General features: G+C 59.8%; 112 protein-coding genes and 1 other RNA gene (2 of these 113 only partly in view). 65 read left to right on the top strand and 48 right to left on the bottom strand.

What is annotated here, in order from left to right:
• Positions 1–260, top strand: the 3' portion of a protein-coding gene (locus K6118_RS02855; protein WP_247118703.1) for a DUF2336 domain-containing protein. It extends 709 nt beyond the left edge of the window; the window shows 260 of its 969 coding nt (coding positions 710–969); its start codon lies beyond the left edge, outside the window; it ends in the stop codon at positions 258–260.
• 10 nt (positions 261–270) lie between these two features.
• On the opposite strand, the gene K6118_RS02850 is transcribed toward K6118_RS02855, so the two are convergent.
• The 3 genes from K6118_RS02850 to K6118_RS02840 are packed head-to-tail and all read right to left on the bottom strand — an operon-like array spanning position 271 to position 2,525.
• Positions 271–717, bottom strand: coding sequence for a hypothetical protein (locus tag K6118_RS02850; RefSeq protein ID WP_247118702.1), 447 nt, complete (start codon positions 715–717; stop codon positions 271–273).
• Between the two features lie 33 nt (positions 718–750).
• Entirely contained in the window at positions 751–1,878 is a 1,128-nt protein-coding gene (locus K6118_RS02845; RefSeq protein ID WP_247118701.1) for an ATP-grasp domain-containing protein, read from the bottom strand.
• Positions 1,878–2,525 carry a DedA family protein gene (locus tag K6118_RS02840; protein ID WP_247118700.1) on the bottom strand — a complete coding sequence of 216 codons (648 nt, stop codon included), beginning with the start codon at positions 2,523–2,525 and terminating at the stop codon, positions 1,878–1,880. Before K6118_RS02840 ends, K6118_RS02845 begins: the two co-directional genes overlap by 1 nt.
• Before the next feature lie 266 nt (positions 2,526–2,791).
• On the opposite strand from K6118_RS02840, the gene K6118_RS02835 reads away from it, so the two are divergent.
• The 3 genes from K6118_RS02835 (at position 2,792) to K6118_RS02825 (ending at position 6,398) form a co-directional block, all read left to right on the top strand.
• Positions 2,792–3,322, top strand: a complete 531-nt coding sequence (locus tag K6118_RS02835; RefSeq protein WP_247118699.1) for an adenine phosphoribosyltransferase — start codon at positions 2,792–2,794, stop codon at positions 3,320–3,322.
• 318 nt (positions 3,323–3,640) lie between these two features.
• The gene (locus tag K6118_RS02830) at positions 3,641–5,245 is read left to right on the top strand and encodes an Ig-like domain-containing protein (RefSeq protein WP_247118698.1); all 1,605 of its coding nucleotides are present in this window, start codon (positions 3,641–3,643) and stop codon (positions 5,243–5,245) included.
• A 316-nt stretch (positions 5,246–5,561) separates the two neighbouring features.
• Entirely contained in the window at positions 5,562–6,398 is an 837-nt protein-coding gene (locus tag K6118_RS02825; RefSeq protein WP_247118697.1) for a hypothetical protein, read from the top strand.
• 48 nt (positions 6,399–6,446) lie between these two features.
• Here the strand turns inward: K6118_RS02825 and K6118_RS02820 are convergent, their stop codons facing one another.
• Positions 6,447–7,571, bottom strand: a complete 1,125-nt coding sequence (locus K6118_RS02820) for a M14 family metallopeptidase (protein WP_247118696.1) — start codon at positions 7,569–7,571, stop codon at positions 6,447–6,449.
• 481 nt (positions 7,572–8,052) lie between these two features.
• On the opposite strand from K6118_RS02820, the gene ykgO reads away from it, so the two are divergent.
• Positions 8,053–8,178, top strand: a complete 126-nt coding sequence (ykgO, locus tag K6118_RS02815) for a type B 50S ribosomal protein L36 (RefSeq protein ID WP_247118695.1) — start codon at positions 8,053–8,055, stop codon at positions 8,176–8,178.
• A gap of 77 nt (positions 8,179–8,255) precedes the next feature.
• Entirely contained in the window at positions 8,256–8,864 is a 609-nt protein-coding gene (locus tag K6118_RS02810) for an HAD family hydrolase (RefSeq protein ID WP_247118694.1), read from the top strand.
• An 80-nt stretch (positions 8,865–8,944) separates the two neighbouring features.
• Here K6118_RS02810 and pyk read toward each other — a convergent pair whose 3' ends face one another.
• Positions 8,945–10,414 (bottom strand): pyruvate kinase, encoded by a 1,470-nt coding sequence (gene pyk, locus K6118_RS02805; protein WP_247118693.1) that lies wholly within the window; start codon positions 10,412–10,414, stop codon positions 8,945–8,947.
• A gap of 148 nt (positions 10,415–10,562) precedes the next feature.
• On the opposite strand from pyk, the gene K6118_RS02800 reads away from it, so the two are divergent.
• The 4 genes from K6118_RS02800 (at position 10,563) to K6118_RS02785 (ending at position 13,509) form a co-directional block, all read left to right on the top strand.
• A complete protein-coding gene (locus K6118_RS02800; RefSeq protein ID WP_247118692.1) occupies positions 10,563–11,330 on the top strand; it encodes an N-formylglutamate amidohydrolase in 768 nt (255 codons plus the stop codon).
• A 16-nt stretch (positions 11,331–11,346) separates the two neighbouring features.
• Positions 11,347–11,658: a DUF1244 domain-containing protein gene (locus tag K6118_RS02795; RefSeq protein ID WP_247118691.1), complete on the top strand. Its 312-nt coding sequence runs from the start codon at positions 11,347–11,349 to the stop codon at positions 11,656–11,658.
• A 118-nt stretch (positions 11,659–11,776) separates the two neighbouring features.
• Positions 11,777–12,199 (top strand): YciI family protein, encoded by a 423-nt coding sequence (locus K6118_RS02790; protein WP_247118690.1) that lies wholly within the window; start codon positions 11,777–11,779, stop codon positions 12,197–12,199.
• A 41-nt stretch (positions 12,200–12,240) separates the two neighbouring features.
• Positions 12,241–13,509, top strand: a complete 1,269-nt coding sequence (locus tag K6118_RS02785) for an RNA polymerase sigma factor (RefSeq protein ID WP_247118689.1) — start codon at positions 12,241–12,243, stop codon at positions 13,507–13,509.
• Here K6118_RS02785 and glpD read toward each other — a convergent pair.
• From glpD to K6118_RS02770, 3 genes are all read right to left on the bottom strand, one after another.
• Entirely contained in the window at positions 13,494–14,978 is a 1,485-nt protein-coding gene (glpD, locus tag K6118_RS02780) for a glycerol-3-phosphate dehydrogenase (protein ID WP_247118688.1), read from the bottom strand. The genes K6118_RS02785 and glpD overlap by 16 nt on opposite strands.
• Before the next feature lie 163 nt (positions 14,979–15,141).
• Positions 15,142–16,020, bottom strand: coding sequence for a CPBP family intramembrane glutamic endopeptidase (locus K6118_RS17480; protein ID WP_247118687.1), 879 nt, complete (start codon positions 16,018–16,020; stop codon positions 15,142–15,144).
• 114 nt (positions 16,021–16,134) lie between these two features.
• Positions 16,135–17,118 (bottom strand): LysR family transcriptional regulator, encoded by a 984-nt coding sequence (locus K6118_RS02770; RefSeq protein WP_247118686.1) that lies wholly within the window; start codon positions 17,116–17,118, stop codon positions 16,135–16,137.
• A gap of 185 nt (positions 17,119–17,303) precedes the next feature.
• On the opposite strand from K6118_RS02770, the gene dsdA reads away from it, so the two are divergent.
• Positions 17,304–18,629, top strand: coding sequence for a D-serine ammonia-lyase (dsdA, locus tag K6118_RS02765; RefSeq protein ID WP_247118685.1), 1,326 nt, complete (start codon positions 17,304–17,306; stop codon positions 18,627–18,629).
• Between the two features lie 94 nt (positions 18,630–18,723).
• Positions 18,724–20,898: a serine hydrolase gene (locus K6118_RS02760; RefSeq protein WP_247118684.1), complete on the top strand. Its 2,175-nt coding sequence runs from the start codon at positions 18,724–18,726 to the stop codon at positions 20,896–20,898.
• An 18-nt stretch (positions 20,899–20,916) separates the two neighbouring features.
• On the opposite strand, the gene K6118_RS02755 is transcribed toward K6118_RS02760, so the two are convergent.
• Positions 20,917–22,062 carry a DUF819 family protein gene (locus tag K6118_RS02755; RefSeq protein ID WP_247118683.1) on the bottom strand — a complete coding sequence of 382 codons (1,146 nt, stop codon included), beginning with the start codon at positions 22,060–22,062 and terminating at the stop codon, positions 20,917–20,919.
• 389 nt (positions 22,063–22,451) lie between these two features.
• On the opposite strand from K6118_RS02755, the gene K6118_RS02750 reads away from it, so the two are divergent.
• The 4 genes from K6118_RS02750 (at position 22,452) to K6118_RS02735 (ending at position 29,044) form a co-directional block, all read left to right on the top strand.
• Complete coding sequence (locus tag K6118_RS02750; protein WP_247118682.1) at positions 22,452–24,587, top strand: TonB-dependent receptor; 2,136 nt, start codon at positions 22,452–22,454, stop codon at positions 24,585–24,587.
• An 84-nt stretch (positions 24,588–24,671) separates the two neighbouring features.
• The gene (locus K6118_RS02745; protein WP_247118681.1) at positions 24,672–26,552 is read left to right on the top strand and encodes a beta-lactamase family protein; all 1,881 of its coding nucleotides are present in this window, start codon (positions 24,672–24,674) and stop codon (positions 26,550–26,552) included.
• A 50-nt stretch (positions 26,553–26,602) separates the two neighbouring features.
• Positions 26,603–28,276: an N-acyl-D-amino-acid deacylase family protein gene (locus tag K6118_RS02740; RefSeq protein ID WP_247118680.1), complete on the top strand. Its 1,674-nt coding sequence runs from the start codon at positions 26,603–26,605 to the stop codon at positions 28,274–28,276.
• Between the two features lie 180 nt (positions 28,277–28,456).
• The gene (locus tag K6118_RS02735; protein WP_247118679.1) at positions 28,457–29,044 is read left to right on the top strand and encodes a helix-turn-helix domain-containing protein; all 588 of its coding nucleotides are present in this window, start codon (positions 28,457–28,459) and stop codon (positions 29,042–29,044) included.
• 41 nt (positions 29,045–29,085) lie between these two features.
• Here the strand turns inward: K6118_RS02735 and K6118_RS02730 are convergent, their stop codons facing one another.
• From K6118_RS02730 to K6118_RS02720, 3 genes are all read right to left on the bottom strand, one after another.
• Positions 29,086–29,481 (bottom strand): RidA family protein, encoded by a 396-nt coding sequence (locus K6118_RS02730; protein WP_247118678.1) that lies wholly within the window; start codon positions 29,479–29,481, stop codon positions 29,086–29,088.
• 36 nt (positions 29,482–29,517) lie between these two features.
• Complete coding sequence (locus tag K6118_RS02725) at positions 29,518–30,786, bottom strand: D-amino acid dehydrogenase (protein ID WP_247118677.1); 1,269 nt, start codon at positions 30,784–30,786, stop codon at positions 29,518–29,520.
• A gap of 211 nt (positions 30,787–30,997) precedes the next feature.
• Positions 30,998–31,684: a GntR family transcriptional regulator gene (locus K6118_RS02720; RefSeq protein ID WP_247118676.1), complete on the bottom strand. Its 687-nt coding sequence runs from the start codon at positions 31,682–31,684 to the stop codon at positions 30,998–31,000.
• Positions 31,685–32,163: 479 nt separating this feature from the next.
• Between K6118_RS02720 and K6118_RS02715 the strand changes: the two genes are divergently transcribed.
• The 7 genes from K6118_RS02715 to K6118_RS02685 all read left to right on the top strand — a co-directional run bounded on the left by K6118_RS02715 (position 32,164) and on the right by K6118_RS02685 (position 40,123).
• The gene (locus K6118_RS02715; protein ID WP_247118675.1) at positions 32,164–33,267 is read left to right on the top strand and encodes a YkvI family membrane protein; all 1,104 of its coding nucleotides are present in this window, start codon (positions 32,164–32,166) and stop codon (positions 33,265–33,267) included.
• A 43-nt stretch (positions 33,268–33,310) separates the two neighbouring features.
• Positions 33,311–34,348: an N-acetyltransferase DgcN family protein gene (locus K6118_RS02710; RefSeq protein ID WP_247118674.1), complete on the top strand. Its 1,038-nt coding sequence runs from the start codon at positions 33,311–33,313 to the stop codon at positions 34,346–34,348.
• 21 nt (positions 34,349–34,369) lie between these two features.
• Positions 34,370–35,347 carry a dipeptide epimerase gene (locus tag K6118_RS02705; RefSeq protein WP_247118673.1) on the top strand — a complete coding sequence of 326 codons (978 nt, stop codon included), beginning with the start codon at positions 34,370–34,372 and terminating at the stop codon, positions 35,345–35,347.
• Between the two features lie 52 nt (positions 35,348–35,399).
• Positions 35,400–37,307: a serine hydrolase domain-containing protein gene (locus K6118_RS02700; protein WP_247118672.1), complete on the top strand. Its 1,908-nt coding sequence runs from the start codon at positions 35,400–35,402 to the stop codon at positions 37,305–37,307.
• 53 nt (positions 37,308–37,360) lie between these two features.
• Positions 37,361–37,804 (top strand): Lrp/AsnC family transcriptional regulator, encoded by a 444-nt coding sequence (locus tag K6118_RS17475; RefSeq protein WP_247118671.1) that lies wholly within the window; start codon positions 37,361–37,363, stop codon positions 37,802–37,804.
• 136 nt (positions 37,805–37,940) lie between these two features.
• Positions 37,941–38,213, top strand: coding sequence for a DUF2312 domain-containing protein (locus K6118_RS02690; protein WP_247118670.1), 273 nt, complete (start codon positions 37,941–37,943; stop codon positions 38,211–38,213).
• A gap of 98 nt (positions 38,214–38,311) precedes the next feature.
• Positions 38,312–40,123, top strand: coding sequence for an amidohydrolase (locus K6118_RS02685; protein WP_247118669.1), 1,812 nt, complete (start codon positions 38,312–38,314; stop codon positions 40,121–40,123).
• Between the two features lie 68 nt (positions 40,124–40,191).
• On the opposite strand, the gene K6118_RS02680 is transcribed toward K6118_RS02685, so the two are convergent.
• The 3 genes from K6118_RS02680 to K6118_RS02670 all read right to left on the bottom strand — a co-directional run bounded on the left by K6118_RS02680 (position 40,192) and on the right by K6118_RS02670 (position 42,903).
• A complete protein-coding gene (locus tag K6118_RS02680) occupies positions 40,192–40,512 on the bottom strand; it encodes a 2Fe-2S iron-sulfur cluster-binding protein (protein WP_247118668.1) in 321 nt (106 codons plus the stop codon).
• 7 nt (positions 40,513–40,519) lie between these two features.
• Positions 40,520–41,764 (bottom strand): NAD(P)/FAD-dependent oxidoreductase, encoded by a 1,245-nt coding sequence (locus K6118_RS02675; RefSeq protein WP_247118667.1) that lies wholly within the window; start codon positions 41,762–41,764, stop codon positions 40,520–40,522.
• Between the two features lie 98 nt (positions 41,765–41,862).
• Positions 41,863–42,903, bottom strand: a complete 1,041-nt coding sequence (locus K6118_RS02670) for an AraC family transcriptional regulator (RefSeq protein WP_247118666.1) — start codon at positions 42,901–42,903, stop codon at positions 41,863–41,865.
• A gap of 140 nt (positions 42,904–43,043) precedes the next feature.
• Here K6118_RS02670 and qhpR point away from each other — a divergent pair, with 140 nt between their 5' ends.
• Together qhpR and K6118_RS02660 are read left to right on the top strand one after the other, a co-directional pair.
• Positions 43,044–44,054, top strand: coding sequence for an AraC-like transcriptional regulator QhpR (gene qhpR / locus K6118_RS02665; RefSeq protein WP_247118665.1), 1,011 nt, complete (start codon positions 43,044–43,046; stop codon positions 44,052–44,054).
• 101 nt (positions 44,055–44,155) lie between these two features.
• Entirely contained in the window at positions 44,156–44,992 is an 837-nt protein-coding gene (locus K6118_RS02660) for a type 1 glutamine amidotransferase (protein ID WP_247118664.1), read from the top strand.
• A 71-nt stretch (positions 44,993–45,063) separates the two neighbouring features.
• On the opposite strand, the gene K6118_RS02655 is transcribed toward K6118_RS02660, so the two are convergent.
• Positions 45,064–45,945 carry a DODA-type extradiol aromatic ring-opening family dioxygenase gene (locus tag K6118_RS02655; protein WP_247118663.1) on the bottom strand — a complete coding sequence of 294 codons (882 nt, stop codon included), beginning with the start codon at positions 45,943–45,945 and terminating at the stop codon, positions 45,064–45,066.
• 182 nt (positions 45,946–46,127) lie between these two features.
• Here K6118_RS02655 and K6118_RS02650 point away from each other — a divergent pair, with 182 nt between their 5' ends.
• From K6118_RS02650 to K6118_RS02640, 3 genes are read left to right on the top strand one after another with little or no spacing between them, the layout of a single operon-like run.
• Positions 46,128–47,408 carry a cytochrome P450 gene (locus tag K6118_RS02650; RefSeq protein ID WP_247118662.1) on the top strand — a complete coding sequence of 427 codons (1,281 nt, stop codon included), beginning with the start codon at positions 46,128–46,130 and terminating at the stop codon, positions 47,406–47,408.
• 25 nt (positions 47,409–47,433) lie between these two features.
• A complete protein-coding gene (locus K6118_RS02645; RefSeq protein WP_247118661.1) occupies positions 47,434–48,729 on the top strand; it encodes a glutamine synthetase family protein in 1,296 nt (431 codons plus the stop codon).
• Between the two features lie 17 nt (positions 48,730–48,746).
• Positions 48,747–50,207 carry an aldehyde dehydrogenase gene (locus K6118_RS02640; RefSeq protein WP_247118660.1) on the top strand — a complete coding sequence of 487 codons (1,461 nt, stop codon included), beginning with the start codon at positions 48,747–48,749 and terminating at the stop codon, positions 50,205–50,207.
• A gap of 150 nt (positions 50,208–50,357) precedes the next feature.
• Here the strand turns inward: K6118_RS02640 and K6118_RS02635 are convergent, their stop codons facing one another.
• Positions 50,358–51,158, bottom strand: a complete 801-nt coding sequence (locus K6118_RS02635) for an acetoacetate decarboxylase family protein (protein WP_247118659.1) — start codon at positions 51,156–51,158, stop codon at positions 50,358–50,360.
• A 201-nt stretch (positions 51,159–51,359) separates the two neighbouring features.
• Between K6118_RS02635 and K6118_RS02630 the strand changes: the two genes are divergently transcribed.
• Both K6118_RS02630 and K6118_RS02625 read left to right on the top strand, forming a co-directional pair.
• Positions 51,360–52,244 (top strand): fumarylacetoacetate hydrolase family protein, encoded by an 885-nt coding sequence (locus K6118_RS02630; protein WP_247118658.1) that lies wholly within the window; start codon positions 51,360–51,362, stop codon positions 52,242–52,244.
• A 3-nt stretch (positions 52,245–52,247) separates the two neighbouring features.
• A complete protein-coding gene (locus K6118_RS02625) occupies positions 52,248–53,678 on the top strand; it encodes an aldehyde dehydrogenase family protein (protein WP_247118657.1) in 1,431 nt (476 codons plus the stop codon).
• A 74-nt stretch (positions 53,679–53,752) separates the two neighbouring features.
• Here the strand turns inward: K6118_RS02625 and K6118_RS02620 are convergent, their stop codons facing one another.
• Positions 53,753–54,934, bottom strand: a complete 1,182-nt coding sequence (locus tag K6118_RS02620; RefSeq protein ID WP_247118656.1) for an MFS transporter — start codon at positions 54,932–54,934, stop codon at positions 53,753–53,755.
• 299 nt (positions 54,935–55,233) lie between these two features.
• Between K6118_RS02620 and K6118_RS02615 the strand changes: the two genes are divergently transcribed.
• Complete coding sequence (locus K6118_RS02615) at positions 55,234–57,564, top strand: TonB-dependent receptor (RefSeq protein ID WP_247118655.1); 2,331 nt, start codon at positions 55,234–55,236, stop codon at positions 57,562–57,564.
• 193 nt (positions 57,565–57,757) lie between these two features.
• On the opposite strand, the gene K6118_RS02610 is transcribed toward K6118_RS02615, so the two are convergent.
• The 8 genes from K6118_RS02610 to K6118_RS02570 all read right to left on the bottom strand — a co-directional run bounded on the left by K6118_RS02610 (position 57,758) and on the right by K6118_RS02570 (position 64,951).
• Positions 57,758–58,063, bottom strand: a complete 306-nt coding sequence (locus tag K6118_RS02610; RefSeq protein ID WP_247118654.1) for an STAS domain-containing protein — start codon at positions 58,061–58,063, stop codon at positions 57,758–57,760.
• 21 nt (positions 58,064–58,084) lie between these two features.
• On the bottom strand, positions 58,085–59,224 hold the full coding sequence (locus tag K6118_RS17275; RefSeq protein ID WP_281500529.1) for a methyl-accepting chemotaxis protein: 1,140 nt from the start codon (positions 59,222–59,224) through the stop codon (positions 58,085–58,087).
• Positions 59,225–59,265: 41 nt separating this feature from the next.
• Entirely contained in the window at positions 59,266–59,793 is a 528-nt protein-coding gene (locus tag K6118_RS02595; protein WP_247118653.1) for a PAS domain-containing protein, read from the bottom strand.
• A gap of 115 nt (positions 59,794–59,908) precedes the next feature.
• Positions 59,909–60,397, bottom strand: a complete 489-nt coding sequence (locus tag K6118_RS02590; RefSeq protein ID WP_247118652.1) for an ATP-binding protein — start codon at positions 60,395–60,397, stop codon at positions 59,909–59,911.
• Positions 60,398–60,533: 136 nt separating this feature from the next.
• A complete protein-coding gene (locus K6118_RS02585; RefSeq protein WP_247118651.1) occupies positions 60,534–61,661 on the bottom strand; it encodes a DUF5694 domain-containing protein in 1,128 nt (375 codons plus the stop codon).
• A gap of 163 nt (positions 61,662–61,824) precedes the next feature.
• The gene (locus tag K6118_RS02580) at positions 61,825–62,481 is read right to left on the bottom strand and encodes a glutathione S-transferase family protein (RefSeq protein ID WP_247118650.1); all 657 of its coding nucleotides are present in this window, start codon (positions 62,479–62,481) and stop codon (positions 61,825–61,827) included.
• A gap of 150 nt (positions 62,482–62,631) precedes the next feature.
• On the bottom strand, positions 62,632–63,489 hold the full coding sequence (locus K6118_RS02575) for a glutamate racemase (protein ID WP_247118649.1): 858 nt from the start codon (positions 63,487–63,489) through the stop codon (positions 62,632–62,634).
• Positions 63,490–63,511: 22 nt separating this feature from the next.
• Positions 63,512–64,951 (bottom strand): sigma-54-dependent transcriptional regulator, encoded by a 1,440-nt coding sequence (locus K6118_RS02570; RefSeq protein ID WP_247118648.1) that lies wholly within the window; start codon positions 64,949–64,951, stop codon positions 63,512–63,514.
• A gap of 245 nt (positions 64,952–65,196) precedes the next feature.
• Here K6118_RS02570 and K6118_RS02565 point away from each other — a divergent pair, with 245 nt between their 5' ends.
• From K6118_RS02565 to K6118_RS02545, 5 genes are all read left to right on the top strand, one after another.
• Positions 65,197–66,327, top strand: a complete 1,131-nt coding sequence (locus K6118_RS02565) for a Re/Si-specific NAD(P)(+) transhydrogenase subunit alpha (protein WP_247118647.1) — start codon at positions 65,197–65,199, stop codon at positions 66,325–66,327.
• A 1-nt stretch (position 66,328) separates the two neighbouring features.
• Positions 66,329–66,625, top strand: coding sequence for a proton-translocating transhydrogenase family protein (locus tag K6118_RS02560; RefSeq protein WP_247118646.1), 297 nt, complete (start codon positions 66,329–66,331; stop codon positions 66,623–66,625).
• 10 nt (positions 66,626–66,635) lie between these two features.
• Positions 66,636–68,054: an NAD(P)(+) transhydrogenase (Re/Si-specific) subunit beta gene (locus K6118_RS02555; RefSeq protein WP_247118645.1), complete on the top strand. Its 1,419-nt coding sequence runs from the start codon at positions 66,636–66,638 to the stop codon at positions 68,052–68,054.
• A gap of 142 nt (positions 68,055–68,196) precedes the next feature.
• Positions 68,197–68,889, top strand: a complete 693-nt coding sequence (locus K6118_RS02550; protein WP_247118644.1) for a hypothetical protein — start codon at positions 68,197–68,199, stop codon at positions 68,887–68,889.
• A 360-nt stretch (positions 68,890–69,249) separates the two neighbouring features.
• Positions 69,250–69,945 carry a hypothetical protein gene (locus tag K6118_RS02545; protein ID WP_247118643.1) on the top strand — a complete coding sequence of 232 codons (696 nt, stop codon included), beginning with the start codon at positions 69,250–69,252 and terminating at the stop codon, positions 69,943–69,945.
• Positions 69,946–69,947: 2 nt separating this feature from the next.
• On the opposite strand, the gene K6118_RS02540 is transcribed toward K6118_RS02545, so the two are convergent.
• A complete protein-coding gene (locus K6118_RS02540; protein ID WP_247118642.1) occupies positions 69,948–70,736 on the bottom strand; it encodes a DUF1295 domain-containing protein in 789 nt (262 codons plus the stop codon).
• 157 nt (positions 70,737–70,893) lie between these two features.
• Here K6118_RS02540 and K6118_RS02535 point away from each other — a divergent pair, with 157 nt between their 5' ends.
• The 10 genes from K6118_RS02535 to K6118_RS02490 all read left to right on the top strand — a co-directional run bounded on the left by K6118_RS02535 (position 70,894) and on the right by K6118_RS02490 (position 80,763).
• Complete coding sequence (locus K6118_RS02535) at positions 70,894–71,406, top strand: hypothetical protein (protein WP_247118641.1); 513 nt, start codon at positions 70,894–70,896, stop codon at positions 71,404–71,406.
• A 72-nt stretch (positions 71,407–71,478) separates the two neighbouring features.
• A complete protein-coding gene (locus tag K6118_RS02530) occupies positions 71,479–71,952 on the top strand; it encodes a hypothetical protein (RefSeq protein ID WP_247118640.1) in 474 nt (157 codons plus the stop codon).
• A 60-nt stretch (positions 71,953–72,012) separates the two neighbouring features.
• Positions 72,013–72,489 carry a DUF6491 family protein gene (locus K6118_RS02525; RefSeq protein ID WP_247118639.1) on the top strand — a complete coding sequence of 159 codons (477 nt, stop codon included), beginning with the start codon at positions 72,013–72,015 and terminating at the stop codon, positions 72,487–72,489.
• A 164-nt stretch (positions 72,490–72,653) separates the two neighbouring features.
• On the top strand, positions 72,654–75,758 hold the full coding sequence (locus tag K6118_RS02520) for an efflux RND transporter permease subunit (RefSeq protein ID WP_247118638.1): 3,105 nt from the start codon (positions 72,654–72,656) through the stop codon (positions 75,756–75,758).
• Between the two features lie 37 nt (positions 75,759–75,795).
• Complete coding sequence (locus K6118_RS02515) at positions 75,796–76,911, top strand: efflux RND transporter periplasmic adaptor subunit (protein ID WP_247118637.1); 1,116 nt, start codon at positions 75,796–75,798, stop codon at positions 76,909–76,911.
• Positions 76,912–76,935: 24 nt separating this feature from the next.
• Positions 76,936–78,216: a sensor histidine kinase gene (locus K6118_RS02510; RefSeq protein WP_247118636.1), complete on the top strand. Its 1,281-nt coding sequence runs from the start codon at positions 76,936–76,938 to the stop codon at positions 78,214–78,216.
• On the top strand, positions 78,213–79,025 hold the full coding sequence (locus K6118_RS02505; RefSeq protein ID WP_247118635.1) for a LytR/AlgR family response regulator transcription factor: 813 nt from the start codon (positions 78,213–78,215) through the stop codon (positions 79,023–79,025). The genes K6118_RS02510 and K6118_RS02505 overlap by 4 nt, the downstream gene beginning before the upstream one ends.
• An 11-nt stretch (positions 79,026–79,036) precedes the next feature.
• Complete coding sequence (locus K6118_RS02500) at positions 79,037–79,459, top strand: hypothetical protein (RefSeq protein ID WP_247118634.1); 423 nt, start codon at positions 79,037–79,039, stop codon at positions 79,457–79,459.
• Between the two features lie 6 nt (positions 79,460–79,465).
• Complete coding sequence (locus K6118_RS02495; RefSeq protein WP_247118633.1) at positions 79,466–80,224, top strand: MOSC domain-containing protein; 759 nt, start codon at positions 79,466–79,468, stop codon at positions 80,222–80,224.
• Between the two features lie 41 nt (positions 80,225–80,265).
• Positions 80,266–80,763 carry a hypothetical protein gene (locus tag K6118_RS02490; protein ID WP_247118632.1) on the top strand — a complete coding sequence of 166 codons (498 nt, stop codon included), beginning with the start codon at positions 80,266–80,268 and terminating at the stop codon, positions 80,761–80,763.
• Positions 80,764–80,767: 4 nt separating this feature from the next.
• Here K6118_RS02490 and K6118_RS02485 read toward each other — a convergent pair whose 3' ends face one another.
• The 7 genes from K6118_RS02485 to K6118_RS02455 all read right to left on the bottom strand — a co-directional run bounded on the left by K6118_RS02485 (position 80,768) and on the right by K6118_RS02455 (position 84,794).
• Entirely contained in the window at positions 80,768–81,394 is a 627-nt protein-coding gene (locus K6118_RS02485) for a GNAT family N-acetyltransferase (RefSeq protein WP_247118631.1), read from the bottom strand.
• Between the two features lie 46 nt (positions 81,395–81,440).
• Positions 81,441–82,262 carry a TIGR00282 family metallophosphoesterase gene (locus K6118_RS02480; RefSeq protein WP_247118630.1) on the bottom strand — a complete coding sequence of 274 codons (822 nt, stop codon included), beginning with the start codon at positions 82,260–82,262 and terminating at the stop codon, positions 81,441–81,443.
• Between the two features lie 60 nt (positions 82,263–82,322).
• Positions 82,323–82,922 (bottom strand): 5-formyltetrahydrofolate cyclo-ligase, encoded by a 600-nt coding sequence (locus tag K6118_RS02475; RefSeq protein ID WP_247118629.1) that lies wholly within the window; start codon positions 82,920–82,922, stop codon positions 82,323–82,325.
• Positions 82,923–82,970: 48 nt separating this feature from the next.
• Positions 82,971–83,133, bottom strand: a non-coding RNA gene (gene ssrS, locus K6118_RS02470) — 6S RNA.
• 67 nt (positions 83,134–83,200) lie between these two features.
• Positions 83,201–83,962: a class I SAM-dependent methyltransferase gene (locus K6118_RS02465; RefSeq protein ID WP_247118628.1), complete on the bottom strand. Its 762-nt coding sequence runs from the start codon at positions 83,960–83,962 to the stop codon at positions 83,201–83,203.
• Positions 83,963–83,970: 8 nt separating this feature from the next.
• A complete protein-coding gene (locus K6118_RS02460) occupies positions 83,971–84,288 on the bottom strand; it encodes a cell division protein ZapA (protein ID WP_247118627.1) in 318 nt (105 codons plus the stop codon).
• 2 nt (positions 84,289–84,290) lie between these two features.
• Entirely contained in the window at positions 84,291–84,794 is a 504-nt protein-coding gene (locus K6118_RS02455) for a hypothetical protein (RefSeq protein ID WP_247118626.1), read from the bottom strand.
• Between the two features lie 280 nt (positions 84,795–85,074).
• Between K6118_RS02455 and tkt the strand changes: the two genes are divergently transcribed.
• The 3 genes from tkt to K6118_RS02440 all read left to right on the top strand — a co-directional run bounded on the left by tkt (position 85,075) and on the right by K6118_RS02440 (position 89,374).
• A complete protein-coding gene (tkt, locus tag K6118_RS02450) occupies positions 85,075–87,078 on the top strand; it encodes a transketolase (protein ID WP_247118625.1) in 2,004 nt (667 codons plus the stop codon).
• A gap of 52 nt (positions 87,079–87,130) precedes the next feature.
• Entirely contained in the window at positions 87,131–88,138 is a 1,008-nt protein-coding gene (gene gap, locus K6118_RS02445) for a type I glyceraldehyde-3-phosphate dehydrogenase (RefSeq protein WP_247118624.1), read from the top strand.
• 72 nt (positions 88,139–88,210) lie between these two features.
• Positions 88,211–89,374 carry a phosphoglycerate kinase gene (locus K6118_RS02440; RefSeq protein ID WP_247118623.1) on the top strand — a complete coding sequence of 388 codons (1,164 nt, stop codon included), beginning with the start codon at positions 88,211–88,213 and terminating at the stop codon, positions 89,372–89,374.
• A gap of 17 nt (positions 89,375–89,391) precedes the next feature.
• On the opposite strand, the gene K6118_RS02435 is transcribed toward K6118_RS02440, so the two are convergent.
• Positions 89,392–89,706, bottom strand: coding sequence for a trypco2 family protein (locus K6118_RS02435; protein WP_247118622.1), 315 nt, complete (start codon positions 89,704–89,706; stop codon positions 89,392–89,394).
• Between the two features lie 353 nt (positions 89,707–90,059).
• Here K6118_RS02435 and K6118_RS02430 point away from each other — a divergent pair, with 353 nt between their 5' ends.
• Positions 90,060–90,980, top strand: a complete 921-nt coding sequence (locus tag K6118_RS02430) for a class I fructose-bisphosphate aldolase (RefSeq protein WP_247118621.1) — start codon at positions 90,060–90,062, stop codon at positions 90,978–90,980.
• A gap of 109 nt (positions 90,981–91,089) precedes the next feature.
• Positions 91,090–91,722, top strand: a complete 633-nt coding sequence (gene thiE, locus K6118_RS02425; protein ID WP_247118620.1) for a thiamine phosphate synthase — start codon at positions 91,090–91,092, stop codon at positions 91,720–91,722.
• A gap of 70 nt (positions 91,723–91,792) precedes the next feature.
• Here thiE and K6118_RS02420 read toward each other — a convergent pair whose 3' ends face one another.
• The 3 genes from K6118_RS02420 to K6118_RS02410 all read right to left on the bottom strand — a co-directional run bounded on the left by K6118_RS02420 (position 91,793) and on the right by K6118_RS02410 (position 94,710).
• A complete protein-coding gene (locus tag K6118_RS02420) occupies positions 91,793–92,284 on the bottom strand; it encodes a DoxX family protein (protein WP_247118619.1) in 492 nt (163 codons plus the stop codon).
• 199 nt (positions 92,285–92,483) lie between these two features.
• Positions 92,484–93,047 (bottom strand): hypothetical protein, encoded by a 564-nt coding sequence (locus K6118_RS02415; protein ID WP_247118618.1) that lies wholly within the window; start codon positions 93,045–93,047, stop codon positions 92,484–92,486.
• A 124-nt stretch (positions 93,048–93,171) separates the two neighbouring features.
• Positions 93,172–94,710 carry a methyl-accepting chemotaxis protein gene (locus K6118_RS02410; RefSeq protein WP_247118617.1) on the bottom strand — a complete coding sequence of 513 codons (1,539 nt, stop codon included), beginning with the start codon at positions 94,708–94,710 and terminating at the stop codon, positions 93,172–93,174.
• Between the two features lie 368 nt (positions 94,711–95,078).
• Between K6118_RS02410 and efp the strand changes: the two genes are divergently transcribed.
• From efp to K6118_RS02395, 3 genes are all read left to right on the top strand, one after another.
• Positions 95,079–95,642, top strand: coding sequence for an elongation factor P (gene efp / locus K6118_RS02405; protein ID WP_247118616.1), 564 nt, complete (start codon positions 95,079–95,081; stop codon positions 95,640–95,642).
• A 64-nt stretch (positions 95,643–95,706) separates the two neighbouring features.
• Complete coding sequence (locus K6118_RS02400) at positions 95,707–96,513, top strand: inositol monophosphatase family protein (protein WP_247118615.1); 807 nt, start codon at positions 95,707–95,709, stop codon at positions 96,511–96,513.
• Positions 96,514–96,681: 168 nt separating this feature from the next.
• A complete protein-coding gene (locus K6118_RS02395; protein ID WP_247118614.1) occupies positions 96,682–97,383 on the top strand; it encodes a class I SAM-dependent methyltransferase in 702 nt (233 codons plus the stop codon).
• A 14-nt stretch (positions 97,384–97,397) separates the two neighbouring features.
• Here K6118_RS02395 and K6118_RS02390 read toward each other — a convergent pair whose 3' ends face one another.
• A complete protein-coding gene (locus tag K6118_RS02390; protein ID WP_247118613.1) occupies positions 97,398–98,438 on the bottom strand; it encodes a zinc-dependent alcohol dehydrogenase family protein in 1,041 nt (346 codons plus the stop codon).
• A 439-nt stretch (positions 98,439–98,877) separates the two neighbouring features.
• Between K6118_RS02390 and K6118_RS02385 the strand changes: the two genes are divergently transcribed.
• The 3 genes from K6118_RS02385 to K6118_RS02375 are packed head-to-tail and all read left to right on the top strand — an operon-like array spanning position 98,878 to position 101,638.
• On the top strand, positions 98,878–100,155 hold the full coding sequence (locus K6118_RS02385; protein ID WP_247118612.1) for a hypothetical protein: 1,278 nt from the start codon (positions 98,878–98,880) through the stop codon (positions 100,153–100,155).
• The gene (locus K6118_RS02380; RefSeq protein WP_247118611.1) at positions 100,152–101,246 is read left to right on the top strand and encodes a peptidoglycan -binding protein; all 1,095 of its coding nucleotides are present in this window, start codon (positions 100,152–100,154) and stop codon (positions 101,244–101,246) included. The genes K6118_RS02385 and K6118_RS02380 overlap by 4 nt, the downstream gene beginning before the upstream one ends.
• Positions 101,246–101,638, top strand: a complete 393-nt coding sequence (locus K6118_RS02375) for a hypothetical protein (protein WP_247118610.1) — start codon at positions 101,246–101,248, stop codon at positions 101,636–101,638. The genes K6118_RS02380 and K6118_RS02375 overlap by 1 nt, the downstream gene beginning before the upstream one ends.
• Before the next feature lie 132 nt (positions 101,639–101,770).
• On the opposite strand, the gene K6118_RS02370 is transcribed toward K6118_RS02375, so the two are convergent.
• Positions 101,771–102,172, bottom strand: coding sequence for a hypothetical protein (locus K6118_RS02370; RefSeq protein WP_247118609.1), 402 nt, complete (start codon positions 102,170–102,172; stop codon positions 101,771–101,773).
• 15 nt (positions 102,173–102,187) lie between these two features.
• Positions 102,188–103,975 carry an ABC transporter transmembrane domain-containing protein gene (locus tag K6118_RS02365; RefSeq protein ID WP_247118608.1) on the bottom strand — a complete coding sequence of 596 codons (1,788 nt, stop codon included), beginning with the start codon at positions 103,973–103,975 and terminating at the stop codon, positions 102,188–102,190.
• Positions 103,976–104,182: 207 nt separating this feature from the next.
• On the opposite strand from K6118_RS02365, the gene rpmE reads away from it, so the two are divergent.
• Positions 104,183–104,407 carry a 50S ribosomal protein L31 gene (rpmE, locus tag K6118_RS02360; protein ID WP_247118607.1) on the top strand — a complete coding sequence of 75 codons (225 nt, stop codon included), beginning with the start codon at positions 104,183–104,185 and terminating at the stop codon, positions 104,405–104,407.
• A 193-nt stretch (positions 104,408–104,600) separates the two neighbouring features.
• Positions 104,601–105,059 (top strand): Hsp20 family protein, encoded by a 459-nt coding sequence (locus K6118_RS02355; RefSeq protein WP_247118606.1) that lies wholly within the window; start codon positions 104,601–104,603, stop codon positions 105,057–105,059.
• Positions 105,060–105,208: 149 nt separating this feature from the next.
• On the opposite strand, the gene K6118_RS02350 is transcribed toward K6118_RS02355, so the two are convergent.
• Positions 105,209–105,406, bottom strand: coding sequence for a DUF1192 family protein (locus K6118_RS02350; protein ID WP_247118605.1), 198 nt, complete (start codon positions 105,404–105,406; stop codon positions 105,209–105,211).
• Between the two features lie 120 nt (positions 105,407–105,526).
• Here K6118_RS02350 and K6118_RS02345 point away from each other — a divergent pair, with 120 nt between their 5' ends.
• Entirely contained in the window at positions 105,527–106,528 is a 1,002-nt protein-coding gene (locus K6118_RS02345; RefSeq protein WP_247118604.1) for an NAD(P)H-quinone oxidoreductase, read from the top strand.
• Between the two features lie 177 nt (positions 106,529–106,705).
• Entirely contained in the window at positions 106,706–107,329 is a 624-nt protein-coding gene (locus K6118_RS02340) for a DUF1013 domain-containing protein (protein WP_247118603.1), read from the top strand.
• An 85-nt stretch (positions 107,330–107,414) separates the two neighbouring features.
• Here the strand turns inward: K6118_RS02340 and K6118_RS02335 are convergent, their stop codons facing one another.
• Positions 107,415–107,585, bottom strand: a complete 171-nt coding sequence (locus K6118_RS02335; RefSeq protein WP_247118602.1) for a DUF465 domain-containing protein — start codon at positions 107,583–107,585, stop codon at positions 107,415–107,417.
• A gap of 157 nt (positions 107,586–107,742) precedes the next feature.
• On the opposite strand from K6118_RS02335, the gene K6118_RS02330 reads away from it, so the two are divergent.
• Positions 107,743–108,318, top strand: coding sequence for a UbiX family flavin prenyltransferase (locus K6118_RS02330; RefSeq protein WP_247118601.1), 576 nt, complete (start codon positions 107,743–107,745; stop codon positions 108,316–108,318).
• Here K6118_RS02330 and K6118_RS02325 read toward each other — a convergent pair whose 3' ends face one another.
• Positions 108,319–108,747, bottom strand: coding sequence for a TIGR02444 family protein (locus K6118_RS02325; protein WP_247118600.1), 429 nt, complete (start codon positions 108,745–108,747; stop codon positions 108,319–108,321).
• Between the two features lie 79 nt (positions 108,748–108,826).
• Here K6118_RS02325 and K6118_RS02320 point away from each other — a divergent pair, with 79 nt between their 5' ends.
• Positions 108,827–109,024: a YdcH family protein gene (locus K6118_RS02320; RefSeq protein ID WP_247118599.1), complete on the top strand. Its 198-nt coding sequence runs from the start codon at positions 108,827–108,829 to the stop codon at positions 109,022–109,024.
• A 26-nt stretch (positions 109,025–109,050) separates the two neighbouring features.
• On the opposite strand, the gene K6118_RS02315 is transcribed toward K6118_RS02320, so the two are convergent.
• Positions 109,051–109,752, bottom strand: coding sequence for a GGDEF domain-containing protein (locus K6118_RS02315; RefSeq protein WP_247118598.1), 702 nt, complete (start codon positions 109,750–109,752; stop codon positions 109,051–109,053).
• A 294-nt stretch (positions 109,753–110,046) separates the two neighbouring features.
• Here K6118_RS02315 and purE point away from each other — a divergent pair, with 294 nt between their 5' ends.
• Both purE and K6118_RS02305 read left to right on the top strand, forming a co-directional pair.
• A complete protein-coding gene (gene purE / locus K6118_RS02310; RefSeq protein ID WP_343269884.1) occupies positions 110,047–110,544 on the top strand; it encodes a 5-(carboxyamino)imidazole ribonucleotide mutase in 498 nt (165 codons plus the stop codon).
• A 12-nt stretch (positions 110,545–110,556) separates the two neighbouring features.
• A complete protein-coding gene (locus tag K6118_RS02305) occupies positions 110,557–111,636 on the top strand; it encodes a 5-(carboxyamino)imidazole ribonucleotide synthase (RefSeq protein WP_247118596.1) in 1,080 nt (359 codons plus the stop codon).
• A 45-nt stretch (positions 111,637–111,681) separates the two neighbouring features.
• On the opposite strand, the gene K6118_RS02300 is transcribed toward K6118_RS02305, so the two are convergent.
• From K6118_RS02300 to K6118_RS02290, 3 genes are all read right to left on the bottom strand, one after another.
• Positions 111,682–112,287 (bottom strand): class I SAM-dependent methyltransferase, encoded by a 606-nt coding sequence (locus K6118_RS02300; RefSeq protein ID WP_247118595.1) that lies wholly within the window; start codon positions 112,285–112,287, stop codon positions 111,682–111,684.
• Positions 112,288–112,395: 108 nt separating this feature from the next.
• Positions 112,396–113,049, bottom strand: a complete 654-nt coding sequence (gene fsa, locus K6118_RS02295; RefSeq protein WP_247118594.1) for a fructose-6-phosphate aldolase — start codon at positions 113,047–113,049, stop codon at positions 112,396–112,398.
• A gap of 192 nt (positions 113,050–113,241) precedes the next feature.
• On the bottom strand, positions 113,242–113,691 hold the 3' end of the coding sequence (locus K6118_RS02290) for a DHA2 family efflux MFS transporter permease subunit (RefSeq protein WP_247118593.1). Its footprint extends 1,125 nt past the window's final position; the window shows 450 of its 1,575 coding nt (coding positions 1,126–1,575); its start codon lies beyond the right edge, outside the window — the gene reads right to left on this strand; its stop codon occupies positions 113,242–113,244.

Below are 113,691 nucleotides of genomic sequence, written 5' to 3'. Positions count from 1 at the left end.
TGATCGACCTTAAAAGCCGTGGGCGGCTTAGTGAAGCCTTGGTGATCGACATGGCGGACCGTGGGTCTATCGCGTTTCTTGAAAGTGCCGTGGCCCTCGATGCCGGGGTGACCCTGGAAGCCTCCCGCGAGACTTTGGGCTTTGGCGATATGCGGTCCTTCGTCCGCCTGATGCAGCAAGCCGGGTTCAGCAAGGATGGCGCAGGCCGTTGCCGGCGCATCATCACTGCCCATAACCGGCTGATCGGCCGGACCGGCTAAGTTCTCTTCTTCAAGCCTTCGGGCCTTTGCCGAATAGCACCAGCAGGTCGCTATGGCGTCTGCACACGAGCCATAGCCCGCATACGAACGCGATACAGGCGAGGGAGAAGAGCGTCCCGTCCTCCTGCGGCATGCCGTTTTCCGTCCATCTGACCGTCACGCCCAGGGGGCTGAACAGGTGGAAGGTGATTGCGCCTGTCATGATGCCGAGGGTCAGGAGACCGCCAAACACGCGCAGCCGGGGAATAAGGACCAGGATACAGGCGACCAACTCGGCCGAGCCGATGATATAGGCGCCGCTGGTTTTGAAGAAGTCGAGCCCCAGAAAGGCGCCGACCACGTCAAAGATGTGCACTGTCTCGGCAGAGTCGGTGAATTTGTAGGGCAGGCTGCCGCCAAGGATGGCGACAATGGCCAGGGTGGGCAGCCATTCGATATTCTTTCTTATCATATCCATCTTCACGGTCTCCTTATGCGGGGTGGCCCCTGTTCAGTGGGTGAGCGGATAATGCCCTGTCAGTTTCTTTTCCCGCCACCAGGCGCGGGCCAGGGTGATCAGCGGGGTTGGGGCAAAGCCGCGCCTGCGGTTCGCGGCGCCGATGGCATAGAGATGGCCGAACTGGGCCATCAGGGTTTTATAGGCATGGGGCAGGCTGGTGCGTGAATCCCAGATATGGGTGGCCTCACCCCCCGCGCCGTTGATTTCGATGATGCGGAAGCCGTGCCCCGCCCGGAAGGCGCCGAAGTCGCCGAACCGGACGTCGAAACGGCCGACATAAAATTCGCCCATGCTTTTCGCGACCGCATCGAAGGTGTCGGTCATGGCGTCGGTGATCTCATCATTGCCATTTCGGAAGATCGTGCCGCGGCAGTGGTTGCCGGCAAAGGCAAGGCGGACGCTGTCGCCCGCGGGGATGGTCTCATTCAGCCGGGCGCGGTGGCGTTCCATATACAGGTGCGGCACCTGTCCGGCCCGTGGGTCTTTCAGGATCAGCTCGCGCAGTGTGGCTTTCCCATTTCCGGTGACGCGCGGGAAATATTTGAGGGTCAGGCTGATGATCCTGCCTTTGTCCTCATCTGGGTGTCGGACGTAATAAACACCGGCTTCGCCTTCCTCATCGACCAGCGCCTGCAGGAGGAACCTGGCGCCGGGGGGAAAGGCATGGACATAGGCTGCCAGGTCTTCGGTGGCGCGCACGAGCTGAACGCCCGCGCCCCGCATCCCGATGTCCGGCTTGGCCACAAGGGGAAAGGCAAGGCCTGTTTCAGCCATGGCCGCAGCTGCATCTTCCAGGCTGCGTTCGGCGCCGCCACCGCCGCCCCAGCGCATCAAGCTGACATAAGGGGAGATCAGATCCCGCTCGGTGCCGCTTACGGTGCCGAGAACCGCGGTCTTGCTTTCGCCGACCAACCCGGCATAGGGCAGCGCCGGGTTGGCGCCTGTTAGCAAGGTCGGTCCGAGATGGCGCAGCGACAGCCAGGCGCAATAGAGGGCGACAGGCGTGTAAAACAGCCGCGCGGGCGCGAATTCGAACCAGGAGACCTTATCAGCGCTGGCATCCAGCGGCGGCATCCCGGCGTGGGGGGCGGACGATCGGGGCAAGGTGCTCATCGGCATCACTGTATCCCTCCCGTATCGCTGTTCGCCTGGGGGCCGTCGTCATGAGGCGCATCGGCGCTGTCGATCGAGATATTGAGGCGTGAGCGCTTCACCAGTTGGTGCGACAGCGTGATCATGAGGATGGCGACCGCAAGCCCGGCAATCAGCCCGGCGCCGCCATGAAGCGGGGCCAGAAGCCGCTGGGCGCTGCTGACGAAAAGCACCATGAAGGTGACCCATACAAGCGCTGCAATTGTCATTACGGATACGAAATGGTTTAGGGACAAGCGTAGAAAACCGAAGGTCAGATAGGTCGGTAACCGCGTGCCTGGCAGAAAGCGGGAGCAGAAAAGCACCGGCGTTTTGCGGGCGTCCAGCCAGCCGCGTAATTTGCGGGTCCGTCTGATCGGCAGGCGTTTGCGCAGGAAGCGGAATTCCCGCGCGGTCCAGCCGATGCCGTATAGCCCGACGTCGCCTGCGGCAATCCCGAAGGCGAGGGCGGAGATGGCAAGCACGGGGGAGGCCATGTCACTTCCAACCATAAGGCTGCCGGTGATCAGCGCCCCGTCCTCGGTGACGAAGGTGGCAATAATAAGCGCCGCGGCCAACAGGAGCGGCCGGTCGGACAGACTTTGTACCCAGTTTAGAAAACTATCAGGCGACACAGTGTTCCTTCCCCCCAGATGGACCCGGCAAACAGATGGGTGTGCGTCACAAACACCGTATCACGATGATCCGCCTGCCTACCACTTTATAGATTTTCCTGCGGCCCGTAAGCTTTCCCACAGCTTTGTGAAACAAATGTGTGGTCCGCAGAGGGCGCGCTGAGAAGCCGGTTATGCCCCTGTATTTAGGGGCATTATGCCATCTTGCCGGGCGTTCCGGCACAGCATACACTACACACGGCGTCAACAGGGAGGGGAACCCTCATATGAAGGACCTGAAGTCCTACGTCCGTACCATCCCGGATTTTCCGAAAGAGGGAATCATGTTCCGGGATGTCACGACCCTTTTCGGCAACCCGGCGGCGTTCCGTCACGCGGTCGATGCGTTGGCCGCGCCTTTCAAGCATGACCGTATCGACAAGGTTGCAGGCATCGAGGCGCGGGGCTTTATCCTGGCGGGTGCCGTTGCCCACAGGCTGAGCGCCGGTTTCGTGCCGATCCGCAAGGAAGGCAAGCTACCGCACCAGACCTTGAGCGAAGGCTATGTGCTCGAATATGGCGAAGCCACGCTTGAAATGCATCTGGATGCCTTCGAGCCGGGTGAGCGTATTCTGCTGGTCGATGACCTGTTGGCGACGGGTGGCACCGCTGTGGCGGCGCTATCGCTGCTGGAGCGCTTGGGCGGCGACGTGATCGGCTGTAGCTTCATCATCGACCTGCCGGACCTGGGCGGCCGTGAAAAGCTTGAAGCCATGGGGGAGAAAGTCGTCACGCTTGTCGAATTCGACGGCGACTGATGCCCCTCTGAAGCCAAGCTCAAAATATCGCAAATTGCGATCCGATATTTGCAAAATGCGACGGAAATCATGTTGCAAATTGCGAATTAATACTCTTCCCCCTGATGCGCCTGCGTCAGGGTTTTTTATATCCTTTTGAAAATGCTGTTCAAAATCTGGCCCGCCTCCCTTTGGCATACCCCGTGCTGATATGGGGGGGATTAGGCTGGGCATCCTTCTCCCCAGCGTCAGGAATTGGTTTCCTGGCACGGGATGCCCGGCGAAGACGGCCTGACATGAGGGTGGCAGCCCTCAGGCCTGATAGAAGGATGAATAGCGATGCGTTCACTGACCTTTGTTCTCGACACCCAAACCGGCAATGATGGTATGGCGCCGGCAACAGTCACGATTTCCGAACAGGCAGATGGCAGCCTCCTGTTCACCATCAGCAATGAGAATGATGGCGACAATGCCATTGGCGATATTCGCGGCCTGTTTTTTGACGTCGCCGATGACAGCCTGATCGGGAACCTGACGGTCCTCGGCACTGACATCACTGACTTCGACGACAGCGGCAGCGTGTCCAACCTGGGCGGTGGTGTCACCACGAGCGGTGTGCCCGACAGCCCGTTTGAAGTGGGTATCGAGTTCGGCACCCCCGGCATTTCCACCGACGATTATCAGACCACCAGCTTCACGCTTTCCAGTGATCTGCGCGGCCTGACGCTGGATGACGTCGCGCTTGAAAGCATGGCTGTGCGCCAGACGTCGGTCACGGATGCGAATGGCGGCCGGGACGATTCCGACAAGCTTTACGGCGATGCGCCATACCCGGTGAACGCCATCGATGACGAAGCCTTTACCTTCGAGGATGCGACCGTGGGCGGCAATGTGTTCGCCAACGACATCGACAAGGATGCGGGTGATGCTGACGGCAACGGCATTCCGGATGGCCTGACAGTGACGGCGGTTGATGGTGATGCGGGCTCTGTTGGCGGGGCCATCGAACTTGCAGACGGCATCTTCGTCACCGTGAATGAGGATGGCTCCTACGTCCTGGATGCCACGGATGCCGATTGGCTGGGCGTGGGTGAGCATTTCACCGCTGACGTGACCTATGATGTCAATGACGGCAACGGCGGCACAGACAGTGCGACCCTTTCGGTCGACGTTGAGGGCCTGAACGACACGCCGACCGCCAACCCGGATGAGGCGACCACCGATGAAGCGACCACTGTTTCCGGCTCCGTGCTCGGCAACGACACTGATCCGGACCTGAACGATGTTCTATCGGTCAGTGCCGTCAATGGCGACGAAGCGGCCGTGGGCAGCCAGGTAACCCTGTCGTCAGGTGCGCTCTTGACGCTCAACGCCGATGGCACGTTCGACTATGACCCGAACGGTCAGTTCGATGGCCTCAACGACGGCGAGACCGCGACCGACAGCTTCACCTATCAGGTGACGGACGGCAACGGCGGTTTCGACACCACGACGGTCACGATGACCATTGAGGGCATCGGTTCATCCGGGCCTGTGGACCCGGAAGGCCCGGGCGATGATCAGTTTGGCGTGTTCCTGAACAAGCATGGCAATGAGCAGGATATCTCCAACATCGTTCTCTATATGAAGGACGACGCTGGTGATTTCATCAAGATCAAGATCGACGGCTGGAACGGCGTGACCGATCTTGATGATGTCGATCTCGGTAACTTCCTCGATGATCATGCCGAGTTCGACGATTACGAGCTCTATGCCGTGTCCATCAAGGCGGGCAACAACCACAACAAGGATCTCGGTCCGGGCGAAGGCCAGCTGTTCCTGCTCGATGGTGATGAAGACATCGACTATGTCGCCGGTGGCGATGCGCCGGAGGGCATGACCTCAGGCCTCCTGTCCGCGAAGGTTGACTATAGCTTCGATTATAGCGCCGACATGTTTATCTAAGCTCCTCCCAAGAGCGCTGGGGGAGGGTGGCTAAGCCATCCTCCCCCTTTTTTGTCTCTGAACATCTGCCTATGCGGCGGGCTGTTTAAAGCTCGAGGATGACCCGGTGGAGCGCGGTCAGGCAGCTGGCGGCCAGGTGGCGGCAGGCGTGACCGCTGGGACGGCGCTATCGGCTCTGGAGCGCTTGGACGCCGGTACATGACCGTTGGCTTCCTCCCGCCGCGGATTTCACAAAAGATGTCCGTGAGCGGTCTTTCTCAGGAACCTGTCGTCCCACCTGTCATGGTAGGGCGGCAGCAAGCGAAAGGGAGAGATCATGAAAACCGGCAGTTTCAAAAGCGCAGTCGCCGCAGCGGCCTTGCTGTTTGGCACCACCAGCCCGGCCTGGGCCGACGCAACCCTGATGGGGTCGTCGATCTGTGACAACCAGGCGGATTCCTTCGATTATCTTTGGATCGCCGCCAATAATAATAACCCCGACCTGTACTTTCTGTCGGGCAATTCCGTGAATAACGGTGCGATCAATGCAGTCGGGCACAATAACCAGTTCAATAATGCCAATAATGTCTATATCGCCGTGCATGGTGGGGTGGACCAGGTCGACGCCTTCAGCGGTACGGCTTTCGCACAGCTGTTTCTGAACAATCATGGCAATGTGCCGACAAGCGTAACCTTCTATGTTTGTCAGTCCGGGACTGTTCCGAATAATGGTGTCAGCAGCATGGCTGCGGTGGCACAGTCCTATCCTGGCAATCAGCAGAATTCGACGCTGATCCAGACCGTCACCGCGCCGGGACCCAATAGCTGCCCGGCGCTGGCGGTCAATTCCGCTCAGCCGCCGGTCAACCCGATCGGCAATCTGGCGTTGGCGGTTTACCACACCGGCATCCAGCATACGCAGGCCTATAATGGGCTTCTGAATACGCTGCTGACGGAATGGGCCGGCGGCAACAATGTCGTCTATCCCAACACCAACCTCAGTTTCCAGGGCTATTGCCAGCAGCAGTTGGGAGTGGACGCCACCGGCCAGTGGGTGCCGGCCTTCATCACTGCGGTCAACAACCAGTTCGGCGCCGACTATCTGGCGCTCGTCAACGCCAATTATGACGGTAACGCCCTGGCGACCTGCGGTGTCGGCCAGCAGTGCAACTAAGGGTCTGAAGGTGAAGCGCCCGGGGTGCAGGCCCCGGGCGCCTGATGCCTAAAGCTCGTCGATGACCCGGTGGAGCGCGATCAGGCAGCTGGCGGCCAGATGGCGGCAGCGGTCCGGGCTCCAGCCCGTATCCGGGTTCGGCAGGTTGGCGTTGTCCTTGAACGGCATCTCCAGCGTCATGGCGAGCGCGCCGAAGGCATGGCCGACATAGTCGGTACATTTCTTCAGGTCCGTCGTGCCGGGCTCGTCCTTGGGGTAACCGTGTTCGCGCTGGAAGTCGGGGGACAGGCGTTCGAGAATCCACTGGTAGCGCTCAAGGTTTTCGAGCTGCTTTTCGGTGGCGTTTGCGATGCCTTCGAACCCTGCGATGAAGTTATAGGGAAGCGCCTCATCGCCGTGGACGTCCATGTGGAAATCCACACCGGTCTCATGCATCTTCTGGCGGACGAGGAAGACCTCGGGGCTCCGCTCCATTGAGGGTTCGGCCCATTCGCGGTTCAGGTTGGCGCCGGCGGCATTGGTGCGCAGGTGGCCGCGGCGGGATCCGTCCGGGTTCATGTTCGGTACGATATAGAAGTGCGCTTTCTGGAGAAGAGCGGCCGCGACCGGGTTGTCGGGGTCCAGCAGAAAGTCGAACGCGCCTTCCATCCACCATTCAGCCATGCTTTCCCCCGGATGCTGGCGGGCGATCAGCCATATCTTCTTGCGGCCTTCAGGGCCCATGCCGACTTCGACAAGGTCCATGTCCTGGCCGTCGAGCGTGGAGCCGAGCACGCTGGTGCTGACAAAGGGAGAGCCGGCGACGTCGGCGATCAGGTCGGCGTGGCGTTCCATCGAATAGGGCGCAAAATAAGCGAAATAGAGGCTGTCCTGTTCGGGCTCAAGTTCCCAGCTCAGCGTTTTGCCGTCAAAGGTCGTGTCGATCCGGAACCAAGTATCGCGGTCGTATGAGGCACACACGCGGTAGCCGGGCCAGCCTTCGACATAAGCGGCACCGCCAGCGTTATCGATGGTGATCTTGCAGGGCGTATCCGCGACTCCGGAAAGCCGGAAATGGAACCACTGATAGAAATCCGACTGGTTATCGCGCCGGATGGTCAGGTGAATATCAGCCGGATTGTCGGCTTTGACGACCTCAATATTACCGCTGTCGAACTGGCTTGTAATGCGCATGGCTTGGCTCCTTGTCCCTGTTTCAGGCCACTTTTCAATGCCTTGCCTAGCGCCGGGGCGGACGGGCGTCAATGGTCTCCTCAGCTTTCTTGTGTGCCGCAGGAACTTAGGTCAAAGGGACTGACTTTTTATTCTCATGACAAGACTGTCCCATTTTGGTAGCATTTTTCCACTGACGCATAGGCGTGAGCGGACTACCCCTGCTATCGAACAGGGGAAATCTGAGGCGTCCCACCGGGCATGGGGGACGCCTCTATTTTTGTCCGTTATTTTCCCCTTACGGGATTTTCCGCCTGATATTGCTCTGGAAATGCTCCTGTGAGACTTGACAGGTGCGGGCACCATGAGTAATGTCCGCCGCCAATGGATTCGAGGGATGACGGATTCGTCGTCCCGGCCCTGCCTACCTAATCATGGTGCTGTGTGCTCAGATGTGGTTGCCGGGTTGAAGGTTTTAACCGGTTTGTAAGAGAGACGAGCCATGAAAATTCGCAACAGCCTGAAGTCTTTGAAAGACCGCCATCGCGACAACCGCGTGATCCGTCGCAAAGGCCGGATTTATGTGATCAACAAAACCCAGCGTCGTTTTAAAGCACGCCAGGGTTAAGACACACCAGCGTTACTTGATTCAGCCGCGGGCTCTTTGTAGAGTCGCGCGGCTTTGTCTATTGGGGGTAAGCTGTCGTGAAGTCACCTGCGGTTCTGTTCGATATCGGTAATGTTTTCGTGCATTGGGACCCACGATTTCTCTATGAAAAGCTAATTCAAGATTCTGATGAGCTCGATCATTTCCTTGAGCATGTGGTGACGCTCACCTGGCACACGGAACATGACCGCGGCAAACCCTTCGCCGAAGGCGTTTCTGAGCTTTCCGCCCGCTTCCCGGAATATGAGGACCTGATCCGCGCCTTCGACGAACGTTGGGATGAAACCATCGGCCGCCAGATCGAAGGCACCGTCCGCCTGCTGGAGCAGTTGGCGGAAGAAGGGATGCGGGTTTACGGGCTCACCAACTTCTCGGCGGAGAAATGGCCATCCTTCTGCCGGACACACGCCTTTACCGACCTGTTCGACGGTGTCGTGGTCTCAGGCGAGGTTGGGCTTGTGAAGCCGGACCCGCGAATCTTCCAGATCGCCGTCCGACGGTTCGATCTGGACCCCGAGCGCACCTTCTATACCGACGACCGGCAGGAAAATGTGAATGCCGCGGTGGACCTCGGCATGGTCGGCCACCGCTTCACCTCGCCGGAACTTCTGGAGGCGGGCCTCAGGGCCGAGGGCTTCCTCTACTGACGAGCGGTTTGGGAAGGCCGTAAACAAAAAAGCCCCGGCGGATGATGCCGGGGCTTTTTGTATCAAGAGACAGTCTGGTCTCAGTTGTTTTCGTAGCCTTCTTCAAGCTCGTCGCCGCGCACCCAGGCGATATGGAGCACGTTGGTGGCCCCCGGCGTCCCGAAGGGCACGCCTGCGGTTACCACGATGCGGTCGCCGCCCAGGGCGAGCTGGCTGCGGAGCGCCATGCGCTTGGATTTGCCAACCATCTCCTCGAAGGTTGTCACGTCCCGGGTCTTGACCGTATGCAGGCCCCAGACGACGCACAGGCGCCGCGCGACCGTGATCTTGGGGGTCAGCACCAGGATCGGTGCATCCGGCCGTTCCCGCGCGGCGCGGAGCGACGTCGCGCCCGAGTTGGTGAAGGTCACGATCGCCTTGGCGCCGACTGTGCGCGCCACCTGTTTGGCGGCGGCGGTGATGGCGTCTTCCGCCGTGGCCTTGTGGCTCGTGCGTTCGTCGGCGCGGTTGGAATGGTAGCTCGGCTCCTGCTCGACCCGGCGGGCGACGCGGTCCATCACCTGCACGGCCTCGATCGGATAGTCGCCAACGGCGCTTTCTGCTGACAGCATCACGGCATCGGCGCCGTCCATCACCGCGGTCGCAACGTCGGAGACTTCGGCGCGGGTCGGGACCGGCGATTTGATCATCGATTCCAGCATCTGGGTCGCTACCACCACAGGCTTGCCGGCCTGGCGGGCGGAGCGGATGATACGTTTCTGGATGCCAGGGACATTCTCAAGCGGTTCCTCGACACCGAGGTCGCCGCGGGCAACCATCACACCGTCGGCCAGCTCGATAATCTCGTCGAGCGAGGTTACGGCGGCAGGCTTTTCAATCTTGGCCATGATCGCGGCTTTGGTGCCAACGAGACGCCGGGCCTCGGCAACGTCAGCCGGGCGCTGGACGAAGGAAAGCGCGATCCAGTCGACCCCGCACTTGAGGGCAAAGGCGAGATCCTTGCGGTCTTTTTCGGTCAGCGCGGCCAGGGGCAGCACGGCGTTGGGGACGTTCACGCCCTTGCGGTCCGACAGCACACCGGCCACAAGTACGCGGCATTTGGCGTGGTCGCCAGCGACAGTTTCGACCTCCAGCCGGACCTTGCCGTCATCCAGAAGGACGTGGGTGCCAACTTCCAAAGCTTCGAAGATTTCCTTGTGCGGCAGGGAGACGCGGTTTTCATCGCCTTCCTCGCCGGTGAGGTCCAGCGTGAAATGCTGGCCTTCCTTGAGGGCGGCGCGGCCTTCCTTGAACTTGCCGATCCGGAGCTTGGGGCCCTGCAGGTCGGCGAGGATGGCAATCGGGCGTCCGACTTCACGTTCCACGGCGCGGATGGTGTGGACAAGGGCTTCCTTGTCCTTGTGCTCACCGTGGCTCATGTTGAGGCGGAAGACGTCTACGCCTGCGCAAAAAAGTTCTTTCAGGACTTCAAAGCTGCTGCTGGCAGGGCCTAGGGTTGCGACAATACGTGTTTTACGTTGCCGCCTAATGGTGGGAAACTCGGACGTCATTTTGCCTCCATGGGCGATACTTCAGGATATTGAACTTGCCGGTACCGGCTGTTAGGTTTGGCGCACATGCTGCTAGAAACGACCGAGAAGGTCCAGCAATTTCCTTGAATTACATGAAAGCTTCATGTGCGCGTTTGGTGTGTATCGTATGAGCCTTGAGCCTGTCCAGCCCGAAATCCTGAATGAAGATGCTCGCGAAGGGCTCATTATCCTGTGCGACCATGCAAGCAATGTCATTCCTGCGGGCTATGACAACCTCGGGCTGGAGGACCACCACCTGGAAGCCCATATCGCGTGGGATATCGGGGCGGCCGAGGTCACCCGTAAGATGTGCGAGCTGATGGGCGTCTCCGCCGTGCTCGCCCCGGTTTCCCGGCTGGTGATTGACTGCAACAGGGAGCTTGATGCCCATGGCCTCATCCCCGCGGTCAGCGATGACGTGAAGATCCCGGCGAACAGTGACCTTTCCGCGGCGGCCATGCAGGCGCGGGTACAGGCCTATTACGACCCCTTCCATGCGGCGGCCGCCCGGCTCGTGAAAGCGCACCTGGATGCGGGCAAGGTGCCGCTTGTGGTCGGCATGCACAGCTTCACACCCGAAATGGCGGGCGAGGTGCGGCCCTGGCACGCGGGCTTCCTGTGGAACCGGGACCCACGGCTTGCGCAGGCGATGATCGGGCTGCTGGAACGAGAGACCGACCTCGTGGTTGGCGATAACCTGCCCTATTCGGGCAAACAGCTGTATCATACGATGGAACGCCACGGCGCGGCGCATGGCCTGCCGCAAACGACCATCGAAATCCGTCAGGATTTGCTGGCAAGCCCTGGCAATATCGACGCCTGGGCGGCCTTGATGGCCGATGTGCTCGATGAATGCATGAGCCGGCCGGACCTGACGGCGATCAAACATTTTTAAAAAGGGGGATACAGTCATGAGCAACCAGGACGCCATCGAAGCCGCGGTCTTCCGCCGCCTTGTCGACCATTTGCGGATGCGCACGGATGTTCAGAATATCGATCTGATGGGCGTGGGGGGCTTTTGCCGCAACTGCCTCAGCGACTGGTATCAGGAAGCCGCGGAAGCGGCGGGTGCACCGGTGGATAAGGAAACCGCGCGTGAGCGTATCTACGGCATGTCCTACGCCGACTATAAAGCCAAATACCAGACGCCGGCGACCGACGCCCAGCTCAAGCTGATGGATGAAAGCGTCGCCAAGAACAAGGCGCTCAGGGGCGAAGGCTGAGCGGCCGCAAAAAATCTTTCAAAAAAATCACAGGGTGTGTCGATTGGGCGTAAGCTCATTCGTCGCTTGGTCAGGAAGGCCCATTCCGGCCTCCAGAGGACCACGAAGGAGACAGACAATGCGTGTGATGGTTTTTGTCAAAGCCACCGAAGACAGCGAAGCGGGCGTGATGCCTGAGGCCGAACTGTTCGAAGCCATGGGAAAGTTCAACGAGGAGCTTATGAAAGCCGGCATTCTGTTGGCGGCCGATGGGCTGAAGCCGACCAGTGCCGCCAAGCGCGTGGCTTTCGACGGCCCGGGGCGCACCGTGATCGATGGGCCTTTTGCCGAAACCCGCGAGTTGGTCGCCGGGTTCTGGCTGTGGGAGGTCAAGGACATGGCTGAGGCGGTCGAATGGGTTAAGCGCTGCCCGAACCCGATGCCGGGGCCGAGCGAGATCGAAATCCGCCCGCTTTTCGAGGCGGCAGACTTCGCCGAAATTCTGTCACCGGAGCTCACCGAGCAGTACGAAAGCAACCGTGCCGAGCACAAAGGCTTTTGACACCGCTTGGCGCCGCCCTCCTGCGCCGCTAATCTCGGCGTATGACGGAGGCAGATATCCATAAGACGATCGAGACGATCTTCAGGATCGAGCAGGGCCGCCTGATCGGCGGCCTTGTCCGGCTTGTGCGCGATGTTGGCCGCGCCGAGGACCTGGCGCAGGAAGCGCTGGTGGCCGCGTTCAGTGCCTGGCCGAAAGCCGGCGTGCCGGATAACCCCGGTGCCTGGCTGATGGCCACCGCCAAACGCCGCGCCATTGATGGCTTCCGACGCGAAGCCATGCAGGCGCGCAAGCATGCCGAGTTGGCCCACGACCTTGAAGATGCGGACGATGGCACCGAAGCGATTGAGGCAGCCATGGACGACGATATCGGCGATGACCAACTGGCCCTGATTTTCACCGCCTGCCACCCGGTCCTTTCGCCCGACGCGCGCGCGGCGCTAACGCTCAAGCTTATCGGCGGACTTACCACGGACGAGATCGCCCGCGCCTTCCTGAGCACAGAGCCGGCCATTGCCCAGCGGATCGTGCGCGCCAAGAAGGCGCTTGGTGCCGCGGGTCTCAGCTACGAGGTGCCGCACGGAAAGGAGCGTACTGAACGCCTCGCTTCAGTGCTTGAAGTTCTCTATCTGATCTTCAATGAAGGCTATGCGGCAACGTCGGGCGATGACCTCATTCGTCCCGGCCTGTGCGCTGAAGCCTTGCGCCTGGGCCGGGTGCTGGCAGCCGCACTGCCGAACGAGCCCGAAGTGTATGGACTTATGGCCCTCATGGAGTTGCAGGCATCGCGGCTGGGGACCCGCACCGCATCCGACGGTACGCCAATTCCGCTCACGGAACAGAACCGGGCGCTCTGGGACCAGTTGCTGGTCCGGCGGGGCCTTAATGCGCTTGGCCGCGCGCAGGCGCTGGGTGGCGGGCGTGGAGCTTACGCCCTTCAGGCCGCGCTGGCCGCGTGCCACGCCAGGGCGAAAACGGCGGTGGAGACTGACTGGCGCCAGATTGCCGCCATCTATGATGCGCTTCTTGATGTGATGCCGACACCGGTGGTTGCGCTCAACCGTGCGGTCGCCCACAGCATGGCTGAGGGTCCGGAGGCCGGGTTGGCGTTGCTTGCCGAAATAGAAGACGCGCCAGCCCTGAAGGCCTACGCGCCGCTGGCTGCCGCCCGTGGCGATTTTCTGTTCCGCGCCGGCCGGTTCGAAGACGCCAGGGCAGCCTTCGAACATGCCGCAGGGCTCAGCCGTAATGCCGGAGAGAAAGCTTTCCTGATGAAGCGCGCCCTGGCGTGCGGTCAGCCTGCCAAGTAGGCGGCGACGGCTTCTTGCTCCGCTTTTGCCATGAATAGCCCAAGCTTTGACCGGCGCCACAGGATATCCTCGGCGCTCGTTGCCCATTCATGGGTGCGGAGATAGTCGACTTCCGCTTCATAGAGGCCATCACCAAGGTTTCTTCCAAGGTCTGTCAGGTTGCGGGCTGCGCCGATCACCGTCTCCGCCCGCGTGCCGTAAGCCACGGCAAGGCGGTCTGCCATATCTGCGGGCAGCCAGGGGTGCCGGGCCTTGAAGGCGGTCAGGAAGGCGGGGAAGTCGTGCCCCGGCATGTCGCCGCCTGGTAAGGGGGCGTGCGCTGTCCATTCGCCGGCCTCGAATCCCAGCACCGGCTGAAGCTTTTCCATCGCTTCCTCGGCTAGCCTGCGGAAAGTGGTCAGCTTGCCGCCATAGACGCTGAGAAGCGGGGCGGCGTCGGCTTCTATGTCGAGGTCGAGCACATAGTCCCGCGTGGTTTTGGAGACATTGGCCGCACCGTCATCGGCCAGCGGCCGGACACCCGAGAAGGACCAGACGACATCCGCGGGAGTGACCGTCTTCTTGAAATAGGCGGAGATGACCTCACACAGATAGATGGTCTCATCCTCGGTGATCTTCACATCCGCAGGATCCCCCATATGGGCGACATCCGTGGTGCCGATCAGCGTGAAACGCCCGAGATAGGGGATCGCGAACACCACGCGGCCGTCCCGGTTCTGGAGGGTATAGGCTTCCTCGCCCTCATAAAGCGCGGGCACGACGATATGGCTGCCTTTGACCAATCGCACCTTGTGGCGCATATGTTGCTGCGGAGCCAGGCGGCTGCGGAAGATATTCACCCACGGCCCGCCTGCGTTCACCAGCGCCCGCGCCTGATGATGGCGCATGGTGCCGTCCGGGCCTTTCACCTCGATCTGCCACAGGCCGTCTGCCCAGTCGGCGCCCATCACCTCATAGCCCTTGAGGATGGTGGCGCCACGTTCGGCCGCGTCCATCGCGGCAGTGACGACCAGCCGGGCGTCATCGACCCAGCAGTCCGAATATTCGAACCCCTTCTTGAAAAGATTCTGCAGTGGGCCGGGGTCCCGCCTGAGGTTGATCGACCGTGTGGGCGGCAGGTGGCGCCTGCCGCCGATATGGTCATAGAGGAACAGGCCGAGCCTGAGCATCCAGGCCGGGCGCATGGCGCTGTGGTGCGGCAGCAGGAACCGGCGCGGGTGCACGAGGTGCGGGGCGGTCTTCAGCAGCACTTCGCGTTCATGAAGCGATTCCCTGACCAGCCGGAACTCATATTGTTCAAGGTAACGCAGGCCGCCATGGATCAGCTTGGAGCTGGCGGAAGATGTGTGGGCCGCGAGGTCGTCCTTTTCCGCAAGCGTGACCTTAAGTCCGCGTCCCGCCGCGTCGCGCGCGATTCCGACCCCGTTGATCCCGCCGCCAACGACAAAAATGTCGGAAATATCTGTCATAGCTTCCCTCGCTTCGCCCTAGGCCCATACCCTAAGGGCCCCTTTTATTTTGTGCACCGAAAAAGTGAGTTCAAGATTGAACGGTGGGCTGTTCAAGAAGCTTAGTTCCTGCAGGTGCGCCGGGGCACGATATGACAAGGCCGAGGGTCCCTCGGGCGCCTGATCATAAAAGCGGGGGATGCTGTGCCCTCCATGACCGGTAGCCCAGAACCCAGAAAGGCACGGAGGCAAGGGCCGCGATCATCGCCAGCAGGACCCCGAATTCCCCGACCATGGTGACATGGGATGTTCCCTCCGTTGTCAGTGGGTCGAAAATCTTCTGGATGATGAGATTGTGGGCGGCATGAAGTGTCGCAGCGGGCCAAAGGCTGCCGGAGGCCGTCCTAAGCCAGGCAAGGATGCCGCTTATTGAGACGACGAGCAGCATGAAGGAACCTATTTCATAAGCTAGAGCGCCGCCCGCGTGATAGCCGCCGAGTATGACCAGGGGCATGTGCCATAGCCCCCAGACCACGCCGGTAAAAAGCGTGCCTGCAGCAAACCCGAAGGCAGTATTGGTGCGCGGGGCCAGAAAGCCACGCCAGCCTATTTCTTCACCCAGCGCGGTCGCATAATTGCCCGGCATCGCGCCGACGAGCAGGAACAGGACGGAGAACAGCAGACCCGCAGCACCGAATTCCTCAAACCCCGCCTTGGCAACAAAAGCTTTGAGGGTGGCGTCAGAGCCGAGTGTGGCGAGGCCGATGGCGTCGGCCAGGAAATAAGCTATGCCTGCATAGAGGACCGGTAACAGAATAGCCATGGCATGATATTTGGCCTTACCCCACCTCCAGCCAAGGCTGGCCAGCGGCCTTTTGAAAAGGGCGAGGACAATGAAGGCGCTGATCCCTACCGACCACATGCGCAGCGTTATCGCGTAGTGGGGATTGGCTGAATATTCCAGCAAAAGCACATCGCACACGGCCATCAGCAAGACGGCAATGACGATAAAGAGGCCAATTTCCTTGAAGGACTGCCCTTTGGATATGGTTGATGAATTCACGTTCTGTCCTCTGTTCGCTATTGGGGAAAACCACAATATGGAGGACACTGAGACATAAACCGGCTTTCAGGACTATGCCGTTCTTCTTCCCTAAACGTCAAACGGTTTCCGGGTCTAGGGGGCAGGTGCGCCGGTTTGAAGGAATTGCTTGAGCACCTCCGAGGAGGACTGGGTGTTTTCCCGGAACCAGGACTTGAATTTAGCCACCTGCTCGGTTTCTTCCGCACTTTCTGGGGTAATGAAACGATACCAGAGGCCGGAGGCGACAGGCGCCTTGTCGAGCATGATCAAGTCTCCCTTGATCAGATAGTCCAGGATGATGGTCGCACGGCCAATGGCAACCCCCTGTCCCTGAAGCGCGGCCTTGACCGCAAGCTGTGCCAGGTTGAAGAATTTTTCGTAAGGGCAGGCAAAATCCCGGATATGGTTCTGGCGCAGCCAGGTTGCCCATTCATAATCATTTGGCGCGCCGTCCCAGGCCTCCCCATCGTGTAGTAGGGGGACTTTGGCCAGGGCTTTTGCGAGATCTTTCCGCGGCTGAAGCTTCTGCTTGAAGGCGGGCGTGCAGACGGGAACGATTTGTTCTTCCGCGATATTCTCCGCGGTGAGCCCCTGATGCAGGACCGGGGGTTCGTACCGGAGGGCGACGTCAATGCCGCCATGCTGAAAATCTTCCCTGCTCGGCGCTTTGTATTCCGCCAGTATCTTCAGCTTGATGTCGGGGTGCGTGGCGTAAAAGTCATCCAGCCTTGGGATCAGCCAGTCCATCGCCAGGGATGGCGGGCAACTGACGACAAGATCATTCCTGGTCTGTGAAGCGGCCAATTTTGAGACCGCGCTGCTAATCGCTCCGAAGCCATCCGTGGTTCCATTATGCAGGCTGGCCCCCGCCTTCGTCAGGGTGACGCCGCGTGCGTGCCGGTGGAATAGTGGGAGTCCGAGCTGTTCCTCAAGCTGGCGGATGCGTTGGCTGACGGCCGCCTGCGAAACGTTCAATTCTTCCGCAGCGCTACTGAAGGAAAGGTGCCGGCAGACCACATCAAAAAAGAACAGGTTGCCGATCAGGTAGGGCGATATGGTGTTTCCAGATATAAGCATATCTTATATTTCATATAATATTCTATCGTTTGCAAGAAGTTTGCGCCTGATCTAGCAATAAGGTGGACACTGACATACCGGCTCAATCAGTGGCTTGCAATCTACACTTCTTTCCTCATTCCTTGGGGGGAGAAGTGTAGATGCACTATTGTGTCTCGTAATAGATCAAACAGAGATTTAGGCTTATGGCGATCGCCGATGACGTAAAAAGCTATAAAGAAATCTTCTGGCTTAACCCATCACGGCACGGAACGGATTCCGACAGGACTGGTGCTGCCCTGACGCGAGCGGACTTTGTTGATGCCTGCGACCGTTTCAAGCAGATGACCCCGGCCCTGCGCCAGCTGTTCCCGGACCTGGATGCCATCGGCGGTGTCCGCTCGGCGCTTATCCCCGTGCCACGCCTTCAGGACGCGCTTTTTGACGACCCGGATGCCGTGGGTCAGCTTTTCGTCAAAGCCGACCATGACCTTCCGGTTGCGGGGTCGATAAAGGCGCGGGGAGGAATCTTTGAAGTTTTCTCCCATGCGTGGGATTGGGCCGTGCAGAACGGCTATATGACCCGTGAAGACCCTGTTGAACGGCTGTTAAGCCCGGAAATGAAGAAGGTTTTCGCCGACCGTGTGATCGCGGTTGGTAGTACCGGTAATCTGGGGCTCAGCGTCGGCATCGTTGGCCGCGCGCTCGGGTTTCAGGTTGAAGTTCATATGTCGCGGGACGCCAAGGCCTGGAAGAAAGCGCTTTTGCGGGAGCGCGGCGCAACCGTTTTTGAATATGATGATGACTATACCTTTGCCGTGCGGCAGGCAGCTTCCCGCGCCGAGGCCCAAGAACAAACCTATTTTGTCGATGATGAAGGCTCCCGGCTTTTGTTCCTGGGCTACAGCGTTGCAGCGCTCGAGCTGAAGGAACAGCTCTGTGATCTGGGGATCGAGATCGGCGCGACGCGGCCGCTATTTCTTTATCTGCCGTGCGGGATAGGCGGTGCGCCTGGGGGCATAGCCTTTGGCGCGCATCAGGTGTTCGGTGGTCATGCTCATCCCTTTTTTGCTGAGCCTGTCGCATCGCCTTGCATGTTGGTTGAGATGATCAAGGAAACAGGCGGCCCCGTGTCGGTTTATGACTATGGGCTCGATAATGTCACGGAGGCGGATGGCCTGGCGGTGGGGACGGCATCGGTTCTGGCGTCAGGTCTGATGCGGCCGATTTTGTCCGGTATTTTTACGGTCCGCGATGAACGCTTGATGGAAGGATTGTTCCTTCTGAAGGAGACCGAAGGGCTTCGTGTCGAACCCTCCGCGGCGGCGGGTGTGTTTGGGCCAGTTCATCTTTATGGCTCGGCGGCAGGACGGGCTTATTGCATCTGCAACGACCTGGCGGGCCCTATGGCAGACGCCGTTCATGTCATCTGGACCACCGGCGGGCGTTTCCTGCCGGATCAGGACTATGAAGCATTTTTCAGAGAAGGCGCCATAGCCCGCCGGAAAAGAACTGGACGTCAGAAAAATTGAGGTCGGGAAGCCCGGTCAAGCAGCTGATCCGGGCGTCCCCATGGAAGGAAAAGCTATGTTGTTGAAAACGCGGTGGGGTGCTTTGGCGTGTCTGATGTCTGCGGCTTTCCTGGGGGGGCAGGCTGGCGCCGCCGCGCCGCCGCCAAAGTGGGCCGCCGCGGCACAGCTTTTCTCCCACGCCCTGAAAACCGAGCAGACGGCCAAGAAAATTCCGGCCTTGTCGGCGGTTCTGGTCGCAGGCCGGGGGGGCGTTTGGCAGGGCAGCGCGGGTCACGAGGATATCGCCGGAAAGAGGCCTGCCTCGGCCGACAGTGCCTATAGGCTTGGCGCGGTCAGCGAATTGTTCGTGGATGTTCTGGTCCTGCAACTGGCGGAACAAAATAAGTTGGATCTGGACATGCCTGTCCGAAAATACCTGCCGGGTTTTGCGGCTGGCACAGCTGGAAAGACTCCCGTCACCCTCAGGCAGCTTATGGCACATCAGGTGCAGTCGGCCTCAACGGCACGGGTGCTGGCCAAAGTGTTGGAGGCAGTCGAAGGGCAACCCTATGAGGCGATTGCCAAGGCCCGTATTTTTGGTTGCGCGCAGATGAACCACAGCGGCTTCCGTGGGGCGCAGCTGCCGCGTCCCATTGTGGACGGCCAGTATACGTCCTATGACGGTGACCCGGTTACCGCTCCCCGCGGTGATGTGAACCAAGTGGCTGGCGAGGGGGCTTATAGTTCGGCAAAGGACCTGGGCCGCTTTATGGATGCGCTGCTGTCCGGGCGCGGTGAGGCCGGAAAATGCCAGCTTCTCGGGGCTAAGGCGCTTGCCGTCTTGTGGGCCCTTCCTGCATGGAATGACGTGACCAAGCCGGGTATCCATCGGCGGGATGTCGGCGCCGCCGGTTCGGTCAGCTATGGCGGCGCGGTTTATGGCCACAGCGCTGCAGTCCGGTTTGATCCGGTCCGGAAAATCGGTGTGGCGGTTTTAGGTGGCTCCCAGGCGACGCCAGTGGTGGCGCATCTGGCACGCTACGGTGAAAAGCTGATGCAGGCCGCCGCGAAGGGCGCGCCGCTGCCGGACTATATCGTCCCTGACCTGGTACCTGCGGCTATCAAGGAGAAGCTCGCTGGCTATTATCAGGACGGCGGCGAAGGTCTGATCCTGCGCTCGCTTTGGGACAAATTATACCTGGAGGCGGCGTCGGTTACGGCGGAGGTGCGGCAGAAGAACGGTGCCTGGTATCTGGATGATGTCCGTCATTTTTCGCCCGACCTGGTGATCGACCCAGAAGGCCGCTGGGTGCGCCTGAACGGCAAGACATATCAGCGTGCGGTTTGGCAGAAGCCGAAGGCACCCAGTGCCGAGCTTGCTGGGCTGATGGGTGAATATGGCACGCAGAAGGATTTCATCCGCCTCTATCAGTGGGACGGCAAGGCCTATGCCCGCCTTGACGGGCGCTACTATGTGCCGCTCACACGGATTGCTACCGATGTCTACCGCCTGCCTGAAGGCAATGTATATGCCGGGGAAAACCTGATCTTCAGCACGGATGCTTCCGGGCAGGGGGTGAAGGTCGCGTTCCTTGGCCGGGCCTATGCCCGGCATGATTTTGGTGCCGAAGTGCAGGAGAAAGTCCGCGCCGGTGTCCGGATCAATGACAGCCTGCGCACGGGCGCGTTGAAGGCCGTGCCGCCGAAGGGTGAGGGTGGCACCAAAACCCCGGATCTGGTTGAGCTTATCAAGATCGACCCGCGCTTGAAGCTGGATATCCGCTATGCCACGGCCAACAACTTCATCGGCACGCCGGTGTATCCGCAGGCGCGCGCCTTTATGGAACGGCCGGCGGCCCTTGCCCTCCGCAGGGTCGACGATTGGCTTAGGAAGCGGGGCTATGGCCTGTTGATCCATGACGGATACCGGCCGTGGTATGTCACCAAAATCTTCTGGGATGCCACGCCGCAGGACTCGAAAATCTATGTTGCCTACCCGCCTGACGGCTCCCGCCATAACCGGGGTGCTGCGGTGGACCTGACGCTTTTCGACCTGAAAAGCGGCAAGGTTATCACCATGCCCGGCCGGTATGACGAGCTATGGACCCGCTCCTGGCCGCAATATATCGGCGGCAGCGACCTTGAGCGCTGGCACAAGGACCTGCTGCGCCGGGCCATGGAGGAAAATGACTTTAAAATCTATCCGTGGGAATGGTGGCATTTCGATTTCGACGGATGGCAGGACTATCCCATTCAGAACAGGGATTTTCCTGACATACCCGCGAACTGATAACCGGGCGGCGGGGCTTCAGGAGAGAAGCCCTGCCAAGCTGATGCCGATGAAGTTGGCGATGACATAGCCGAAGACACCCAGCATGACGGCGGGTGTGATCAGCTCCTTCCAGGATTTCCCTGCGGCCAGTGCGACGGCGCTGGCCGGCCCGGACGAGCAGGCGTTCGAGGCGATGATGATTTCCGCCAGGTCCAGCTTGAAAAACCATCCGGCCCCGAAGATGGTGACCATGTGGAAAAACAGGATGATCGCGCAGAAGGCCGCAATAATCAGCGCATTCTCGAACATGGCGGCGATATCCGCGCCTGCGCCCACGATGATGAAAAACAGATACATGAAGATGAGGCCGGTTTCATAGTCGCCCTCCAGTTTCTTCATATGCTGGGGGATGGCGTTGGCGATCAGCACCGAGAAGGCGGTGACAAATAGGATATTATAGGTACCGATCCCCAGGTAGGCCGAGAGCGCGTTGCTGGCCGTACAGATGGCGAAGCTGAGCGAAAGCGCGAGCGCGATATGGAAGGGGTTCAGGGCGCTGTGTTCCACGCTGTGCTCGGCTTCGGCATCCGCGCTTTTTTCCGCGCGTTCGATAATGTCGGACGGTATCCAGCGCCTGAGGAAGGTGAACATCGGCATCATGGCCAGAAGCGCCAGGTATAGGACGCCGACAAAATTGTCCGCCGCGACACTGGCTGTCAGCAGGTCCTTGTGCACCCCGAGGGCGGCGCCCACTGCGGCCATATTCATGCTACCGCCGATATAGGTGGCGCTGAAAATCCCGGCCAGGGATGGCGCACTTTCCCCCAAAGGCAGAACATGGACCCCGATGACCGCGCCCACCGTGGTGCCCAGCGCCCCGAAAAGAAAGGCGAGCAACATGCCTTTCGTCTCCGGGATGATCCGGCGAAGGTCAGCCTTGAACAGCAAAAGCGGAATGGAAAGCGGGATGAGGTATGTCCACACAACATCATACGCCGGCGCCGATTTGGGGAGGATGTTCAGGTTGGAAAGCGTCATGGAGACGGCGATGGCCAACATGATACCGGAGACGCTTTTCCCGAGCCGGGTCCTCTCAGCCCAGAAAGCGAAAGCGACAAGGACAAACATCGCCGTCCATAGCGCCATGTCATTGTGGGGTGAGATCAGGGCCTCTGGTTTCATGTCATTTCCTCAAGGTTTGGGACGTATGTCGGATAGGAATTATATTCCGTCTGCACAGGATGGGGCGTCAAGGGCTGCGAATAGAGTACCTATGGTTGTTATTAATGGAAAATATTCGTTCTTTTATAGGTATTTAACCGATATATAAGCCGAATTCCCTCCCGCCTGTGTGAGCGCCTGTATGCAGGTAATATGAATTGACACTTATTATAATAGGAATTATATTTTCTTAAAGGAAATATTGGCGCAATGTTTGACTGCTTGAGCCGAGGTCAAGAGCCAATCCCTGAAGTTCGTGGAGGAACAAAAAATGTGGGAGAGACGCTTTGTCAAACTTGTTCAGGATTAAATATCTGTCCTCGGCTTGCTGTGCTGCGCTGGCGAGTGCGATGATAATGCCTGTGGGGGCTGCATATGCCGCCGCAGATGGTGCCGCGGTAAAGGCGGGGGATGCGAAGAAGCCGGGGACTGAAGTTGCCCTGGAAGAAATCGTTGTCACCGCAACCAAACGGGCTGTGTCGCTGCAGGATACGGCCATGTCCATTTCGGCTTTGACCGGGAAGACGCTCGACAATATGGGGGCGGACAACTTCGTGGATTATGCCCGCAGCCTGCCGTCTGTGTCCTTTGTTGACCGGGGGCCGAGCCGCAAGAAAATCGTCATTCGGGGTATCTCGAGCGGTGTGAATGCCGAAACCCAAACTACCGGTGTTTATTTTGATGAGGTGCCGGTTGGGGCTGCGTCCAGGAACCCGGACCTGAAAATATTCGATATCGAACGGATTGAGGTCCTGAGGGGCCCGCAGGGTACCCTTTACGGGGAAGGTTCGATGGGCGGGACCATCCGCATCATCACCAACAAGCCCGATCTGGAAAACTTTGCCGCCGATGTGCAGGGAACCTATTCCAGCACCCATAAGGGCGGCAGCAACTATGCCCTCAACGGTATGGTCAATATCCCGATCGTCAATGACAAGCTGGCGGTTCGCGCTGTCGGCTATTACCGGAACTTTGACGGGTATGTGGATAACGTGACCCTGGGTCTCAACAATGTGAACAAGGAGGAAACCTGGGGTGGCCGGTTTGCTGCCCGGCTGAAGGCCAGTGACAGCCTGATGCTGACCTTCAATATTATTCACCAGGACTCCAAATACGATGCCATCGGGCACTATGACCCGGCCATCGGGGACCTGAAGCAGAACCAGAAGTATCTGGAATATACCAACGACAAATTCACCGCCTATAACCTGACGTTGGACTTGGACCTAGGTTGGGCGAACCTGAATTCGTCAACGTCCTATTTCGACAGGCAATTCGCGAACCTGCGTGACCTGTCCCCGCTTCTGGGTGGTATTCCGGCCTATCTGGAAAATACCGAGCCTGATACCTCCTGGGTGCATGAAACCCGCCTCGTGTCGCAGAATGATGGTCGGTTCCAGTGGATCGCCGGTGTCTTCTATAAGGACGGCAAGGGGACCTTCAACCAGCTTGCGGAAGCGGCGTTTTTCCCTGGGCTGTCGACAGACCCCCTTACCCTGGTTGAGGCTTCTATCCCGACAACCACCCGGCAGGTCGCCCTGTTCGGTGAGGCGTCCTATGACCTGACCGACAAATTGAAGGCCACGGTTGGGCTGCGCTGGTTCGACATCAAGGTTGAAGATTCCAGCTACACCTCCGGTCTTCTGGTCGGTCCGGCGACGACTGTGAATACGAGCGTGGCGGAAAATGGTGTTACACCCAAATTCCTGCTGTCGTACCAGGCGTCTAAAGACTTCATGCTCTATACCACCGCGGCAAAAGGCTTCCGCCAGGGCGGAACGACCGGGCAGGGTAACCCGCCTGACCCCGATACGGGTGAGCCGTCACCGACGTCCTATGATTCCGACAGTCTGTGGAGCTACGAGGTTGGCGCGAAGAGCACTTTACTCGACGGCCGCATGACCCTGAACCTTGCCGCTTTCTATGTGGACTGGTCGAACATTCAGGTGACTGTCCTGCGTTCGGACGGCTTCTCCTTCACCGCTAATGCGGGCAAGGCCAGCAGTAAAGGTGTTGAAGCCGAGATGACCCTGCGGCCGATGGAAGGGCTCGATATCTCCCTGTCCGGGTCCTACACCAATGCGCAATTGGAAGAAGACCAGCCGCTCCCTGGTGATGGCAAGAAGGGCGACAATATCCCGGGTGTGCCGGATGTGAACCTGGCAGCGCTTGCCCGCTACAGCTTCGCGCTGACGGACAGTGTGGATGCCTTCGTTCAAGGCAGTGTCCAGCATGTCGGCGCGTCCCGGAACGGCTTTGCGACTGCAACCGGCACCGGCGGGGTCGCTGCGGCGGACGCGCAACCAGCCTATACCATGGGCAACGTCCGGGCCGGGGTGATGATGGGTAACTATGAAATAGACCTCTTCGTCGACAACCTCTGGGATGAGCGTCCGGTCAACCTGTTCAACCGTTTCATGGGCGATGTCCGTATCCAGACAAGCCGCCCGCGGACATTCGGTGTGTCTGTCAAAACCCGGTTCTAACCTCAGGGTTTGATAGTCTGTGACAGTCAGTGGTTTCGGGCCGGTTCGCCGGCCCGAGTTTTCTTCCTTTTATGGAGACCTTCCGTGCATAAGATATTGGCTCTGGTTTGTTCGCTTTTGGCCGCGGTATCGCTTTCAGGCCCAAGGGGCGCAAACGCCGAGACACCCAACCTGGATGATCACGCAGCCCTTGAAACCTTTGTCGATGGTGTCGTCCGGGCGCAGCTGGAGGCGCTGGACATTCCCGGCGCGACCGTGTCGATCGTCAAGGACGGCAAGGTTATCCTGGAAAAGGGCTACGGTTATGCCCGGGTGGCCGAGGGCGCGCACGTTCGGCCGGACAGTACCCTGTTCCGCATCGGCTCGACCTCCAAGCTCTTCACCTGGACGGCGGTCATGCAGCTCTATGAAGAGGGCAAGCTGGACCTGGATGCCAACGTCAACAAATATCTGAAGACGTTCCAGATCCCCGACACGTTTGACCGCCCCATCACCATGCGGGATATTCTGTCCCATTCGGCGGGGTTCGAGGATGGGGGCCTCGGCTATCTGATCGCGGCGGGCCAGGATCAGGTCATGCCGCTCAGGAAGGCTATGGCCAAATATATGCCGGAACGGATTCTGCCGCCGGGGAAACTGTCGGCCTATTCGAACTATGGCGCCGCGCTCGCGGGCCTGATTGTCGAAAATATCAGCGGGATGCCGTTTGACGATTATGTCGCGGCCCATATCTACAAGCCCTTGGGCATGACCCATTCGACCTTTGTTGAGCCTATCCTCGCCCCGCTGTCGGCTGATGTGGCCTCGGGGTACGCGCGGGAAGAGGGTGTCTTCAAGGCGCAGGGGTTTGAATATATCAGCAGTTTTGCGCCTGCGGGTTCCATGTCCTCCACCGCGGATGATATGGCGAAATTCATGCTGGCCCATTTGCAGGACGGCGCCGGTATCCTGAAGCCTGAAACGGCGAAGCTGATGCACAGCCGCCTGTTCGGTGTCGACAAGCGGCTGCCGGGGATGGCCTACGGCTTCTACCAGGAAGACGAAAACGGTTTCCGGCTGATCGGCCATGGTGGCGATACCGATAATTTCCATACCAACCTGGTGCTGGACTTCACTCACAACCTCGGGATCTTCATCTCCTTCAACAAGGTGGATGGCCGGCAGGCCAGAAGCCAGTTCGTGCGGGAATTCTATGACTATTATTTCCCGGTGAAGGAAGCGCCGCTGAAGGCGCCCGCGGACTTTAGCGCGAGGGCCGGATCGTATGTTGGCAGCTATTTCATGTGGCGTTCCAACTTCAGTACTATTGAGAAGGTCCTGGGCCTGCTTTCACAGGTGAAGGTGAGTGCCACGGACGACAATCACCTGCTGGTGTCGGGCCTCGGCCGGGACCGGCAGTTTGTCGAGGTCGACCATAATCTCTTTCACGAAGTGGGCGGGAAATTCCGCCTGTTCTTCGAAACGGATGGCACCGGTAAAGCCGTCACCCTGCATATGGCCAACTATCCGTTCCTGACATGGGGCCGGTCGCCCTTCTATTACAGCGCTTCCTTCAATTTCCCGTGGCTAGGCCTGTCGCTCTTCTTGCTGGTGACCGTTCTGTTGGCGGCGATCTATAAGAGGCGGGTTTACAAGGCGGAGCCTGTGTTCGAACGGCGGGCCATTCGTGTCTCAACGGCAACGTCTGTGCTGCACCTGTTGTTCTGGTTGCTGGCGGGGCTGATGATGGCGGTCGATGGCAGCCATATCTCCGCCCGTCTGCCGGTGTACCTGGGCTATCTGCTGACCGTGCCCATTCTGGCATCTCTCAGCTCGCTCCTGCAGGCCTTTGTGGCTGTGCGTGTGTGGCGCAGCCGTGAATGGGGTGTCAGGCGGAAGCTGCACTATACGCTCGTCACGGCGTCCGCCTTGTTTCTGGTCTGGTTCTATTATTTCTGGAATATCCTCGGCTATCAGTATTTCTGATCAGCCGACGGCATCGTTTCCCGTGCACTTCGCATGATGTAGGAGCTGCTATGTCTATCACCCGTTTCTTCAAAATGTTCGTCGCGTTTGTCGTCATGTCCACCGCAGGGGTGGGCGCGTCTGCGGCGGATACGCCGGAATATGACATCGTGATCCGGAACGGGCGTGTCCTCGACGGCGCGGGCAACCCCTGGGTCCGGGCGGATGTGGCGATCAAGGACGGCCGTTTCGCCAAAATCGGGCATGTGACCGGCCACGGCAAAAAGGAGATCGACGCCAAGGGGCTTTATGTCTCCCCCGGCTGGATCGACATGATGGACCAGTCCGGCTCGGTGCTTCTGAAAAACGGCCTCGCGGAAAACAAGGTGCGCATGGGGGTGACCACCGCCATCGCCGGTGAGGACGGGACGCCGGTTCCGGCCGCAAAGATCAGCGCCTATTTTGACCAGTTGGAGAGGCAGGGCATCTCCCTGAACTTCGGCTCCTACTATAGCGCAACGCAGGCGCGGGTTGCCGTGATGGGAGATGGTGAAGGCCAGCCGACCGACAAGCAGTTGGCGACGGAGGAAGCGCTGGTGGCGGAAGCCATGCAACAGGGGGCGTTCGGGATCACCACGGCGCTCGTCTATCCGCCTGCCAGCTTCCAGTCCACCGATGAATTGATCGCGCTTTCCCGTGTTGCCGCGCAGTATGGCGGCATTTATGCCAGCCATATCCGGGGGGAGGGGCGCTATCTTCTCCCCGCGGTGAAGGAGGCCATCACCATTGGCCAGAAGGCCGGTATCAAGGTGGAAATCTATCACCTGAAAGCGGCCTATCAGCCTAAGTGGGGCATCCATATGCATGAACTTGGCAAGCTGGTGAACAAGGCGCGCGCCGACGGCGTGGATATCGCCGCCGATCTTTATCCCTACACGGCGGGCGGCACCGGGCTTGAGGTTTCAGTGCCGGATTGGGTTTTCAAGGACGGGTATGACGAGGGCATGAAGCGCCTCAGGGACCCGGAAATCCGCAAGCGGCTCAAGCGCGAGGTGCGTGCCCCGGCGACCAAGGAATGGTCGAACATGGTTCAGGAATCGGGCGGCTGGAGCCACGTGGTGCTGGCGAACTCGATCACGCCCAAATATCGGAAATACCAGTTCAAGAGCATCGCGGAGATCGCGAAGGAGCTTGGGAAAGACCCGGAAGATGTCGCATGGGATATCATGCTGGAGGCGCTGCCCGGCCGCGCAGTCGCGCTCTATTTCATGATCAGTGAGGACGATCTTCAATATGCCCTGAAGACCTTCCCCTGGGTCAGTATCGGCAGTGACGCGGCGGCGAGCGCTAGCGAAGGTGGGATCGATGCCCTCGGCCTGCCGCACCCGCGCAGCTATGGCACCTTCCCGCGGATCATTGCCGAATATGTGAAGAAGCAACACATCATTTCCCTGTCGGAAGCCATCCGGAAGATGACCTCATGGCCGGCTTCCAGGATGGGCATTACCGACCGGGGCGTCATCCGCAAAGGCATGTGGGCCGATGTGGTGCTGTTCAACCTTGATACCATCAAGGACCAGGCTGACTGGCAGCACCCCATGCGCTACCCGACGGGTATCGACTATGTGCTGGTAAACGGTGTGCCGGTGGTCGTGCATGGCAAACATACTGGCGCACGGCCTGGCAAGACCCTTAAAGGCGCAGGCTATGTCGGGAAGGGGGCTGCGCCTCACCCGCAGTCATAGCCTGCAGAGAAGGGCGTCTGCCACCTATGGCTGGCAAGTGGCGTATGTTTACTATTGTGAATATCCGTTTTATTATTGTGGATGTTTATGATAGCCCCTCCGGGGGGATGGCTGCCTGAAGGCAGCCGCCGCGGTGTGTGGTTGAGTATCGAATGATAAAAAGAATGGACCAGGGTCAGTATGGAAAAGGGTAAACTTAAACTCGGGGAAAAAATCCGCAAACTCAGGCGGGAACGCGGTCTGAGTTTGACCCAGATGAGCGATAAAACCGATATTGCTCAGTCTACCCTCTCGAAAATCGAAAATGATGTCATCTCCCCCGGCTTCGACAAGGTTGTCAGCATCTGCAAGGGGCTGGAAGTCGATATCACCGACCTTCTGCATGAACAGATTCCGGTCGCGGGCAGCCCGGCCAGGCCGACAGCCCGGATGACGGTTTCCCGCAAGGGAGAGGGCGAAACGGTTTCCTCCGAAGCGTATGAAAGCCGCTATCTGTGCTCGATGATCTCCAAAAAGGGCATGATTCCCATGGTCGTGGACCTGAAGCTTTCGGACGGCGATGAGAATGAAGGCCAGATGATCAGTCACCCGGGCGAGGAATATATCTATGTTCTCGAGGGCTCGGTGAAGGTGCTGCTGGATCAATATGCGCCCATCATCCTCGAAGAAGGCGATAGCCTCTATATCGACAGCCCCATGGGGCACCTCTATGTCGCCACCGGCGGCAAGCCTGCCCGCATCCTTGGGGTTACCCTCGCGGCGGATTAAGCGCCAAGGCGTGATCCGGCGCTTTCTCCTTTTCTTGAGCTTCAGGCGTCCGCCGGGGCGATGGCGATGGCTTCGATCTCAACCAGGGCATCCGGCACCATCAGCGCCGCGCACACTGTGGAGCGCGCCGGCGGCTGGTCGCCGACATTCTCGGCATAGGCGGCGTTGAAGGCGGGGAAGTCTTCCTTGCGGACAAGCCAGACGGTGACTTTGGCAATATCCTCAAGCCCGGCGCCCGCCATCTCCAGCACGCGCGCCATGTTGGCGAAGCATTGGTGCGTTTGGGCCGCAACGTCGTCCTCAGCCAAACTGCCATCGGGGCGGAACGGCAGGACACCGGACAGATAGATATGCTGGCCTGCGCGGACGGCGGGCGAAAGCGGGACGACAGTGCCGTCCTTTAGGACGGGCGGCTTTCCAAGGCGTTGAAGAGTCATTTGGAGGTTCCTTTTTTTTGGGCTTCGTGAGGGTGGTCAGAGACCGGGGCGGTCCGTGCGGTATGGGGCGGGGTCGATATCTGGCGCCTTTCCCGTGATCAGGTCGGTAAGCAAGCGGCCGCTGCCCGCGGCCATAGTCCAGCCCAAGGGGCCGTGACCGGCATTGATATAAAGATTGTCTATGGCGCCAAGCTTGCCGATCAGGGGAACACCGTCCGCGGACATGGGGCGGAAATCACACCAGGCCTCGCCGTCGCCTCCGTGGGCAAGCCCGGCTAAGGCGGGGTAGATGGTGGACAGGATATCCCTGAGGTTCTCTATCCGCCCGGTTGAGAGGGTCCGGTCAAATCCGGCGAACTCGGCAGTGCCCGCCACGCGCAGCCGGTCGCCCAGCGGCGTGATCGCGGCATGGAGGCTGTCATCCACAATCGGGATGGATGGGACATGCTTCATGCCGTCTGTGGGCAGGGTGAGGGAATAGCCTTTCACCGGCTGGATGGGCAGCCGCATACCGACTTTTCGTGCGAGCCCGGCGCTAAAGGTGCCTGTTGCCAGAATGACATTGTCCGCAAGGAAGCGGTCCTCCCCGGCGATGACTTCGGCAATGCTGTCACCGGCATGAGAGAAGCCTGTCACCTCGCAATTGAAATGGTAGGTAACGCCCAGCGCCTTGGTCTTCTCCATAAGCGCCTGGCAGAATTTATGGGCGTCGCCGCTTTCATCATCAGGAAAGTAGAAACCTCCCACCAGTCGGTCGGCCGTCGGCGCCAGGGCGGGTTCATGCGCGACAATCTCCCGTGGGGAAAGAATGTCGAAACGCAGCCCGTGGGGGACCAGTTGATCCAGTAGCGACGTCTTTTGTGCCAGCAGTTTCGGATCGGAATAAAGCTTCAACGTGCCACGGGGGGAAAAGTCATAGGCGATATCCTGCTCGGCCCGGATCTCGTGCATCATGTCCACGGAAAAATATCCCAGCTTGAAGTTGGCGGCGGTGCTACGCGCATAGGCCTCAGCCGTGGCATTGCCCAGGAACTTGAGGCCCCAGCCAATCATGCTCGGCAGGGCCTTGGGCCGGACCATCAGGGGGCTGTCCTCCCGGCCGATGGTCAGCAGCATTTCCTTCCAGCAGCCGGGGGCATTCCAGGGGTCGGACATGCTGGGCGTCAAGATGCCGCCATTGGCATAACTGGTTTCAAGACCAGCGGTTTCGCGGCGCTCGAGCACCGTGACATCCAGCCCGGCTTTGGAGAGAAAATAGGCGGTGGCAATGCCTTGCAGGCCGGCCCCTATGATGACTGCTTTCATCGTGGGTTTATCCCGAATCCGTAGGAAAAGTAACGAGGATCATTCAATAATATTCTTATAGTAAATATTATTATGAAAAGAAATATATTTTATTTTCATGGAACTCAGCGCTGGCGAGCACGGGCTGTACGCCTGCTCCGGTGGGTGGCGCTGGGGTGTCGGGCTGCTAAGATTTGGGGGTGTGAGGGGAAGGTGCGGGAGCGCTTAACGCCTAAACCTTCAGGTCCTGCGAGTAGAATTGCTCATTGGAGAAGATCGTCGTCAGGATGCGTTCTTCCGTCTGGTTCAGGACCTCCTGAATGATGGCCTTCAGGCGCGTCGGTTCATCATTCTTCATGACATTGATGGTCATAGCCTGCTGGTCGCTCGCGTAGGGCAGGCGCTTCTGAGCTTTCAGGTATAGCCAGTAGATACGCATCGCCGTGTCTTCAAGTTGGTGGGCCCATTCGATCATCAGCGGGTAGCCCGCGTCTTCGACCAGCATCAGGTTCATCTGCTTGTTCTTCTTGAGAAGCTCCAGTGCCTCCTCGTCGTTGGAGACCGGCTGCATCTTCTCAATTTCCTGGTTCAGCAGCTTCAGTGCCTCCAGGTCGACTTTGGCGGCGGTGAGGGAAAAGATCGCGGGCAGCAGAACCTTGCGCAGGGTAAAATTCTGCTTGATATCCAGAAGCGTGAGCGGGGCGACGAGCGTCACGCGCGGCGATACCGAGACAAGGAACTGCTTGGCGATCAGGCGCTCGATGAGGTTACGCGCAATCGTGCGGCTGATGCCAAACATATCGCTCAGGATATTCTCCGACACCTTCTGGCTTGGCGCCAGCTGCTGGGTGACGATGGCGTCCATGATGGCCTCATAGGCTGCGCGTGCATCGCTGTTCTGGAGCTCATCTCTCTGCATGTGGTGTCTGCCTGTTATCTCACGGATGCCCTTAAGGCGGGCATTTACCAGCCTTTTATACAGATTCCCCGCCGGACTCAAGCTGTTGTCCGGCCATGGTTCCCATTATAACTGCTATAATAATAAATAACACAGCTAAAATAGTTTGATTTAAAAAATAAGGCTGCTATAAATGCGGTGCCAATGACGCTATTTGCAGCCGTTGTGGAGTGGGAGGAAAATCTTATGAGGCCATACCGCGACGGTTTTTTGCCTGGCCCCGGGCAATCTGGTCCAGCCGGATACCAGCGTTCTGGACCCTGCATATCCTTTGGGGGTGCCATCCTCTTCTGTGCGCCTTTTGGGGGTGCTTCCCTCCCAGGTACCCCCAGTTTTTTTAATGGCATGAAGATGCGGAATCAGGTCATGAGATTTTTGGAGCGTTTGGCGGACATCATCCGCGAGCATGACTGCCTTTTCGGGAAAGGGGAGTGCTGGGCATGAGCTTCTTCCAGAAATATTTGCTGCCCGGTTTCATGTTCCAATCCGTCGTCATCGGTGGCGGCTATGCTACCGGGCGCGAGTTGGTTGAGTTTTTCTTCCAGAGCGGTCCCATCGGTGGCGTGCTGGGGCTTCTTGTTGCCGGTTTTGTCTTCGGCATAGTCCTGGCACTGGGCTTTGAATTCGCGCGTGTGAACGGCACCTATGATTACCGCCAGTTTTGCCGGGCTTTGTTAGGCCGGGCCTGGGTTATTTTCGAGCTGGCATTTGTCGCCCTGCTGCTCCTGATTCTGTCGGTCCTGGCCTCGGCGGCGGGCGAATTGGTGGCCGCGAGCGCCGGTGTCCCGCCGATTGTGGGCACCCTGCTGCTGATGGCGCTTATCGCCCTTCTGACCTTCTATGGTACGGAGGTCATCAAGAAGGTCCTCTCGGCCTGGTCGTTCGTCCTGTATGCCGTCTATATTGCTTTGTTCGTTCTGGCTTTCTCGCACTTCGGTTCCATCATCTCCGGGGTTTATCAAGACGCCAGTATGGGGGGTGGGTGGCTCAGCGGCGGTGTTCTTTATTCCGGCTACAATATGGCGGTGCTGCCGACGGTATTGTTCGCCGTGCGGGGGCTTAGTTGCCGCCGTGAAACTATGGGCGCTGGCCTGTTGGCGGGGGCAATCGCCGTTATCCCGGCGATCCTGTTCTATGTCGCCATGATGGCCTTGTACCCATCGATCGGGTCAGCGCCTGTTCCTGCGTCGGCGCTGATGACGGCTTTGAAGCTGCCTGCCTTTGAACTGGCGTTCCAGATTGTCGTTTTCGGCACCTTTGTCGAGACCGGGACTGCGCTGTTGCACGCTGTCAATGAACGGCTGGATGTCAGCGCGCGGGAGGCGGGGAAGACGCTGCCCCGTTATGTACGCCCGGTCGTGGCTGTGGCCCTGATCATCTTCGCCGTTCTGGCGGGGACCAAGTTCGGCATTATCAACCTGATTGCTGAGGGATATGGCGCCCTGACCCTGGTTTTCATCGGTGTGCTTGTCCTGCCGCTTCTGACGGTGGGGGCGTGGCGTGTGTTTTTCCGCGGGGGTCAGCCCGTGGCCGATGAGGCGTAAGGCCAAAGGGCCAAAGACGGTATTGCAGTAAAGGACGAACGGTATGGATACGATCACCCTTAAGGGGCCTTACCTTATCTTTTTGGGGCGAGAGACCCGGCAGGCTTTCGCCAAAACCGGCCTTGGGCTTGTTGAATGGCGGCGGGACCTGTGCCTGGGCCAACTCCGGCTGCCCGGCGGCATTGCGGATCTTGGCGTGCCGGACATGACGCTGGGTGAAGCCGTGAAGCGCGGTGTGGGCTCCCTCGTGATCGGGACGGCGGCGATTGGCGGAAAAGTCCCGGATGAATGGGTGGCGGTGCTCCTTGAAGCGGCCGGCCTTGGCCTGGATATCGTCGCCGGGCTGCATTCGTCTCTGTCTGCGGTGGAGGGCTTGCCTGAGGCGGCTGAGGAATCGGGCGCGCGGCTCGTGAATGTACGTATTCCGCCTGTCCACCTGCCGGTCGGGTCGGGAAAAAAGCGGAGCGGCAAGCGGGTGCTGATGGTCGGTACCGATTGCGCGGTCGGCAAGAAATATACGGCGCTTCAGCTGGAAAAAGACATGAAGGCACAGGGCCTGAACGCGACGTTCCGCGCCTCCGGCCAGACAGGCATCATGATCGCGGGCAGCGGTATTCCAATCGATGCCGTGGTCTCGGATTTCGTGGTCGGTGCCGCGGAACTCCTGTCCCCCGCGAACGCGGAAGACCATTGGGACGTCATCGAAGGCCAGGGTGGCATTTTCCACCCGGCTTATGCGCCCGTCAGTCTGGGCTTGCTGCTTGGCTCCCAGCCTGATGCATTTGTCGTCTGTCATGACGCGGGACGCGAGACGATTTCAGGCTGGGAACATATGCCGGTGCCGGAAATCTCACAGGTGATCGACCGCACGGTCGCACTCGGATCGCTCACCAATCCGGCAATCGAATGTGTCGGCATCAGCGTGAACACGGCTCACCTTTCGGACGATGAGCGCGCGGCCTATCTCGACGACCTGTCGCGCCGCCATGGGCTGCCCTGCGTCGATCCGCTGAAAAATGGCACCGGCAGCATCATCGCCCGGCTGACCACCCTGAATGAGAAACAGTCTGCCTCAGCGTGAGGCCCCAGCATGAGAAATGATATGAAGATCAGTTTTGAAAAAGTTTCCTTCCCGATGCGGGTGCCGTTCGTGATCACCGGTTATACCTTCACCGCCACCGATACCGTTCGGGTGACGCTTGAAAAGGATGGCGTGCAGGGGCACGGCGAGGGTGTGGGCGTCTATTATCTCGGTGATACCGCGGATGTCATGCTGGACCTTCTGGACTATGCCAAGCCGGATGTGGAGCAAGGCCTGTCCCATGAAGACGTGCAGAAGTTGCTGCCGCCCGGGGGCGCCCGCAACGCGCTCGATTGTGCCTATTGGGACCTTGAGGCGAAACTGTCCGGCATCAGTGTCTGGGACCGGTTGAAGCTTAAGCCTAAAGGCCTGAAGACCGTCTATACCATCGGGATCGGCAGTGCGGACGAAATGGCAAAATGCGCGGCCGACTATGGCACCTATAATAAGTTGAAGATCAAGCTGGACGGGAAAGACCCGATCCTCAAGCTGGAGGCTATCAGGGCTGTGCGGCCGGACGCCAGCCTGATTATCGATGTCAACCAGGGCTGGACCCTTGAAGAATTGAAGGAATATGCCCCGCACTGTGCGAGCCTTGGCATCGAAATGATTGAGCAGCCGCTCAAGCGCGGGGCGGATGAAGAGCTGGCGGGCTACAGGGCACCGCTTCCGATTGGGGCGGATGAAAGTTGCCTCCATGCCGATGAGTTCGACGCCGTCGCCGACTATTATGACGTCATCAACATCAAGCTGGATAAATGCGGCGGGCTTACCGCGGGGCTGGAGCTGGCCAAGATGGCCCTCAAGCATGGCAAGCGGCTGATGGTCGGGAATATGTCAGGCTCGTCGCTCTCGATGGCGCCGGCCTATGTCATCGGCCAATTCTGTGATTTTATTGATATCGACGGCCCTCTGGTGCTGGCGCGGGATGTTGAAAATCCCCTGTTTTACAGCACGTCTGGGGTGGTTGAAGTGCCGAGTGGCGCGCTTTGGGGATAGCGCCGGTTCGGACAAGGGGGCAATGGGCCCTGGGGAACGCGAGGAGCATCAAGTGAAACAGATACTGAAGGCAGTGTGTGCGGTTGTACTCATCATGTTTGGTGGCCTGGGAGCCTTGCAGGCGCAGGAGCCTGAAAAAGCGGCCCAGTCGTTCGGCGGGTACAAAGACCTTGATGTCTTTGTCGATACCATGGTCGCCACCCAGCGGTCCCTCCTGGACATTTCGGCCATGACGGTCTCCATCGTCAAGGACGGCAAGCTCATCTTTTCCAAGGCTTACGGCACGCAGGATATCGACCGTCATATTCCTGCGACCGCCGATAAAAGCACCTTCCGGATCGGCTCCACCTCCAAGCTGTTCACCTGGACTGCTGTGATGCAGCAGGTGGAGCGCGGCAACCTGGACCTTGATACCGACGTTAATAAATATCTGAAGACCTTCCAGATCCCGGCGACCTTCAAGGAGCCGATCACGCTCAGGCATATCCTGACCCATACCGCCGGTTTCGAGGATGGCGCGCTTGGCTATCTGATCAATTATGACCCTAAAACCAGCCTGCCGCTTCAGGCTGCGATGGCGAAATATATCCCCAAGCGGGTCAATAAGCCGGGGGCCTATTCCTCCTATTCGAACTATGCTGTCGCGCTTGCGGGGCTCATTGTCCAGAATGTGTCTGGTGTGCCTTTTGCCGACTATATCCGGCAGAATATTTTCGCGCCGCTGGGCATGAACCATTCCACGTTCCGCGAGCCGTTGCCGGACGCGCTGATGGGTGGACGGACCGTCGGATATGCCCGCAAGATGGGCGGCGAAGAAGCCCAGCCTTTCGAAATCATCTCCAGTTTTGCACCGGCGGGGTCCATGTCCTCCACCGCGGATGACATGGCAAAATTCATGATCATGCATCTCAATAATGGCCGCTTCGGTGATGTGCGCCTTCTGAAGGAGGCCACCGCCAAACAGATGCATTCCGTCCTCTTTCAGGCGGACAAGCGCCTGCCGGGCATGGCGCACGGTTTCTATGAGGAATATTTGAACGGCCACAGGCTGATCGGTCATGGCGGCGACACCATGCAGTTCCACACCAACCTGATGCTGGATGAGGCCGAGCATCTCGGCATTTTCGTCTCCTACGCGACCGAGACAGGCCGCCACGGGCGCGACCAGTTCATCAAGTCGTTCTACGATCACTATTACCCTATGCCGCTCAAACAGATCACGCCGCCTGCCGACTTCAATAGCCGCGCGGAGGCCTATGCGGGTGAGTATAAATTCTGGCGCCGGAACTTCAGCACCATCGAAAAGGCCGGGGGAATCCTGGGCGGCAGCGTTACCGTTGCGCCCACCGGCAAGAACACGCTGATGATCGGCGGTGTGTTCGAGCCCCGCCAGTATGTTGAGGTGGGCAAGGACCTGTTCCGCCAGGTGGACGGCACGCGCACGCTCGCCTTCGGCCGGAACGCGGACGGCAAGGTCCAGGATCTCTATTTCGACTTTCTGCCCTTCATGGCGCTCAGCCGCGCGCCTGCCTTCGAAGGCAAGCTATTCACCCTGGTGCTGCCCCTCGTGTGCATTCTGATCCTTCTCAGCGTCTTCACCGGCTGGATTTACCGGCGCAAGGATTATCGGGCTATGGATGGCACTGACCGTATGGCCATTCGTTTCTCCATGGCCGCGGCTGGCGTCAACCTTCTGTATCTGATCGCCCTTGGTGTCATCGTCGCAAGCTACGGTGAAACGCTCTATGAAGGCATCCCGACCATCTTCGCCGTGAACCAGACACTCACGCTGGTGGCGGTTCTCATGATGCTGGGCGTGGTCTGGTGTGCGGTCCGGGTCTGGCGCCGCGGGCGTTGGACGATGGGCCGCCGGATCCACTATAGCCTCGTAGCGCTCGCGGCCGTGTATCTCAGCCTGTTCTATTATTACTGGAACATGCTCGGGTGGCAGTATTTCTAAGGACAGGGTGTGCCGGGCCGTCATGGGACGCCCGGCTTGAGCGGAGAAAAATCGTGACCCAACAGACACGGTGGATGGCGGACAGGGACCGGACCTTGCTGGCGGAGCTGTTGCGCGCGCCCACCGAACATATGATGGTTGGTGGCGGCGCTCTCCAGCAGCATGGCGGAGATGCCCAGCGACTGGTGCGGCGGCTCAAGCGGTTCCAGGCTTATGCCGGCTGGCGGCTTGAGGTTGACCGCAGAGCCGTCGGCATGGATGTCACAGCCTTCATCTTTGTGAAGCTGAAACGGCAGGATGCCCAGACGCTACAGTCGTTCCGGGAGAATTTGTCCGAACAACGGCAGGTGATACGGATGGCTTCCCTCTCCGGTGAGTTCGATTTCATGCTCGAATTTGTCGGGCGATGCGTTGCTGAGCTGAATGATTTCCGGTCCAACTATCTGAATGCCTGCGATTTGATTAAGGGGACGACCACCTTGATCTCCCTTGAATAGAGGCCCCTGATATTTTGTCTGCTGAAATGTGAGTTCAAGATTGAATGGGCGCGTCCGCACGGCTAGAGTGCGCGCCGAACAGAATGACCTTTTGGCCAGCATGGCCTTTAGGATAGTAGACGAGGGAGTTTTCACCATGGTTCAAGCAGGCGGTATTGCGGGCGAACAGCTCCGGTCCTTCATCGAACGCATCGAGCGTCTCGAAGAAGAGAAAAAAGGCATCGCCGAAGATATCAAGGAAGTCTATGCCGGCGCGAAAGCCGTAGGCTTCGATACCAAGATCATGCGGAAAGTGATCGCGGTCCGCAAAATGGACCAGGCCGAGCGGCAGGAGCAGGAAAGCCTGCTGGATGTTTACCTGCACGCCGTTGAAGGCGGCCAGTTGCCGGAACCCGCGGGCGAGGAATAAACCCGCGGCCCACGGCCACAAAAGTTTCAGATGGCGCCCCATTGCGGGCGCCATTTTTTATGGTCGGTATAGCCCGGAATTCTGTCCGGAATTGTCAGGTGAAAGAGGGTGCCTATGGTATCGGTGAGGTTCCCGGCATAAAGTACGGTAAGCTCGGGGCGTGGGAGGATGATGTGAAATACGGAAAAGCCAGCCTATATGTGGCCGCTGGGTTTCTGTCCCTGTGGGGCGGTGCTGGGGCGCACGCACAATCCGCGGATATCAGTGGCGGCCTGAATGACGGTCACCGGGATGCGCCAGCGGACCTTATCCTCACCAACGCGCAGGTGAAAACGCCGGACGGTTGGGTTCAGGCGCTTGCGGTCCGACACGGGACGATTATCGCCCTTGGGGACAACACGGCGGCGCTTCATTTCAAAGGGGCGAACACCACGCTTCTGGACCTGCACGGCGAAACCGTTCTGCCCGGGCTTCATGACATGCATGTCCACCCGCTGTTTGCAGGCATGGAGAAGCTGTTCTCCTGCGCGCTGCCGCCGGGCGCAGATGCGAAGGCCGTGCGGGCGCGCGTCAGCGCGTGTGCTGCGGGGAAAAAGCCGGGGCAGTGGATTTCAGGCGGCAACTGGGTCGCTGGGGCCTTCAAGGCGGGTGAGCAGACCAAGGCGCTGCTGGATGAGGCCGCGCCTGACAATCCTGTTATCCTGACCGACGAGGCCCACCACAGCATTTGGGTGAACAGCAAGGCGCTGGAGGCCGCTGGCGTTACCGCCGAGACCAAGGCGCCCATGGGCGGCATCATCGAAAAGGATGCGGCGGGGCAGCCGACGGGCCTGTTCCGCGAAACCGCGGTAGACCTTGTCGCGACCCACATGCCGACCGCGACGCTTCAGGAAAAACGCCAGGCGCTCCTGTATTCCGCGCACAAGATGCTGTCCTACGGCATCACCTCCTTCATCGTGGCATCTGTCCGCTACGGCAATATCGATGCGCTGGCTGAACTTGCCGATGAGGGGCTTCTGAAGCAGCGGGTGCGCGGTTGCATCGTCTGGAACCCGGCGCCCGAAGTGGCGCTCAAGGCCACCGAAGCCCTGATCACTGACCGGGCCTATTATACCCGCGGGCGCTTCCATCCGGACTGCGTGAAAATCTTCATGGACGGTGTGCCGACCGAAAGCCATACCGCTGCCATGCTGGCGCCTTATGCCCACGGTCATGGTGCCAAGGGCGCGCTTCTGCCCCCTGTGGCTCAGTTGAATGAGGCTGTGGCCCGGTTCGACCGTGAAGGCCTGCAGGTCAAGTTCCACGCTGCGGGGGACGGTGCCGTGCGCGCGGCGATCGACGCTGTCGCTTATGCCCGCGCAAAGAACGGTTTTGGCGGCCCCATGCATGACGTGGCACACAACAGCTTTGTTGATCCGGCGGATATTCCGCGCGTGAGGGGGCTTGGCATGGCGTGGGAGTTTTCGCCCTACATCTGGTACCCGACGCCGATCACCGCTGATGTTGAGAAGGCTGTGGGCCCCGCACGTATGAAACGTTTCATCCCGATCCGGGAGGCCGTGACGACCGGCGCCAATGTGGTTATGGGCTCTGACTGGTCGGTAGTGCCGTCGGTCAATCCGTGGCTCGCTATTGAGACCATGGTGACGCGGCAAGTGCCCGGTGGTGGCGCGGCGCTGAATAGGGAAGAGACCGTCAGCTTTGATGAAGCCATGAAGATCGCCACGCTGGATGGCGCCCGCCTGATGGGGGACAGTGACAAGGTCGGCCAGCTTAGCCTCGGCATGAAGGCCGATATGATCGTGACCGAACAGAACCCTTACAAGGTCAAGATAACCGACCTCCACACCACCAAAGTGCTGATGACTTTTATCGATGGCGAAAAGGTTTTCGACCGCAGCGCCGAATAAAAAAACGGCTGGCCGGGCAAGGTGCCTGACCAGCCGCGTCACCGGCAACGGGATACCGGTAAATAGAATCAGTACTGGCTTTCGGGGATGACGACCTTCAGGCCTTCAAGTGCCGGGCTTACCTTGATCTGGCACGACAGCCGCGAATTGTCCTGGCGGTAGTCGTTGAACTCCAGCATCGATTCTTCCATGTCGCTGGGGGTACCGACCTTATCCATGAAGGCCTCATCCACATAGACATGGCAGGTGGCACAGGCACAGGCGCCGCCGCATTCGGCCAGAATGCCTTCAATGTCGTTCTGCATTGCCGCTTCCATGACGCTTTCGCCGTCCTCGGCGTCAACCGTCTGCTCGGTTCCATCGGCGTGGATGTATGTAATTTTCGTCATGCGTCACCTACTGGTTCTTGAGTGATTTGAGAATATCCATCATTGAAACTGTCTGGTCCTGAAGGTCTGTTGCCTTCAAAGGCAGGCCCGCCTTCAGGATCTGTTTGCCCGCCATGAAAGACTGCGGGTCATTGACTGCGTCGACCGCGACAAAATCGTCGCCAGCGAAATAGAAAACCGCGAACTTGCCGCCCGCTACATCGCCGCGGATGACCGTGTGGGTGTGCGGCGTGAACAGCCCGGCGGTCTGAATTTTGGTGTCATACTGGTCAGACCAGAACCAGGGCGGTTCATAGCCGGGACGCGGCTTGCCAGTGATATGGCAGGCTGCAATTTCAGCCTGTTCAATTGCGTTGGGCACGCTTTCAAGCCGAAGCGGGGCTTCGCGTCCCTCAAGCGGCCGGAAACTGCAATCGCCGATCGCGTAGATGTTCGGGTCGTTCGTGCGCGCGTCCGCATCCACATGGATACCGTTGCTGACCTCAAGCCCTGCGGCTTCGGCCAGTTCCTGATTGGGCAGGACTCCGATACCGACAAGCAAGAGGTCGGTGCCGATTACCCGGCCGTCCTGCATCCGGATACCGGTGAGGGCACTGCCGGCATGTTCGAATTCTTCGACTTCGGCGTCAAACAGGATCTCGACGCCGTGGCTTTCATGCAGGCTTTTGAAATAGGCGGAAATTTCATCGCCGGTCACGCGGGCCAAAAGGCGTGGCATCCTTTCGATGACCGTGACCTCGATGCCCATTTTGCGGAGCACAGCCGCAGCCTCAAGCCCGATATAACCGCCGCCGAGCACGGTTACGTGGCGCAGGTCCGGGATTTTGTCTTTCAGCGTCTTGGCGTCGTCGATGCCGCGCATCACCTGCACACGGTCCAGCCCCTCAAGCTCGGGCAGTTGCCGCGGGCGGGTGCCGGTCGCGATCACCAGCCGGTCATAGGGCAGGGTCTGGCCGTCCTTGGTAGCCACGGTTTGTCCGTCGCGGTCGATGCCGGTGACCTCGGTGCCCAAATGCAGGCTGACATTCTTGGTCTCGTAAAAGCTGGCGGGCTTCAGATAGAGCCTTGCTTCCTCCATCTCACCTTTGAGGAAGGCTTTTGAAAGCGGCGGCCTTTGGTAAGGCGGATACGCCTCCGCGCCGATCAGGTGCAGTGCCCCCTCGTAGCCTTTCGCCCGAAGAGAATGAGCAAGCTGGATCGCGGCCTGTCCGGCCCCAATCACCACAATTTCATTCACTGACAGATCCAGCATGGCCTCATCCCACTTCCCTGTTTCCTCACCTTTCCCTAACTGAGGGCGGGGCAGGGCACCGTGCAGATTCGGCCAAAGTGATCAGCGGAAATGGAAGTTCAGGCGCCGGACGCCTTCAGCTGGCGGCGATAGTCGGTTGGCGTGAGGCCCTTGCTCCAGCGCGCGAAGGCGCGGGTGAAGCTCGCCGATTCGGCAAAGCCGATCAGGTGCGCGATCTCGGTGACCGACATGGTCGTCGTCTGTAGATATTCCTTGGACAGGTTATAGTTTCGCGTATCCAGAAGGTCGGAGAAGCTGATGCCTTCGGCCTTCAGTCGGCGGTAGAGGGTGGCTTCGGACATGCCGATATGGTGCGCCACTTTCAGGGCGGTCAAAGGCGGCATGATCCGGTTGCCATAAAGGACATATTCGACCTGGTCGCCGAAGGTCTTCATCCTCTGGACGGTTTCAAACTCCTTGTCCAGATACTGCCTGAGGATCGGGGACAGGCTTTCATCCAGCACCTTGCCGCGCACGCGGTTGGCGCTCGCCGGGATGGTCACGCAGTTCTGGTCCTGATTGAAAAAGACAGGCGCCTTGATCTGCTTTTCATAAAGCTTCTTGTCCACCAGCGGCCCGTGGCGGAAATGCACGCCCAATATATCAATGTCGTCCTCAGCGAAGATTTTGATGAGGCGTTTCGTGAGCGTGAGCGAGAATTCCACGTCCTGCCGGCAGTCATGGTCACGCGCGTGCAGGATCTGATAAACGAGGGAGGTCTCCTCCTCATCCTGGATTACCTGCGCATAGGTCACGCCCTGCAACAGGTTGATATAGTGCGCGAGGTTCTGGAGCGCTTCCAGGATGGTCTTGGACGATAGGAACAGGAAGCCGATGGCGCCCAGGGTCTCGGGCCCGGCCGAGCGTGCCAGGTGGACGCCCAGGATCGGGTTGCCGGAATGCTGGGCTGCCAGCTCCATAAAGCGGAGATAGCCACGCAAGGGCACCTCACCGTTCGTGCGCATGACATCGTCGGGTGAAATGCCGCTTTCCAGCATCAGGGCATCGGGGTCGATGTCATGTTCGATGAGCGGCGTGCGCAGGCTGCGCATCACGCTCGCCCAGATCTGGGGCTCCAGTGTGGCATGGCTTTTCTGCACCCAGACTCTCCTTTTGATCCCGTCAGACGCGTGTTTGACTGAATATATCAGTTAATTGATCGAAATAAACAAGAACGTGGTCAGGATGATCCGTACACTCGAAGCACAACTGATGGGGTTGTCATTTTCGAGGGGTGGACATGATGCAAGCCGCTTATGTGAATGCGTCTGCGCTGGCTGACTGGAAAGGGGTTCTCGCACAAAGAGGGCTCGATACAGCACGCGTTGATGAACTGCTCAGCAAACCCAACACGGCAGGGAATGCCTACGGGCACCAGGTCATTGGGCTTGGGGATTTTGTTACCACGGTGGAAAGTGCGGGCAAGGTGAACAACCGCTCAGGTCTTTCCTGGGCCGTGGGCCTCGCCGCCAACTATGCCAAGCGCGGCCGGGTCGGCAGGGCGGTGATGGGCGGCAAGACGCTCGGCGCCGTGTTCCGCCGTCTCGTTCAATATTACCCGCTTATCCAGGACCATACCGACCTGAACCTTCAGGTCTCCGAACGTTGGACCACCCTTGGCTACCGCATTCTGGACCCGGACATCTGGCCCAGGACGGAAGACGCGCTCTATACCCTCGGTGTGTTCGCGGGCTTCGTGAAGACCGCCGCGCCGGAGGCCTGGAGCAGTGTCGAGATTTCGGTCGAGGCTGAGAAGGAACTGATCCGCGCTGACCTCAGTGACGTGGTGGAAGCGAATGTGATCTATGGGGCTGATGCCAACGCCATCCGCTTCCCGACCCAGTTGATGAGCCGGCAGGTGGACCTTCTGCCCGCAGTGGATAATGACTATCTGAGCGGCCTGTCACGGCTTCTCAGCGAAAAGAACCGCACCAAGAAGATGAGCGACCGGGCAAGGCAGCTGATCTTCCAGGGCCTCAGCACCGGCAAGATCAACCAGGATTATATCGCCAAGGAACTGGGCGTGTCCTGCCGCACGCTCCGCCGCAAGCTGTCGGATGAGGGCCTGAGCTTTCAGTGTTTACTGGACGAATGCCGCAGGCGTGTCGCCATGCTGGAATTCAAGGTCAGCCCGGGCCAGTCGCTCTCGGAAATGGCGCTCAAGCTCGGCTATTCGGAACATAGTACCTTTTCCCGCGCTTTTCAGCGCTGGGCCGGTGTTGCCCCCCAGGAATACCGCAAACTGGTCTGACGCTGCCTTCTCCCCGAACAGGCGACATGACCGCATTGGCTAAGCCCGCTTCGGCGGGCTTTGCTATTGTCGGCCATCGGAACAGCGTTTAAGGGACAGGTATGGCGCATTTACTTTTGATGGAAGGCAACCCGAAGAAGGTTCGGGAAAAGGCTGCGGCGATCAGTGTCCGCGCGGCAAGCGAAGTCTATGGGCAGTCGATCAGTGCCCATTTCCCGGACATTGACCTGACGGTCGTGAATGCGGCTGACCCGGACGCCGAAATCCCCGGCGGGCTGTCGCTCAGTGACTTCGACGGCATGGTCATCAGCGGCTCCAGCCTGCGGGCGTTCGACAACGACCCGGGCGTGACCCGTCAGATCGATCTTCTGAAGGCCTTCTGCGAAACCGGGAAACCCGTCCTTGGCAGTTGCTGGGGCCTCCAGATTGCCGCGATTGCAGCGGGGGGCGAGGTGGCGCCAAGCCCCAAGGGCCGCGAGATCGGCTTCGCCCGCAAGGTGACGCTGAATGAAGCTGGACGCGCGCACCCCTATTTCAAGGGGCGGCACCACAGCTTCGATGCCCCCTGCATCCATTATGACGAAGTCAGCCGCTTGCCTGCGGGTGCCACGCTCCTGTGCGGCAACCGCCACAGCGAAGTTCAGGGCGCGGTGATCCCGATCGGCAAGTCCGAAGTCTGGGCGGTTCAGTATCATCCGGAATTTGATGTCGAACAGCTGTCGATGCTGTTCCGGCTTTATAAGGAGGATCTGGTCAGCCAGGGTTTTTTCCACACCGAAGATGAGGCCGAAACCTTCAAGGGTCTTCTGGACAAGCTGGTTGAAAACCCGGAGGCGAAAGCCGCGGCCTGGCAGCTGGGCATTGATGCCGATATCCTGCATGACGAGATGCGCCGGGCCGAGATCATCAACTGGGTTGAGCACTGCATCCTGCGCTGATTGCTGCAAGCTTCACAGAAAAGGCCGGGCACCACGGGGTGTCCGGCCTTTTCGTTTCGAATGCGGAATGATCAGCGCGTCCAACCGCTCTCCGGCCGGTCGAACCAGACATGAACCTGGCTTGTGCCGACCGAATTCTCATACTCGCTGAATTGGCGACCCTTGGCTACGCAGTCGCGTCCGCCGATGGCCGCCGCCATCATCAGATAGTGGCCGAAGGCGCCTTCGGGCCGGAATTTATAGTAGGCATCCATATTGTCGATCACGGCAGCATGGTTGCCTTCCTTGAACCAGGAAAGACGCTCATAGTCGGCCTCGCGCGCGCCGTCCGAAAATATATATTCCGGGTTGGCGGCCTCGTACTTGCCGATGCTGATATCCCGGAACGGACGGAAGGTGTGACTCATGGACCCGCTGGCGAGGAGCACGACGCGTTTGCCGGATTTTTCAATGGCGCGTCTTATGCCTTCACCGACCGACAGATAATCCTGGGCGTCGGCGGACATACACACGCCTACACTCAGCCATGCTTCTCCCCTGTTCAGGTGGTGTGCCACATTCACGGTGCCATAGTTGATAGGCAGGTACGGATCGTCGATCGCAGTACAGCGGGTGCCGACATCATTGACGCTCTCTTCAATCAGGCGGGCGAGGTCGGGATCGCCCTTGAGGTCATAGGGAACCTGCGACATGCCGCGCGGCAGTTCTTCCGATGTAAACTTGCCCTTGCGGCGCTCATGCGACGTGACCACAAATTCAATCAGGGTCGCCCAGTGGGTATCGAAAACGATAACCGCATCGGGTTTCAGGGCATCGAGAACCTCCTCACGCAGGCGCTTGAGGCCTTCAATCAGTGTGGTGTCCTTGCCGGCGTATATTTCCAGCCGGTCCTCCAGCGGTGCCATGATTGTTGGGACATGCGATACCAGCCCTGCACCCACTATTTCACCCATGGTTATTCTCCCTCATCCGGATGGGTTTTCTGACACTCACTGTAGCGAACGGCGCGCTCATGAACAGGTTTGGGCCGAAGTATGTCCACATCTGCTAAGACGTTTGGCAACCCACGGGCTAGCTTGGATCACCAAGGCTGAGAAAGTGCCTTTATAAGATTTGAAAGGTTAGGGGACAGGCTATGAGCGCTGAGTGGAAATATCCTTTTTCGCAATCTTCGGACCCGAATGTTGATCTGTCGTCCCATGACGCCTTCAACGAAGGGGCTCCTTACAAAACCTTTGAACGCTTGCGCGGCGAAGGCGGGGTAACCTGGACGGAGGAAACTGGCGGTCGTGGCTTCTGGTCGGTCACCAGCCATGAACATATCACCAAGCTGAACCGCCAGCCGGACCTACTGAGTTCCGCTAAGGGCATCCGGATCGAAGACCAGACGGAAGAGGAATATGAAGCGCGCAAGACGTTCCAGGAAACGGACCCGCCGGCGCACACTTATTTCCGCATGCTGGTGAACAAGGCGTTTTCACGCAATTCCATCGCCCAGTTCGAGGATCAGATCCGTGAGATTACCGGCAGCCTGATCGACAAGGCGCTTGAGAAGGGCGAATGCGACGCGACCGAGATGATCGCGCGCCAATTGCCCATGCGGATGCTGGGACAGATCATCGGCGTACCGGAGGAGGACCTGGGCTGGCTCGTTGAAAAAGGCGATGCGCTCATTTCCAACTCCGACCCCGACTATACCGATTTCGTCGTCGACAAGGTGGATACCGACGAATACCGGCTGCTGCCGTTCCGCTCGCCCGCCGCGGTTGAGCTGTTCGATTATGCCAATGACCTCCTGAAGCGTATGGAAGCGGGCGAATCGTTCGGTGTTCTCAATCTCGTCCTTGGTGAGACCAAGGGCGGCACCAAGATGACGCATGACGAGTTCCGCAACTTCTTCTGCCTGCTGGTGGCAGCGGGGAACGATACCACGCGCTACAGCATCGCGGCTTCCATTCATGCGCTGGCCAACCAGCCGGACTTGTTCCAGCAAGTGAAAGACAATCTGGACGATGAGGCTTTCATGATGACGGCGGCGGATGAAATGATCCGCTGGGCGTCTCCCACGACTCACTTCCGCCGCACCGCAACGCGGGATTTCGAACATGCAGGCAAACAGATCAAGGAAGGCGACAAGGTCGTGCTTTGGTTCGCGTCCGGCAACCGCGATACTGAGATGTTTGACGATCCCTACAGCATTGACCTCACGCGCAAGCCGAACCGGTTCATGTCGTTTGGCCAGGGTGGCCCGCACGTGTGTCTGGGCATGTGGCTCGCGAAGCTGGAGGTGCGGATCGTGCTTGAAGAGCTCGCGAAACGTGTCGCGACGATCGAGCAGACGGCAAACCACAGCTACCTGCGCTCGAACTTCATTCTTGGTATCAAGCGCCTGCCTGTGCGCATGACGGCGGCATAAAATGAATATGGAAAGGCCTGTCATTATGGAGAAGCCGACAGTCATGGACCGTGTGCGTGTCCTGTTCGCGGACCAGCTCAACCTTGCCCGAGGCAAATATGTGCCCCACAGCTTTGCCGAAAAGGGTGAAGCTCGCTTCTGCGTCGGGACTTATGCGGTCACCTATGCGCGGGATATCGTGGCCGCGCCTGGGGCTTGTGTGCTTGAAGGCCTGCCGGATATCGAGGCGGTGTTTGACCCCAAAGCTTACCGGAAAGGCTGGGAGCCCAACACTCATATCGCGCTCGCGGACATTCATATGCACGGCGAGCCTTCGGGCCTGTGTGGCCGGGGGGCGCTGAAGCGTGCCATCGCCAAATGGCAGGCCAAGGGTCTCAACCCGAAGATCGGCCTTGAAGGCGAAGCCTACGTCTTCCAGCGTGATGAAAAGGGCCGTTGGGTGCCCTATGACACCCCGGGCGCGTTCGTCTATGGCACCGGGCCGTTTACCGATCCTGAAGGCCTGATCGATGAGGTGTGGGCGACCGCGCAGTCGATCGGCATCAATGTCGAATCCTTCAACTCGGAATATGACAATCCGCAGTTCGAGCTGACGCTCACCTATGATGATGCGCTCAAGGCCTGTGACGACTTCTTCCTGTTCCGCCAGATGGCGCGGGAAGTCCTCTATAAGCGCGGCTATCTCCTCAGCTTCATGCCGAAGCCGTTCCTGGATATCTCCGGCAGCGGGCTGCATATCAACCTCAGCTTCACCGACGACAAGGGCGATAACGTCTTCGCGGACGGCACCGGTAAAGGCGCGCTTTCGGATCTTGCCAAAGGCTGTATCGCGGGCCTCCTGCATCACCATGAAGCGCTGGGGGCCATCGTCGCGCCGACCGTCAATTCCTATGCTCGGCTGAAGCCCGCGGGGCTTTCAGGCTACTGGGCAAACTGGGGCCATGACCACCGCAGCGTGGCTGTGCGCATCTCCGGTGAAACCGGCAAGGCGGCTCGGATCGAACACCGTGTCGGCGACTGCGCGGCCAGCCCTTATGTGGCGGTGGCCGGTGTCCTAAACGCGGCGCTTCTCGGTGTTGAAGGCGGCTATGATCTTCAGCCGGAGGAAACCGGCGACGGGCTCGAAAATATCGATGCCACACGCCATGTGCCGGACTCGCTGGCTGACGCGCTGGTCGCCCTCAAGGCGGACACGGCCTTCACGGAAGCGCTTGGCCAATTGCTCGTCGACAATTTCATCGCGGTCAAGGAAGCGGAAATCGGGGAGCTTGATGGCAAGAACCATCAGGGTATCTTCGATTATTACGCGCCCTTTATTTGAGGCGCAGGGAGTGACGCATGCGTGAAAGATTCACAGTCGGCGATGTTTCCATCTCGCCCGACCATTATATCGGCGGCAAGCGCGTCTCCTCGGCTGAGACGTTCGAAACCCGCTCGCCGATGGACTGGAACCTGCTTCTCGGCAATATCTCGCGGGGTGACGCTGAAACCGCTGACCTTGCGGTCACGGCTGCGACCGATGCTTTCCCGGCCTGGGCCGCGCTGACGCCCAAGGAACGCGGCGCATACCTGCACCGGCTCGCCGACCTGATTGACGAGAACAAGGATGACATCGCCTATGCCGAATGCATGGACATGGCGATGCTCCTGGAAAGCCTGAAGCTTCGGCTCGTGCCGCGCGGGGCGCTCAATTTCCGCAACTATGCCGACCTCGCGGTCGAGCATGAGGAACGGGTGTGGGACAGCAAGGGCACCCATAACCGGGTGATCCGGATGCCTGCGGGACCCGCGGTCATCATCACGCCCTGGAACGCACCTTTCATGCTGTCGACCTGGAAATGCGCGCCTGCGCTGGCGGCTGGCAACACGGTTATCCTGAAGCCCGCGGAATGGTCGCCACTGTCGGCCAGTCTGCTCGCCGATATGATCGACAAAGCAGGCTTCCCGCCTGGCGTTTTCAACATTGTGCAAGGCTACGGTGCCGAAGTTGGCAACGCGCTGGTTTCAGACCCACGGGTCAAGCGCCTGTCGTTTACCGGTTCTGTGCCGACTGCGCGCGTCATTGGCAAGGCCGCAGCCGAGAATATTGTGCCCTTCACCGCCGAGCTTGGCGGCAAGTCACCGCTGCTGGTGTTCGCGGATGCTGACATCGACGCGGCTGCGAAGAAAGCCGCTGGCCAGTATGATGACAGCGGCCAGGTCTGCATGGCGGGCACGCGCATCATCGTTGAGGAATGCATCGCCGAGGAATTCGAGGCCCTGTTCCATAAATATGCCGACCAGCATGTGATGGGGGACAGCCGCGACGCATCGACCACCATGTCCGCAATGATCCATCCCAAGCATGTGGAGCGGGTCGAAGGCTTCGTCGAGCGCGCCCGCGCGAACGGCGACACTATCGTCCGTGGCGGCAAGCGCTTCAAGGAAGACGGGCTGTGGTACGAACCGACGCTCATCAAGCCCAAGAGTAACGCATCCGAGGTCGTGCAAAGCGAAGTCTTCGGCCCGGTGCTGACGTTCCAGACATTTGGGACGGAAGAAGAAGGCATCGCGCTCGCCAACTCCACCGTCTATGGCCTTTCCGGCATCGTTTATACCGGCTCGGCGGAACGGGCCGAGCGGGTTGGCCGGGCGGTGCGTGGCGGTACCGTGTGGGTGAATACCTTCCTGGTGCGGGACTTGACCGCGCCCTTCGGCGGCATCGGCCAAAGCGGCATCGGCCGTGAAGGCGGGCACTATGCGCTCGAATTCCATTCAGACCTCAAGACACTCCAGATCCTCGAAGGGTCTGTCAGCTAACACATAACCCCTCTAGACCTCACAGGCCCGGTGCTCTCATTTGAGAATGCCGGGCTTTTTTTGTCCGTGCCTATCCAATGAAAACGCCCACGCCGGGAGGGGCGTGGGCGGGGAGCTTGCCGGAAGGGCTTGGATAAAGCCTTGGGGGGATCAGACCTCCGGCAGGGTCTTGCGCGAAAGCGTGGTGCCCGCTTTCCAGGACACCGCGACCTCATGCCAATAGGCGCCGATCTTTTCACGGATCGGCAGGCCGGTCAGTTCCTCGACAGGGGAGTCGAAATATTTGAGGTCGAAATCGCCCTTGAAGCAGCGGCCCATTTCGCCGTCGAAGCCGGACATGGTCACCACTTCAGACAGGCTGTCGGTGCCGTCGGTCTCGATCGCCGGGTACCAGCGGTTATGCGCCATCGGCAGGCCGTTGACGAAGCCCGGCTTCTCGGCCGTATCGGTGATGGTGAACACACCTTCGGCCAGGCGGCGGTCATAGGCCGCGAGCGTCACGCCGAACTTGCCGCCGGGCTCAAGCCGGGGGCCGGCTTTGCCAAGCGTGACCGGGCGGCTCATGTGAATGGAGCCCAGCTTCTTCGGGTAGCCCTGGTGCTGGCCGCGCAGGATGGCGAAATCCTTGTCGACCCAGATGAAGGCACAGCGGCTATAGTGCTTGCCCTGATACTTGCAGCGGATGACGATGAACATCTCCTTGTACTGGCAGCGGATCGGGTCGAGGATTTCATTGAAATCGTCGGAGCAGCTTTGCCAGTCGGCCCAGATGGCGGCAACCGCACCCGGGTCCTCATCGGCCAGCTCGAAGCCTTCGGGCAGCAGGGCGGCTACGGCATCTGGGTCGGTGCGGTATTCCAGGGTGATCAGTTCACCCGAATAATGCCACGGCACCGGCGGCAGGATTGCGGCTTTGCCGGAAGCGGTGCGGGGGTAGTAAAATCCGGTCATGGCGGTCCCTCGTCAAAATAGAATGCGGATTTGTATGGCCGCCACTATCGGGCAGCGCAGCCGCATATTCCAGTGTCACTCCCTAGAATGGCCTCATATGCTAAGAAAAAAAATGGTCTTACCATAAGGTAAAGTTCACACAGTGTGCGTACGGCTTTCGGGACCAGAAACCCGGGCCGCAAGAATTTGGAGAAGAAGGTCATGACCACGGAATACAGGAAGATTTTGCTGGACGGTTACCCCATCCTGGCGACGCGCGAGGGCGATGAGCTTGTCACCCGCGACGGCCGCAAGGTTCATGTGGACGACGCCATCCACCTGCCGCCCGTGGAGCCACGCAAGATCATCTGCGTGCACCTCAATTACCATAGCCGGGTTGAGGAATTCATGACCAAGCTGGGCGGTACGCCGACTTATTTCCAGAAGCCGCTCACGGCCATGAATACCCACAAGGGTGACATCGTCCGGCCGAAGCGCTGCAAATACCTGAATTATGAAGGCGAGATCGCCATCGTCATCGGCAAGACCTGCCGCAACATCAGCCAGGCCGAGGCAGGTGACTATATCGCCGGCTACTCGGTCGCGAACGACTATGGCCTCCATGACTTCCGGGATACGGACGCGGGCTCCATGCTGCGCGTGAAGGGCTCGGATACACTGTGCCCGATCGGGCCGGGGCTCGTCACCGGCTGGGACTTCCATAACAAGGTGATCCGCACCTACGTGAACGGCAAGGTGGTGCAGGAAGACAATACCGACAATATGGAATGGGACATGCACTATCTGGTCGCGGATATCGCCCGCAACATCACGCTGGAGCCGGGTGATGTGTTGCTCTCCGGCACGCCCGCCAACAGCCGTCCGGTGCAGCCGGGTGACGTGGTTGAGGTGGAAGTGGAAGGCCTTGGCAAATTGACCAACAAGATTGTTGAAGGCCCGACGCCGATCCGCGATGATGTCGGCGCGCAGCCGACCGAGTCCGAGGAGGTGATCTCCACGGCCATGGGTGGTGACTGGGAATTCCGCGGTATCCGTGCCGCAGGCGGCCAGGGCGCGAAGTTTTATAAATCCAAACTGGAGGACTGAGGCATGACGCTGCCGGACGCGACGCGATACTATATTGATGGTGCCTGGGTGGCCCCTGAGGCCCCGCGCTATGACGATATTGTCAACCCCGCGACGGGGGAGGCATTTGCCCAAATCGCGCTCGGCAACGAAGCAGATGTGAACAAGGCGGTTGCGGCCGCCCGCGCCGCTTTCCCGTCCTTCTCCAAAATGCCGCTCAAGGACCGGAAGGACCTGATCGCCGCCATCAATGATGAGCTGATCAAGCGCAATGACGAGATCGCGGATGCGATTTCCATCGCCATGGGCGCGCCCATGGGGCTTGCGCGGATGGCGCAGGCGCCGTCGGGCCCGCAGCATTTTGGCCAGATCCTCAAGGAAATCGACAGTTACGAGTTCGAGGAATGGCTGGGCACCACCAAGGTGCGGCACGAGCCGATCGGCGTGTGTGCGCTGATCACGCCCTGGAACTGGCCGATGAACCAGATCGCCACCAAGGTTGCCCCCGCGCTCGCCGCTGGCTGCACCATGGTGCTGAAGCCGAGCGAGAAAGCGCCGCTCGATGCCGTTATCCTCGCCGACATCATGGACAAGGTTGGTGTGCCGAAGGGCGTGTTCAACCTAGTGCACGGGGATGGCCCCGGCGTCGGCTCGGCCATGGTCAGCCACGAGGATGTGGACATGGTGTCCTTTACCGGGTCGACCCGTGCGGGTATCGCGATTTCCGAGGCCGCGGCTAAAACGGTCAAGCGTGTGTCGCTGGAGCTAGGTGGCAAATCGGCGGCGATTATCCTGCCGAGCGCGCCGCTTGAGCGCGCCATCACCACCTGCGTGCGGGAGGTGATGATGAACTCCGGCCAGTCCTGCAACGCCCGCACGCGTGTGCTGGTGCCGAAGGACAAGTTCGAAGCCGCCGCCAAGGTGGCGGTGACGGTCGCCGAAAGCCTGAAGGTGGGTGACCCGAAGGGCGACGCCGATCTCGGCCCCATCTCCAACAAGGACCAGTATGGCAAGGTCGTCGGCCTCATCCAGAAGGGCATCGAGGAAGGCGCGCCGCTCCTGACCGGTGGGCCCGATATGCCGAAGGACCGCAACCAGGGCTATTTCGTCGCCCCCACCGTCTTTGGCCCGGTAACGCCTGACATGACCATCGCGCGCGAAGAAATCTTCGGCCCGGTCATCAGTATGATGACCTATGACACGCTTGATGAAGCCATCGCGGTCGCCAATGACAGCGAATATGGCCTTTCGGGCGCTGTGTGGGCGGAAACCCGCGCCGAGGCGGAAGAGGTTGCCAAGGAGCTGCGCACCGGCATGGTCCATATCAATGGTGCCGGGCTCGATGCGGCGGCGCCGTTCGGCGGCTTCAAGATGTCCGGCAACGGCCGCGAATGGGGCAAATACGGGCTTGAGGAATATCTGGAGCTGAAGGCCATCTATGGCGCGCGCGACTGATAGGCCTCTGCCTTACCAATAAAAAAAGCCCGCGGTGTGAGTGCCGCGGGCTTTGCCTTTGGTGCCGATATTCGTCAGCCTTGTTCGGCAGCTTTCAGGATGCGGCTGTGGGACATGATCGGGAAGATCAGGAGCACATAGCCGATCACGAAGAAGATGACGCTGGAGAGCTCGACGCTGAAATAATCACCCTCACCAACAATCTGGGACGCGATGTAAGGACCGATCGCCAGCCCGCCCATCTGGATCGCGAGCGCAAAGGTCATGACCCGGCCGCGCACGTCAAAGTCGGCGATGGCGGCGAGGATGAAGGGTAGCACCTTGTTCCAGGCGAGGTTGAAGCCGCAGACTGCGATCAGATAGGTCACATAGCTCGGCCCCGGCATCAGGAGCGCAATGAAGGCGGCGCCGCCGAGCACGCCAGCGGTGATCGGCGCAAACCGGCCAACCACCTTGGCGGAGATGATGACCGCGAGGAAGGCACCGATGACCCCGAAGATCTGCGAGATAAACAGGCTGTTGGCGACTGTCTGGTCACCGAGCCCCGCCCCGGTCCCGATCAGGAACAGATAAGCCCACACAATGCCCTGCGAGATATTATAGGCCAGGAAGCCCAGGAGCGTGGGGATCAGAAGCCGGAAGTTGATCCGTGTGGCTTCCACCTCCGCGGCTGCTTCCTCCTTCGGGGCATAGGGCATATAGGGCAGCGAGAAAAGCGCCATCAGGGAGGCGACTGAGAAGGCGATGAAGATGCCGCTGAGGCCAATCGCATCCAACAGATACGGCATCAACAGGAGCCCAAGCGCACCATAGGATAAGAGCGCGGTCAGATAGATGCCGAGGTTTCGGTCCGTCCGCTTGGTAAGCCCGATGGCCGCGAAGCTTAAGGAGATCAGCCCTCCATGGCCGCAGCCTGCGATGAAGCGGGCAATGCCCAGTTCGTGAAAGCCCGTCATTTTGGCGGACAGGAAATCACCCACTGCCGCGAGGATAGCACAAAGGGCCAGGCTGATGCGCCAGTTGGCCTTGAGGCTGAGGAACGCGAGGACGACCGTGGAGGCGGCAATGCCGAACATTTCATAGGCGGCAAGCTCGCCCGCCTGGCCTTCCGTGAAATGCAGCGCGTCGACGAAGCCGCCCACCAGCCCAGGCTGGATGATGAAGGATATGTTGGCTGACAGTCCGAGTAACACAGCGGCGGCGATGGACGAGCCCCTGTCCGGGTCGTACGTGCCGCCATTCTTGAAAATACTCATATGGTTATTCTCCCCGTTAGGCTCCCACCGTTTCCCAGTTTGCCAGCTTCGGCATGACATTTGCGGCCTTTTTTACAGGCACGGGCAGCATTTTATGCCCTGTGCCCCCTTCCAGGCGGGCTTTTGTCCTAATTTGACAAGTCGACCGCCTGAAAGTGTGGCTGCATGATCACAGGCGCTCTGTGACGCGGACACGTCGGCCAAGCAATTTGAGGGCGCAGGGGAGAAAACATATGTGGAATGAAAGTGGACTCCTTCCTTCGAAGGATGCTGGAAGTAAAAAGTTCAAGAAACGCCTGATGCTATCAGCGGCGGCAGTCGCGATGGTTTCGCAGGCACCCGCCGTTCATGCCCAGGTGATCCAGGAAATCACCATCACCGCCCAGAAGCGCGCGGAATCGAGCCAGAAAGTGGGCGTTTCGGTTACGGCTTTCACGGGTGATGCCCTCAAGCAGTTCGGCTTCGAGGACAGCACGCAGATCGTGGCGCAGGTGCCGGGTCTCAATGTCGGCACGCCGGTGGGTGAGGGCAACAACCCGTCCTTCACGCTGCGTGGTGTTGGTCTTAACGACTTCAACGACAATAACGAAGGCCCGATCGCCATCTATGTCGATGAAGCCTATCAGGCGGCCTTGCCGGGCCTCACGTTCCAGCTGTTTGACGTTGAGCGTGTCGAAGTGTTGCGGGGGCCGCAGGGCACCATTTATGGCCGCAACGCAACCGGCGGCCTGATCAAGTTTGTCTCCAAGAAGCCAACCGACGAGTTCGAAGGCTATGTGACCGCCGAAGGTGGCGCCTATTCCAGCGTGAAACTCACCGGCGCGGTTAGCGGCCCGATCTCCGACCGGGTCAAGGCGCGGTTGGCGGCCGACTATAACTATGCCAAGGGCTATGTGCACAATACCCTGGGCCCGACCACGGACGGTGCAGACAGCATCGCGCTCCGCGGTCAGATCGAAACCAAGATCGGTGAAGACGGCAGCCTCAACCTGACCGGCCTTTATTCACGGTCGAACACCAATGCGCCGCAGTATCAGCACCAGTCCACCTTGGGGGCGACGGGCGCCGATAACCTGCCTTTCTGCCCGACTGACGTGCCGCGGGATATTTACTGCTACGCCGACACGGACGGCAACAACCGCTCGGGTAACTATAACCGCCAGGGGCCGCTCAAGATCGAGGTGCAGGGCATTCATGCCACCTACAAGCAGCTCTTTGGTGAGGTGGAACTGACGAACGCCTTCTCCTATCAACATACGCAGAAGCTGCATAAGGAAGACACGGATGTTGGGCCTTTCAGGGGTATCGCGCCGACCTTCCGCTCGCGCATCAACGCCTATTCGGACGAACTCCGGCTCAATGGCGAGTATGACAAGGGCGTTTGGCAGGTCGGTCTCTTCTACCTGCATACCAAGGTGAAGGGTAACAACGACCTGCACGTCTGGTGGCGCGGAGATTATGCGGCGCTTCTGGATAGCGACCCGGCTGTTTTTGGCGGTGCGCTTGAGGCTTTCACGCCTGGCTTCCCCAAAGGCGCAGGTCTGGTTCCGGCCATCTATTACGATGTCAATTATACCCAGAAGACCGATAGCTACGCCATCTTTGGCCAAGGCGAGTATCAGCTGACTGATGACCTGAAGCTCACCCTCGGTGCCCGCTATACCAAGGAAAAGCGCAGCTTCGACTATATCAACCGCGCGCCGGCTGGTTATCTGCTCAACAACGTGCTGAACGGTGTGGGCGAGGCCAACTATTTCAGTATGCAGGCGGGGGCCGTTAACGGCTTCGCAGCCGCGCTTGGTGCCGGTCCCGCGGATGTCGTCTCGCCTGACGCGTCGAAGATCGACAATGGCAACTTCCTCGGCAAGGCCGCGCTCGATTGGCAGGTCAATGACCACACGCTGATGTATCTGAGTTGGAGCCGGGGCTTCAAGGCCGGGGGCTTCAACGCGGGCTTCATCGACCAGACCGACTTCCTGACCTCGTCTCAGATCGCCTTCAAGCCGGAAATCCTGGACTCATATGAGACCGGTGTGAAATGGACGTCGGAAAACAAGCGGTTCCGGATCAACGCCTCGGGCTTCTATTACGACTATAAGGACTTCCAGGCGCTGACCTTCCAGGGGCTGTCCCAGTTCATCACCAACGGCAAGGCCAAATTCTACGGCGGTGAAGCTGAGATCGGCATCCTTCCGATGGACCGGCTCAACATCCAGCTTGGAGCCAGCCTCCTGCATACGGATGTGGACGGTGTGACGGTTCAGGGCGCAACGCTCAACAACCGTCAGGCGGTTCTGGCGCCTCAGTTCACGGCGAACGGCTTTGTCAGCTACGACTGGCCGGTCGAGAAGGGTGACCTGACCACCACGGCCAGCTTCAACTATCAGGGCAGCCACTATTTCGATATCACCAATTCGGATATCTCGAAGCAGAACGGCTATATGCTGGTGGACCTGAAGGTCGCCTACCGGTTCGAAGACAGCGGTGTCGAGCTTTCGGCTTACGCCAAGAATATCTTCGACAAGGAGTATAAGGTTTACACCTTCGACTTCACCGGTATCGCCGGCTTCAACCAGCTGTTCTACGGTAAGCCGCGCTGGTGGGGTGTCTCGGTCAGCTACGACTTCTGATGACGCAATCATCGATCCGGTCCTGTAGGAATGGCGCTTTCGGGCGCCATTCTTTTTTGGCACGCGTTACCGCGCATGACGTCTCTCAAACGGCTGCCAGAGGTGGGGACCGGACACTCGTCTTACGGGATTGAAAAAAGGGAGATGGAGTGCGCAGGCCGATTGTTACCGGCCCACTATATTTTTGCTGAACTCAGTCATAGTCGAACAACTGGTGGAACTGGGCAATGTCCAGAATGTCTTTCACCTGGCCTGTGTCCGGTACTTTGAGCGCGACGGATTTTCCGGCGTCCGTAATGTTGGATTTCGCTCGCAGGAGCAGCCCAAGTCCTGCCGAATCAATGAACTCAAGCGATTGGATATCGACGAGGCATCTATCTTGCGACTGTGCCGTCAACTCTTTGAGCATGGTGCGGAATTCCGCCTGATCGCCAAATGTCAGCTGGCCCTCAAGGGATACTGTTGCGGTGGTCCCGCCGGTGGTCAGGGTATAGCGCATGGTTTTTCTCCCGGTTGGGCGTTAAGCGTCGAGCAGTTTCAGGAAATCGGACATGGAGCCTGACAATGTTTCAAGCGGCGTGTCGATATCTTCTGCGGACCAGATAACTTGAATCGATGACGAATAGGACGCCGCAGAGGATTGCACCAGGTTGGTCACGCTGTTGGTGACGATCTCGATATCGCTCCTAAGTCGTTGGGCTTGATCGCTGATTTCGCCTGTTGCCGCGGTCTGTTCCTCCACAGCGGCAGAAATGCCCGCGCTGATTTCACTGAGCTGCTGGGTGATTTTCTTGATGCTTTGGATGGCGGTGACGCTATCGGCGGTGGTCGACTGGATATTATTGACCTGGCTGACAATGTTTTCGGTCGCCTGTGCCGTTTGGTTCGCCAAATTCTTCACTTCGCTTGCAACCACCGCAAAGCCTTTGCCAGCCTCGCCTGCACGGGCAGCTTCGATGGTGGCGTTGAGCGCAAGCAGGTTCGTCTGCTTGGAGATTTTGGTGATGAGGTCAACCACGGAGCTGATCTCGCCCGCGGCCGTCTCAAGCCCCATAATCTTTTCGCTGGCGGTTTCCGTTTCACTGAGAGTCTGGGAAGCGCAGTCAGCCGAAATGGTGATCTGGCGCGCAATCTCCTGCGACGATACGCGCATCTCTTCTGTTGCAGCTGCAACACTATTGGTGTTCTCAAGCGTTCGCCGCGCCGCTTTCGAGACTTCGATGGTGTTGCTCGAATTCGCGTCCGTCTTGCGGATGGTGTCATGGGCGGCGGTGGAGATTTCCTCCTTGCGTTCCTCCACCTCACGGACGAGAGCATCGACCTTCTCCCCCAGTTCGACGGACTGGTCGTGCAAGGCACCCATGGCATCGATCGAGGCATTGATATTGCGCGTGGCATTGAGGAAGTTGCCGGGCATGCCGGCTTCCAGAATCTTGCGGTAATATTGCTTTTCCTTCACCGCTTTCATGGCGGCGGTGGACTCACGGATGAAAGCATCGTTGCGGTCGATGATGCGGTTGATGGCCTTGAAGAGCGGCTGCAGCTCACCATCCTCATATATTTTGAGAATGCGGGCTTCGAAATCGCCGCTTGCAACCGCCTCGCAGACAGCGACGGCCTTGTCGATCGAGGCTTTCAGGTCGGTATCGGTATCCTGCATGGGGGAATCCTATCGTCTGAAATTTGGGCTCTGTCTGTGGCTCAGGCCAGAGACAGGAAATATTGGTTCGCCGTCATATTCTTGGCGCTCAGGAACTCGGTCAGCTTGCGCGTCGAAGCCTCAAGCCCGCTTTTGCGGTCGCCCGCCTGTTCGGTGGCCAACAGCTCGTCATAAAGCGGGATGATCACGTCCGTGAGCGTGTCCCGGTTGGCGACCCTGCGGTTGGAATGAAAACCGACCATTTGGCTCGCGCTGTCGTAGGACGGCGTGACATGGGCCAGAACCCAGTAATGATCACCGTTTTTGGCGCGGTTGATGACGTAGGCGAAAATTTCGTCGCCTGCCTGGATCGTGTCCCACAGGAGTTTAAAGACGCATCGCGGCATCTTGGGGTGCCGGATCAGGCTGTGGGGTTTGCCGAGAACCTCCTCCTCGGTATAGCCGGCAATATCCAGGAACACGTCATTGGCATAGGTAATGTGTCCCTTGAGGTTGGTTTTTGAGACGATGATGTCATTGGCATCAAAGAAGACCTCGACCCCCGTTATCGATTTCTCTTGTGTGCTCATCAATCCCTCGAATCTTTATCGTGATGTTTGAAAAACTCCGAACAACACTCTGCACCATGAAACGACCATAAGATCAGAAAACCCTGAAAAAACCGTTTACCGCGTAGCTATGCAATCAGAGAAAAACCGCCGCAGTGACGCAACTTCCGGTTCCGCTGAAATCCAGGCGCGAAAAGGCGAGCCGGCGGGCGATCATGATCCCCCGTCCATGCTGTTCGTCGAGGGTACCCTGAGGCCCCCCTTCGAAGGCTTTCCAGTCGAATCCCGTCCCTTCATCCCGGATGGTGAACCGGAGTTCCTTGTCGGTCTGTATGACCTCAACCCGAACCTGACGTGCGCCGTATGGCGGGGCCGCAAGCCGGGCTTCGATTGCCTCAAGAAGCCGGTCTTCTTCAAGCAATCGGCGCTTTTCAATATGCCCGATGGCAAGGTTTCCGTGCTCAATGGCGTTTATGAACAGCTCAAACAGACCGGTTTCCACAGCGGCCGGGTTAGGGGCAAGTCTTGAAAGCTCGGTCGCGAGCGCACGGGCTTCGGCGGGCGTCCGGAACAGATGGACATCCGCCTTAGTCTCAGTGGAAGATGACTGTTCCGGCAGCGTCATGGCAGGTAAGTCCCCTGTGTCATGGCCCTCATTTGTACAACCCCGGAGGCGGGGGTGACAATGTTAAATCAGGGGAACTCTTTGCTGCCCTAGAGGGGCGGGTCTACCAGACCCTGCCCGCATAGTGGGCTGCCTTTCACCTCAGCAGGGGCTCGATATCCACAATCTTCAGGTCGCTGCTGACCCCCAGATAGCGTTCGAAATAGGGTTTATGGGACGCTCCGACGATGGCAAGTACCCGGTGGCCATCACCCAGCACCTGGCGGATGCTGGCGGCCATATACATGTTCCGGGTTTCCCAATAGGCCAGATAGTTGCGGCCGACGCCGTGAGGGTCGTTGGACCCGGCGGCAGCGCCAAAGTCGCTGGCGACCGCGCGGCGGGCTTCTTCGGGTGAGTTCATCTGCCGGTACCAGGCCAGTACGCTGGTCTTGGGGTCGGTGGCGATCCGTTTGTCCCAGTCCTTGTTGGCGGCAAGGCGGATTTTGACCCAGTCATTGTTCCAGATCTTCTGCATTACCTGCCCGAACAGCTTCTGGTCGATCACTTTGCCGGAGGCCTCGCCGACATGGTCGTCGATCGGATAGACCCGGTCCAGCTTGAGTGCCGCTGCCAGCTTGGCCCCAATGCTGACATTCTCATTATGATAGCTGAGACGCTTGTCCAGATTGCTGGCCAGTGCGGGCGTCAGGCCATCCGCGGCTTTGCGCTCGTCCGGGGGCAGCCTGAACCACTGGACCATTGCCGATGACGGATCGCCATCGGCGAGGAACAGGGCGGCCAGTTGCCGGCGCACGCTGGCCGGTCGGTCAGGGAACTTGGTGGCCAGAATATGGGCGATCCTTTCTTCGGCTTCCGCCCCGGTCACGCCAAGGGCCTTGCGTGCGGCGGTGGGGTCCGGGCAATAGTCATCGGCCGTGCCGGGGTAGGCGAAGGCGTGGGCGCGCAGATAGTCGCACTGGGCGCCGGAGATGGCCTCGATGGTGATACGGTCGGGGCCCCAGGCCTTGAGCCGCGCCAGAAGCGGGTCAAAGCGGTTGAAGTCGAAATCCTTGGGCAGGTGCGACAGGTGCGCGGTGCCCAAGACCGCCAGTTCGCTGCGGTGCCCACGCGCTTTCGCGGCGTCGTCGGCCAGATAGACGGCCTGGGCATTTTCGGTGACTGGGTTGGGGGCGGCAATCGGCGCCGGGGCATTTGCGGGTGCATCCGCCGGTATTTCCACCGCCGCCAGAAGCGCGATGGACGCAAGTAGGCTGTTGATCATTATTCTTTTCCTCGCTCTCGTGGGCAAACATTCGAGGTTTGCCTCACTTGTTATGGGACAACTATACCGAGCCTTCAGGAAGGGCGTCAAGCAGGCCGCCTGAGGGGGGAGCAGAGAAAAAAGGCCGGCAATGGTGTGCCGGCCTTGAAGGGGAGAGAGGCGCCTAGCTGCGCCAGTGGGTCGGATAGGTTTTGTCATACCCGGGCAGGGCTTCGATCCGCTGGCGCCAGGCTTCAAGGACGGGCAGTTTGTCAGCGTAGGGCAACATGCCAAACGGGATCATGTCTGCCTTCGGATGCTGGACCACCCGTTCGATCAGTGCAGCGTAGGGATAGAGGATCAGGTCCGGCAGGGTCGGCCGGTCACCCGCCAGAAAGTCGCTTTCTTCCAGCCAGCGTGCCGCCCCGCCGAACTCATCGGTGATGGCATTGCCCGCGGCTTTAATCATTTCCGGCGTCACGGTCGGGTCTTCCCGGAAAAGGAAGCGGGCGAGCGGGCCGACCTGCGGCACCAGATAGCTGTTCAGTTCCTCGGCGCGCTGGTGGATCAGCGCGATCTCACCGGCGTCCTCGCCCAGAAGCGACGGATTGGGGTATTTATGCTCAAGGTAAGCGATAATCGCGTTCGATTCATAAATCACGCGGTCGCCATCCTTCAGCACAGGCACCTTGCCGCGCGGGTTCATGGCCAGAAATTCCGGCGTTTGCGTGTCGCCCTTGCTGAGGTGAACTTCGTGGGCGGTATAATCCGCGCCTTTGATCTCAAGCGCGAGCATTGCCCGCCAGGCAAACGGACTGCCGCTCATCCAGTAAAAATCCATGGAGTGTCTCCCTGCTGTCATGATGGGCGGGTGCGACTGTCACCCGCGCTGGATATATGACATGGGAAGGCACGCCCGGGTCTGGAAGTATGCATAAATGCATAGCTCGAATTCGTCTTTGGGGGATGAGTGGGCGCCCGGGAAGGGGCGTCAGTCCTTCAACCTGGCGGCGCTTTCAAACCGGCTCAGATGGTCGGGCAGGTAGGCGCTGGCGGCCGTGACATCCGCCGGGCGGCCCGTGGTCAGAAGCTGGATCTCGCCGGTTCCCGTTTCCCTGAATTCCGGGTGCCGGTCCAGATAGGCGGCAAGCGAGGCGGCGACAATGTCGGGCTGGGAATAAAGCTCGGTCGTGGCCGGAAGGGCGGCGCGGAAGGCGTTTTCCACCAGCGGGAAGTGGGTGCAGCCCAGAAGTGCTGCATCGGGGGCGCCACCTGCCGCATCGAGCATTTCGGCGACGAAGCCGTCGACAAGGCCGTTCATCGGACGGGTGCCCGCGCCACCTTCGATGGCGTCGACAAGGCCGGGGCAGGCTTTCTGGATCAGCTTGAGGTGCGGCGCGCGCTTGCACACCTCCTCGACATAGGCGCCGCTTTCCACGGTTTTGCGGGTAGCGAAAAGGGCGATGGTGCGGTCTTCGCGCTTGCCTGCGCCCGGATGCTCCTCAGGGTGTTCTTGGGACCAGGGCACGCCGGTCATGGCTTCGACCATCGGTACAAGCACACCGAGGATGCGCCTTTCCGGGTAGGCAGTGGGCAGCCAGGTCTGCTGGAGGGTCCTGAGGGCGACGGAGGCGGCGGTGTTGCAGGCGATGATGACAAGCCTGCACCCGGCCTGCATCAGGGTATCGACAGCGTTGCGGGTCAGCGTGACGATCTGGTCGCTGCCCCTGTGGCCATAGGGCGCGTTGGCATGGTCGCCAAGATACAGGAAATCCTGGTCGGGCAGGCGCTTGTGAAGGGCATCCAGAATGGTCAGGCCGCCCGAGCCGGAATCGAAAACGCCAATCATGTCTGCCCCTTTGCCGGTTTGCTTATGTGTCGAGCCTGTATTCAGCAACCTTTCGATACAGGGTCGAGCGTCCGATGCCAAGCCTGCGCGCAACCTCTGCCATGCGGCCGCTGTATTTTTCAAGCGCAGCGGCGATGATGGCGGCTTCGAGCGTGGCCAGCGTCTGGATATTACCACTAGCGTCCTCAAGCGGCAGCATTGTGGCATCGCCTTCACCGGGGCGGGCCACCGGGGACATGGCGACCACGGTCCCCTGAAGGCCAGTATCGGCACTATCGGGGCGCGTGCCGGAAAGATGCGGGAAGTCGGCCGGGGTCAGCCAGTCGCTGTCCGACAGGATAACGGCGCGGAAAAGCGCGTTCTGAAGCTGCCGGATGTTGCCGGGCCAGCTATAGTGCGCGAGGAGCCCCAAAGCCTCCGGCGTGATCTGGCGCCGGGGCACGTCCTCCATGGCGGTAATCTGTTTCAGGAAATGTTCGGTCAGCGCCGGGATGTCGCTCGCGCGGTCCCTAAGGGGCGGCAGCGTGATCGGGTAAACATTCAGCCGGTAATAAAGGTCCTCGCGGAAGGCGCCTTCGGCCACCCGGTCCGACAGGTTCCGGTTGGTTGCCGAAATGATCCGGATATCGACCTTGATGCTGTTCCGGCCGCCGACCGGGTCGATTTCCTTTTCCTGCAGGGCGCGCAGAAGCTTGACCTGGACGTCAAGCGGCAGTTCGCCGACCTCATCGAGGAACAGGGTGCCGCCATCGGCTTCCTGGAATTTACCGATGCGTTTTTCGGTGGCGCCGGTGAAGGCGCCTTTTTCATGACCGAACAGAATGCTTTCAACCAGGTTTTCCGGGATCGCGCCGCAGTTCACCGCGACGAAAGGTTTAGCCTTGCGGGCACTGGCCTGATGGATGGCGCGGGCGAAGACTTCCTTACCGACACCGGACTCCCCTTCGATGAGGACCGGGATCGCTGAGCGCGCCGCTTTTTTCGCAAGCGCCGCAGCCCGGGTCATGCCGTGGCTTGTGCCGACGAGGCTGTCGAAACCGCCGCCCTGCATGCTGGCCTGCATCGGACCGATTTCACCGACCAGGTCGCTGGTCTTGAGCGCGGCTTCCAGCGCGCTCCGGATGCGCTCGGCGCTGGCGGGTTTGACGATAAAGTCATTGGCACCGGCGCGCATGGCGTCCACCACCGTGTTGATGGAGGACTGGGCGGTGAGCATCACCACCGGCAGCGCCGGGTGCCTGGGGCGGACCGTTTCCAGCACCTTGATGCCGTCCATGCCGGGCATGACAAGGTCCAGGAGCACGACATCGACGGTGGGGGCCTTGACGTCATTGAGGCGGGCCACCGCATCGGGGCCGTTCATGGCGGTTTCGACCAGAAAACCGGCACGTTGGACCACGCCTTGAAGCAGCGTGATCTGTGTCAGTTCGTCCTCAACGATCAGGACCCGGCGTCCGGACATATGCAACCCCCGTGTGCGATTCGACCTGTATCATTTCAGGACACTCTTAACAAAAAGGAAAAGCTAAAATTTTATCGATCTCGAACCCCTTCGTGAAATTATCTTGCTCAAATTCACATATGCGCTACCTTTTTCGCGAAGGGTAGGACGGCCCATAGGGGCAAAGACAACAAAACACCGCAGGGTGATTTGGCCGGGATGCCTGAAGTAGAGTTGTTTATTAACTTTCTCAGGGAGAGTTTCTGATGAAACTTGCGGTTCTTCGGGAAGGGCGGGACGCTGAAAAGCGTGTTGCGGCTACCCCCGAAACAGTCAAGAAACTGAAAGGCCTGGGCTTCGAAGTGTCGGTGGAAACCTGCGCCGGCGCCTTGGCCCATATACCGGACAGTGCCTATACGGGCGCGGGCGCGATTATCGACCCCGACCTGGAAACGACCTTGAAGGATGCCGATGTCATCCTGTCAGTCCAGGGGCTGGAGGCAGCCGATGCTGCCAAGGCCAAGAAGGGCGCGGCGCTTATCGCCATCCTCAATCCATTCCAGGAACGGGGCCGGATAAAGGCCTATGCCGATGCCGGGCTTATGGCGTTCGCGATGGAGTTCGTGCCCCGTATTACCCGGGCGCAGACCATGGACGTGCTCTCAAGCCAGTCCAACCTCGCGGGCTATAAGGCGGTTCTCGATGCAGCCTATGAATATGGCCGCGCTTTTCCGATGATGATGACGGCGGCAGGGACCGTGCCGCCTGCCAAGGTGATGATCATGGGGGCCGGTGTCGCCGGGCTTCAGGCCATCGCCACCGCCAAGCGCCTCGGGGCTATCGTCAGTGCGACCGATGTGCGCCCGGTGGCCAAGGAACAGGTGGAATCCCTCGGCGGCAAGTTCGTCATGGTCGAGGATGAGGAAACCAAGGCCGCGGAAACCGAAGGCGGCTACGCCAAGGAAATGAGCGACGAATATAAGGCCAAGCAGGCGGCCCTGATCGCCGAAACGCTGACCAAGCAGGATATCGTCATCACCACCGCGCTCATCCCGGGCCGCAAGGCGCCGGTCCTCATCACCGAGGACATGGTCAAGACCATGAAGCCGGGCAGCGTGATCGTCGATCTCGCCGTGGAATCCGGCGGCAACTGCGAACTGTCGAAACCCGGTGAGGTGGTCGAAGCCTTCGGCGTCAAGATCATCGGGCACAAGAATGTGCCGTCGCGGCTCGCCGCCGATAGCTCGGCGCTTTATGCCCGCAACCTGGTTCATTTCATCACGCCGCACGTGACCGAAGGCGCGCTTGTCTTCGACTTCGAAGATCAGATCATCGCCGACACGTTGGTCACCAAGGATGGTGCCATCGTGAACGACCGGCTGAAGGAGGGTGAATAAGATGCATGAGATACTGGTTAATCCGTTCATTCAGGAATTCACCGTCTTCGTGCTGGCGATCTTCGTCGGCTATTATGTGGTCTGGTCGGTGACGCCCGCCCTGCACACGCCTTTGATGAGCGTGACCAACGCCATCTCGAGCGTGATCATCGTCGGGGCGCTTATCGCTGCGGGGCCTGAAGGCTTCAGCATCTCCAAGCTTTTGGGGGCGATCGCCATCGGGCTTGCCGCGGTCAATATCTTCGGCGGTTTCGCCGTGACCGCGCGGATGCTCGCCATGTACAAGAAAAAGAAATAGGGAGGCCTGAATGACACAAGCTCACGCCGACCTGACGGCCGTCGCGTATCTCGTCGCTGCCGTTCTTTTCATCCTGGCGCTTCGGGGGCTTTCGAGCCCGGAGACCAGCCGCAAAGGCAATATCTTCGGCATGATCGGCATGATCATCGCCATCGTTACCACGGTCATGAACCCCGAAGTGGTGTCCTATGACTGGATCATCGGCGCCATCGTCATCGGCGGCAGCATCGGCTTCGTCACCGCGCGCAAGATCGCCATGACGGCGATGCCGCAGCTGGTTGCCGCGTTCCACAGCCTTGTCGGCCTCGCCGCCGTCTGCGTGGCCGCCAGCGCCTACCTGCACCCCTCGGCCTTCGGCATCGCCGACGCCATGGGGCAGATTTTCACCTCGTCCAAGATCGAGATGAGCCTGGGGATCGCCATTGGTGCCATCACTTTCTCAGGCTCGGTGATCGCCTTTGCGAAACTAAACGGTAATATGTCGGGCGCGCCGATCATGCTGCCGGCACGCCATCTCATCAACCTGGCGTTCGCGGCCGGGATCATTGGCGGCCTGGCCTGGTTTGTTACCGACCAGGGCGCGATGGTGGGTGGTGTGCCGATCTTCTGGATCATTACCGCACTCAGCTTTGTAATCGGCTTCCTGCTTATCATCCCGATTGGCGGAGCGGACATGCCGGTGGTGGTCTCGATGCTCAACAGCTATTCGGGCTGGGCGGCGGCTGGTATCGGCTTCACGCTCCATAACACCGCGCTTATCGTCACTGGGGCACTTGTGGGCTCATCGGGGGCGATCCTCAGCTACATCATGTGTAAAGGCATGAACCGGAGCTTCATCTCCGTCATCCTAGGCGGTTTCGGGACCGACACGACTGCGGCTGCGGTGGCCGGTGCGGAACAGCGACCGGTCAAGCGGGGCTCGGCCGAGGATGCCGCCTTCATCATGCAGAATGCTTCCAAGGTCATCATCGTGCCCGGTTACGGCATGGCGGTGGCGCAGGCGCAGCACGCGCTCAAGGAAATGGCGGATATGCTGAAGGCAGAAGGCGTGGAGGTGAAATATGCCATCCACCCGGTCGCAGGCCGGATGCCGGGGCATATGAACGTGCTGCTGGCTGAAGCCAACGTGCCCTATGACGAAGTGTTCGAGCTTGAGGACATCAACAGCGAGTTCGCGCAGGCCGATGTCGCCTATGTGATCGGTGCCAACGATGTCACCAACCCTGCCGCGAAGACCGACCCGCAAAGCCCGATCTTCGGGATGCCGGTCCTCGATGTCGAAAAGGCCAAGACCGTGCTGTTCATCAAACGCTCGATGGGCTCCGGCTACGCGGGTGTCGAAAACGAGCTCTTCTTCCGGGACAACACCATGATGCTGTTCTCGGACGCCAAGAAGATGACGGAAGAGATCGTCAAGGCGCTGCACTGAGCTTGAGCAGACACTTATCAGTCCTTCACCCCGGAAAGTCCGTCTTTCCGGGGTTTCTCTTGCCTGACGGGCGGGTTCAGCAAGCGTTCAGCTTGTTTGGCGGATAGTATGGCGATGGAATGAGAGACCAACGGAGGGTGATGTGATGAACAAGACTATCAAGCGCCAGGGCCGGAAAGGGGTAACCCGGACACTGGCCGTTGCTATCGGCCTTTCCGCCATGGCTTACAGTGCGCCCGCCTTCGCGGACGTCGACATTCAGTTTTCCGACCAGTTGGCCACATATATGGGCGATATCGACAGGGCGGAGAAGGACCATGAGAAGGTCTTCCGCAAATACCGGGTTGAAAGCAGCAGCTACGGCCTCAAGCCGCGGGCTGGCGTGAACAAAAGCCGCCGCAGCCAGATAGAATGGGCCAACGAACGCCTGTTCCCCAATGTTGACGATTATAATGTCGAAGCCCTGTTCACGGCGATGCTGGACCGTGGTCTCAAGGCGGCGGACCCGAATTTTGCAGGTAAGCTGGTGGTGAGCATCAACAAGATGCGCATCAGCGATTTTCCGGTGGCCGTCATCCGGCTTTCGCACCGCAGCCAGATCAGCGGCACCGTCAAGGTCTATGATGCCAGCGGCAAGCTGGTGGCGGACCATAAGGTGACGACGTCGCTGCATCCCAAACGGCTGGCCGCCGCAATCTATAAAGGGCCGGATTATGCCTATGCTCCGCTGGCGCAGAGCACGCGCGTCGGTCCCTTGGCCGCCCAGTTCACCGAGAAGGTGTTGGAAACGCTTTACCCGAAATATGATGCGCCGGGGCCGGTCATCATCAACTGAGCCGGTAGCGTTTCTGCAGCAAGAAAGCCCTCTGCCACTACGGCGGAGGGCTTTGCTTTTGAGGGAAGTAGGGGCGGGCAGCTCCGGGCCATCAGAGCCGCCCGCCAGGAAAGCGCCGCTGTCAGGCCGGCGCCGGTGTCAGGCAATTGCAGCAGACGGATATTGCCTGACGGGTATGGTATGGCATAGTCGCAATTAATAATCAATCGCAAAATAAAGGGGCCGGAAAGACCGATCGGCCCGGAACGGCGTTGGCTCTGGCTCTGACGCTGGTTCTGGGCCCGCGCAGGTTCAGCTAGCGTTCAGTTTGTTTGTCTGAAACTATAGGCTGTGAGCTGGCAAACCATGGGGGACAAAGGTATGGGGCGGACACTCGCACTCAGGGCAAACTGGCGGACGGCTCTTATGCTGTCCCTGGTCATGGGTCTTTCCGGGATGGCTTTGTCGAGCCCGGCGTCGGCCGAAGTTCAGGTCGAATTCGTCGGCTATCTGGCCCGGTATATGGGCGATATCAGCCGTATCGATGCGCGCCGGGAAAAATCCTTCCGGCAATATCGGTCAGAAAGAAGTGCCGGCGATGTCCCGGTCATCACCAAACGGCCGCCGGACAGGACCGACAAGACCGACTGGGCCAATGAGCGCCTGTTCCCCAACCTGGCGGACTATAACGTGCCGGACCTGTTCATGAAGATGCTTGAGCGCGGCCTCAAGGCGGCGGACCCGGGCTTCAAGGGCAAGCTTGTTGTCTCGATCGACAAGATGAAGATTGGGGATTTTTCGGTCGCGGTCATTCGGGCGTCCCGCCGGACGCAGATGGCGGCCACGGTGTCGCTTTATGACGCGAACGGCAAGCTGGTCAAAAGACAGCGGGTCGTCACCTCATTGCACCCGAAGCATTGGGGCCTAGGCCCCTATGCCGGGCCGGACTATGCCTATGCGCCGGGTGCGTTCAATACGCGTGTCGGCCCGCTGGCGGCCCAGTTTACCGAGGCGGTTCTGGAAACGCTCTATCCCAAGTATGACGCACCGGGGCCGATTTCGGTCAGGCCACGCTGAGCCTATTCGCGGACGGCTTTCGGCGGCCAGGGCACGAAGGCACTGGTCCTCGCGGCATAGTCTTCATAGCCCGGGCGGCTTTTCCTGAGCCCGCGTTCCAGAAGCGGCACCCCCGACCATTTCATCAGCATGAAGGTCATCAGCGCCGGGGCATAGAGCGCATACAGGTCATGGCCGATCAGCCACAAGCCCCACCACATACAGGCATCGCCGAAATAGTTGGGGTGGCGGGTATAGGCCCATACGCCCCTATCCAGCACTTTGCCCGCGTTCGCCGGATCGGCCCGGAAGCGGCTCAGTTGCCAGTCGCCGGTCCATTCGAAGAAGATGCCGACGGCCCAGATAAGCGCGCCTGCGACCACCCAGGCATCCAGCCCGCGGGCGGGGGCGGCCATCAAGGTAAAGGTCGGGGCGCTGATCAGCAGGATCAGGACGCCCTGCAGTAAGAACACCATTTCAAGCGTGAACAGATGGCGCCGGAAGCCGGTACGGGCGCCGATGATCCGCGTGTAGCGTTTGTCCTCACCGTCAGCCAGGTAACGGCTGAGCAGATAAGCCGACAGCCGAAGCGCCCACAGGCCTAAAAGCAGCATGTAAAGCTTCTGGGCCAGCCCCATCTCTGCCCCGGCCATGGTGACTTGGCGTTCCATGCAAACGGCAGCGACCTGAACGAAGCCCATGCCCCAATAGGCATCGATGAAGCTGACAGTCCCCGTCTTAAGGCTGATCAGCCACAGGATCAGCATGACGGCAAAAAGCACAAGGCTGGCCGTAATGATCATATCCATCATGGTGTATCTCCCCTTATCCCACCCCTATCATGCCAGACTGGCCTTGGATGTAGTACGAAACTTTCAGCTTTTAAGATCAGGCCGCCCACATGAAAGTGACGAAGTTTCTTTGTGGTCTGCCCCATGTCGCGTTATATGGGGGCGGGAAGGGAGCACTATGCGCGAACAGGCCACGATCATTGATTTTCTCGGCGCCAGCCTTAAGGGGCTGGAAGCGACGGGGCGTGCCGTCTTGACCCCGTCTCAGCAGAAAGTGGCGGATGAAATTGCCGCAGCACTTGATGTCGCCCTTCAAAACATGGTGCGGGACCTGGAAGGCGTTGCCTCCTGCCAGCAGGACGATGAGACCGGTGCGGAGGATGAACCCCTGCCGCCGTTCGAAGGATTCTGTATGGGCATGAAGCGGATCGGCGCCACCCTGCTGCCGCATCTCGTTTCCGAATTCCGCGCCTTGTGTGCCCAGCGTAACCTGCCGACCGCACCCTTTTCCTGGATCATCCGCGCGCGGGCGGATGCCTTCGTCGCCTACCTCTTACAGATCGCGCAGGTGCATGGGCTTGCGCTCGATGGCAACCTGGAACGCGTTGGCAAGAATGAACAAATCGTACTGGCGCATCTGGGCGCGGACCTCCGTGTCCTGATGCAGCGCGAGCTGGACAGCCTGCTGTAAGTTGCGTTCAGCTTCGGTTCAGCCTTCGCCGCCTATGGTGTCAGGAAAGCGGCATAGTCACAGGAAAAGACGATGAAGTTTAGGGTAATTGGTTCCGCCATTTTGATGATCGCATTAGCGGCGACCTCCGCTTCCGCCGAAGGCAAAATGGAAAAACGGGCGAAAGAACATCTCGCCAAAATCATGCAGAAATATGAAAAAACGGGCGAGACCAAACATTGTGTCCCGCTCCGTTTCCTGCGGGATTCTTCCATCATCGATGATCAGACCATCTTTTTTTCGGGCCTTGGCAATATCGCCTACATGAACCGCCTGCCGCACGCATGTCCGCGGCTCGCCCAGGAAGGGCGCTTTGCCTACAAGGTCTGGATCGGTCAGCTTTGCAGCACCGATATCATCACCGTACTCGACAGCTTTGGCCGCGAATGGGCCAGCTGTGGCCTTGGCCAGTTCGAGGTGATGAAGCGAAAGCCGAAGGGTGACGATGCCAAGAAGGGTGAGGATAAAGGGGCCGGACAAGACGGAGAGGCCGACGCCAACAAATAGGCTGGCTCCTGCGGGCATGCACCGCGCGTGACAGGCAGGGCCGACAGGAAAGGTGAGACAATGATTAACAAGATGATCGTTTCATGTGTAGCTGGCGTTGCCTTTGCCATGACCGCCGGAACCGCTTTCGCAGATGACGGTAAACAGGACAAGGACAAACCTGCAGCCACTGCCACGGCAAAAGAACCGACGACCCGCGCCGAAAAGCGGATGGCCGATCTCATGAAAAAATATGAGCTGACGGGGGCAGTAAGATCCTGCATTCCAATCGGTCATATGCGGGATTCGAACGTGATCGACGATCAGACGATCTTTTTCCGCACGTCAGCAGGCACTGGATATCTGAACCGCCTGCCGAACAAGTGCCCTCGGCTCGGGTTTGAACGCCGCTTCATGTACAAAACCTCGATGAGCCAGCTTTGCAGCCTGGATATCATTACCGTGCTCGACAGCTCGGCCAACCAATGGGCCAGCTGTGGGCTAGGCAAGTTCGAGGAAATGAAACGTAAAGACACCAAGGACACCAAGGAAAAATAAACCTTGGTTCCACTTCTGCCGCCTGAAATAGGGCGAAAATCCGCGCCTGGGACGGCTTGTCGCAGGCGCCGGGCGATTTATCGCAATCAAGTTTCATGACCGCGACTGTGGGGTCATACCGCTAAGGGTGAGATAAAAAAACACTCTCGGCGAGGACCCTACTCATGAAACTGACAGAAAAGAGCCTGAAGAATCCGGCCGCTGTCATCGTGATAACGATGATGGCGCTTGTCTTGGGCGGCGTGATGCTTTTCCGCCTGCCCGTCCAGCTTTTCCCGGACATCGACCGCCCGCAATTGGGCATCTTCACCAGTTGGCGCGCTGCCAGCCCGGGGGAGATCGAATCCGAGATCAATGACCCCATCGAGGAGGTCATGCAGGGGCTGACCGGCATTCATGAGATGCGGTCCTATTCCAACTCCGGCTCCGGCTTCATTTCACTTGAGTTCAACCTGGGCACCAACATGGACCGGGCGCTCATCGATGTGATCAGCCGCCTCAATCGCCTGCGCCCGTTGCCGGCTGATGCCGAACGCCCGCAGGTGCTGATGAACGGCGGCAACAATCAGGGCGAAACGCTGATCTATCTGTTCAGTCAGTTCGAGAAGAACAGCAAGCTGAAGCCCGCTGAATATACCACCTTCATCGAGGACAAAGTGGTCCCCCAGCTAGAATCCGTGCCGGGGGTGGCGCGTGTCGATGTGCAGTCCTACGGCAGCGGCAACCAGCTCCAGATCGAGTTTGACGCTGTCCGCGCGGCCCAGCTTGGTATCGATATCACCAACCTCGCCGGCAGGATCGGCCGCACCACCGATACCTCGGGCGGCTATATGGATGTCGGCCGCAGGCGTTATCTCCTCAACTTCAAAGGCCGGTATGAGCCCGATGAACTTCGGAACCTTATTCTCGACTGGCGGGACGGCAAGCCTGTGCACCTCGGTGATATCGCCACCGTCCGGGTGGCGCCGCCCAAGCCGACGCAGGTGGTTTACCAGAATGGCAACCCGGCCATCGGCATGCAGGTGATGAAGGAATCCGGCGCCAACGTGCTTGCGACCATCGACAAGCTTACCGAGAAGGTGAATGAGCTCAATGCCGGGCTTCTGGCGGGCAAGGGCATCAAGATCGAGAAATCCTTCGACCCATCTGTCTTCATCAACCGGGCGATCAACCTGCTCATGGGCAACCTGATGGCCGGGGTGGTGCTGGCCATCGCCGTCCTATGGTGGTTCCTGCGTCATGCCCGCGCGACGCTTCTGATCGCCATGACCATTCCCGTGTGTTTGCTCACCACCGTCATCGTGCTCGCGCTTTTCGGCCGAACCGTGAACGTGATCTCGCTCGCCGGGATGGCGTTCGCGACCGGCATGGTGCTGGATGCCGCCATCGTGGTGCTTGAGAATATCGTCCGGCTTCGGGAGCGCGGTGAAAAGCCAGGCGTGGCCTCGCTCCTCGGTGCCTCGCAGGTGTGGGGCGCGCTCTTGGCGTCGACCGCGACGACGGTGGCGATTTTCGTGCCGATCCTGTTCCTGAAGGACGTGGAAGGCCAGTTGTTCGCCGACCTTGCGCTTACCATCGCCATCGGGGTCGCCATATCGCTTATCGTGGCGGTGACCATCCTGCCGGTTGCGGCCGAGCACTGGCTCAAGAAGCTGCCGATGGGGGATGAAAACAGCCCGCGCACCAAACGTTTTGCGGCGGGCCTCATGAAGCTCACCGGCACACCCACGCGGCGGATCGCGCTCGTGACCGGGCTTGTGGCGGGCTCCGGTCTCCTCAGCTGGGCGCTTCTGCCGAACCTCAACTATCTGCCGCCTGTGAAGCGCGACGCGGTTGATGCCTTCATGCAGTTCCCGTCGGGCGCCAACGCCAAGACGGTGGATAAGGAAATCGCCCAGGTGATCAACAAGCGGCTCGAACCCTATATGAAGGGGGAGAAGGAACCCGCGCTCAGGAACTATTACATCATCACCTTCCCGAACGGGCAGGGCGGGACCCTCGGCATCCGCGCCAAGGACCAGTCCAAGGTTGGTGAGCTTGAAAAGCTGGTGAAGGAGAAGATCCTGGCTGGCTTCCCGGATGTGCAGGTGTTCGCCCAGCAGGGCAATCTGTTCGGCGGCTTCGGCGGCAACGGGGCGGTTGAGCTCAATATCCAGTCCCGTGACCTGGATGCGCTCAGGAACGCCACGGCCAAGACCATGCAGCTGATCGCTGACGCCATCCCAGGTGCGCAGGCCCGGCCGAACCCGGACCCGAACGTCATCTCGCCCGAATTGGACATCAAACCCAACGACCGGCGGCTGGCGGAAGTCGGCTACACCCGTGACGATGCCGCCCGGATCGTCCGCGCGGTGGGCGACGGCCTGTGGCTCGGCCAGTATTTTGACGGCGAAAAGCGCATGGACATGATCCTGAAATCGCAGGACTGGTCTGACCCCGAAAAGCTCGCCAGTATCCCGATCGCGACGCCGCGTGGCGGCACCGTGCCGCTCGGGGACCTGGTGACCATCAAACGCGGGGTCGGCCCCACCACCATCCAGCGGCTGGACCGCAAGCGCACCATCAGCTTCAACATCAACCAGCCGGACGGTATGGCGCTTGAGGACATGATCCATATCCTCAAGGACAAGGTGGAACCGCAAATCCGTCCGCTTCTGCCCTCTGATGCCGTGATCAGCTATGGCGGCAGCGCCGACGCGCTCGCCCGCGCGGTCGGGTCGCTCACGCTCAACTTCGTGCTGGCGCTCGGGCTATTGTTCATGATCCTGGCGGCGCTGTTCCGTTCGCCAAAGGATGCGATCATGGTGGTCATCACCATCCCGCTCGCCACCGTCGGCGGGGTGCTGGCGCTGAGGCTTCTGAACCTGTTCGCCTTCGCGCCGCTCGACCTCCTGACCATGATCGGCTTCATCATCCTTCTGGGTCTTGTGGTCAATAACGCCATCCTGCTGGTGGCGCAGACCCGCCAGGGCGAGGCCGAGGGCATGAGCCGGGATGAGGCGATCGAACGCGCGGTCTCCCTGCGCCTCAGGCCCATCCTGATGAGCACGCTGACCTCCATCATGGGCATGCTGCCCTTGGTGCTGTTCCCCGGCGCGGGCAGTGCCATCTACCGCGGGATGGCGACAACGATCGTCGGCGGCATGAGCGTGTCGACCCTGTTCACGCTGGTACTGCTGCCATGCCTGCTGCGTTTTGGTGAATTTGGTGCGCTGACCAGCTTCATCGCGCGCCTTCTGGGCCGCCGCAAATTGCGGCCCGCAGAATGAGACAACGCTGAATAATATAACAATGCGAGGAAAGACCATGTTGAACACACAGACAGAAAAAGGCGTTCGCCCGCGTGGCCTGATGGCCGCGGCCCTTCTGGCGGCGGGACTGATGACAGTGCCTGCCACAGCCCAAGAGCAGCCAAGGCCCGCACTGGTTGAGGTGGCAACCGCCCACGCGGCGATGATGGCGCCTGAAACCTATGTGCCTGGTACGGTGGTCAGCCGGAACGACAGCCGTATCGCCGCGCAGATTTCAGGCCAGATCACCTGGGTCGCGCCCGAAGGCACGCTGGTGAAGACCGGGGAGCCAATCGCCCGCATCGATGACCGGAACCTGAAGCTGACGCTCGCGCGCGGCAAATCCCAGGTACGGCGGCTTGAGGCCCGGCTTGACTATCTCCGCGCCGACCTCAAACGCCAAACCGAACTGGCGGCGCGGGGCAGCGCGCCCGCAAGCCGGCTTGAGGAAGCCCAAAGCACGCTTGAGATGACCCAGGAGGAACTGGCGCAGGCCCGCGTTGCCGTAACCCAGGCTGAAACCGACCTTGACCGCGCCACCGTGCGCGCGCCTTTCCCGGGCCGGGTTGTCGCCCGCCTGTCGCAGATCGGGGAATATGCTTCCCCCGGCGCGCAGATCGTCCGGCTGGTGGATACCGAGCATCTTGAAGTGTCGGCCCAGGCCCCGGTGACGCTGGCGGCGCTTCTGAAAGATGGGCAGGCCGTCCACCTCCGGCATGACAGCCAGGTGATGCCGACCCATATCCGCGCGCTGATCCCGGTGGGCGATACGGTCAGCCGGACGTTGCAGCTTCGCGTGGCGCTGCCGAAGGGCGCTTATGTGGTGGGGTCCGCCGTGCAGGTCGGTGTGCCGTCCGAAGCGGCTGAGCATGTGGTCGCCGTGCCGCGTGATGCGCTGGTGCTTAGGCGGGAAGGCACCTATGTCTTCCGCCTCAAGGGCGACAATACCGCCGAACGCGTGACGGTTTCGACCGGTGCTGCGGTCGGTGACGAGGTCGCGGTCGCGGGCGATATTGCCGACGGCGACCGTGTCGTGGTCCGGGGCGGGGAACGCCTGCGGTCGGGCCAGCCGGTGAAACTGAAGGAACCCATATCGGCCGATGCGGCTGCTCCGACAGGGGCGAGCTTATAAGACCCCTGTGTTTTGAGTGACTTGATGAACGATACGTCAAAAAACATGGTTGGCAGCGGGCGTGCAGACACCCATAATGCCCCTGCGTCTCACCGGGCGCAGGGTCTTGGCGGTCAGGCTTTCGCCGATCCTGTACCTGATCTCGGTTGGGTCATGGATAAGGCGGGGGCAGGGCCGAGTATGGACAATCTTTTTGGCAGCAAGGAACGCACTTTCTGGATTTTCCAGATTGTTGGCTGGATCGGCTACAGCTTCGTCCGCATGTTCCAGTGGATGGTCAACGGCTGGGACTTCGAGCAATATTTCACCATGGTGCTGGCCGCGACGCTGATCGGTTTTGTCATGACCGTCGGTCTCCGCTACCTGTATCAGCGCGTGCAGAATATGAACCTGATCGCCGTTCTGGTGACGGTCTTTATCGCGAGCGGTATCCTCGGCGCCTTCTATTCCGCGGGCGAATTGATGATCCAGCCCTATGTGATGCCGGGGCTGGAGCCCTACCGCGGCTTGCAGCGGCTCGGCAACGCCATGTTTGAATCGACCGTGCTGTTCGCCTGGTCGTCCATTTATTTCGGCTATCATTATTACCGCGGCTTTCAGGAACAGCAGGCGCAGGCCCTGAAGGCGACGGCGATGGCGCACCAGGCGCAGCTGAAGATGCTCAGGTACCAGTTGAACCCGCACTTCCTGTTCAATACCCTGAATGCCATTTCGACACTGGTGCTGGACCAGTCGGTCACCGACGCCAACAAGATGCTGACCAAGCTGTCGTCCTTCCTGCGCTACACGCTCGTCAACCAGCCGACCCACCGGGTGACGCTGGAGCAGGAGCTTTATGCGCTCGAGCTCTATCTCGAAATCGAGAAGGTCCGGTTCGGCGACCGCTTGCACCTGGAATTCGATATTGAGGAGAGGGCCAAGTCGGCGCTGATCCCCAGCCTGCTTCTTCAGCCCTTGATCGAAAACGCCATCAAATATGCCGTCGCCCCGGCTGAGGAAGGCGGCAGCGTTTCGGTGTCGGCCCGTGTTGAGGGCGACAAGCTTAAGGTCGTGCTGGCGGACACGGGGCCGGGCCTGCCGGACATCAATAATATCGTCAGCCAGTCGGGGTCCGGTGTTGGTATCGTCAACACCAAGGAACGGCTGTTGCAGATTTACGGCAGCGACTACCGCTTTATCCTGCAGAACCTTACCCCCTCTGGCCTATCCATCACCATCGTCATACCATGTGAACATGAGAAGCGGGCGCTGAAACCCTCCGAGAAGCCCGCCCGGAAAAACGAAGCTGGGAGACTACGGACATGAGCAAAATCAGAACGTTGTTGGTCGATGACGAACCGCTGGCCGTGCGCGGCCTGACCATCCGCCTTGAAGCGTTTGATGATATCGACATTGTCGGCACGGCGTCGAACGGGCGGGAGGCCGTCCGCCTCATCAAGGAACTGAAGCCCGACCTTGTGTTCCTGGATATCCAGATGCCGGGGTTCGATGGCTTTTCGGTGCTGCGCTCGCTGGTGGGCGAGGCGGAAATCCCGCTTGTGGTGTTCGTCACCGCCTATGACCAATATGCGCTCGACGCGTTCGAGGCCCATGCGCTCGATTATCTCCTTAAACCGGTGGAGGAGGAGCGGCTCGCCGAAGCCCTCACCCGCGTGCGGGACGCCATCAGCCAGCGCCTCGCCATCGAACAGAATGCCAAGCTGGTGGAGCTGATCGAAGGCATGGACAGCCCGCCCAAGGAGGCGCTGACCGCCATTCTGGAGAAACCGGTCGAGCATCATGACCAGCGCTTTGATCCGCACCTCCGCATCAAGGACCGCGGGCACATCACCATCGTCGATATCGCCGATGTCGAATATATCGACGCGGCGGGCGACTATATGTGCATCCATGTCGGCGACAAGACGCACATCCTGCGTGAGACCATGAAGACCATGGAAAAACGGCTGGACCCCAAGGTGTTCCAGCGCGTGCACCGCTCCACCATCGTCAACCTCGATCAGGTCAAGGAAGTGCGCCCGCACTCGAACGGCGAATGCTTCCTGACGCTCAGAAGCGGCACCGAACTGAAGGTCAGCCGCTCCTACAAGGACGTCATCGGGCGGTTCCTTTAGGGGCGGGAAATGTGATGGGATTGCTAAGAACCAAGAACTGCCTGAGTTGTCACTTCTGTGCTAAAAGAATGTGCACAGATGATGGACAGGAACATGTGTTTTCTTTGAGAGATAATGAACGAGCGGACGTAAGGGCTGCCAATTATGACTTCTTGTCCAAAGGGAACCTTTGGCTGGTTTGTGGTTTGGAACAATGGCAGGAAGGTGTGACTGGGGCACCACAACGCTCACAATTGGCTCATAAAAAGTGCCGTTACTTCTTTTCGTATAAAGATGCACGAGGCATGACTTTTTCTGTCGCAAGAGATGAGGCGGAAGCTAGAAGACAAGATGTCCAAAAAGTCTGGAACAAGGTGAGTGTTGCTGCCGCAATATTCTCTGCACTAGGTGCAATAATTTCAGCTTATTTTTCATACAAAAGCAAAGCAGGGTAGGAAGCCATGGCAAGCGTTGCCGCCATTATGCGCTATCCGGTCAAGGGGCTGAACGGGCAGGCGCTTGACAGCGTGAGCCTTCAGCCCGGTGAGGCCATTCCGGGCGACCGCGCCTTCGCTATCCGCCACGGTGAGACGGTCTTTGACCCCGCCGCCCCCGTCCATCTCTCTAAAACAAAATTCCTGGCGCTAATGACTCACGCCAAGCTCGCGGCCCTCAGGCCCAGCTTCGATGACACCGGTCGGCATATGACGCTCACACACGGCGGTGAGGTGGTCTATGCCGGATGGCTCGACCGCGCGGATGACGCAGCCCGGCTTGAAGCCTTCCTGATGGATTTCATTGGCGATGAAGCCAAGGGCGCGCTCAAACTGGTGACTGCTGCGGGCCATATGTTCTCGGACGTGCCGGAGAAATGCCTGTCCGTCCTTAACCTCGCCAGCGTCCGCGCTTTGTCAGATGAGGTTGGGGAGGAACTCGACCCGCTCCGCTTCCGCGCCAACATCCACCTCGAAGACCTGCCTGCCTGGGCCGAGCGGGAGTGGGAGGCAGGAAGCAGCTTCACCATTGGCGGCGTGCGCTTCTCGCTGATGAAGCCCATCGTCCGCTGCCACGCCACGAATGTGAACTTGGAAACCGCCGAATATGACCAGAACCTGCCCAAGACGCTGGCCAAGCGTTTCGGTGCTAACCTCATGGGCGTTTACGGCGTGGTGGAGACAGGCGGCACGATCCGCCCCGGGGATAGGCTTTCGTGGCCATGAGGGGGACCGGGACATCGTGGATATTTTTCCTCGGGCTCGCGATGCCCGCCCTGTTTCTCAGTGGTTGGCCAGTCGATCTATATTTCAAGAGTAGCAATGCAAATACTGCAGCAGTTGTTATTTCCTGGCTCTTGATAGGGCTGGCCATGGTGGTGTTTGCCAGAATGGTCCGCCAAGGCCTGTGGCGTGGTATCGCCATGACATTTGCAGTGCTTGGTGTTTTGGTGTCGCTCTTGATGGCGTTTCTGGGCTCGGCATTTTCGAATGCAGTCGGCCGCGATGTTGTTGCTTCCGTCAATCAGGGTGGATCGCACTTTCAATTGGTCAGGACCAACGCAGGGGCAACCACGGATTTTGGTTTGGTGTTGGAGAAAACACAGACTTTTTTCGGGGTTCTTGAAACACGCAAGAGGCTGTGGTCCAGGTATCATGTCTATCAGGGAAGCCTTAGCTTCTCGGGCAAGGATACGCTTGTCGTGACGGTCGACCCATATGGGCAGGAATACCCGGCGGATACCGTCAAAATAGAGTTGAGGTAGGGCATCAGCGGCTTGTCCGTTTCGCCCAGCTATCCTTGGTGATTTCCCATACGAGCGAGGGCCGCGTGCTGCCGTCGGGGCGGGTGCTTAGAACCTCGCCCCTGCGGGTGAAGCCCAGATGGTCGAGCAGCTTGGCAGTGCGGATATTGTCGAGCGCGGCGGTTTCACACAGAAGGTCGATTCCGAGCGTGTCGAACATCCAGCCGAACGCGATGGCCGCGCCTTTGAGGCCTCGGCCTTGGCTTTGCTGTGCCGGGTGCACCGCGCCGCTCATCTCCCCCGCCGCCCAGTCTGGCCATATCGTCAGGTCGCTATAGCCGGTGATGGTGCCGTCCGCGCAGAAGTTGAGGGCCAACAGCCCCTCGCCCTTTTCCTGTTCCGCCTGATGGTCACGGATGAAAGTCCGGACGGTTTCAGGCGTCAGGGGGCGGGGAAGCAGATAGATGGGCGCATGGACCGCGGGGTCCATCAGGAAGGCATGGAAGGCGTCGGCATCCTCGGGTGTGGCCAGTCGGGACTGGTCTTCAACAGTCGGCACACCGGTTGCGGTCCGCACGGCCTGCCTTATGGCTTCAGCCTTTTCAGCGGAAACCTCTGTTCGGGTAATCGGTATTTTGCTGTCGTTTGCCATGGTCCCCTTCCTGACAGTGTGTGAGATAGGGCGGGGACGGTCGAACTCAAACTTCCGGCATATGCTCCATCAGCCGCGGGCCGAGGCGGACCGGCTCGATGCGTTTGGCGAGGCCGGTCTTGTCGTCGGTTTCGACGAAGGTGCCGCACACGGTGGCTTCCCCGCTTGCCGGGGTATAGCGTTCCTTGTTCATGCGGGTGAGGAAGCGGTTGATTGGCTCGGTCTTATCCATGCCGATGACGCTGTTATAGTCGCCGCACATGCCCGCGTCCGTCTGGTAGGCGGTGCCCTTCGGCAGGATCTGGCAGTCCGCGGTCGGGATATGGCTGTGGGTGCCGACCACCAGGCTCACGCGGCCGTCCAGAAAGTGGCCCATCGCCATTTTCTCTGACGTGGCTTCACCGTGGAAGTCGACAAGGATGGCGCTGACCGGGCAGCCCATGCCCATGCGGTAGTTCTTGAGGATTTTGTCGACCGCACGGAATGGGCAGTCGAGTGCATTCATGAACACCCGGCCCATGGCGTTGATCACCAGCACCTTGCGGCCGCGCCCGGCGTCATAGATGCCGTAGCCGCGTCCTGGCGTGCCTTCCGGATAGTTGATCGGGCGGAGGATGCGGTTGTCCTCGCCGATGATGGTCAGGATTTCCTTCTGGTCGAACGTATGGTTGCCGCCGGAAATCACGTTGGCGCCCGCCTGGATGACAGCGCCCGAGATTTTGCTGTTTAGCCCGAAGCCTGATGCGGCGTTTTCGCCGTTCACCACCACGAAATCCAGCTTCAGCTTTTCCCGAAGGTCCGGCAGCGCGTCGATCGCCGCGGTGCGGCCCGAGCGGCCCATCAAATCGCCTAAGAATAAAAGTCGCATAAAATGCCTCTGTCGTATCGGGGCGGCTGCCAGAGGGGCGCCTGCCTGTTTTATTATTGGTTAGCTGTGGCCGTGCGCGCCTAACGTTTTGCGCGGCAGGACAACCCCGGTCTCGGTGATAACGCCCTGAAGTGGCCAGTCATGCTCGTCTCTCGGCATATGATCCACGAATTGGGCGCCGTACGCAAAGCCAAAAGCCTTCATTTCCGTATTTGCGGCCAGTGTGCGGTCGTAATAACCGCCGCCCCAGCCCAGGCGGTAACAGTCGGCATCGAACGCCAGCAGCGGCACGATGAGCGCCGCGGGCACCACTTCGGGCGCATCATCCGCGGGGGCCAGCGTGCCATGGTCCCCTTCAATAAGTGGGTCACCAAGCCCCCAGCGGCGGAAGGTCAACGGCGCGTGCTGCTTGGTAACGGCGGGCAGCGCAAGGCCATAGCCCGCGCGTTCCAGCGCCTGCATCAGGAAGCGGGGGTCCATCTCATCCCCCATCGGCCAATAGGCACCGATGACCGCATGTTTCTCGAAGCTGGACAGAAGCTTCATGCCGTGCGTGGCGGCGTCTTCCGCGGCCTTCAGCCCCAGCATGGCCTTGGCACCTGCCCGCAGGCGCTTGGCGCTCAGCCTCAGCTCATGCTTTTCATGTTTTGGGTCGGTCATGAAAGTCCTGATATAGCGAATGGCCAGTCTGGCCGGAAAAGGGTAGGGTGCGGGACCACCTCTGCCGCGTTGACGTCTGTCTCCTCCGATGCCTGATAAATCAGGTGGGCGCCGTAAATAGGCCAGACCACGGTCCGGCCCAGGGACAGCTCCCTCGGAGTATTTATGGCCCCGGGGATGACTGCATATCTTGCGCACAGCGCAGTACCCGCCCCCTCTATTTACGCTTTGCCGCGCTTTATGCAAGAGGGGCGAGGATAAGCTTGCTGATTTTAGGCTTAAAGACCCCGCAGGAATCCGAGCAGGGCAGGCGCATCCGCGAACGTCATGGCACCAGCTTCCGCGACCCGTTGCATGATCCGGGCCCGGGACGGACGGAAGGCCGGGTCTATATCGTACAGGCGGAACAAACCGCTGGGTGCGGCATCGACAAATTCCCATTTCAGCGGCATGTCGCGGTCGCAAAAGGCGTAAGCGGCCTGCCAGACATTGCCGGTCCAGAAACGGGTTTTCTGGCTCGGGGTGGTGATGGCAAGCGAGATCGGCAGGACGTCATGTACCAGGATTTCCCCGCCCGGCTTCAGGACGGAGAGGGCATGGTAGATGTCTTTTGCGGTTTGCCGGGCTTCGTGCAAGCCGTCGAGGAAGATGAGATCGAAGAAGCCGGTATAGCGTTCCGTATGCTCGAAGAAAAAATCATCGCTCAGTTGGGCATAAAGCTCCGGGGCGCTCGGCAGCGGCACCTTGATATCGAAGGCAGGGTCGACACCGACAGCCTTGCAGCCAGGACGGGCAAGCTTCAGTGCATCACCCCAGCGGACGCCCACTTCCAGGTAGGCGCCTACCTTCCCACTATCGTGGCGGGCTCGCAAATAGTCCTGATATTGAAGATCCGGGAATTCGCGCGCGGCCAATTCATCATGGATTTTCATGAGAGCACTGGCAACATCGGGGCTTTTGGGCTGCGCCAGCAGCATGGCTTCGAAAGAGCGAAGTTCCGTCGTTTCAGCGGTTTTCAGGTTGATCGAATGTTGCGCCACGGTGTGCCTCAGGCGTTCGCGAGCCGATCCGCAATGCCTTCGACTTCCATGGCGACTTCATTGAGCACGGAAGCGAGGTCTTCTTCACTGAGCGCGCTCAGAAGGCCGGGGCCGCCATCCTTCTCCAAAGCATCGTGAAGTTCGTCGGCAATCAGTACCGCGGCCATCAAAAGAAGCCGGCTTTCCGCGACATGGCCGAGCTTGCCGCTCAGGTCCTTGGTCTTGGCGTCCACGTAAGAGGCGAGCTTGTGAAGGCGTTCCTCTTCCCCGGTCGCGCAGGCGAGCGGGTAGGTCTTGCCGTTCACCGAAACTGTAATCTGCGCCATCTTCAGGCCTCCACAATCATGTTTTCAAGCTCGGCGATGGCATCGTCAAGCTCGGCGCGGATGCTGTCCCGCTCGGATTTCAGTGCCGCAACTTCCTGCTTGAGGCGGGCGTTTTCGGCAGCTAGGTCAGCGTCGCCGCCTGCGCTGGTGGCAGGCGCGTTTTCCGCCAGCTCCAGCTCATCCTGGAGGCTGGCATACTGGCGCTTGAGAAGCTGGTAATTCTGCTCCAGCGCTGCTTTTTCCTCGAGGGCAGCCTGCAGGCGTGCATCGGCATCCCCCGATGAGGGTGCGGCAAGCGACAAAGTGGCGACCTGCTCATGCAGTTTCAGGTTCTCGCCTTCAAGGCGGGCGATGCGGTCCCCGAGGGCGCGTTTTTCCTCAGCCATCTCATGGGCGGCGCTCATTGCCTCCCGCGAGGTGGCAACGCCTTGGGCAAGGCGTGAAAGCGCGGCTTCGAGTCGCGTCCGGGCGGCTTCCAGTACCTGGTTATTACGTGTGTCGGTCATTCTTGCGTTATCCCCCGCCGCGCCCGGCAATGTGGCCAGCGCTTATGGACCGGAACAGCCTTACGGGCCTGATATCAGGCCGTTATTCCGGCGTCTTGCCCTTGAAGATAGGGGTTCTCGCCTGTGCCCGTCAATCACCGGTATGTTCCATATGGCGATAAACTTGGGCGGAGGGGGCATTAAAACCCCTTCAAAGGTTGACTAGAGTGGCCTTCCCGGCCATTTTGGCGCAAATTTTTTGAGCCGCCACGCCCATGGGCCCCAATTAAGAAAAAGTAAGATGCACGATACGGAAATCAGCCAAGAAGATACCCTCCACAACAACATGGCCAATGCGATCCGCGCCCTGTCGATGGATGCGATCCAGAAAGCCAATTCTGGCCACCCCGGGATGCCGATGGGCATGGCCGATGTGGCGACGGTTCTTTTCTCGAAATTCCTGCGTTTCGACCCCAAGTGGCCGACCTGGCCGAACCGCGACCGGTTCGTGCTGTCGGCAGGTCATGGCTCGATGCTTCTTTACTCGCTCCTCTATCTCACGGGCTATGAACACCCGACCCTTGAGGACATCAAGAATTTCCGCCAGCTGCACAGCCCGACCGCCGGTCACCCGGAATTCGGTGAATGCCCCGGCGTTGAAACCACCACGGGCCCCTTGGGTCAGGGTGTCGCCACCTCGGTCGGCATGGCGATTGCCGAGCGTCTTTCGAATGCTGAATATGGCGCTGACATCACCGATCACTTCACCTATGTGATCGCCGGTGACGGCTGCCTGATGGAAGGCGTGAGCCAGGAAGCGATTTCGCTGGCTGGCCACCTGAAGCTGTCGAAGATGATCCTCCTGTGGGACGACAACTCGATCTCGATCGATGGGTCGACCGATCTTTCGACCAGCGAAGACATGGCCGCGCGCTTTGAAGCTGCGGGCTGGCACGTTCAGGCCGTTGACGGCCACGACCCTGAAGCCATCGAAGTTGCCCTTGGTCTTGCGCAGGAAAGCGACCAGCCGTCGATGATTGCCTGCCGCACCACCATCGGCTACGGCGCCCCCAACAAGCAGGGCACGTCCGCGACGCACGGCTCGCCGCTTGGGGATGCTGAAATCGCCGCCGCGCGTGAATTCCTCGGCTGGCCTTACGCGCCGTTTGAAGTTCCGGCTGAAATCATGGATGCCTGGCGCGCTGTTGGTGCCAAGGGTGCCAGCCTGACGGCAGAGTGGAAGAAGAAATACGAAGGCCTCGATGACTTCGTGAAAGAAGACCTGCAGCGCCGCCTCAATAAGGACCTGCCCAAGGGCTTCGACGCCGCCATCAACGACTATAAAGCCAAGCTGGTAGCTGAGCCCGTCAAGGTCGCGACCCGCAAGGCCAGCCAGATGGCGCTTGAAGTCATCAACGGTGTTGTCCCGGAAACCATCGGCGGTTCCGCCGACCTGACCGGGTCGAACCTCACCAAGACCAGCCAGACCGACGGCATCACGCCGGACGATTTCACCGGCCGTTACATGTATTACGGTATCCGTGAGTTCGAAATGGCCGCGGCCATGAACGGGATGGCGCTTTATAACCAGCATATCCCGTATGGCGGCACCTTCCTGGTGTTCACGGACTATGCCCGCCCGGCGATCCGCCTCGCGGCGCTGATGAAACAGCGTGTGGTCTATGTCATGACCCACGACAGCATCGGCCTCGGTGAAGACGGCCCGACCCACCAGCCGATCGAGCATCTGGCAAGCCTTCGCGCGATGCCGAACGTCAATGTCTTCCGTCCGTGTGATGCGGTCGAGACCGCTGAATGCTGGCAGCTGGCCATGGAATCCAAGGGCACGCCGAGCGTTCTGTCGCTCACCCGCCAGGGCCTTGCGCAGCAGCGCCTGACCCACAGCCAAGAAAACCTCTGCGCCAAGGGCGGCTATGTACTCCATGAGGCCACTGGCGGTGCGCCGAAGGCCGTGATCATCGCGACTGGTTCCGAGGTTGAGATCGCCGCTGACGCCCGCGCCCAGCTTGAAGCAGCTGGCATCCCGACCCGCGTGGTTTCCATGCCGTGCACCGAGCTCTTCGACGCACAGGACGCAGCCTACAAGGCCTCCGTTCTTCCGGCTGACGCCTTCAAGGTGTCGATCGAAGCGGCCTGCACCTTCGGCTGGCAGCGTTACACCGGCCTCGATGGTGTGAATATCGGTATTGACCGTTTCGGCGCATCGGCGCCTGCGGAAGCGCTTTATGAGTATTTCGGCATTACGTCAGCTGCCGTTGTTGCAGCCGTTCGTGAGAAGTTTTAAACCAAGGCAAACTCTTAATCTCTAATGCCCTATTGACTGTGGAGGACCCCCGATGACTGTTCGTGTTTCCATCAACGGTTTTGGCCGTATCGGCCGGAACGTGCTGCGTGCCATCTATGAAAGCGGCCGTACCGACATCAAGGTTGTTGCCATCAACGACCTCGGCGATGTCGAAATGAACGCTTACCTTCTGCGCCGCGACAGCGTCCATGGTCCGTTCCATGGCGAGGTTTCTGTAGACGGTGACTTTATGGTCGTCAACGGCGACCGCATCCGCGTCACCGCGATCCGCAACCCGGAAGAGCTGCCGTGGGCCGAAGAGAAAATCGACGTAGCGATGGAATGCACCGGCATCTTCACCGCGCGCGACAAGGCTGCCATGCACCTGACCGCGGGTGCCAAGAAAGTCCTGATCTCCGCACCGGGCGACAATGCCGACAAGACCATTGTTTTCGGCGTTAACCACAGTGCCCTGACCGCGGACGACAAGATCGTCTCCAACGCGTCCTGCACCACCAACTGCCTGTCGCCGGTTGCCAAGGTCCTCAACGACCTCGTCGGTATCGAGCGCGGTTACATGACCACGGTTCACTCCTACACCGGTGACCAACCGGTTCTGGATACGCTTCACAAGGACCCGCGCCGCGCCCGCGCCGCAGCCCTTTCGATGATCCCGACCTCGACCGGTGCCGCCAAAGCCGTTGGCCTGGTGCTGCCGGAGCTGGCTGGCAAGCTGGACGGTTCGGCCGTTCGCGTGCCGACCCCGAACGTTTCCATGGTTGACCTGAAGTTTGATGCCGGCCGTGCCACCACCGCGGACGAAATCAACGCTGCCATCAAGGCTGCTTCCGAAGGCGCGCTCAAGGGTGTTCTGGGTTACGAAGACATGCCGGCGGTTTCGATCGACTTCAACCACAACCCGAACAGCTCGACCTTCGATGCCAGCCAGACCAAGGTTATCGACGGCAAGTTCGTTCGCATCCTGACCTGGTACGACAACGAGTGGGGCTTCTCCAACCGTATGTCCGACACCGCAGTTGCGATGGCGAAACTGGGCTAAGCCCGGGGCTGCACAGACTTTATATAGGGCGGTCTATCGGGCCGCCCTTTTCTGTATTGGGAGCATTGTATCATGGCTTTTAAACATATTGCTGACCTTGGCGACCTTACCGGCAAAATCGCCGTTGTTCGGGTCGACCTCAATGTGCCGATGGTGGACGGCGTCGTAACCGACGACACGCGCCTTGAAGCCGTCAAACCCACCGTGGATGCGATCGCCGCCAAGGGTGGCCGCTCGGTCCTCCTTGCGCACTTCGGCCGCCCCAAGGGGCAGGTGGTGCCGGAAATGTCGCTGAAGCCGGTCGTGCCCGCGCTTGCCAAAGTGCTGGGTCGCGAAGTCGGCTTCGCGGAGCTCGGTGACACCCTGCCGGACACGGACGTGGTGGTGATGGAAAACACCCGTTTCTTCCCGGGTGAGGAAAAGAACGATGTCGAGCTTGCGAAACGCTTCGCAGCCCTTGGCGACATTTACGTGAACGACGCCTTCTCCTGCGCACACCGGGCGCATGCCTCCACCGAAGCCATCGCGCACCTGATGCCGTCGGTCGCAGGCGAAACCATGGGTGCCGAGCTGGAAGCGCTCGAAAAAGCCCTCGGCGCGCCGGTCCGTCCGGTCGTCGCGGTGGTGGGCGGCGCCAAGGTCTCCACCAAGCTGGACGTCCTCCACAACCTCGTCGCCAAGGTCGATCACCTGATCATCGGCGGCGGCATGGCCAACACCTTCCTTTACGCGGAAGGCATCGATGTCGGTGCCAGCCTCTGCGAGAAGGACCTCAAGGACACCGCGCTCAAGATCATCGAGGAAGCCAAGGCCGCGGGCTGCAAGGTCCATATCCCGAGCGACGTGGTCGTCGCGAAGGAATTCAAGGCCAATGCCGCCCATGAGGTGAAGCCCGCGACCGCAGTCGCCGCGGATGAGATGATCCTCGACGCCGGGCCCAAGTCGGTTGCCGAACTGATCGGCGTGCTCGAGGGCGCCAAGACGCTGGTATGGAACGGCCCGCTGGGTGCGTTTGAACTGACGCCCTTCGATGCCGCGACCGTCGCGCTCGCCAAAGCCGCGGGCAAGCTCACGGACGAGGGCAAGCTCCTCAGCGTCGCCGGTGGCGGCGATACGGTGGCGGCGCTCGCCCACGCCGGTGTGAAGGACAGTTTCACCCATATCTCCACCGCAGGCGGTGCCTTCCTCGAATGGATGGAAGGCAAGGCGCTTCCAGGCGTGGTCGCGCTCGGCTGAGGCAGCCTTCTAAATGATTAAGTAAGCGATGTATCGCTGGATGCGCCGCTTACTTTCCGTGCCTGAAAATAGACCGGAACGTCGAACGATATCTTATTCGTGTGCTCAGAGCTGGCCTTTCCGCCCGCTTCGGCAACTGACCAGATGTTAATACTGCCTCCCCCTTCTTTGCTAACAGTGACGGCAACCTCAAACGATACCATTTGAGGGGACATCACTTTCTTACCCTCAACGCGGCCAGGGGCAATCCAAGAAGGTGATGCTGCTTGGGCCGACGAGACACCATTAGTGATGTCTAATAGTGTCTGCTTAACAAACTCTTCGAGTTTCATAAGGTCATCTCACTATGCGATGGGTTCACTTAATTAGATGGTGAACCATAGCATAGTGGTTTGAGCGGCGAGCTACAAAGCAAGAAGACCATCCCTCATCGGCATGAAGGTCTATCATTGACGTTCAGCAGCAGATCAGTATGTCCCTCTATGGGGGCCTTTTTATGACGGTTTTTCCCATTTCAAAATGACAGCGCTGACAATGGCAGAAATGCCTAAAAGGCGCAGAAAATAAGGGAAAAAGGCGTGTTTTTGTGTCGATACGGCGTTGCGCCAAGGGCCCAGTTTATGTATTAAGAACCCGCCTTGTAACCATTCATAAAAAACAAGTTACTTCCTTTAGGGGGCCCCACATGAAAGTCACCAAAACCGTTAAGAAGATTCTCGCCAATTACGAGAGCGACAATCCCGGCACCAAAGCCAACCTCGCGCGCATCCTCTGCACCGGCAAACTGGCCGGCACCGGCAAGATGGTCATCCTGCCCGTGGACCAGGGTTTCGAACACGGCCCGGCGCGCTCGTTCGCCGTCAACCCGGCGGCCTATGACCCGCACTATCATTACCAGCTCGCCATCGACGCAGGCCTCAACGCCTATGCTTCGACCCTCGGTATGCTGGAAGCTGGTGCCGACACGTTCGCCGGTCAGATCCCGACGATCCTGAAAATCAACAGCTCCAACAGCTGGGCCACCACCAAGGACCAGTCTATCAACGCTTCGGTTGACGATGCCATCCGCCTCGGCTGCTCGGCCGTCGGCTTCACGGTTTACCCGTGCTCCGACCATGCGCTGGACCTGTTTGAAGAGTTCCAGATGATCGCCGAAGAAGCCAAAGCCAAGGGCCTGGCCGTTGTTCTGTGGTCCTACCCGCGCGGTGGCGAGCTTTCGAAAGAAGGCGAAACCGCCCTTGATGTTTGCGCATACTCCGCGCATCTGGCTGCCGAACTTGGCGCTCACATTATCAAGGTCAAGCTGCCGACCGCGCACCTTGAGCAGCCGGAAGCCAAGAAGGTTTATGAAGAGACCGGTGTCGATATCTCGACCCAGGCCGCCCGTGTTGCCCATGTCATGCAGTCTTCGTTTGCTGGCCGCCGTCTCGTCGTCTTTTCGGGCGGTGCCACCAAGGGCAAGGACAGCATCTATGATGACGCCCGCGCGATCCGCGACGGTGGTGGTAACGGCTCGATCATCGGCCGCAACACCTTCCAGCGCCCGCGCGAGGAAGCGCTTGCGATGCTCGACCAGATCATCGACATCTACAAAGGCAAAGCCTAAGGCTTTTGGGCCTGGCCTTGGTGCCGGGCCGCTTTAAACTTTGTTTCGCCCCTTCCCTGTGGCATACGCGGGGGAGGGGTTTCATTATCTAGACGGACTTAAGAAAACCATGGCCGAAAACGATTGCCAGCTATACCTGATCACACCGGACAAAATCGACGACGTGACTGCGTTCGCCAAGCTTCTCGATGAGACGCTCGCAGCAGGCGAGGTGGCCTGCGTCCAGCTGCGCCTGAAGGACGTGAGCGACGAGGACTTCATCGCGGCGGCCGAGGCGCTGAAGCCGGTGTGTGAAAAGCACGAAGTGGCTTTTCTGATCAATGACCGCGCCGATATCGCTGCTGCGGTGGATGCGGACGGTGTGCACCTGGGCCAGGACGACATGGACGTGCCCGAAGCGCGGACCCTGCTGGGACACAACAAGGATATCGGTGTGACCTGCCATGACAGCATGGACCTGGCTTTTTCCGCGGGTGAACAGGGCGCCAACTATGTTGCCTTCGGGGCTTTCTTCCCGACAGAAACCAAGCTGACCGAACACCGGCCGGAAAAGGATATCCTGACCGTGTGGGATGAAGTGACCGAGCTGCCCTGTGTGGCCATCGGCGGCATCACACCGGAAAACTGCAAGGAACTGGCAGACGCGGGCGCGCATTTCGTCGCCGCCTGTTCGTCGGTCTGGAACCATCACGAAGGGCCTGCTGCAGCGGTTAAGGCCTTCAACAAGGCACTGAAGGGCTGATCTTTCTGCCAGCGCAGACATGAAAAAGGCCGGGATCATCCCGGCCTTTTCGCGTTTGTGGGTTTAGGCGTCAGTATTTGAGGCCGAACAGGCGGTCGAGGCTGACCTTGCCAGCACCTTTAAGCGCGAAGCTGAAGGCCATCACCGCCCACAGGATCGGATATTCAAAGCCGCCTTCCGGCCAGAAGAAACCGTTGCCGAAATGCACGGTCGACGCCACCAGCAGCATCACGGTGATGGCAATCGAAGCCGAGCGGGTAAAGAGCCCGAGCGCGAGCAGGCCACCCGCGAAAAACTCCACCGACCCGGCACCGAGCGCAGCCAGATAGCCGTTCGAGAAACCAAGCTGGTCGTGGAAGAACTGCCCGGTGGCGTCCAGTCCGTAGCCGCCGAACAGGCCGAACAGCTTCTGGGCACCGTGCGGCATCAGGAAGGCGCCGGTCACGACCCGGGCCATGGTTTCGCCGACATCCGAGAAGCGGCCGAGGATGCCCTCAAGCGTCGGCAGGCCGAACGGGCCTGTGGTCGTGGTGATGTCAGTGGTTTGCGTTGCGTGCGTCATGTCTTGTCTCCTTGCATGTGGCCGGGCTCCATACGGCCCCTGCGCTTGAGACAAAGATGCGTTTCGTTCATGCGAAAATAAATCGCTTAGTTTGCCACTTTGTGTTCGCAATATTGCAACACATGAAGTGGGGTCCCCTCTGGAGAGAAAGGGACCCCTTAAGGCTGGTGCGAATGACGCAGAAACGTGTGAGGTGGTTCTAGCGAACGAGCCGCAGCTTGGCCGCCTGGTGGTAATAAGCCTCGGACAGGTCGGCTGAGCCGTCCGCAGCGACATGAACTTTGTCCCGCATGACCTGGCGCACGACCAGGATGATATCGCCTTCTATATCCGGCAGTTTGACCTGGGCGTGGAATTCAGGTGCATCCGAGGCCGCGCTGGTGCAGCCGACCGTCGGGCTGCAGGGTGCGGACGCCTGCAAAAGCACATTCTTGTGCGGGATCGGCGTTTTCAGGCTGGCGATGTCATAGACCGGGAACACATCTTCGCCTTCCATGTCACGCGTGTAGGAAACCACAATCTCCCCCGGATGCACCTTATAGACCTTGAGCCGGAGATCGATGGTGGACCCGGCCTTGACCACAGTGGGCTTGGCGCTCGCCGCATCGACACCAGGCGCACCGAAAGGAGCGGCTTTGAGGGCAGTGTCATGGAGACCATGGCCGCTCATGAGCGGTTTGGGGGTGATCAGGTCAATATGAGCCATGGCCGGGAGGCTTATGAGCATCAGCCCGGGCAGGACGGCGAGAAAGCGTTTTTTCATCGAGGATAGACCTTTGCGGTTTGGGTGAAGTATCGCGAGGCTAGGGGCCGCAGCACGCACCGTCCAATCACGCAGCTACACGTATATGTGGTACGCCCGTGATGACCGTTTGGGCCGTGCCCCCTTACATGCCGCTATCCTTCAGGAAGTGTCCGACTTTCTCCCGGAGTGCTGCGCTCGGTGCCAGCATATCCTCGGTTTTCCAAAGCACTCGAATGGCGGAGGCGATCACGTTGACATTCTGGTCCAGAAGCCCGGCGACATTCTTGGCGACATTCTCCATGGCCTCGCTCCCCTGGTGGATGACGTTGGATATCTCCTGGGTGGCGACGCTTTGCTGCTCGGCCGCGTGCCGGGTTTCCTGCGTGGTTTCATTGAGGGTTCGGATCACTTCGACGATACGGCCGATGTCTTCACTTGATCTCGTGACCTCGGTCCGGATTTCGTTGATGGCCTGCGCAATACGGGCGGTCGAATCACTGGTTTGTTTGGCAAGCGCCTTCACTTCATTGGCGACGACCGAGAAACCGCGTCCGGCCTCCCCTGCGCGTGCTGCTTCGATCGTGGCATTGAGCGCCAGCATATTGGTTTTGCCTGCGATATCGTCGATGAGCTTGACGATGCCGCCGATTTCCTTGGCGGCCTGTTCAAGCCGTCCCACACGGTCATTCAGCGTGTCAGCCTGGTTGGTGGCGTCTCCGGCGATCTCCTCAGAGCGGCGGATCGAGTCCCGGAGTTCACCAACCGAAGACGTCAGTTCTTCGGTCGCGGCGGAGACCGAGTTGAACAGGTCCTGGGTCTGTTGTGTATGCTCCGTGATGGCCAGGGTGCGGTTGGCGCCGTTGCCGGTATGGTTCACCATCTTTTCGGCTTCGGTCTTCATTTCCACGCTGCCGTCCTGAACAATCGCAGTTACGTCCCGTACATCGCGGGCCATAAGCACATTCTCAGTGCTGATCGACCAGTTCAGCATGGGGGCGATATAGCTGCCGTGTCTGTCCCGGATCGCGGCGACATTCAGGTCCAGATATTCGTCCCCCAGCCGGATGACGGCGTGGTGGGGCAGGTTGTCGGGGTTTGACAGGATGCGGCGCGGGCCTTCGGGGTGTTTGTGGAAGATGTCGATGCATTGGCCTTCCATCTCGTCCACCTTCACCGGGAGCAGATGTTCCACCCGCTTCAGCGTGCTTTTGCTGGTCTCATTGATGAAGGTCAGCTTAAGCGTCTCGGGGTCCGCGAGCATGGTGTTGAGTGGCATGGTCTGCACCATTTGCTGCAGCATCTCGCGCTTGGTGACAATGGCCCAACAGACGCTGAGCATGTCGCTGTCTGCGCCGACGGTATCCACTGTCAGTTCAATGAATTCGGTACCGATCCGGAAGATCGTCGAATGCGGCAGGTTGCTATCGTCCGCGAGCAGGCGCCGCTGGTGGGCCGGGTTCTTGTGAAACGTATCGATGTTGGTCCCCACCAGATTGTCCGGGTCGACATGATCGGGCAGCCAGGGCTTCAGCTCTCGCACGATCTCCACGCTTTTGCGGTTGGCGTAGGCGATGGCGAAAGTGCGCCGGTCGCACAGCATCACGGCGGCTGGCAGGCTGTTGAGAACCGCCGGGGCAACGCTGGCGATTTCGGGTAAAGGCTGGGGCCGTTCCCCGGTCATTGGCAGTTCCCCGGTCAGGGGCTGGTGGTACAGGGAGGTTGAGCTATGCGCGGATGTCGTAGAATCCATGGGGAGACCTTTCTCATGTCACAAAGGGAGGGGCCGGATGGGGCAACCCAGCCTCTTGTTTTGCCTGAGGGTCCTGAACGCGTTACGGGAAAATATATACCAGTGGTGGCATTATATACAAGAAGGATTGACTGGCCTGGCGTCACGACCGCGTGAAGGAATGCCGGGAGGCGGAATGTGGCTGTCCCGCTTGTGACTAAGGAGAAAAGCACGCACGGAAGATTGCATAGCTGGGGCAAATCTGTTACACGCGCCCAAACTTTGTTCTTTGACACTCATGCGATCTAAAGAGGTGTTCTATGAAGATCGACGGCAACTCTATCCGTCCGGGTAACGTAATTGAGCATCAGGGCCGTTTGTGGCGTGCGACCAAAATCGCCCACACCCAGCCTGGTAAAGGCGGCGCCTACCTGCAGGTGGAACTGAAAGACCTGGTCTCAGGCACCAAACTGAATGAGCGTTTCCGCTCGAGCGAGAAAGTCGAACGCGTTACCCTGGAGCAGAAGGACTATCAGTTCCTCTATGCCGAAGGCGACATGTTCACCTTCATGGACGAAGAAACCTACGAGCAGATTTCCATCTCCGCGGAAGACATCGGCGACGACGCCGTGTTCCTTCAGGATGGCATGAAGGTCACCATCGAGTTTCATGGCGATACCCCGCTTGGCGTGGCGCTGCCGGAAAAAGTGACCTTAGAGGTCACCGAAACCGAGCCGGTGATCAAGGGCCAGACCGCATCGGGTTCCTACAAGCCTGCGATCCTTGAGAACGGTCTCCGCATCATGGTGCCGCCGTTCGTCAACGTCGGCGACCGTATCATCGTCAACACCGGTGAACGCGAATATTCGAGCCGCGCGGATTAATCTCCGCGCTGCGCCTTACGTTTTTCATTGTTTTGAGTAACCCCATTTCCCCAGGAGAAAGCCGATGGCTCGCCGTTCACCGCTCATCAACGTGATGGTTTCTGCCGTGATGAAAGCCAGCCGCAACCTGCGCCGCGATTTTGGCGAAGTCGAACAGCTTCAGGTCTCGAAAAAAGGCCCGGCTGACTTTGTCACCATCGCTGACAAGCGCGCTGAAAAGCTGCTGTTTGAAGAACTGCACCGGGCCCGCCCGGACTTCGGCTTCCTGATGGAGGAGCATGGCGAGGTGAAGGGCAAGCGCGATGACGTGCGCTTCATCATCGATCCGCTCGACGGCACCACCAACTTCCTGCACGGCCTGCCGCACTTCGCCATTACCGTGGCGGTTGAGGAGCATGGTGAGATCACGGCCGGTGTCACCTACGCCCCGATCATGGATGAGCTGTTCTGGGCCGAAAAAGGCCAGGGCGCTTACCTCAATGACTCGCGCCTGCGCGTCTCCGGCCGGGACAAGATGGAAGCTGCGCTTCTGGCCACCGGTATCCCGTTCAAGGGCCGTGAAGGCCATGATGTCTTCATGGCGGAAATGGCCGAATTCATGCCGTCGGTTGCCGGCATCCGCCGTTTCGGCTCGGCCGCCCTCGACCTCGCCTATGTCGCTGCCGGTCGTTATGACGGCTTCTGGGAAAGCGGCCTCCAGCCGTGGGATATCGCCGCGGGCATCCTGATGGTGCGTGAAGCTGGCGGGTATGTGACCGACATCACCGGCGGTACCGACATCCTGAAGCGGGGCGACCTTATTGCCGCCAACGACCGGCTGCACGCTCCGATGGAACGTGTCATCAAGCGCGCCCGCCGCAAGCAGAGCTAAGCCCCGGGCTTCGTCCAGATTTCAAAAGGCCACCTGGTTCGGGTGGCCTTTTGTTTTGGAGCATGTCCATGTCGGCGCTTGCCATAAAGGGTGCATTTGGGCAGGATCCCGCCTGATGACGTTCGGGTGGGGACTCTTCCTGCCCGCAGCATGGTTCTAGGAGGAAATATGGAGAATCTGGTCGAACGGCATGAGGTCGTTCAGGCGTTCCTGGATTTTTTTGAGGCACCAAATTATTTGGAAATTGGTGTTTTCAAAGGCCTGACCTTCCGTGAAATCTCAGCAGCCCGCAAGGTGGCGGTCGACCCGGTGTTCGAGTTCGATTACGAGGCCGCAGCTGCGGAACATGCCAATGAGATCTATCATCAGGTCCCGAGCGATGAGTATTTCGGTAGTATCCGCAAGCCCGGCGATATTTTCGACGTGGTCTATATTGACGGCCTGCATACGGCGGAACAAACCACCCGCGACCTGGTCAACGCGCTTCTCTGTACCCATGAACGCTCCATCATCATCGTCGACGATGTCCGGCCGTCGTCCTATGCGGCCTCGCTCAAATCCATCCCCCGGTGGAAGAAGGTCAGGAAGGCGTCTGAGCCGCACAGCAGCGGAGGCTGGATGGGTGATGTTTACCGTGTCGTGCAGTTTGTCGAGACCTTCGTGCAGGGGCTGAGCTATTCAATTGTCGAAAACAACCATGGCCAACTGGTTGCCTGGCGCAAACCCCGCAAGGCGGTTGCCGACCAGACCCTGGTGAATGTCGGCCGGGCGCCGTATGAAGCCATCTTCCTGAACCCGGCGCACCAGAACCGTATGCCGCTTGAAGGCATACGCCAGCAGGTCGCCAGGGATATTTTTGGCGCCGAGTAAGCTCGGCTGATAGCTCAGAATTCGGTGATGACGGTGACGCCGGGGTCCGTGGCCGTATCCATGGTGGTAAGCGCTTCGGCTGCCTGTTCGAGGCTGATGGTGCGGCCGATCAGGCGTTCGGGCTTCAAGGAGCCCGCCTCGATCATCGCCAGCATGGCATCGTAGCGGTGCGCCTGCATCCCGTGGCTGCCCAGAATTTCCAGCTCGTCGGCCAACACCCGGCTCATCGGTATCTTGGCATCCTTATAGTCATCCACCATCAGGCCGACCTGTACGTGGCGCCCGCGTTTCCGCAGGCAGCTGACGGAGTTGTAGCAGGTGGCCGGGTGGCCGAGCGCGTCGATGGACAGATGCGCACCGCCGTGCGTGGCTGCGCGGATCGCCGCCGGGACATCGTCTGTCTCCGCCGCATTGACGGTGACGAGGGCCCCCAGCGTGCGCGCGAGCGCGAGCTTCTCCTCGGAAATATCCACCGCCACAACCTGGGCGCCTTGCGCCTGGGCGATCATGATGGCCGACAGACCGACGCCGCCTGCGCCGTGCACCGCCACCCATTCGCCCGCCTTGGCGCGACCCTGGTCGACCACCGCCCGGAAGGAGGTGACGAACCGGCAGCCCAGGCTGGCGGCCGTGGTGAAATCCATGCTGTCCGGCAGGCGGACGAGGTTGAGGTCAGCTTGATGCAGGGACACATATTCCGCGAACGACCCCCAATGGGTAAAGCCCGGCTGGAACTGATGGTCGCAGACCTGCTGGTGTCCGGCGTGGCACTGCGGGCAGTGGCCGCAGCCCGCGACGAACGGCATGGTCACCCGGTCACCCACCCGCCAGCACGTCACATCGCGGCCGACCGCGGCAACGGTGCCCGCCAGTTCATGGCCCGGCACGTGGGGCAGGGTGATGTCCGGGTCATGGCCCTTCCAGCCGTGCCAGTCGCTCCGGCAGACGCCTGTCGCCATAACCTGCACCACGACGCCGTGCGGTTCCGGCGTTGGGTCCGGCACGGTCGTCAGGTGCGGTGGCTTTGAGAAGGCCTCATACAGGACGGCTTTCATGGTGGCTTGTCTCCTCATACACGAACGGCTTTTCTGTACCATAAGCCGGTCTGGCGATTCCTCATCAACATTTTTGAATGGGGGTTATGCAGGCTTGGGTGTTGCGAATACACGCGCGGGGAGTCCACAGTGAAGGGGCAGTGGAAAGGGCTTCCCTGGCAGCAGCGAAGGTCATTTAAACGGCCTCCCTATTTTCCCAAATGTCCGAAAGGTTCTGGCGATCCTGGACACAGCAGGCGCGCCCTTCCGCTGCACCTTCAGCCTCACGGCCCCTCATTTCGTCTAAATAATGATACCCCCAGCCTTTTTCCCTGAATGTAGCCATTGCAAGCCACAATTATGCCCTTAAACTAGGGTGTAACGAACAAAGGGGCGATAACGGACCGCCCCGATGCCGGGACGAGCGTTCCGGTCAGTGCTATTGGGGAGAGGCAGGCTGATGCAAAGCCCGAAGAAATTCATCACACGCATGACCCTATTTATGGTGGTCGTGGTGCTTATCGCGGTGCTCCTGAGAAATGAGGTCGCCCACTCCTTCATGGCCAACCCCGCACTTAACGGCGTGATTATCGGCACGCTGCTGATCGGGATGCTGTTCGCCTACCGCCGGGTGTTCGACCTCAAGCCCGAAATCGAATGGATCAAGGCGTTCAAGCGTCAGGAGGCGGCGGCAAGCTCCGTCTCGCCCAAGCTGATGGCGCCTGCGGCCTCGCTCCTGTCCGCGCAGGCGGAGGGCAGTATGCGCCTCTCCACGCTGTCGATGCGCTCTGTGCTGGACGGCATCGCCTCCCGCCTCGAAGAAAGCCGCGAGATCAGCCGCTATTTCACCAGCCTGCTCATCTTCCTCGGCCTTCTCGGCACCTTCTGGGGCCTTCTGGGCACCATCAGTGCCATCGGCGGCACCATCAAGGGCCTCAGTGTTTCGGGCGGGGGCGACATGGCGCTGATGTTCGATGAGCTTAAGGCCGGGCTTGAAGCACCGCTTTCCGGCATGGGTACGGCGTTTTCAAGCTCGCTTTTCGGCCTCGCCGGTAGCCTGACGCTCGGTTTCCTCGACCTGCAGGCCAGCCAGGCACAGACCCGTTTCTATAACGCGGTGGAGGACTGGCTCGCGTCCGTCACTCACCTGTCACGCGGCGAAATGTCCGAAGGTGTCTCAAGCCCCAGCGCCTATATGACCGCGCTGATGGAACAGACCGCCGACGGTATCGAGAAGCTGGAACGCACCATCAAGCATGGGGAGGAAAGCCGCGCCGAGGCGCAGGCCGCCATGGGTGCGATCGCCGAATCGCTTTCAGCCCTGTCCGACCGCATGACCGTGCAGGCCGACCAGGCCAAGCGCACCGAGGAGACGAGCAAGGCGCTCGCAGTCGCGATTGAAAAGCTGGCGGCGGGCCAGATGGCGGCGCATGAACCCAAGGAGGTTCCGCCGGTTCTCGATGACACCACCAAACAGCATATCCGCAACCTCGATGTCGGCATCAAACGCCTGATCGAGGAGCAGATCCGCACCTCCGGCCATTTGGCGGATGAGCTGCGGACCGAGCTTAAGCTGGTCTCCCGCACCATCGCGGCGGGGTTCGATACGGCAGGCCGTAACGTGGCTCCGGCGCCTGAACGTCCCGTGGGTCCGTCGGTTTCCATCGGCGATACATACAGCCGCCGCAAGGACGAAGGCGCTACCAGCGATAATAAAACCGAGGATGATGCCGAATGATCGGTGCGCGCAGACGCATTGGCGGCGGGGCCCATGACAATAGCTGGCCCGGCTTCGTTGACGCGCTGTCGACGCTTCTGCTTGTCATCATCTTTCTGCTTTCCATGTTCGTGCTGGCGCAATTCTTCCTCGGCCAGGCCCTGTCCGGGCGTGACCAGGCGCTGGCGGAGCTCCGTGGGCAGGTGGCGCAGCTTGGCAACCTGTTGAAGCTGGAGCGCCAGTCCAACGAGTCCCTCCGCGATAGCATGAGCGAGCTTTCCGCCTCGCTGACCGCCGCCAACAAAGACCGGGACAAATTGGGCGCCGCGCTCGACACCACCAAAAGCCAGCTGACAGACGCCGAAAGCAAGCTGAAGGACATCACCGCCGCGCGCGATGCGCTCGAGGCCCAGGCCAAGGACCTCACCGCCAAGTATGGTGACAGCTCGAAGGCGCTGGAACAGGAACGCACCATATCGGCCCGTGCGCAGGAACAGGTGGCGCTTCTGCAGAAAAACATCACCGCGCTCCGGGAACAGCTCGGGCGGCTGGAATCTGCCCTTGAGGCCAGTGAGGAGCGGGACAAGCGCAACCAGGCTGTCATCGTCGATATGGGCCGGAGGCTCAACCGCGCGCTTGCCAGCAAGGTGGAAGAACTGGCGGGCTACCGCTCGGAATTTTTCGGGCGCTTGAAGCAGGTGCTGTCCAACCGGCCGGAAATCCGGGTGGAAGGCGACCGTTTTGTCTTCTCGTCCGAACTGCTGTTCTCATCCGGGAGCGCCGACCTCGGGCCCGAGGGCAAGGCGGAGCTGCGTAAGTTCGCCGCCACGCTGATCGACATTTCGCACGAGATCCCGAAAGACCTGCACTGGATTCTGCGTGTCGATGGCCACACCGACAAGCGGCCCATCTCCAACGCCCAGTTCGCCAACAACTGGGAGCTGTCGTCCGCGCGCGCCATCGCCGTGGTGCAGTTCCTGATCTCGGTCGGCGTGCCGCCCGAACGGCTCGCCGCCACCGGCTTCGGCGAATACCAGCCCATCGACCCCGGCGATAACGTCTTCGCCTACAGCCGCAACCGCCGCATCGAAATGCGCCTGACGCAGCGGTGATGGCAGCGATGGGCATTCCGGCGATAGCGTTGATGGCCTCCGCTGCCACGGTGGCATCTTCTGCCGATGCACCTTACAAGGACATTCCGCTGGTGGATGTGTGTGTCCATCATGTGCAGGCGGCGGAGGTCGAGACCAATATGGAAGACTTCATGATCCTGCGGTTGACCATCGGTGGGCGCGTGTATCGGGTCTATGCCGGCAACGCGCCCCACATCAGGCAGCCGCTCGCGATGGTGCGGGAGCATCCCTATGCGGCGACGAACGGCACCAACCTTTATATGAGGCAGAGCGAGGACTTCCCCTCGGACCTTCACGTCATGGGCGTGGATGACCCGGCGCAGGTCGACCTGATCCTGGAAACCAGTGTGACCAATGGGGTGTGTCGGTAACCTTTGTCATAGCGGGACTTGATCCCGCTATCCATACGGTGCTGGTGGGTGCTCAGGCGGTGGCTGGCATGGACTCCGGGATCAAGTCCCGGAGTGACACTGTGTTAATCCGATAATCAGCGCGAGAATTTTTTAGCTGCAGGCGGTCAGCTCAATCTTGGTACATAGCGCATAGACTATGCACCCAGTGCTCGGCTCCAAGCAGACAAATTTCAAGTTTCCGATACTAGCGAGGTGTTTGAGTTGAGTGGTATTTATAGATGGTGCCTGACCGTTACTAGCGTGGTCTAGCTCTGCCACTATGGCCTCAATTGATGCTTCATCTACATTTTGAACCGAAACGTCCATCACAACATTTTGCTGCCGCAAGTCGCGAATATAGAGATCAACAAGCCCGGATAGCTCCAATTTGACTCGCTGCTTAGCGACAGTTTCAAAAGTGATGGCGACCTCGTGGTGATCCACATGCAAAATAGAAATCAATTCGGCATCATGCAAACGGGAGAGACCGAGGCTATCGAGACTTTCTTTCATGGTGCGCCTTGGCCCTTACGCCGTTTCCCCGAACTGCAAATCTGCCAGCCGCTTATAGAGGCCATCCTGTTTGCTGAGTTCCTCGTGGGTGCCTTCGGCGACGATGCGGCCGCCGTCGAGCACGATGATGCGGTCAGCCTTTTTGACGGTGGCGAGACGGTGGGCGATCACCAGCGTGGTGCGGCCCTGCATCAGGTGCTCCAGCGCTTCCTGAACCTTCAGTTCCGATTCGGCATCCAGCGCACTGGTGGCTTCGTCGAGCAGCAGGATCGGCGCGTCACGCAGGATCGCGCGGGCAATGGCGATGCGCTGGCGCTGGCCGCCACTGAGGCGCGTGCCGCGTTCGCCCAGATAGGTGTCATAGCCTTCCGGCGAGTTTTCGATGAAGTCGCGCGCGGCGGCGGCCTGGGCCGCGGCCTTCACGTCCTCGTCCGAAGCGTCCAGGCGGCCATAGCGGATATTCTCCGCAATCGTGTCGGCGAAGATGATCGTCTCCTGCGGCACCAGCGACAGGTGGCGGCGGAAGTCGGTCGGCGCGGTTTTGGCGATATCGACGCCGTCGATGGTCACACGGCCCGCCTGTGGGTCGTAGAAGCGCAAGAGAAGCTGCAGCACGGTCGACTTGCCTGCGCCCGAGGGGCCGACTAGCGCGACCGTCTCCCCGGGCTTCACGGTCAGCGAGAAGCCATTGAGGGCCGGGTGGTCCTTCTTGCTCGGGTACGCGAAGCTGACATTATCGAACTGGATTTCGCCTTTGACCGGCTCCGGCAGTTTAACCGGGTTCGCGGGCGCTTTGATGGTGGCCTCAGCCGCAAGAAGCTCAGCCAGACGCCCGGCAGCACCGGCGGCGCGCTGGAGGTCGCTATAGACTTCGGACAGGGCGCCGAAGGCCCCGGCCACGAACACGGCCCGCATGATGAAGTCGAGCATGTCGCCGCCGGACATATGGCCGGAGATGACGTCCTGCGCGCCTTCGAACAGGATGAGCGCGATGGCACCGAAGATCAGGAAGATCATCGCGGCGGTTAGCCCCGCGCGCACCTGAATGCGGCGTTTGGCGGCCTGGAAGGCGCCGTCGACATGGTCCCCGAAGCGCTTGGCCTCGGCCTTTTCCTGCGTGAAGGCCTGCACGATATTGAGCGCGCCGAGCGATTCGTTTGCGCGCGCGCCCACGTCCGCCACCTTGTCCTGGCTGGTGCGCGAAAGCTTGCGCACGCGGCGGCCGACAAAGACGATCAGCGCCAAAAGGACCGGCATGACGATGAGGATATAGCTCATCAGCTTCGGCGACATGATGAAAAGCCAGATGGTGCCGGCAAACGCGATCAACAGGTTCCGGACCCAAACAGACATGGAGGAGCCGACAATGGTCTGTACCAGCGTGGTGTCCGCGGTCAGGCGGGAGACGATCTCACCCGGGCGGTTTTCCTCAAAAAACTCGGGCGACAGGGTGATCAGCCGCTCATACACCGCCTTGCGGATGTCGGCGACCACGCGTTCACCGAGCCAGGTGACGAAATAGAATCGGAAGGCGGTGGCCAGCGCCATCACCACTACAATACCGATGAAATAGAGGAAATAGTCGTTGACCTTCTGGGCATTGTCAGCGGAGAAGCCCTTGTCGACAATATCGCCGAGCGCGGTCGGGACGATGAGAACGGCGCCTGCGGCGATCAGGAGAGCGATGGCGGCGGCGACCAGCGTGCCCTTGTAGGGGCGGATGAAGGACCAGAGGGTCTTCAGGTTGGCGAGCTTGCCTTTCGGGGCTTCATGTTCCGCCTTGACGGCCGTGCTGTCGCTCATTGTTCTTGTCTCTCCCTGACATGTTCTTGGAGGCAGATATAAGCACTTGGGCGGGCTATTCCAATGAAGGATTTCGGCTTTTTGCCGTGGGCGCCGGGAAATGTCGGGTAAAATTATCGGGCGCGGGACCAAAAAAGCGCAGAATCAGCCTTGCATTCCCGCCAAACTTCCCCTATACGGACGCCTCGTTTTCGGAGATTTAAGACCATGAAACAAGATATTCATCCCGACTACCACACCATCAAAGTGGTAATGACTGACGGGACGACTTTTGAGACCTGCTCGACCTGGGGCTCGGAAGGCGACACGCTGACCCTTGAGATCGACCCGAAATCGCACCCGGCCTGGACCGGTGGCGCGCGCCAAGTTATGGAAGGTGGCCGTGTGGCCCGCTTCAACAAGCGCTTCGGAAGCCTGTCGATCAAGAAGTAAGTGCTTCCCGCATAATCGAATTTTGGAAAAGGCGTCCGGTTTCGGGCGCCTTTTTCTTTTTGGCCTCTTGCAAGCGAAATATCTCCTCCCCACATAAGTTCTGTCGGTTGCCGCGAGGCGGGATCGGCATGAGTAATAGGCCGGGCCATGGTGGCCGGTCTGAGATACGTCGCTTCACTAGGAGGACATTATTATGAGAACATTTGACCTTTCGCCCCTTATGCGCAGCACCGTCGGATTCGATCATTTGAACCGGCTGCTTGATTCGGCCCTGAATACCGATGCGAGCGCGAGCTATCCGCCCTACAATATTGAGAAGCTGAGCGAAGACGATTACCGCATTACCATGGCGGTGGCCGGTTTTGCCCCTGAGGAACTGAGTGTTGTCGTCGAAGACGGCACGCTGCTGATTTCCGGCCGCGCCAAGGAAGATGACGGTGAACGCCGCTTCCTGCACCGCGGTATCGCCAAACGCGCTTTCGAGCGCCGCTTCGAGCTTGCTGAGACCATCCAGGTTGGTGACGCCGGCTTTGAAAACGGCCTTCTCGAGGTCGCCCTCAAGCGCGTGATCCCGGATCACAAGAAGCCGCGTCAGATTGAAATCCGGTCTGAGGCTGCTGGCGTAAAAACCATTGAGGCTGACGCTGCTTAAACAGCGCCGGCTACCCCTCCGGGGCTTTCGGGTCCCGGGGGAGCGTTTTTCTCCTCCGACACACCTCGCTGTCGTGACTTGAACGTGAGGGCTATAGGGATAATCCCCACCTCGGCCCTCACGCTTTTTTGCCAAAAATCAGCGCTAATTCAGCCTTTGAAAAAAGCGGCCGCGGCGTCCTTGCTGGCCTTCTTGGCGGCAATTTCGCGTTCGGTGCGCTCGATCTCGGCCTTCAGGCGTTCGATGCGGTCCTGAAGTTCATCGGCGCTGATGGTGGACAGGTCTTCTTTCTCGACCGCAGTCAGGGGGATGTCCTTGCGGACTGGCAGGTCGTCAAAATCCATCATTCCAGCTCCTTGTCCTGAAGGCATTTCTACGTCTGCAGGGCACTATGCCGAAGATTTTTGCCCTTGTCACGAAGGGGGTGCAGCCCCACTTTGACAGTAAGTGATACGGAGGACACCCACGTGAAAGCGATAGAAATTACCAAGCCCGGCGGCCCGGAAGTCCTGGCGCCGACCGAGCGAGACAAGCCTGCGCCTGGCCCTGACGAGGTCCTGATCCGTGTGATGGCCGCAGGGGTTAACCGCCCGGATGTGATCCAGCGGATGGGGCTTTATCCGCCGCCCCCGGGGGCATCGGATATCCCAGGGCTGGAGATCGCAGGTGAGGTTGTCGCGGTTGGCAATACGGTGACGGCTTTCAAGGCGGGGGACCGCGTGTGTTCGCTTGTCCCCGGTGGCGGCTATGCCGAGTTTTGCGTTGCCAATGAGGGCTGTGTATTGCCTGTGCCTCAGGGCTTCAGCTTCACCGAAGCGGCGGCGATCCCGGAAACCTATTTTACCGTCTGGTCCAACCTGTTTGACCGCGCGGGGCTGAAGGCCGGGGAGACGCTCCTCGTCCATGGTGGCTCGTCGGGCATCGGCTCGACCGCGATCCAGCTCGCCAAGGCCTTTGGTGCCACGGTTATCACCACGGTTGGCAACGCTGAGAAGGCTGCTTTTTGCCGGGAGCTGGGCGCCGATACGGTGGTCAACTACCGTGAGGAAGACTATGTCGAGCGGGTGAAGGCGGTTACCGACGGCCAGGGCGTCAATGTGGTGCTCGATATGGTCGGCGGGGATTATATCCCGCGCAATATCGAGTGTATGGCGCCCGATGCCCGCCATGTCTCCATCGCCTTTCTGCGGGGCCCGCAGGTCAGCATCAATATGCTGCCGGTGATGGTGAAGCGGCTGACGATGACGGGCAGCACGCTCAGGGCGCGGGACAATGGCTTCAAGGGCGCCGTGGCGAAAAGCCTGCATACCCATGTCTGGCCGCTGTTTGAGAAGGGCACGGTGAAGCCGATCATTCATGCGACCTTCCCGCTTGAGGCGGCCGCCCAGGCCCATCAGATGATGGAAGCCAGCACCCATATGGGCAAGATCATGCTGACGCTCGATAAAGCGGCGGAAAAAGCGCAATAATCTTGCCGGAAAGACGATGATTCGCGGTGACAGCCCTCTTGCGACCTGCTAAAGAAGAGATGGGAGGAACTTCTCTCCCCCCTCTTCAGGAAACAAGGCGTTGAATAAGGGGGCAGGTTAGCCGGAGGCTTTCCTGAACGGAGAGGAATTTCCATTTATGAACGTAGGGATTACGGGATGACACAACCTCTTATGCCGATGGCCACTGCCGTGTGGCTCGTAGACAATACGTCGCTGACCTTTAAGCAGATTGCCGAGTTCTGCGACTTGCATGAGCTTGAGGTCCAGGGCATTGCCGACGGCACCGTCGGTATGCATATCGTTGGTCAGGACCCGACCGCAAACGGCCAGCTCACCGAGGAAGACATCGAGCGCTGCCAGGCTGACCCGAAGGGCCGTCTGGTGCTGCTGGAAGACGATGTGAAGGCGCTGCCGCGCACCAAGGGCCCGCGTTATACGCCGGTGTCCAAGCGCCAGGACAAGCCGGATGCTATCGCCTGGCTCGTGCGCAACCACCCGGAACTTTCGGACCTGCAGATCAGCCGCCTTGTCGGCACCACCAAGCCGACGATCCAGGCGATCCGCCAGCGCAGCCACTGGAATATTTCCAACATCAAGCCGCAGGACCCGGTTGGTCTTGGTCTCTGCAAGCAGCTTGAACTTGATGAGGCCGTGCGTATTGCTGCGGCCCGCAAGGAAAAGTTGGCGCCGAAAACCGAAGAGGCCGCTGACGCAGGTGAAGCCGCAGCTGAAGACGGTGTGGCCGTGGCACCCGCACCGGAGGAAACGACGGGGGAGTAACCTCCATCCGGTTTCGCCGGAGGACGGCAGACACAAAAAAAGCGCGAGGGATTTCCTCGCGCTCTTTTTTTGGGTTGTCCGTCTCTCAATGTTGGAACGAGAAGCGGGATAATTCTTCCTTCAGCATCAGCTTTTTCTTCTTAAGCTGCATGAGGCGTATGGTATCCGGACACGGCCTTAATTCTTCCCGGGAGATGATGTCTTCAATCTCAGCATGTTTGGCATTCAGGTTCTCAACATGAGAGTTTATATTCATACCCGTCACTCCTTTTTTTAAGTGTGTGGAAGACCTCCATTTCATCATTCTGTCATCGTTTTGTCACGGAAAAGATTTGCAGTGGAGGACTAAGCCTGTATCTTCGGGGACTTAGCAAAAACGGCGGTTTTGCCCCAAAAATGGAGCCTGAGGGACAATGGCAGAGACTCGGAAAAAGCGGCTGGTCGTGGCGATCACAGGCGCGAGCGGTGTGACATACGGCATCCGGGCGCTTGAGCTCCTGAAGACGCTTGATGTCGAAAGCCATCTGGTGCTCTCGAAAGCTGGGGAACGCACGATCGTGGAGGAGACCGACACCACGGTCCGCGCGGTCACGGGCCTCGCCGATGTGGTCTATCCCTCGAAGGATATCGGGGCCGCCATTTCAAGTGGCAGCTTCCACACCATGGGGATGCTGATCGCGCCCTGTTCGGTCAGGACCATGTCGGAAATCGCCACCGGGGTGACCAGTTCGCTCGTCAGCCGCGCGGCGGATGTCATGCTCAAGGAACGCCGTCCGCTTGTGCTGATGGTCCGTGAAACACCACTCCACACCGGGCATTTGCGTACGATGACCCAGCTCTCTGAAATGGGGGCGATCATCGCGCCGCCAGTCCCGGCCTTTTATGCCCGCCCCGAAAGCCTGGAGGATATGGTCACCTACACGGTGGGCCGCGCGCTCGACCTGTTCGGGTTGGAAGTTGAGGGCCTCAACCGCTGGGGCGGTGCCTGATCAGGCGTTTTCAAGGCGCTCCATCAGGGCCTCGGGAATGCCGGTTTCAGCACCGTAGCGGCGGAGGAGGGCGGCATTGCCTGCTGATAAATTCCCCCTGAGGCTATCCACCAAGGCCGTCATCGCGTGCCGTTCGGCGGCCAGCTCTTCCTGCTTCAAGGCATCATAGCCGGGCGTGCCCTTGGCGGCACGGCGTCGTGTCCTCAAGGGGCGCAGGGTTTCCGCCTGCCATGTGGCTGACGTGGCCAGGAGGGCGCGCCAGGCTTGGTCATCCGGCCTTTGTCCCGTGCGGTCGAGCCACAACAGCACGAGCATGAGGGTCACATCGGCGCCATAAGCATCCTGGGCCTCGAGAAAAGCCTTCTCAACCCCGGGCTTTTCGTAGATATCCAGCGCAAATGTCCACACGGTTTCAAATAAGGACGTCATGGCGTTTGCCCTACTTCTTTTAGTTGCTGCCGCATGATATAAGCGGGGTCCGTTTTAAAGTTCGGTACGGGGTTTATGTATGGACGAGGACGCCATCAGGGAACAACTGTCGGCGGTTACCCAAGAACACAGGGATCTGGATGACGCGATTACCGCGCTCCTGCGGGCGGGCACGTTTGACCTGTTGCAGGTTCAGCGGCTCAAGAAGCGCAAGCTGGCGCTCAAGGACCAGATCGAAAAACTCCAGAACCTGTTGATCCCCGACATTATCGCCTAGACGTCCCCTTTCAAGGCCGTCTTCAGTTACCGGGGTTCCTGGTCGCCCTTCAGGTCTTTCTTGTGCGCATACATGGCCTTATCGGCCCGGTCGAGCGCTTCATCGGGCTGGTCGCCCTGCCGGAAGGTATAGGTGCCGTATGCCAGGCTCATCCTGATCTCATCACCACCCGGCGTGTGGAATGGATGCTCGGCGATGAGCTTGGTGAGCGTATCGGCTTTCATCTGGCCGACTTCTTCATCGGCTTGGGCCAGAATGACCCCGAACTCATCCCCGCCCAGGCGGCCGACAACGTCGGTCGAGCGGACATTTTCAGTCAGAAGCTGGGCGACATGCAGAAGCGCCTTGTCACCCGTTTCGTGGCCATATTTGTCGTTGATCTGCTTCATGTCATTCAGGTCGATGAACATGAGGGTGGACGGCGTGCCGTAGCGCTGGGCGAAGGAAATCATGCGGTTCAACTCCCGCACGAAAGCGCGGCGGTTCGGCACGGGCAACAGCGCATCCGTATCGGCGACATCTTCAAGTTCCCGCAGGCGCCTGTGCGTGCGGTCCAGCTCTTTCCGCAGATTGTCCACCTCGGCCATCAAGGACATGATCGCCTGTTGGACCCGCGGGGTCATCTCTTCAGGGGGAATCGCCTGGATCTGGACGACATCGTCGATCGCACGTGGGGCGGAGGCTTCAGTCGCACCACCGGCACCGCTGACACCTGAGGCACCGCTCACGCCACTTACGCCGGAAACACCACCGGCACCGCCTGTTCGGCTGGAGCCTCCAGATGACCCGGGCCTGATAGACCCTCTACTACCGCCTACTTTCATGCTTTCGCCTGTCACCCTTCCAGCGCGCTACATCTAAGCCATTATGACGTCTTTCCGAATCGTCATGCAAGGCTGGTAAGCATTTTATGCGTTTATCGCAACCTTGCATTCAGAATGCGCGTGCCTATAATGCGCGCTCCGCCGGTAAAGAGACGCCAGCTTTGCCGGATTTTATGACGGAAAAGGATGGCCCATTCCATGAAAAGTTCCGCTCCTCTTGTTGGCATCATCATGGGCAGTCAATCCGACTGGCCGACGATGAAGCTCGCGGCAGACATTTTGGACACCCTCGGTGTCGCTTATGAAGCAAAGATCGTTTCGGCCCACAGGACGCCGGACCGGCTTTACGACTATGCCAAATCCGCCAAGGGGCGGGGGCTCAAGGTCATCATTGCAGGCGCAGGCGGCGCGGCGCACCTTCCGGGTATGGCCGCGTCCATGACGCCGCTGCCGGTTTTCGGGGTGCCTGTCCAGTCCAGCATGCTTTCCGGGAAAGACAGCCTGCTTTCCATCGTTCAGATGCCGGGCGGTGTGCCGGTGGGCACGCTGGCGATCGGCAAGGCCGGCGCCAAGAATGCCGGGCTTCTGGCAGCCGAAGTGCTTGCCCTCATGGATGACGCGCTCGCGGACAGGCTCGATGCCTGGCGCGAAGAACAGACCGCCAGTGTCGCCGATGTTCCGGTCGACGAAGCGTAAGGATCTCTTATCATGACCCGTATCAACCCAGGCAGCACCATCGGTATCATGGGCGGGGGCCAGCTTGGCCGTATGCTGGCGCTGGCGGCAGCCAACCTCGGCTACCGCTGCCATATTTTCTGCCCGGACGAGCGCAGCCCGGCTTTCCAGGTCGCCCATGATGTGACCATCGCCGACTATAGCGACGAAAAAGCGCTGACAGCTTTCGCGCAGTCGGTCGATGTGGCGACGTATGAGTTTGAAAACGTCCCGGCGCTGACCGCCGAGATTGTCAGCCGTGAAACGCTCCTGCGGCCGGGTGCCCGGGCGCTCCAGGTTTCGCAGGACAGGCTTCATGAAAAAGACTTCCTGACTGAAAGTGGTGTCAAGACCGCCCCTTACGTCGCGTTTGAAAGCGAGGCGGAACTCCAGGAAGCGATCAAGAAAATCGGCCGCCCGGCCGTCGCCAAAACCCGGCGCTTCGGCTATGACGGCAAGGGCCAGGTCATGATCAAGAACCGGGCGGATATCGACAAGGTTCTCGATGTCACGGGCGGTGCGCCTGCAATCCTTGAAGGCTTCGTGAATTTCGACCGTGAAATCAGCGTCGTTGTCGCGCGCTCGGCCTCCGGCGATGTCGCGGCTTTCCCTGTCGGGGAAAATGTCCACAGCAACCATGTTCTGGATACCACCGACGTTCCGGCGCAGATCAACGACATGGTGGAGGCCAAGGCCAAGGTCATGGCAACCCGTATCGCCAATTCGCTCGAATATGTCGGGGTGATGGGGGTAGAGATGTTCGTCAACGACGGCGCGGGCGAGATTATCGTCAACGAAATCGCCCCGCGAGTTCACAACTCCGGCCACTGGACCATCGAAGGCGCTGAAACCAGCCAGTTCGAGCAGCATATCCGTGCCATCTGCGACCTGCCGCTCGGCCCCACCGATGCCCGCGGCCGTGTTCATATGAAAAACCTGCTGGGCAAGGAAATCCTCGAGTTCGACAAATATCTCGCGGACCCCAAGGCGCATTATCATCATTATGGCAAGCAGGACCCGCGCCCGGGCCGCAAGATGGGCCACGTGACCTGGGTCAACGCCGACGAGGACTGAGGCAGTATTAGATACCGAGTAAAAAGGCGGGCAGGGACCCGCCTTTTATTTTGCCGGGGTTAACACCCACGTGGCGTGGTCGGCGGTGACGGTGAAGCCGTGTTTGTCCGCGAAATCATTCACGGTCCTGCGCATGGGGTAGCCCTTGGTGCGGGCCCAGTGCCAGTCGTCCCCGGTGATGCGGGCATTTGGCCATAGCGCGTGGCTGACTTCCAGGTCATCAGCCTTTTTGGTCGCATCGATATAGATGAGCTCGGGCTCCAGCCCCGCGTCCTTGAGCGCAGGCAGGACGTCGGGTGAATAGGCGCGGACCGGAATGAAGCGGTCCTCGAAACCCTTGAGGTTCGCAAGCGCTGTCAGGAACGGGCCCTGGGTTTCAATGTCGCGCGCGAACTGTTCCTGCGTTTCCATGTCCGGGTAGGCGCGGGTCAGGCCCGGGCGGCCGACATAGCGCTTGCACTGCTCAATCAGCCCATCGTCCCATGGGTCGATACCGACGACCGTCAGGTCTGGGTCCAGGCTCAGCCAGCGTTTGGCGGACGCACACAGGAAGCAGCCGATCTCCAGCATGACCTTGGGCTTGCCGGTGAGGATGATCTCATCGACCAGCTCCCGCCCGCCGCCGCCGAGCGTATAGTCCCACGCTCGCACACCTTCGGTGTCCGGCCAGGGAGTGTGGGTTCTGAGTGTTTCAAGAGCGTGGGGCATAAGAGGCAAAAAGGGCGCCGGTTGGTATCCGGCGCCCTTATCTTGAGGTCCTTAGAGGATCGAGAAGCCGGTGGCCGCCCAGTCCTTGTCGAAGGCGGCAAGGCCGTTCGCGGTCAGCGGGTGGTTGAACAGCTTCTTCATCACGTCGATCGGGAAGGTGGCGACATCGGCGCCGATGCGGGCCGATTCGAGCACGTGCGTGGGGTGGCGGACGCTGGCAACCAGGATTTCGGTGTCGAAGGCATAGTTGTCATAGATGGTGCGGATGTCTTCGATCAGCTCCATGCCGTTGAAGCCGACATCGTCATGACGGCCGACGAACGGCGAGATGAAGCTTGCGCCGGCCTTCGCAGCCAGAAGCGCCTGGTTGGCGCTGAAGCAAAGCGTTACGTTCACCATGATGCCTTCGGCGCGCAGGGCCTTACAGGTTTTGAGGCCTTCGATCGTCAGCGGTACCTTGACGGCGATGTTGTCGGCGATCTTGGCGCACTTGAGGCCTTCCTTCAGCATGGTCTCATGGTCGTGGGCCACCGTCTCGGCGGAAACCGGGCCGTCCACTTCCTTGGCGATCTCGGCGATGACTTCGAAGAATTCACGGCCGGCTTTCTTGATCAGCGACGGGTTGGTGGTCACACCGTCCAGAAGGCCCGTGGCGTTGGCTTCACGGATTTCATCGATGTTGGCGGTGTCGAGGAAGAACTTCATGGGTCTTGGGCTCCTTGGGGCGCCTTGGGCCGTATGGCGTCTATGGCGGCCGTTCGTGTCTGTGCCGAATGCGTTTGATGCCCTCAAGGGGCGCATGGCGGCACTTTAATACGGATTTCCGCGCCTGCCTAATAAAGATCGGCCTGAAAAGCAAGCATCATGCGCCCGCCGCCCTGTCTCAGGCGTTCTGTCTCAGGCGTCGTGGGGAACGTCCTGTTTGCCACCGAGCCCGCCGACCTTGGGTTTGACGAGGAAGGCGGTGAGGAACGCGGCCATCGCCATACAGGCCAGCAGCACATAGCCGTCGTTATAGGCGATCATCGCGCCTTCACGTGCCACCACCATATTGGCGAGCGCCAGCTTCTTGGTGGACAGGACCGGGTCCGCGAACGGGGAGCCGGGTGCGATGAAGCTTCTGAACGGCGTGATGCGGGCCGCGAGCTCGGCATGGTTGATCTGGGTCATGCGGGTCACGAAGGCCACAACCACCGAAATCGAAATGGATTGCCCGATGCCGCGCACCAGCGAATAGACCGACGAGGCCACCACCTGCAGCTCGCTGGGGATGGTCGCATAGGCGATGGTGGAGGCCATTACGAAGGTGATGCCGATCCCGAAGCCATGGAAGATGGGCGGGATCGC

This window comes from Kordiimonas marina (assembly GCF_023006325.1).
GTDB lineage: Bacteria > Pseudomonadota > Alphaproteobacteria > Sphingomonadales > Kordiimonadaceae > Kordiimonas > Kordiimonas marina.
Note: the sequence above shows the minus strand (reverse complement) of the source record. Positions and strands in the feature narration are given on the sequence as shown.

Coding starts and splice junctions, on each gene's coding strand:
- K6118_RS02850 (WP_247118702.1), bottom strand. CDS start 717: ATGGATATGATAAGAAAGAATATCGAATGGCTGCCCACCCTGGCCATT.
- K6118_RS02845 (WP_247118701.1), bottom strand. CDS start 1,878: ATGCCGATGAGCACCTTGCCCCGATCGTCCGCCCCCCACGCCGGGATG.
- K6118_RS02835 (WP_247118699.1), top strand. CDS start 2,792: ATGAAGGACCTGAAGTCCTACGTCCGTACCATCCCGGATTTTCCGAAA.
- K6118_RS02830 (WP_247118698.1), top strand. CDS start 3,641: ATGCGTTCACTGACCTTTGTTCTCGACACCCAAACCGGCAATGATGGT.
- K6118_RS02825 (WP_247118697.1), top strand. CDS start 5,562: ATGAAAACCGGCAGTTTCAAAAGCGCAGTCGCCGCAGCGGCCTTGCTG.
- K6118_RS02820 (WP_247118696.1), bottom strand. CDS start 7,571: ATGCGCATTACAAGCCAGTTCGACAGCGGTAATATTGAGGTCGTCAAA.
- ykgO (WP_247118695.1), top strand. CDS start 8,053: ATGAAAATTCGCAACAGCCTGAAGTCTTTGAAAGACCGCCATCGCGAC.
- pyk (WP_247118693.1), bottom strand. CDS start 10,414: ATGACGTCCGAGTTTCCCACCATTAGGCGGCAACGTAAAACACGTATT.
- K6118_RS02800 (WP_247118692.1), top strand. CDS start 10,563: ATGAGCCTTGAGCCTGTCCAGCCCGAAATCCTGAATGAAGATGCTCGC.
- K6118_RS02795 (WP_247118691.1), top strand. CDS start 11,347: ATGAGCAACCAGGACGCCATCGAAGCCGCGGTCTTCCGCCGCCTTGTC.
- K6118_RS02790 (WP_247118690.1), top strand. CDS start 11,777: ATGCGTGTGATGGTTTTTGTCAAAGCCACCGAAGACAGCGAAGCGGGC.
- K6118_RS02785 (WP_247118689.1), top strand. CDS start 12,241: ATGACGGAGGCAGATATCCATAAGACGATCGAGACGATCTTCAGGATC.
- glpD (WP_247118688.1), bottom strand. CDS start 14,978: ATGACAGATATTTCCGACATTTTTGTCGTTGGCGGCGGGATCAACGGG.
- K6118_RS02770 (WP_247118686.1), bottom strand. CDS start 17,118: ATGCTTATATCTGGAAACACCATATCGCCCTACCTGATCGGCAACCTG.
- dsdA (WP_247118685.1), top strand. CDS start 17,304: ATGGCGATCGCCGATGACGTAAAAAGCTATAAAGAAATCTTCTGGCTT.
- K6118_RS02760 (WP_247118684.1), top strand. CDS start 18,724: ATGTCTGCGGCTTTCCTGGGGGGGCAGGCTGGCGCCGCCGCGCCGCCG.
- K6118_RS02755 (WP_247118683.1), bottom strand. CDS start 22,062: ATGAAACCAGAGGCCCTGATCTCACCCCACAATGACATGGCGCTATGG.
- K6118_RS02750 (WP_247118682.1), top strand. CDS start 22,452: ATGATAATGCCTGTGGGGGCTGCATATGCCGCCGCAGATGGTGCCGCG.
- K6118_RS02740 (WP_247118680.1), top strand. CDS start 26,603: ATGTCTATCACCCGTTTCTTCAAAATGTTCGTCGCGTTTGTCGTCATG.
- K6118_RS02735 (WP_247118679.1), top strand. CDS start 28,457: ATGGAAAAGGGTAAACTTAAACTCGGGGAAAAAATCCGCAAACTCAGG.
- K6118_RS02730 (WP_247118678.1), bottom strand. CDS start 29,481: ATGACTCTTCAACGCCTTGGAAAGCCGCCCGTCCTAAAGGACGGCACT.
- K6118_RS02725 (WP_247118677.1), bottom strand. CDS start 30,786: ATGAAAGCAGTCATCATAGGGGCCGGCCTGCAAGGCATTGCCACCGCC.
- K6118_RS02720 (WP_247118676.1), bottom strand. CDS start 31,684: ATGCAGAGAGATGAGCTCCAGAACAGCGATGCACGCGCAGCCTATGAG.
- K6118_RS02715 (WP_247118675.1), top strand. CDS start 32,164: ATGAGCTTCTTCCAGAAATATTTGCTGCCCGGTTTCATGTTCCAATCC.
- K6118_RS02710 (WP_247118674.1), top strand. CDS start 33,311: ATGGATACGATCACCCTTAAGGGGCCTTACCTTATCTTTTTGGGGCGA.
- K6118_RS02705 (WP_247118673.1), top strand. CDS start 34,370: ATGAAGATCAGTTTTGAAAAAGTTTCCTTCCCGATGCGGGTGCCGTTC.
- K6118_RS02690 (WP_247118670.1), top strand. CDS start 37,941: ATGGTTCAAGCAGGCGGTATTGCGGGCGAACAGCTCCGGTCCTTCATC.
- K6118_RS02680 (WP_247118668.1), bottom strand. CDS start 40,512: ATGACGAAAATTACATACATCCACGCCGATGGAACCGAGCAGACGGTT.
- K6118_RS02675 (WP_247118667.1), bottom strand. CDS start 41,764: ATGCTGGATCTGTCAGTGAATGAAATTGTGGTGATTGGGGCCGGACAG.
- qhpR (WP_247118665.1), top strand. CDS start 43,044: ATGATGCAAGCCGCTTATGTGAATGCGTCTGCGCTGGCTGACTGGAAA.
- K6118_RS02660 (WP_247118664.1), top strand. CDS start 44,156: ATGGCGCATTTACTTTTGATGGAAGGCAACCCGAAGAAGGTTCGGGAA.
- K6118_RS02655 (WP_247118663.1), bottom strand. CDS start 45,945: ATGGGTGAAATAGTGGGTGCAGGGCTGGTATCGCATGTCCCAACAATC.
- K6118_RS02650 (WP_247118662.1), top strand. CDS start 46,128: ATGAGCGCTGAGTGGAAATATCCTTTTTCGCAATCTTCGGACCCGAAT.
- K6118_RS02645 (WP_247118661.1), top strand. CDS start 47,434: ATGGAGAAGCCGACAGTCATGGACCGTGTGCGTGTCCTGTTCGCGGAC.
- K6118_RS02640 (WP_247118660.1), top strand. CDS start 48,747: ATGCGTGAAAGATTCACAGTCGGCGATGTTTCCATCTCGCCCGACCAT.
- K6118_RS02635 (WP_247118659.1), bottom strand. CDS start 51,158: ATGACCGGATTTTACTACCCCCGCACCGCTTCCGGCAAAGCCGCAATC.
- K6118_RS02630 (WP_247118658.1), top strand. CDS start 51,360: ATGACCACGGAATACAGGAAGATTTTGCTGGACGGTTACCCCATCCTG.
- K6118_RS02625 (WP_247118657.1), top strand. CDS start 52,248: ATGACGCTGCCGGACGCGACGCGATACTATATTGATGGTGCCTGGGTG.
- K6118_RS02620 (WP_247118656.1), bottom strand. CDS start 54,934: ATGAGTATTTTCAAGAATGGCGGCACGTACGACCCGGACAGGGGCTCG.
- K6118_RS02615 (WP_247118655.1), top strand. CDS start 55,234: ATGCTATCAGCGGCGGCAGTCGCGATGGTTTCGCAGGCACCCGCCGTT.
- K6118_RS02610 (WP_247118654.1), bottom strand. CDS start 58,063: ATGCGCTATACCCTGACCACCGGCGGGACCACCGCAACAGTATCCCTT.
- K6118_RS17275 (WP_281500529.1), bottom strand. CDS start 59,224: ATGCAGGATACCGATACCGACCTGAAAGCCTCGATCGACAAGGCCGTC.
- K6118_RS02595 (WP_247118653.1), bottom strand. CDS start 59,793: ATGAGCACACAAGAGAAATCGATAACGGGGGTCGAGGTCTTCTTTGAT.
- K6118_RS02590 (WP_247118652.1), bottom strand. CDS start 60,397: ATGACGCTGCCGGAACAGTCATCTTCCACTGAGACTAAGGCGGATGTC.
- K6118_RS02585 (WP_247118651.1), bottom strand. CDS start 61,661: ATGATCAACAGCCTACTTGCGTCCATCGCGCTTCTGGCGGCGGTGGAA.
- K6118_RS02580 (WP_247118650.1), bottom strand. CDS start 62,481: ATGGATTTTTACTGGATGAGCGGCAGTCCGTTTGCCTGGCGGGCAATG.
- K6118_RS02575 (WP_247118649.1), bottom strand. CDS start 63,489: ATGATTGGCGTTTTCGATTCCGGCTCGGGCGGCCTGACCATTCTGGAT.
- K6118_RS02570 (WP_247118648.1), bottom strand. CDS start 64,951: ATGTCCGGACGCCGGGTCCTGATCGTTGAGGACGAACTGACACAGATC.
- K6118_RS02565 (WP_247118647.1), top strand. CDS start 65,197: ATGAAACTTGCGGTTCTTCGGGAAGGGCGGGACGCTGAAAAGCGTGTT.
- K6118_RS02560 (WP_247118646.1), top strand. CDS start 66,329: ATGCATGAGATACTGGTTAATCCGTTCATTCAGGAATTCACCGTCTTC.
- K6118_RS02555 (WP_247118645.1), top strand. CDS start 66,636: ATGACACAAGCTCACGCCGACCTGACGGCCGTCGCGTATCTCGTCGCT.
- K6118_RS02545 (WP_247118643.1), top strand. CDS start 69,250: ATGGGGCGGACACTCGCACTCAGGGCAAACTGGCGGACGGCTCTTATG.
- K6118_RS02540 (WP_247118642.1), bottom strand. CDS start 70,736: ATGATGGATATGATCATTACGGCCAGCCTTGTGCTTTTTGCCGTCATG.
- K6118_RS02535 (WP_247118641.1), top strand. CDS start 70,894: ATGCGCGAACAGGCCACGATCATTGATTTTCTCGGCGCCAGCCTTAAG.
- K6118_RS02530 (WP_247118640.1), top strand. CDS start 71,479: ATGAAGTTTAGGGTAATTGGTTCCGCCATTTTGATGATCGCATTAGCG.
- K6118_RS02525 (WP_247118639.1), top strand. CDS start 72,013: ATGATTAACAAGATGATCGTTTCATGTGTAGCTGGCGTTGCCTTTGCC.
- K6118_RS02520 (WP_247118638.1), top strand. CDS start 72,654: ATGAAACTGACAGAAAAGAGCCTGAAGAATCCGGCCGCTGTCATCGTG.
- K6118_RS02515 (WP_247118637.1), top strand. CDS start 75,796: ATGTTGAACACACAGACAGAAAAAGGCGTTCGCCCGCGTGGCCTGATG.
- K6118_RS02510 (WP_247118636.1), top strand. CDS start 76,936: ATGAACGATACGTCAAAAAACATGGTTGGCAGCGGGCGTGCAGACACC.
- K6118_RS02505 (WP_247118635.1), top strand. CDS start 78,213: ATGAGCAAAATCAGAACGTTGTTGGTCGATGACGAACCGCTGGCCGTG.
- K6118_RS02495 (WP_247118633.1), top strand. CDS start 79,466: ATGGCAAGCGTTGCCGCCATTATGCGCTATCCGGTCAAGGGGCTGAAC.
- K6118_RS02490 (WP_247118632.1), top strand. CDS start 80,266: ATGCCCGCCCTGTTTCTCAGTGGTTGGCCAGTCGATCTATATTTCAAG.
- K6118_RS02485 (WP_247118631.1), bottom strand. CDS start 81,394: ATGGCAAACGACAGCAAAATACCGATTACCCGAACAGAGGTTTCCGCT.
- K6118_RS02480 (WP_247118630.1), bottom strand. CDS start 82,262: ATGCGACTTTTATTCTTAGGCGATTTGATGGGCCGCTCGGGCCGCACC.
- K6118_RS02475 (WP_247118629.1), bottom strand. CDS start 82,922: ATGACCGACCCAAAACATGAAAAGCATGAGCTGAGGCTGAGCGCCAAG.
- K6118_RS02460 (WP_247118627.1), bottom strand. CDS start 84,288: ATGGCGCAGATTACAGTTTCGGTGAACGGCAAGACCTACCCGCTCGCC.
- K6118_RS02455 (WP_247118626.1), bottom strand. CDS start 84,794: ATGACCGACACACGTAATAACCAGGTACTGGAAGCCGCCCGGACGCGA.
- tkt (WP_247118625.1), top strand. CDS start 85,075: ATGCACGATACGGAAATCAGCCAAGAAGATACCCTCCACAACAACATG.
- gap (WP_247118624.1), top strand. CDS start 87,131: ATGACTGTTCGTGTTTCCATCAACGGTTTTGGCCGTATCGGCCGGAAC.
- K6118_RS02440 (WP_247118623.1), top strand. CDS start 88,211: ATGGCTTTTAAACATATTGCTGACCTTGGCGACCTTACCGGCAAAATC.
- K6118_RS02435 (WP_247118622.1), bottom strand. CDS start 89,706: ATGAAACTCGAAGAGTTTGTTAAGCAGACACTATTAGACATCACTAAT.
- K6118_RS02430 (WP_247118621.1), top strand. CDS start 90,060: ATGAAAGTCACCAAAACCGTTAAGAAGATTCTCGCCAATTACGAGAGC.
- thiE (WP_247118620.1), top strand. CDS start 91,090: ATGGCCGAAAACGATTGCCAGCTATACCTGATCACACCGGACAAAATC.
- K6118_RS02420 (WP_247118619.1), bottom strand. CDS start 92,284: ATGACGCACGCAACGCAAACCACTGACATCACCACGACCACAGGCCCG.
- K6118_RS02415 (WP_247118618.1), bottom strand. CDS start 93,047: ATGAAAAAACGCTTTCTCGCCGTCCTGCCCGGGCTGATGCTCATAAGC.
- K6118_RS02410 (WP_247118617.1), bottom strand. CDS start 94,710: ATGACCGGGGAACGGCCCCAGCCTTTACCCGAAATCGCCAGCGTTGCC.
- efp (WP_247118616.1), top strand. CDS start 95,079: ATGAAGATCGACGGCAACTCTATCCGTCCGGGTAACGTAATTGAGCAT.
- K6118_RS02400 (WP_247118615.1), top strand. CDS start 95,707: ATGGCTCGCCGTTCACCGCTCATCAACGTGATGGTTTCTGCCGTGATG.
- K6118_RS02395 (WP_247118614.1), top strand. CDS start 96,682: ATGGAGAATCTGGTCGAACGGCATGAGGTCGTTCAGGCGTTCCTGGAT.
- K6118_RS02390 (WP_247118613.1), bottom strand. CDS start 98,438: ATGAAAGCCGTCCTGTATGAGGCCTTCTCAAAGCCACCGCACCTGACG.
- K6118_RS02385 (WP_247118612.1), top strand. CDS start 98,878: ATGCAAAGCCCGAAGAAATTCATCACACGCATGACCCTATTTATGGTG.
- K6118_RS02380 (WP_247118611.1), top strand. CDS start 100,152: ATGATCGGTGCGCGCAGACGCATTGGCGGCGGGGCCCATGACAATAGC.
- K6118_RS02375 (WP_247118610.1), top strand. CDS start 101,246: ATGGCAGCGATGGGCATTCCGGCGATAGCGTTGATGGCCTCCGCTGCC.
- K6118_RS02370 (WP_247118609.1), bottom strand. CDS start 102,172: ATGAAAGAAAGTCTCGATAGCCTCGGTCTCTCCCGTTTGCATGATGCC.
- K6118_RS02365 (WP_247118608.1), bottom strand. CDS start 103,975: ATGAGCGACAGCACGGCCGTCAAGGCGGAACATGAAGCCCCGAAAGGC.
- rpmE (WP_247118607.1), top strand. CDS start 104,183: ATGAAACAAGATATTCATCCCGACTACCACACCATCAAAGTGGTAATG.
- K6118_RS02355 (WP_247118606.1), top strand. CDS start 104,601: ATGAGAACATTTGACCTTTCGCCCCTTATGCGCAGCACCGTCGGATTC.
- K6118_RS02350 (WP_247118605.1), bottom strand. CDS start 105,406: ATGATGGATTTTGACGACCTGCCAGTCCGCAAGGACATCCCCCTGACT.
- K6118_RS02340 (WP_247118603.1), top strand. CDS start 106,706: ATGACACAACCTCTTATGCCGATGGCCACTGCCGTGTGGCTCGTAGAC.
- K6118_RS02335 (WP_247118602.1), bottom strand. CDS start 107,585: ATGAATATAAACTCTCATGTTGAGAACCTGAATGCCAAACATGCTGAG.
- K6118_RS02330 (WP_247118601.1), top strand. CDS start 107,743: ATGGCAGAGACTCGGAAAAAGCGGCTGGTCGTGGCGATCACAGGCGCG.
- K6118_RS02325 (WP_247118600.1), bottom strand. CDS start 108,747: ATGACGTCCTTATTTGAAACCGTGTGGACATTTGCGCTGGATATCTAC.
- K6118_RS02320 (WP_247118599.1), top strand. CDS start 108,827: ATGGACGAGGACGCCATCAGGGAACAACTGTCGGCGGTTACCCAAGAA.
- purE (WP_343269884.1), top strand. CDS start 110,047: ATGAAAAGTTCCGCTCCTCTTGTTGGCATCATCATGGGCAGTCAATCC.
- K6118_RS02305 (WP_247118596.1), top strand. CDS start 110,557: ATGACCCGTATCAACCCAGGCAGCACCATCGGTATCATGGGCGGGGGC.
- fsa (WP_247118594.1), bottom strand. CDS start 113,049: ATGAAGTTCTTCCTCGACACCGCCAACATCGATGAAATCCGTGAAGCC.